The sequence below is a fragment of the Variovorax sp. 10N432 genome, assembly GCF_056394465.1.
On record NZ_JBFTHX010000007.1, the window covers coordinates 55,638 to 166,583 of the forward strand.

A 110,946-nucleotide genomic window follows, 5' to 3' on the forward strand; every position below is an offset into this window, starting at 1 on the left:
GCACTGACCAGCACGCCGGGGCGCGGGCTGGCGGCCCACATCCGGATGCCGCGCGCGGCATCGATCAAGATCGATCCCCTGGCAGCCAAGGACAAGCCGGCGCCCGCGGCGGGACCGTCGAACAAGGCCTAGCGAGGGCGCCAGGCTCGCTCAGCCCCCGTGCGGGCGATGTTCTTCGGAAAACTTCGGCTGCGCGGTGCCGGCGAAAGCTTCGAGCGCCGAACCGATGCCGCCCGATTTTTCCAGCGCGCCGACGATCCTCCTGAAGAGCGGCCGGTAGGCCTCGTCGGCCTCGTAGCCGGTCATCGGGTCGCGGTTCGCGCCGAACGCCGCGTCGAGTTCGGCCCAGTCTGCCGCGCCGAGTACGGCCTCCGCCAGCGGCAGGACCTCCGTCTCCTCGACATGCATGTGCTCCAGGTAGGCGAGGGCGTACTGGCGCATGGCAGCTTCGAACGCCTCCCAGCCGGCGTTGCGCCCCGCGGGATCGCCCAGGACCTGGATGCCGAGCAGCGCGTGCTCGATCTCGCGCAACGCATGTCCGCCGCTCGCATGGTCTCGATCGAGGCGATCGAGGACGGCGTCCAGCTTGTCGTCGCGCCCGCGCAGCCTGGGGAACAACAGCCGGCTTTCCTTGGGGTGGTGGAGCTTCTCGGGAAATTCGCCGATGTAGAAGACCATGGCCTCCAAGGCGGCGAGGTCGGGGACCGTGTTCCGGCGCCGATGCTCCCCGAGCAGCAGGAGAATCGCCCGCAGCATCGCCGAGAGCGCTCGGTGTTCACGCAGGATGATGTCGACGGTGACATGCGTCATGAGGGGCTCCTCCACACGCTGCGGTGCAGCCAGGGCCTTGGCCCCGATGACATGTTCGGTGCAAAACCCGTCGCCTGCCTTGCGCCAGGTCAAGGCATTGCGCTGCCGCCCCCTCGGTGCAGCAGCGCCACGGCGCGCGCTTCCATCGCCCTGCCCTCGCCCACCGGACCGAGCTTCTCGGCCGTCTTGGCCTTGACGTTGACCTGCTCGACCGCCAGGCCGAGCGTCGCCGCAATGCGCTGGCACATCGCCGGGATGTGCGGCGCCAGCTTCGGCGCCTGGGCGATCACGGTGCTGTCGACGTTGCCGATCTCCCAGCCGGCGGCCCGGACGCGGCGCGCCGCCTCGGCCAGCAGCACCGACGAGTCGGCGCCCCTGAACTGCGGATCGGTGTCGGGGAAATGGCGCCCGATGTCGCCGAGGCCGGCCGCACCGAGCAGCGCATCGGTGATCGCATGCAGCAGCACATCGGCGTCGGAATGGCCCAGCAGCCCCATGGCATGGGGCACCTCGACCCCGCCGAGGATCAGCTTGCGGCCGGCCACCAGCTGGTGCACGTCCCAGCCTTCGCCGACCCGGATGTCGCACCCGCTCATGGGCGGCTCCTGCGGCTCTGCAGGATCGCCTCGGCCAGCGCGAAGTCCTCGGCATAGGTGAGCTTGAAGTTCTGCGCGCTCCCCGGCACCAGCAATGGCGCCAGGCCCACGGCCTCGATCGCGCTGGCCTCGTCGGTGACCGCGTCGCCGCTGCGCTCCAGCGCGTCGAGCAGCATCCCGATGCGGAACATCTGCGGCGTCTGGGCCAGCCACTTGTCGGCCCGGGTCGGCGTGCTCGCGACTCTGCCCTCGGGCGTGGCGACCTTGAGCGTGTCCGCCAGCCGATGGGCCAGCAGGCCGCCGACCGCGTCATGCTCGCAGGCCGCGATCAGGGCCTCGATCTGGCTGGGCGTGACCAGGCAGCGCGCCGCGTCGTGCACCAGCGCCCAGTCGTGCGGGCCGGCGCCCAGCTGCCGCAGCGCGCGCAGGCCGTTGCGCACGGTGGCGGCACGGCTGGCGCCGCCGACCCGCAGCAGGTGCTCGCCGGCGGCCGGGAAGCGCGGCAGCGCGCTGCCGACATCGGCATCGTCGGGCGCCACCACCAGCGCCAGGCCGGCGAATGTCCCGGCCAGCGCGCGAAACGCCTCCAGCGTGTGCTCGACCATCGGCCGGCCGGCGATCCGCCGGTACTGCTTGGGGCCGGCGCTGCCGGCACGGCTGCCGGAACCGGCGCAGGGAATCAGGACGAAAAAGCGGGAGGCGGACATGGAGAGCGAGGGCGGCCAGCGGCAAAAGGACAGCCATTCTAGAATCGACCCCCTGCACACCCCTCGCCGGCCGGCGCGGGGTGTTGTGCATTTCCCGGGCACTTCATGGACCTACCCCACCTCACCGCGGGCAAGCGCTTCACGCTGCCGCGCCCTCCGCTGTCAGCCGATGCGCTGATGCTGGCGCAACTGGCCGAGCGCGAAAAAGCGGCCGGCCGGGCCACCGCCGTCTTCACCGCCGATGCCAACGACGCCCAGCGCCTGATCGACGAGATCGCCTTCTTCGCGCCCGAACTGCGCTGCGCCCTGTTCCCCGACTGGGAGACCCTGCCCTACGACAGCTTCTCGCCGCACCAGGACCTGATCAGCGAACGGCTCGCGACGCTCTGGCGCATCAGCCAGAAAGAAGCCGATGTCGTGCTGGTGCCCGCCACCACCGCGCTCTACCGGCTGGCGCCGCCGGCCTTTCTCGCCGGCTACACCTTCCAGTTCAAGAGCGGGCAGAAGCTGCAGGACTCGAAGCTCAAGGCCCAGCTCACCCTGGCCGGCTACACCCACGTGACGCAGGTCGTGAGCCCGGGCGAGTACGCGGTGCGCGGCGGCCTGATCGACCTGTTCCCGATGGGCTCGCCGGTGCCATTCCGGGTCGACCTGTTCGACGACGAGATCGACTCGATCCGCACCTTCGACCCCGACACCCAGCGAAGCCTCTACCCGGTGCCCGAAGTGCGGCTGCTGCCGGGCCGCGAGTTCCCGATGGACGACGACGCCCGGGCGCGCTTTCGCAGCCGCTGGCGCGAGCTGCTGGAAGGCGATCCGACCCGCAGCCGGATCTACAAGGACATGGGCAACGGCGTCGCCACCGCCGGCATCGAGTACTACCTGCCGCTCTTCTTCGAAGAGACCGCGACCGTCTTCGACTACCTGGGGCCCGACGCCACGGTGGTGCTGCACGGCGACCTGGAGCCGGCCTTCCAGCATTTCTGGCAGGACACGGGCGAGCGCTACCGCCTGGTGCAAGGCGATCCCGAACGGCCTGCGCTGCCGCCCCAGGCGCTGTTCCTGAACGCCGAGCAGTTCTACCAGCGGGCCAAGCCGCACCCGCAGCTGGCGATCCGCGGCGAAGCCGAAGCCGATGCACCGCCCTATGCCGAGTTCGACGTCCTGCCGCCGTTCGCGGTGGTGCGCGGCGCGGACGACCCGCTGGTCAAGCTCAAGGAACACATCCGCAGCACGCCGCACCGCGTGCTGGTGATCGCCGAGAGCGACGGGCGGCGCGAGAGCCTGCTCGATTTCCTGCGCGCCAGCGGCGTCGGGCCGCCGGCCTTCGACTCGCTGGCCGAGTTCGAGGCCCAGCCCGACGAGAAGATCGGCATCGCGACCGCGGCCCTGGTGGCCGGCTTCGCGTGGCGCGAACAGGGCATCGACTTCGTCACCGAGACCGAACTCTTCGCGACCGCGCCGGCCACCCGCCGGCGCAACAAGAAGCAGGAGCAGGTCAGCGACGTCGAGGCGCTGATCAAGGACTTGAGCGAGCTCGCGATCGGCGACCCGGTGGTGCATTCGGCCCACGGCATCGGCCGCTACCGCGGACTGGTCAACATGGACCTGGGCCAGGGCAAGGACGCCGAGGGCAAGCCGCTGCTGCAGGAGATGCTGCACCTGGAGTACGCCGACAAGGCCACGCTCTACGTCCCGGTGTCGCAGCTGCACCTGGTGAGCCGCTACACCGGCGTCAGCGCCGACGAGGCCCCGCTGCACAAGCTGGGCTCGGGCCAGTGGGAGAAAGCCAAGCGCCGCGCCGCCGAGCAGGTGCGCGACTCGGCCGCCGAACTGCTCAACATCTATGCCCGGCGCGCCGCGCGCGAGGGCTACGCCTTCCGCTTCTCGGCCGCCGACTACGAGGTCTTCGCCAACGACTTCGGCTTCGACGAGACCGCCGACCAGAAGGCCGCGATCCATGCCGTGATCCAGGACATGATCTCGCCGCAGCCGATGGACCGCCTGGTCTGCGGCGACGTCGGCTTCGGCAAGACCGAAGTCGCCCTGCGCGCCGCCTTCGTGGCCGTGACCGGCGGCAAGCAGGTCGCCTTCCTGGCGCCGACCACCCTGCTGGCCGAGCAGCACTACCAGACGCTGGTCGACCGCTTCGCCAAGTGGCCGGTCAAGGTCGCCGAGATGAGCCGCTTCCGCTCCGCCAAGGAGATCACCGCGGCTGCGAAGGGACTCGCCGACGGCAGCGTGGACATCGTGGTGGGCACGCACAAGCTGCTGTCGCAGTCGGTCAAGTTCAAGAACCTGGGGCTGTTGATCATCGACGAGGAGCACCGCTTCGGCGTCCGCCACAAGGAGGCGATGAAGGCGATGCGGGCCGAGGTCGACGTGCTGACGCTGACCGCCACGCCTATCCCGCGCACGCTGGGCATGGCGCTCGAAGGCCTGCGCGACCTGAGCGTGATCGCCACCGCGCCGCAGCGGCGGCTGGCGATCAAGACCTTCGTTCGCAACGAGGGCACCGGCGTGATCCGCGAGGCGGTGCTGCGCGAGCTGAAGCGCGGCGGCCAGGTCTACTTCCTGCACAACGAGGTCGAGACCATCGAGAACCGGCGCCAGAAGCTGGAGCAGATCCTGCCCGAGGCGCGGATCGCGGTGGCCCATGGCCAGATGCCCGAGCGCGAGCTCGAGCGCGTCATGCGCGACTTCGTGGCCCAGCGCTACAACCTGCTCCTGTGCTCGACCATCATCGAGACCGGCATCGACGTGCCGACCGCCAACACGATCGTGATGAGCCGCGCCGACAAGTTCGGCCTGGCGCAGCTGCACCAGCTGCGCGGCCGGGTCGGCCGCAGCCATCACCAGGCCTATGCCTACCTGATGGTGCCGGACATCGAGGGCCTGACCAAGCAGGCGGCGCAGCGGCTCGACGCGATCCAGCAGATGGAAGAACTGGGCTCGGGCTTCTACCTCGCGATGCACGACCTGGAGATCCGCGGCGCCGGCGAGGTGCTGGGCGAGAACCAGAGCGGCAACATGATGGAGATCGGCTTCCAGCTCTACAACGAGATGCTGGCCGAGGCGGTGCGCTCGCTGAAGGCCGGGCAGGAGCCCGACCTGCTGGCGCCGCTGTCGGTCACGACCGAGATCAACCTGCATGCGCCGGCCCTGCTGCCCGACGACTATTGCGGCGACGTCCACCTGCGGCTGTCCTTCTACAAGAAGCTGGCGACCGCCAAGACGCCGGACCAGATCGACACCTTGCTCGAGGAGATCGTCGACCGCTTCGGCAAGCTGCCGCCGCAGGCGCAGACGCTGATCGACGTGCACCGGCTGCGCGTGCTGGCGCGGCCCTACGGCGTGATCAAGGTCGATGCGGCGCCGGGGGTGATCCACATCACCTTCAAGAAAGACCCGCCGATCGACTCGATGAACATCATCCACCTGATCCAGAAGAACAAGCACATCAAGCTCGCGGGCAACGAGAAGCTGCGCATCGAGCGCGAGCTGAAGGAGCCCAAGGAGCGGGCGCAGATGGTGCGCGACGTGCTGCGCAGCCTGGGCCAACCGCGCAGCGAGGATGCCGCGTTGGCATATGCAAAGGCATAGGCTAAACTGAGCGGATGTCGTCGACACTGCCTCCGCCCCGCCACGTCCGGCTGTTTCGCAATGGCGCGAACCAGGCCGTACGGATTCCGCGCGAGTTCGAGTTGCCGGGCAACGAGGCTCTGATGCGTCGCGAAGGCAACACGCTGGTGATCGAGGCCGTGAGTCCGCCGCAGAAAGGCACGCTGGCCGGCCTGGCCTCCGTGCTCGCCACCATGGACACGCTCGACGAGGACTTTCCGGACGTGGACCTCGGGCTGCGGCCGCTGGACGACATCGACCCATGACCGCGCTGGGCGGCGCTGCGCCGCTGCATTTGCTCGACACCAACATCATCTCCGACCTGATGCGCCATCCGGCCGGCAAGGTGGCCGACAGGATCCGGGCACTGGCCGCCGAACGGCCCGACGGCGAGGTTTGCACCAGCATGGTGGTCGATGGCGAACTGCGCTTCGGCTTGGCGCGCAAAGCCTCGCCGCGGCTGAACGAGGCCTACGCGCGGACGATGTCGATGATCGAGGTGCGCGATCTTCCGGCTTCGGCGGCGCAGCTCTACGCCGATGTCCGGACGCACCTCGAACTGCGCGGCATGCCGATCGGCCCCAACGACATGCTGATCGCGGCCCACGCCCTGGCGCTCGACGCGACGCTCATTACCGACAACGAAGACGAGTTCCGGCGCGTTCCCCATCTGAAAATCGACAACTGGCTCCGCTGAGCGACCTGCTCCATGTACTTCCCCCAAAAACTCTCCCCCGGCCTCGTCGTGCAGCGCTTCACGCCGCCGCTCGCGCTCGCCGACTTCAAGCTGATCGCGTTCGACATGGATTCGACCCTGATCAACATCGAATGCATCGACGAAATCGCCGATGCGGTCGGCAAGAAGGCCGAGGTCGCGGCCATCACCGAGGCCACGATGCGCGGCGAGATCAAGGACTTCAAGGAAAGCCTGCGGCGGCGCGTGGCGCTGCTGAAGGGCGTTCCGGTGGCGGCCCTGCAGCAGGTCTACGACCAGCGCCTGCAGCTCAATCCGGGGGCGGAGCAACTCGTTCTGGCCTGCAAGGCTGCGGGGCTCAAGGTGCTGCTGGTGTCGGGCGGCTTTACCTTCTTCGCCAACCGCGTGAAGGATAGTCTGGGCATCGATTTCGCACGCTCCAACTTGCTCGACGAAGCCGACGGCCTGCTCACGGGCGAGGTCGTGCAGCAGTCCTGGGGCGACATCTGCGATGGCGCCGAGAAGCGCCGCACCCTGCTCGAGGTGGCCTCGCTGCTGGGCATCTCGGCGGCCGAGACGATCGCCGTCGGCGACGGCGCCAACGACCTGCCGATGATGGGCGAAGCCGGCCTCTCGGTGGCCTTCCATGCGAAGCCGCTGGTGCGCGAACAGGCGATGGTGGCGATCAACGAAGGCGGGCTCGACCGCCTGCTCGAAGTGCTCCGGTGAGCCCCATGGCCGACGACAAGCGCCCGCCGTCCGTCTCCGCGACCCTGCACAGCGACCGCCGCGGCGGTGTCGAGCACGGCGCGATCCACAAGCCGATCCACACCTCGGTGCAGTACGGCTACGAGCGCACCGAAGACCTGATCGGCGTCTTCCAGGGCACGCTCAAGAACAGCTTCAGCTATGCCCGCCAGGGCACACCGACCACCGCCGCGCTCGAAGCCAAGCTGACGCAGCTCGAGCAAGGGCTCGGCAGCATCTGCTTCTCCAGCGGCATGGCGGCGCTGAGCGCGGTCTTCCTCACCTTGCTGCGCGCCGGCGACCACGTCGTCTCGAGCCATTTCGTGTTCGGCAACACCAACAGCCTGTTCGGCACGCTGGCCGGACTGGGCGTGGCGGTCGACAAGGTCGATGCGGGCTCGGTCGACCGCGTGCGCGACGCCCTGCGGCCGCAGACGCGCATGGTGTTCGTCGAGACCATCGCCAACCCCGGCACCCAGGTCCCCGACCTCGAGGCGATCGGCGCCTTGTGCCGCGAGCGCGGACTGCTCTACGTGGTGGACAACACGATCACCTCCCCCGCCCTGTTCCAGCCGCGCAGCGTCGGCGCCGGGCTGGTCGTGAACTCGCTGACCAAGACCATCGCCGGCCACGGGGCGGCGCTGGGCGGCGCGGTCACGGACACGGGCGAGTTCGACTGGCAGGCCTATCCCAACATCGCCGCCAGCTACCGCGGGCTCGACCCCCGGCAATGGGGACTGCAGCAGATCCGCAAGAAGGGGTTGCGCGACATGGGCGGCACCCTGGCACCCGAGCAGGCCCACCGCATCAGCCTGGGTGCCGAGACGCTGGCGCTGCGGGTGGCGCAGACCAGCGCGACCGCGCTGGCGCTGGCGCGCTTTCTCGAAGTCCATGCGGCGGTCGCCAGGGTGCACTACCCGATGCTCGCAAGCCATCCGCAGCATGCGCTGGCGACGAAACACTTCCAGGCCGGGTCCTGGCTGCTGGCTTTCGAACTGCGCGACAGCAGCCGCATGCCGGCCGCGCTCGACCGCCTGCAGCTCGCCATCAAGGCCACCGGCCTCGGCGACAACCGGACGCTGGTGATCCCGGTGGCGCCGACGATCTACTGGGAAGCAGGCCCCGTGGTGCGCGCCGAGATGGGGATCGCAGACGGACTGGTCCGGGTCTCGGTCGGGCTCGAAGCCGCAGACGAACTCATCGCAGATTTCGGACAGGCGCTGGCCTGATCACCTCGATCCGGTCAGGCATTGGTCAGTTTCACGGCCGAGTCACATCCTTTTTCTAGAGTCCCCTGCATTCACGGCGCCGGACATGGGGTCCGGTGCTTTCGAATCTGAGGAGCATCAATGAAGAAGAAGGTGATCTATCCGTCGCTGCTGGGCCTGGGCCTGAGCCTGCTGGTGACGGCATGCGGGGGCGGGAGCAGCAACGGCGGCAGCCTGCCGGTCGCAGTCGGCGGCACGGGCGGCGGCACGACGACCCCGGCGCCGGCCGCCCCGGCACCCGCCCCGCGGGCCAAGAACGTGATCTTCTTCCTGGGCGACGGCATGGGCATCACGACCATGACCGCCGCGCGCATCTACCAGGTCGGCGAGGACGGCGAGCTCACCATGGACAAGCTGCCCGAGACGGCCTTCGTCCACACCTATTCCAACGATGGCCAGGTGACCGACAGCGCGCCCTCGATGGCCGCCTACATGACCGGCGTGAAGATGAACAACGAGGTCATCTCGATGTCGCCCGAGACCCGGGCCGTCGACGCTGCCGGCAAGGCCTACCACCTCAACTTCGACAGCACCTGCCCGGGCACCGGCAACGGCGTCGCGGTCGAGACCCTGCTCGAGGGGATGGGGGCCGCGGGCTACGGCACGGGCGTGGTCAGCACGGCCCGCATCACGCACGCCACGCCGGCCACCACCTATTCGCACGTCTGCCACCGCGATGCCGAGAACACCATCGCAGCGGCGCTGGTGCCCGGCGGCGCCGGCTACAACGCCAGGCTGGGCCAGGGCATCGACGTGATCCTCGGCGGCGGCAGCAGCTACTTCACGCCCAAGGAAGACGGCGGCACTCGCAACGACAAGCGCAACCTGGTGAAGGAACTGCAGGCCGCGAAGTACAGCTTCGCCTCGAACAAGTCCGAGTTCGACAAGCTGCCGGTCGACGGCACGCGAATCGCCGGCCTGTTCACCAAGAGCCACATGAGCTACGACCTCGACCGCGACCCGGCCAAGGAACCGAGCCTGTCGGAAATGACCGGCAAGGCCATCGACGCGCTGGCGACCAAGAAGTCGGGTTTCTTCCTGATGGTCGAGGGCGGGCGCATCGACCATGCGCTGCACGCGACCAACGCGCGGCGAGCGCTGCAGGACACGGTGGCTTTCGACGATGCGATCAAGGCCGCCCTCGACAAGATGGAAGCGCTCGACCCGGGCCTCGCGAACACGCTGATCGTGGTCACGGCCGACCACGACCATTCGCTGCAGATGAACGGCTATGCCAAGCGCACCGGCAAGACCGAGCCCGGCAAGCCCGGCGTGCTCGGCCTGGTGAAGAGCTATGTCAACGGCGCGTCGACCACCGACGTCGACGGCAACCCCTACACGATCCTCGGCTTCGGCAACGGCCCCAATCGCCTGCCGACCCGCGGGCCGATCGACGACGCCACGCTCGAGAGCCCGGACTACCTGCAGGAAGCCGTGGTCCCGCTGGCCAGCGAGACGCATGGCGGCGGCGACGTCTTCCTCGGCGCCAAGGGCGTCGGCGCCGACGCGTTCAAGGGCGCGCTCACCAACAACGACGTGTTCGGCCTCATCAAGACCGCCACCGGTCTCTGAGCCCACACCCATCCAGATCAGGAATCCATCGATGACTCCCACCATTCGAAGCATCAGCCTCGCCGTTTCCCTCGCGCTCACGGGCCTGGGCGGCAGCGCCCACGCCGCCGGAGAGGCGAAGAACGTGATCTTCTTCCTCGGCGACGGCATGGGCCCCGTGACCGTGACCGCCGCGCGCATCTACAAGGGCGAGAAGCAGCTGGCGGCCCAGCCCGGCTCGCTGGTCTCGGCCGAACGCGCCAAGCTGACGATGCAGTCGCTCGGCTACGCTGCCCGCGTCAAGACCTTCTCGAAGGACGGCCAGACCACCGACAGCGCGCCCTCGATGGCCGCCTACATGACCGGCGTGAAGATGAACAACGAAGTCATCTCGATGTCGGAAGACACCGCGGCCTACGCACCCGATGGCTCGCAGTACATCAGCGGCGAAGACACCACCTGCAGCGCGACCAACGGCAAGCCCGCCGCCACGCTGCTGGAAATGGCGAAGGCCCAGGGGCGCTCTGTCGGGGCGGTCTCCACCACCCGCGTCGGGCACGCGACGCCGGCCGCCACCTATGCGCACATCTGCAACCGCAACGCCTACAACACGATCGCCGAGCAGTCGGTGCCAGGTCATGCGCGCTACAACGCGGCGCTGAAGGACGGCGTCGACGTGCTGCTGGGCGGCGGCCAGCGCAACTACCTGCCGAAGTCGACCTACGCGGCCAGCAAGCGCACCGACAACGTCAACCTGGTGACGGCGATGGAGGTCAAGGGCTACACCTACGTCGACACCGGCAGCAAGCTGGCCGCGCTCGACACCACTGCGACGACCAAGCTGCTGGGCCTGTTCTCGGCCAGCGAGATGGCCTACGAACTCGACCGCGTGAACCAGAACCTCGACCAGCCCAGCCTGTCGCAGATGACAGAGAAGGCGCTGCAGGTGCTCAGCCGCAACGACAAGGGCTTCTTCCTGATGGTCGAAGGCGGCCGCATCGACCATGCACTGCACGGCAGCAACGCCAAGCGGGCGCTGGAGGACACGCTGGCGCTGGACCGCGCCATCGACACCGCGCTGGCCTTCATGGAGAAGAAGGACCCGGGCCTGAAGAACACGCTGGTGGTCGTCACGGCCGACCACGACCACGCGATCGCCTTCAACGGCTACAGCAAGATCAACAACCCGATTCTGGGCAAGGTGCGCGACTACCAGACCGGCGACCTGGCCAAGGCCTCCGACGGCAAGCCCTACACCACACTGGTGTTCGGCAACGGCGGGCGTCCGAACGCCACCGTCGGCAGCGACGTCAATGCCGAGGACGGCAACAAGCCGTGGGTTGCGCCGCCGCGCGGTGCCACGCGCGACGACCTGACCAACGTCGACACCACGCAGGACAACTTCCTGCAGGAAGTGGGCATCAACCTGGGCACGCCGGGCTCCGAGACCCATGGCGGCGGCGACGTGATGCTGTTCGCGGGCGGCGCCGGCGCCAGGATCTTCAAGGGCACGATGGACAACACTCGGGTGTTTTCCAAGGTCAAGGAAGCGGCCGGTCTCTGATGGCAAGGCACTCGAACCCCCTGGGCGCCCTGGCGCTGCTGGCGACGCTGCTGGCCGGCGGCGCCGCCGCGCAGCCCGCCGCGGCACCGCCGGTCGCCGTCACCACGGCCGCGGTGGAGGCCGCGCCCCCGGTCGATCTGCGCGTGACGCATGTCAGCCGCTCGGTCGGCGTCGACGGCGTGACGCGCGAGACCCGCTACACCAACCGCATGTTCCGGCGCACCGGCACCGTGTGGACCGAGCGCGAGCTCCCCGAGGGCCTGCGCGCGAGCCTCGGACACGGCCATCCGCATGCGCACGGCCCGCACGCCGGCCATGCCCACGACGAAGCGCAGGGCGCGCCCCTGCGCATCACGCGCCGGTCGGATGGCAGCGAGCTGGTGGAGGTGGTGCTCGACCAGACCCGCCGCGTCATCGAGGTCGACCGCGCGCACCACGGCAACGTGGGCTACGGCGGCTCGTGGGATGCGGCTTACTGGCTGATCGCGCCAGCCCAACTGCAGCGCATGGCGCGCGTCGGGGCCGTCCGCGACGGCGTGCAGCGCTGGCGCGCCGTCCAGGGCGAAAACACGACTGTGGTGGACTGGGACGTGGCGGGCCAGTTTCCGCGCCGCATCGAGCGCAGCGATGCGCACGGCACCTCGTTCTACCTGCTGACGGCGACCCGCCTGCCGGCGCCGAAGCCGGAGCCCTGGGCCGCGAGCAAGGGCTACGACCGCGGGGACTACTCGGACTTGCTGGACTGACCGCCAACTCGCACGGGGTGATGCGGCTGTCACCAACGACGACATGGGCTCGCCGCCCGGCAACGATCTGAAGCACTACGATGGCTTCTTGCACATCAGGATCAACGACCAGTGGCGGCTAGCCTGGAAGTGGGACGGCGACAGTCCCGAAGAAGTGAAGATTTACGACCCTCATTGAAGCGCGCGGCAAAAGCAATTCCGCAAGATGCGAACGCCCTGTGTGGCAGAAAGGCAAGAAGCCATGGTCAAGAATGGAATGCGTCCGGTACATCCCGGCGAAACGCTCCGGGAGGACTTTCTGGAGCCCCTGAAGATGAGCGCCAGCGCGCTCGCAAAGGGACTGCACGTCGCAGCGCCGACCGTGAACGACATCGTGCGCGAGAAGCGCGGCGTGTCCCCCCTGATGGCGCTGCGCCTGTCCCGCTACTTTGGCGGCTCGGCGCAATGGTGGCTCAACATGCAGAGCGTCTACGACCTCAAGATGGCCGAGAAAGCGGCCGCGAAGCAAATCGAGAAAGAGGTCCGCCCGCGCGAGCACGCGGTCGCCGGCTGAGAGCCCCCAAAAGCCCGCCCCCGAAGCAGCGGGCTTTTTTTTCGCCCGTTGCAATGAGGCCCGCCCGGGTCGATCTACAGCGCGCTGCCCAGCCGCGCGATGCCCTCGCGGATCTTGTCCACGTTGGCGGTCGCGAAACTCAGGCGCAGCGTGGCGACATCCGGCTTCTCGGCGAAGAAGGGCGCGCCGGGAACGAAGGCCACGAGTTTCTCGATCGCCCGCTTGGCCAGCACGTTGGCGTCCGCGACCTTGCCGCCGGCACCGGTCAGGCGGGCCCAGAAGAACAGCCCGCCGCCCGGCTGCGTGAAAGTGATGGCGTCGCCCAGCTCGCGCCGCAGCGCCTCGCCCATCGCCCGTGCACGTTCGGCGTAGACCTCGCGCACATGGGCCAGCGTGGCCGGCATCCGGCCGCTCTTGAGGTACTGCGCGGCGGTCGCCTGGGCGAAGGTGCTGGTGTGGGCGTCGCTGAACTGCTTGCACATGGTCGCCTTGGCGAGCAACTCGGCCGGGCCGATCATCCAGCCGATGCGCAGGCCCGGGCTCAGCACCTTGCTGAGGCTGCCGCAATGCGCCACCAGCGCGCGGCTGCCCGGGACGTCCTTGGTGAGCGCCATGATCGAGGGCGGCGGCGCCTGGTCGAAGTAGAGGTCGCCGTAGGGGTCGTCCTCGACGATCAGCGTCTGGTAGCGCACTGCCATCTCGAGCACCTTGCGGCGGCGCTCCAGGCTCAGCATCGCGCCGCTGGGATTGCCGAAGGTGGGGATCAGGTAGACGAACTTCGGCTTGTGTTCGGCGATGAGCTTCTCGAGCTCGTCGGTGCGCACGCCGTCGGCGTCGACCGGCGCGCTGATGAGCTGCGCGCCGTAGAGGCGGAAGCACTGGATCGTCGCGAGAAAGGTGGGGCCTTCGACGATCACCTTGTCGCCGGGCGAGATCAGCGTCTTGCCGAGCAGGTCGAGCGCCTGCTGGCTGCCGGTGGTCACGATCAGGCCGCTCGGGTCGACCTCGACGCCCTTGGTCTTCATGAAGGCCGACAGCTGCGTGCGCAGCGGCTCGTAGCCCTCGGTGGCGCCATACTGCAGCGCCCCGCCGGGCTCTTCGGCGAGCGCCTTGGCGCTGGCCTCCTTCAGCCCCTCGACGTCGAACATCGCGCTGTCGGGAAAGCCGCCCGCAAAGCTGATGATGCCGGGCGTGCCCAGCAGCTTGAAGAGTTCGCGGATGGCGGAGGTTTCGACGTTGTCGAGTCGGGAAGCGAATTGCATGAGAGCCTTCTTGGGAGGAGTTGCAGGAAGCGATTGTCGCAGCCCCCTAAACTCCCCGCCACGATGAAGAAATCAGACATAGAGCCGTTCTTCGCCACCCTGCAGGCGGCCAATCCGAGGCCCGAGACCGAACTCGAATACAAGACGCCCTTCGAGCTGCTCGCGGCCGTGCTGCTGTCCGCCCAGGCCACCGACGTCGGGGTCAACAAGGCCACCCGCCTGCTGTTTCCGGTCGCCAATACGCCCCAGGCGATCCTGGACCTGGGCGTCGAGGGGCTCGAGCGCTACATCAAGACCATCGGCCTGTATCGGAGCAAGGCGAAGCACCTGATCGAGGCCTGCCGGATGCTGGTCCAACAGCACCGAGGCGAAGTGCCGCGCACGCGGGCCGAACTGGAAGCCCTGCCCGGCGTCGGCCGCAAGACCGCCAACGTGGTGCTCAACGTCGCCTTCGGCGAGCCGACCATCGCGGTCGACACCCACATCTTCCGGGTCGGCAACCGCACCGGGCTGGCCCCCGGCAAGACGCCGCTCGAGGTCGAGCTCAAGCTCGCGAAGCGGGTGCCCGAGGCCTACCGGCTGCACGCCCACCACTGGCTGATCCTGCACGGACGCTACACCTGCGTGGCCCGCAAGCCCCTGTGCTGGAAGTGCGCAGTGTCACCTTACTGCGACTACAAGCCCAAGACGCCGGCGCCCTGAAGCGGGCGGCGCGAAACGCCGGGCGCGTCGTTCAGATCTCGATCGTGATGCACTCGCCGAAAGCGATCGGCCGGCCCGGCCACTGATCGGACCGTTCGATGGCGCGGATGCCGTCGCGCAGCAGCCAGGCGCAACGAATCACGCCGGCATGGGTGATCCAGACCGCATCGCGGCCGCCGGCACGCCAGGCATCGAAGGCCTCGCCCACCCGCCGCATGAACTGCCGCGTGCATTCGCCGCTGCGACCCGCCCGCACATCCGCGAAATCCCGCGTCCAGGCGTCGATCTCGGCGCGGTCGATGGCCGACCAGAGCTGCTCTTCCCAGTCGCCCAGATCCATCTCGGCGATGCGCGGGTCGGCGCCGGCCACGGCCAGATCGGGACGCAGCGCGACGATGGCTTGCGCGAGTTCCGAACAGCGCGACAAGGGCGAACAGGTCAGCGAAACCCCTTCAGGCAACACCGGCGCCACGCGCTCGGCCACGGCACGGGTCTCTTCGGGCAGCACGGGAACATCCGTTCGCCCGTAGCAGAAGCCATCGACGGCAGTGGTCCGCGCATGGCGCACGAGCAGCAGCTTCATGCCCGCCACGCCAGCGCGAGGTAGATCGCCAGTTCGCACACCTGCTGCGTCGCACCCAGGCCATCTCCCGTGAACCCGCGCAGCCGGCGCCGCAGCAGCCGCGCGACCAGCCACGCGGCCAGCGCGCACAGCAGCACCGGCGCCATTCCCCGCATCGCGCCCTGCGTCATCACCAGCCAGCCCACCGCCGGCAGCGACCACGCAACGCCGACCAGCAAGGCGCCATTGCCGATCGCGTCGGCCAGCGGCTTCGATTTGCTCGCCGCGTTCTCGTCCCCGACGTAGGGCAGCCAGCGGATCAGGAACAGCGGCGCGAGGCGCGACAGCACATGGGCGCTCACGAGCGCGAGAACCACGGTCGGCACGCCCTGCCCCGCCAGCGCACCCAGCAGCAGCACCTTCAGGCCCAGCGCCAGCACCAGCGCGATCGCGCCGAAGGCGCCGATCCGCGAATCTTTCATGATCTCGAGCGCGCGCGCTCGATCGGCCGATCCGCCGAGGCCATCCGCGACGTCGGCCAGGCCATCCTCGTGAAACGCGCCGGTCATGAGAACGGTGGCGATCGTCGACAGCGCCGCCGCAGCCAGCGCACCGGCGAAGCCCGGAAGCCCGGCCTGCGCGCTGCAGAACACGCCGGCGGCGACAGCACCCACCAGCCAGCCGACGCCCGGGAAATGCGCCGCGCTCGCGCGCAGCATCGCCGGGCTGAAGCCGACCCAGCCCGCGAGCGGCCCCGTGACCGGAACCCGCGTGAAGAACTGCAGCGCCAGCAGGAAGTGGCGCACGCCGTTCATGCCGGCTCCTGCCTCGAAACGCCGGCCGACTCGAAGCTCGCCATGTCGCGCAGGATGCAGCAGGCGGATTCGAGCAGCGGCCATGCCAGCGCCGCACCGGACCCTTCGCCAAGACGCAGGTCCAGCTGCAGCAGCGGCTGCAGCTCCAGGTAGTTCAACAGCAGCCGGTGACCCGGTTCGGCCGACTCGTGCGCGGCGATGCAGCGTTGCACGACATGCGGGCGCAGCGCGTTCGCCACCAGCACCGCGGCACTCGCGATGAAGCCGTCGAGCACGATCACCCGCCGCTCTTGCGCCGCCTGCAGCACCGCGCCCACCAGCGTCGCGATCTCGAAACCTCCTAACGCGGCCAGCGCGGCCAGCGGGTCGGTGGCGGCCGCGTGCAGTTCGAGCACGCCGCGCAGCACCTTGCGCTTGTGGGCCCGCCCGGCGGCATCGAGGCCGGTCCCGGCGCCGGTGCAGGCATCGATGTCCTGCCCGGAAATCCGGGCCAGCAGCAGCGCCGCCGCGGACGAGTTGCCGATGCCCATCTCGCCCAGCAGTACGGCGTTGCCGGGCAGATCGCGCATCAGCGCCATGCCGTTCGCGATGGCCTGCTCGCACTGCGCCATGCTCATCGCCGGCCCCAGGGAGGCATCGGCGGTGCCCGGCGCGACCTTGCGCACGAGCAGGCCTTCTCGCGGCGCGAAGTCGTGCCGCACGCCGCAATCGACGACGGTCAGGTTCAGGCGGTGCTGCCGGGCCAGCACGCTCACGGCTGCGCCGCCGGCCAGGAAGTTTTCGACCATCTGCCAGGTCACGTCGCTGGGGTACGCCGACACGCCGCGCGCCGCGAGGCCGTGGTCCCCGGCGCAGACCAGCATCTGCGGCGCGTCGAGCACCGGCGCCGTGCTGCCCAGGATGCATGCGACGCGCAGCGCCAGCGCCTCCAGCCGCCCGAGCGCGCCGACGGGTTTGGTCTTGTTGTCGAGCAGTTGTTGCAGCCGTGCCGCGAAGGCGGCGTCGTCGATGCCGTCGATCGGGGGAAGTTGTAGCGAAGTCATTCGATCAGGGAGCGCAGCACGCCCGGTTCAAAGTGGGAATCGATGTGGTCGGCCAGGCCGTCGAACACGGCATCGAGCGTTCGCGCCTCGACGCCGAACAGCGCCTGGAGCGCGCCGGGGTCCTCGAAGAGGCCGTGCAGGTAGAGGCCGAGCACATGGCCGGCGCTGTTCTGCCACGCGAGATCGTCCGCCATGACCGCCGTGGCGCGGTCGCCGGCGGCCGCCATGGCGGTGTGTTCGGCCGTCTGGCCATGATGGATTTCGTAGCCGCGCACGCTGAGCCCGGACAAGGCGGCCCACGGGCCCGCCACCGACGAGAATTTCGCCTCGCGGTGGCGGACGGTCTTGTCGGCGGCGAAGACGGTGACCACCGGCAGCAGCCCGAGCCCCGGCCCGTTGCCGTCGACGCCATGCGGATCGATCAGCGCCTCGCCGAGCATCTGCAGACCGCCGCAGATGCCCAGCACGGCGCCGCCGCGTGCCGCATGCGCAGCCACCGCGCGGTCGAGGCCCTGCGCGCGCAGCCAGGCGAGATCGCCGCTCGTATTCTTGGAGCCGGGCAGGATGATCCAGTCGGCGCCGGCCACGTCGGCCGGGCTGCGGGCCCAGCGCAGGCGCACCCCGGCGATGTTCTTGAGCGGCTGGAATTCGTCCAGGTTGCTGATGCGCGGATAGGCGACCACGGCGATGGTGCGCGTGACCTCGCCGCCCACCGCCACGCTGCGGTCGTCGAAGACGCCGTCCTCCTCCGGCAGACCGTGCTGCCACCACATGGGCAGCGTCGCCACGGTCGGCACGCCGGTCAGCGCCTGCAACTGCTGCGGCGCGGGCGCGAGCAGCGAGGCATCGCCCCTGAACTTGTTGAGCACGAAGCCGGCGATCAGCGCGCGGTCGGCTGCGGGCATCAGCGCCCAGGTGCCGTAGAGATGCGCGAAGGCCCCGCCCCGATCGATGTCGGTGACCAGCAGGCAACGGGCATCGGCGTGCCGCGCCACCCGCAGGTTGACGATGTCGCTGGCCATCAGGTTGATCTCGGCGGGCGACCCGGCACCCTCGATGACCACCACGTCGTTCTCGGCGCGCAGGGCGTCGAGCGCCTGCGCGATCTGCGGCCAGACGCGCTCGCTGCGCCCGCGCCAGGGCAAGGCCGTGAGCTCGAGACTCACCTGCCCCATCAGCACCACCTGGCTGTGGGTGTCGCGCTCGGGCTTGAGCAGCAGCGGGTTCATGCGGACATCGGGCTCGGCGCGCGCCGCCAGCGCCTGGAAATACTGCGCGCTGCCGATCTCCCCGCCCGCCACCACGCGGGCGTTGTTGCTCATGTTCTGCGCCTTGAACGGCGCCACCCGCAGGCCCTGGCGCGTGAACCAGCGGCACAGCGCGGTCGCCAGCCAGCTCTTGCCGGCGCCGCTGGTGGTGCCGAGGACCATGACACAGCGGGCCCGGCCGCCTGGCACATTGGAATTCATGAGCGCGATTGTCCTTTACGTGATCTTCCTCACGATCCCCGCAACCGGCTTGAAATGAATCCTAAAGCATTCATGCATTTCACCCTTACCTTCGACGCCATGAAGAAAAAAGGGAACCACGGCGAATGCCAGGCTTACGCGACATAGCGCTCACGGTCGAGGAGCGCGAAAAAAATCAGTTCTTCTGGGTGATCCTGGAAGCCCTCCCAAGCGACGCCGCCGAGGCGATCCACTACAGCGGCATCTACTGCGCCGCCAACCCGCAGGCCACCTACGCGAACGCGCTCGTGATGGGCGCCCACCAGCTGCGCAAGCTGGCCGATCCCGACGGCTGGGCGCACAGCGCGTTCCACGGTCTGCCCATGCGGTGAACGGCTGAGCAACCGAAGCCGCTCAGCGAGCCGCCACCTGCGCCTGCTGACCACCCGTCGGCGCGAGCGACGCCACCTGCGCATCCCAACTGCCCCCCAGCGCCCGGATCAGCCCCACGGTCGCCTGGTACTGCGCCGCCTTCACCTGCAGCGCCTGCCGCCGGTTCTGCAGTTCGCTGCGACGCGCGTCGAGCAGGTCGAGCTGGCTGATCATGCCGTTGCGGTAGCGCGAGTTCGAAAGCAGGGTGGCACGCTCGGCCGACGCGACGGCCTTAGCCTGCACGCCCGATTGCTGGGCCAGGATGCGCAGCGACGACAGCTGGTCCTCCACTTCCTTGAAGGCGACCAGCACCTGCGTCCGGTAGTTGGCCAGTGCGCCGTCGAGCAGCGCCGACGCGCCCTGCACGCCGGCCTCGCGCCGGCCACCGTCGAACACCGGCAGCGCGAGCAAGGCCCCGATGCCCCAGGAGCGCGCCGACCACTTCAGCAGGTCGCCGACGTCGTTGGAGGCATAGCCGCCGGCGCCCGTCAGCGTGATGTCGGGAAACCAGGCCGCCTGCGCGACGCCGACCCGCGCCTGCGCCGCCAGCACCGACTTCTGGGCCGCCGAGATGTCGGGCCGGCGCGACAGCACGGTGGCGGGCACGCCCGGCGGGATCGTCGGCAAGGCGGTGGACCACTCGCCCGCGCCGACGTCGAAGTCGGACGCCAGGTCGCCGACCAGCACCGCCAGGGCGTGCTCCAGTTCGGCACGGCGGCGGTCCAGCGTCATCGCGTCGGACTCGTTGGAAGCGACCTCGGTCTCGACCCGCGCCACATCGAGCTCGGCCACGTCGCCCGCCCGCTCGCGGCTCTGCGTGAGGCGCAGCGTGTCGCGATAGGCCTCGACCGTGTCGCGCACCAGCACCCGCTCGGCATCGACCGCGCGCAGCGCCAGGTAGGTCTGGGCCACTTCGGCCTGGATCAGCAGGCGCGTGCTCTGCAGCAGGCCGGCGCGCGAATCGGCGTCGAGGCGCGCGGCATCGCTGGCGCCGGAGAGCTTGCCGAACAGATCGAGCTCATAGGAGAAATCGAAACCGGCCCGCGCCAGGGTCGAGGGCCGCGGGCTCTGGTTGCGGTCGAGTCCGGCACTGCGCGCGGCACCGGCGCCCACGCCGATCTGCGGCGCGAGGTCGGCATCCGTGCTGCGGGCCAGGGCCCGCGCCTCGGCCAGCCGCGCCGCCGCCGCCTGGATGCTGGTGTTGCGGGCGTCCGCGCGCTCGATCAGCTGGTCGAGCACCGGGTCGTTGAAGCTGCGCCACCAATCGCCGCGCGGCTGCGCCTCGGCAGGCTGGGCCCGGGTCCAGCTGCCCTGCGTGTCGGCGGCCTGCTCCTTGAACTGGGCCGGCAGGTTGAAGGTCGGCAGTTCGGCCGGTGCGGTCGCGCAGCCGGCCAGCACCAGCGCGGCGAACAGCGGCAGCAGCGCGGCGCCCCAGCGCCCGCCTCGGGTTTCAAGTCTTGAATTCATGATCAGCTTTCTTTGGGAAGGCGGAGTGGCCTAGGCGTCGTGATGCAGCGGTGCGGCAGGCGCGGGCTGCAGTCCGCCGCCCGCGCCGCCGCCGCCGGCCGGATGGTCGGCCGACACGAAGGCATCGATGTGCGGCACTTCGCCATGCAGCTTGAGCGGGCGGTTGCCGGCCATCCTGCGCACCGCGACATAGAACACCGGCGTCAGGAACAGGCCGAAGGCAGTCACGCCGATCATCCCGGCGAACACCGCCACACCCATCGCCGAGCGCATCTCGGCGCCGGCGCCGGTGGCGAGCACCAGCGGCAGCACGCCCATCACGAAGGCCAGCGAGGTCATCAGGATCGGACGCAGCCGCAGGCGGCTGGCCTCGATCGCGGCCTGGATCGGCGTGCGCCCGGCGAACTCGAGCTCGCGCGCGAACTCCACGATCAGGATCGCGTTCTTGGCACTCAGCCCGACCAGCACGATCAGCCCGATCTGCGTGAACACGTTGTTGTCGCCATGGGACAGCCAGACGCCGGTCATCGCCGCCAGGATGCCCATCGGCACGATCAGGATGATCGCCAGCGGCAGGGTCAGGCTCTCGTACTGCGCCGCGAGCACCAGGAACACCAGCAGGATCGCCAGCGGGAACACCAGCAGCGCCGAGTTGCCGGCCAGGATCTCCTGGTAGGTGAGCTCGGTCCATTCGTAGCTCACGCCCTTGGGCAGCGTCTCGGCCGCGATGCGCTCGATCGCGTCCTGCGCCTGGCCCGAGGAATAACCCGGTGCCGGCCCGCCGTTGACGTCGGCGGCCAGGTAGCCGTTGTAGCGCATGGCGCGCTCCGGCCCGAAGCTCGAATTGACCTTCATGAGCGCCGACAGCGGCACCATCTCGCCCGAGGTCGAGCGCACCTTCAGCAGGCCCACGTCCTCGGCGCGGGCGCGGTACGGCGCATCGGCCTGCACCCGCACGCTGTAGGTGCGGCCGAACTTGTTGAAGTCGTTCGCATAGAGGCTGCCGAGGTAGATCTGCATGGTGTCGAAGATGTCGGTCACCGGCACGCCAAGCTGCCGCGCCTTGGTGCGGTCGATGTCGGCATAGAGCTGCGGCACATTGACCTGCCAGCTGGTGAACAGGCCCGCGAGCTCCGGCGCCTGCGAGGCCTTGGCCATGAAGGCCTTGACCGCGCCGTCCATTGCCTCATAGCCGACCGACCCGCGATCCTCCAGCTGCAGCTTGAAGCCGCCGGTGGTGCCGAGCCCCGCCACCGGCGGCGGCGGGAACATCACGATGAAGGCCTCCTGGATGCCGGCGAACTGCTGGTTCAGCTGGCCCGCGATGGCGCCGCCGCTCTGGTCGCCCCGCTTGCGCTCGGCGAAGGGCTTGAGCGTCGCGAACACGATGCCGGAGTTCGAGCTGTTGGTGAAGCCGTTGATCGACAGGCCCGGGAATGCGATCGCGTCCTCGACGTTCGGGTTCTTCTTCATGATCTCGCCCATTCGCTGGATCACGTCCTCGGTGCGGTCCAGCGTGGCGCCGTCGGGCAGCTGCGCGAAGCCGATCAGATACTGCTTGTCCTGCGCCGGCACGAAGCCGCTGGGCACCGCCTTGAAGAGGCCGAAGGTGACGCCGACCAGCGCCAGGTAGATCACCAGCATCAGCGTCTTGCGCGATATCACCCGCCGGACGCCGCCGCTGTAGGCCTCGGCGCCGCGATGGAAGAGCTTGTTGAAACCCCGGAAGACACCGCCGAACACCCGGTCCATGCCGCGCGTCAGCGCGTCCCTGGGCGCATCGTGGCTGCGCAGCAGCAGCGCCGCGAGCGCCGGTGACAAGGTCAGCGAATTGATCGCCGAGATCACCGTCGAGATCGCGATCGTGACCGCGAACTGGCGATAGAACTGGCCGGTGAGCCCGCTGATGAAGGCCAGCGGCACGAACACCGCGACCAGCACCAGCGCGATCGCGATGATCGGCCCCGACACCTCGCGCATCGCCCGGTAGGTGGCTTCGCGCGGCGTCAGGCCGGCCTCGATGTTGCGCTCGACGTTCTCCACCACCACGATCGCGTCGTCGACCACGATGCCGATCGCCAGCACCAGCCCGAACAGGCTCAGCGCATTGATCGAGAAGCCCAGCACGTGCAGCACGGCGAAGGTGCCGATCACCGACACCGGCACCGCCAGCAGCGGGATGATCGAGGCGCGCCAGGTCTGCAGGAACAGGATCACCACCAGCACCACCAGCGCGATCGCTTCCAGCAAGGTGTGGATCACCGATTCGATCGAGGCCCGCACGAACTGGGTCGGGTCGTAGGCGATGCGGAACTCCACGCCCTCGGGCATGTTCTTCGCGATCTCGTCCATGGTCTTGCGGACGTCGCGCGAGATGTCCAGCGCGTTCGAGCCCGGTGCCTGGAACACGCCGATGCCGACCGCCGCGTCGTTGTTCAGCAGCGAGCGCAGCGAGTAGTCGGCCGCGCCCATCTCGAGGCGGCCGATGTCGCGCAGCCGCGTCACGGCGCCGTCGCCGCCGGTCTTGACGATGATGTCGCCGAACTCTTCCTCGCTCTGCAGGCGGCCCTGGGCGTTGATCGACAACTGCATGTCGACGCCCGACAGGCCCGGCGAGGCGCCGACCACGCCGGCCGCGGCCTGCACGTTCTGGCCGCGGATCGCGGCCACCACGTCGCTGGCCGAGAGGCCGCGCTGCGCCACCTTCTGCGGATCGAGCCAGACCCGCATCGAGTACTCGCCGCCGCCGAAGATCTGCACCTGGCCGACACCGGGGATGCGCGCCAGCCGGTCCTTGACATTCAGCACCGCGTAGTTGCGCAGGTAGTTGATGTCGTAGCGGTCGTTGGGCGACACCAGGTGCACCACCATCGTCAGGTCGGGTGCGCTCTTCACGGTCGTGATGCCGAGCCGGCGCACTTCCTCGGGCAGGCGCGGCTCGGCCTGCGAGACGCGGTTCTGCACCAGCTGCTGCGCCTTGTCGGGGTCGGTGCCGAGCTTGAAGGTGACGGTCAGCGTCATCACGCCGTCGGTGGTCGCCTGGCTGCCCATGTAGAGCATGCCCTCGACGCCGTTGATCGACTCCTCCAGCGGCGTCGCCACGGTCTCGGCGATCACCTTCGGATTGGCGCCCGGGTACTGGGCCCGCACCACCACCGACGGCGGTGCCACTTCCGGGTACTCGGAGATTGGCAGCCCGCGCAGCGCGATCAGGCCGGCGATCAGCATCAGCAGCGACAGCACGCCGGCAAAGATCGGCCGGTCGATGAAGAACTTGGATAGATTCATGATGTTTCCCCCGCCAGCGGGATCAGGATTTCGCGTCCGCCACGCGCTGGGTCGGCGGCGCCAATTCGGCCTTGGCATCCATGCCGACGGCCTGCGGCGCCACCAGTGCGCCCGGGCGCACATGCTGCAGGCCGTTGACGACCACCCGCTCGCCCGCCTTCAGGCCCTTGGTGACCACGCGCAGTCCGTCCACCGGCGCGCCCAGCGCGACCTCGCGGTATTCGGCCTTGTTGTCGGCGCCGACCACCAGCACGAACTTCTTGTTCTGGTCGGTGCCGACCGCGCGTTCGTTGACCAGCAGGGCCGTGTCGTTGCGCGCCTGGCCCATCCGGATGCGCGCGAACTGGCCGGGAATCAAGGCGCCGTCGGCGTTGTCGAAGGCGGCGCGCACCCGCACCGTGCCGCTCTTGGCGTCGACCTGGTTGTCGATCAGCTGGAGCCGGCCCTGGAACGGCGTGCCTTCGCTGGCCGCGGTGCCCATCTGCACCGGGATGCCTTCGATCCGCCCACGGGCGCTGGCGCCGCCGGGCATGTCCTTCAGGGCCCGCACCACGACCTGCTCGTCGGCATCGAAGCTTGCATAGATCGGACTGACCGACACCAGCGTGGTCAGAACCGGCGCGCCGGGACCGGCCGCGACCAGGTTGCCGACCGTGACCTCCAGCCTGCCTGTGCGCCCGGCGACCGGAGCCCGGACCTGGGTGTAGCCCAGGTTCAGCCGTGCGCTCTGCAGCGAGGCCTGGGCGGCGCGCAGATTGGCCTCGGCCTCGCGGCCGGCATTGGTGCGCTCGTCGAGTTCGCGCTGGGCGATCGCCTTCTCGTCCCACAGGCGGCGGGCCCGCTCCTGCTCGCTGCGCGTGAACGAAACGCGGGCCTGGGCCGAGGCGACCTGGGCTTCGGCACGGTCCACCTCGGCCGCGTAGGGCGCCGGGTCGATGGTGATCAGCAGTTCGCCCTGCTTGACCAGCGTCCCTTCGCGGAAGTGCACCGCCTGCACGGCGCCGGCCACCCGCGATCGCACGTCGACCCGTTCGACCGCTTCGAGCCGGCCCGAGAACTCGTCCCAGGTGTTGATTTCGGTCGCCGCCACGGTCGCCACCGACACCGGCGTGGCGCGCGGCGCCGCCACCGCCGTGACGTCGTTGGCCTGGGCGTGCAGGCTGTGGAAGCCAAGCGCGGCGCAGGCGATCGCCACCAGTGCCGTGACGCCCGTCACGGCGGGCCAGAGGCGGCGCCGGGCCGGGGAGGAAGGTTGAGGGTTCGACATGATGAAGGTCCTTTTGGTGACGCTTGGAAAACACGCCGCCCTCCCGCGCGGGTGGCGCAGGACAGCGGTAGAAAGAAAATCTGCGGGGCGAACGCCGCCCCACGGCGGGTTGGCGCCGTTGGCTTCGAGGTGCCTTCACCTCGGTCTGGTCTGGGAGTTCCGGGTCACCGGAACCAGCGGCGCACGGCCTGCCGTGCGCCGTCGCTCAGTGCGGCGGTGGCGTCGCGCTGAAGAAGTCGCGGAAGTGCTTCTGCACCGCCGCCTCGCAGGCCGCGCAGCCCGAACCCTCGGGTTCGTAGAGCGCCTCGGGCCAGTTCGCCGCGCCCGGCAGCACGCTGCTCGTGACCTCGATGCCGGCATCGGCGAGCCGGCGCGCGAAGTTCAGCGCCTCGTCGCGCATCGGATCGTCCTTGCCGACCAGCACCAGGGTCCGCGCCACCTGCGCCAGCCGCAGCGAGCCGCCAGGCACCGCATAGGGATGGGTCGCGTTGACCGGCCGCTTGAGGTATTCCTGCCAGCCCGACGCCCACTTGCACTGGGTTGCGTCGCCGGTGGCCTTGCGCAGCGATGCGGTCCCAGCGCAGGGGTCCAGCATCGGCGACAGCAGGATCTGGCCGGCCAGCGGCGGGTGGGCCCGGTCGCGCGCCATCAGCGCCACCGCGGCTGCGAGGTTGCCGCCGGCCTCCTCGCCCGCCAGGAACACCTCGGCGCCCTTGCCGGCCAGCTTGACGCGTTGCTTGTAGAGCCATTCGAGCGCGGCGAAGCCGACCTCGATCGGCTCCGGGAACGGGGCCTTGGGCGCCAGCGGGTAGTCCAGCGAAACCACCACGGCGCCGGCGCCGGCCAGCAGCCGGGCCACGCTGCGGCCGTTGTCGAGGTCGCCGCAGACGAAGGTGCCGCCATGGAAATGCAGCACCAGCGGCACGGTCGCTCCGCGCGGCCGAACACCGTACAGGCGGGCCTGCACCGGTTCCCGATCCGGCAATTCGATGCGGATATCGGTCTCGGCGTCCCGTGCAGCGGCCGTGGAGGCGGCGGCAACGGGTTGCTCAATGGAACGGCTGGACATGGACGGCCTCGGTGGATGGACGATGAACGAAATATAAGGCGGGGCGGGGTGGGTTCAAACAGACACCGGGCCCCACTCTGTTTCCATCCGACTAACAATCGCATCCGATGCCCGTGTGAGAATCCGCTCCCCCGAGGCATTCCGCCACCCCCAGGAGCAGCATAGATGGACCAGATCCAGGGCATGCGGATTTTCGTCCGCGTCGTCGAAGCCGGCACGTTCACCCGCGCCGCGGACTCGCTCGGCCTGCCCAAGGGCACGGTCACCAAGCAGATCCAGGCGCTGGAATCGCGGCTGCACGTCAAGCTGCTCAACCGCACCACCCGGCGCGTCACCGTCACGCCCGACGGCGCGGCCTACTACGAACGAACCGCCCGGCTGCTGAACGACTTCGACGACATCGAGGCCAGCATGACCAACGCCCAGGCCAACCCGACCGGCCGGCTGCGGATCGACGTCGGCTCGTCGATGGCCCGCTTGGTGATCCTGCCGGCCCTGTCGACCTTCTGCGACCGCTATCCCGACATCCAGGTCGACGTCGGCGTCAGCGACCGGGCGGTGGACCTGATCTCCGACAACGTCGATTGCGTGATCCGCGGCGGCGACCTGACCGACCAGTCGCTGGTGGCGCGGCGGATCGGCAACCTGCCCTGGATGACGGTCGCCTCGCCGGCCTACCTGAAGCGCTACGGCGCCCCCCAGCACCCCACGGACATCGAGAAGCGCCACCTGGTGGTGGGCTTCTTCTCGGGCAGCACGCGGCGCATGTTTCCGGAAGAGTTCCACCGGGGCGACGAGAAGTTCGAGATCACGGGGCCCTACCGGGTCTCGGTCAACGACAGCAATGCCCACATGACGGCGGTGCTCGGCGGCTTCGGACTGTCGCAGGTCATCACCTACATGGCCGAGCCCTTCATCGCGAGCGGCGAGCTGGTGCAGATCCTGCCGGACTGGACGCGGCCGCCGCTGCCGGTGCACGTGGTGTATCCGCCCAACCGCCACCTGAGCGCGAAGGTGCGCGCCTTCGTCGACTGGGCGGCGGAGCTGTTCGCCAAGCACCCGCAGCTGCAGCGGACCTGACTCAGCGCCGCGCCGCGCGCCAGGCCTGCCGCAGCGCTTCCTGGCTGGCGGGCGGCAGGACGCCGAGCCGCACCAGCCCCGGAAGCCCGAACGAAGCCGTGTCGCGCAGCTTGATGCCGGCCTGCCGGAGCGCCGCGCTGCGGGCCGGCGTGAGCGCGACGTCCGGCTCGGCGCAGAAGAAGTTGGCGTCGCCCGGCAGCAGGCGCCACCCCAGCGATTCGCAAGCACCGCGCTGCGCCGCCTTCCAGGCCCGGAGGGTGGCCAGGCTGTCGTCGAGCCACTGCCGCGCCGCTCCGCCGGTCCAGGCCTCGAGCAGGGCCACGCCATGGGCGCCGAGCGGCCAGGAAGGCGCCAGCCGGGCCAGCCGCGCGCCCAGGTCCTGCGCCGCCACCGGCGCAATCGCATAGGCGGCCCGCACGCCGGTCAGCCCGAGCGCCTTGTTGGGCGTCCAGAGCTGCCAGACGCGGTCGCGCTGCGTCGCGTCCAGCGCCAACGCCCCTTCGAGACGAAGCGGTTCGTAGGCCAGGTCGAGAACGCAGGTCGCATGGGGACCCAGTTGACCCACCCGGCGCGCCAGGTCCTCCTGCGGCAGGCCCAGCGGGCTGCCCGGGTCGCAGCACCAGACCAGGTCGGCCGCGCCATCGACCGTCGCCGGCTGGAAGTGCCAGGCCTTGGCGGCCCGCGCGTAGTCGCCGTAGCCGTGCGGCGGCAGCCGGACCCGCCCGCCGCCGCCCTGGGACACGGCGGCCGTGACACGGCCGATGAACTCGCTGGCGCTGGCGGCGATCACGACCCGATGGGCCTCGACGCCATGGAAGCCGGCCAGCCGATCGCGCAGTTCGAGGTAGTGCGGATCGGGGTAGCGGCTCGCGTCCGCTGCCTGCAGTGCCTGCAGCGCGGCGGGACAGGGCCCGCAGGCATTGCCGTTGGTCGAGAAATCGTGCGGGACCGCGCCCTGGGCGTCGGGTCCGCCGTGCATCAGTTCGAACATCTCGGAGGCCCTCATGCCGCACCCCGCAGCGCAATGCAGCCGATCGCGGCCGAGGCGCAGGCGCCGGCCAGCGCGACCCCGCGGGCGGCGAGCCGCGCTGCCTGCGCGGTGTCGGCCGCTGTGGCGCTTCGGCCGCTTTCGTTGAGCGCATAGACGCCGGGTTTTCCCAGCCGGATTCCCAGCTGCAGCGCCATCGCGGCCATCGGCCAGCCGCTGTTGGGCGACGGCGTCCGGCCGGCTTCGCGGCGCAGGGTCCCGAGTCCTGCGCCCGCCGCCGCCGAAGCGCCCCACAGGAACAGGGCCGTCAGGCGGGCGGGCAGCCACGACAGCAGGTCGTCGGCGCGGGCGGCCCATTTGCCGGCCCAGGTCCACTGCCGGCCTTCGCGCTCGCCGCGGTAGCCCCACATCGCATCCGCGGTGTTGGCGAAGCGGTAGAGCGCCGCACCCGGCAGGCCGAACAGCGCAAACCAGAACAGCGGCGCCACCAGCGAATCGTTGAGGTTCTCGGCCAGCGATTCGATCGCGCTTTCGCGCACCCCGACCGCGTCCAGCGCGCCCACGTCGCGGCTCACCAGCCGCGCCAGCCGGCCGCGGCCTTCATCGAGCGACCGGCCGAGCGCGGCCTCGACCGCCAGCACCTCGTCGCGCAGCATGCGCCAGGCGAGCAGCGGCTTGAGGGCGATGCCGGTCAGCAGCGGCCCGGCCCAGGCCGGCAGGCGGCTCGCAACTTCGGCGACCGCGCAGGCGGCGGCGGCGACCAGCGCGGCGCCGGCGCACCAGGCGAGCGCGCCACCGGCGAAGGCCGCCCGCGCGCGCGCCGGCGCACCGGCCGGCGGTGCGATGCGCCGACCGGCCCAGCCCAGACAGCGGCCGATCCACACCACAGGATGCCAGCGCGCCGGCGGCTCACCGAACCATCGGTCGATGGCCAGCGCCAGCCAGAGGGCCGCGATCGCGCTCAATCCTCGATGCCGCGCTGGGCGGGGATGCCGGCCTTGAACGCGTGCTTGACCATCTGCATCTCGGTCACGGTGTCGGCCAGTTCGACGATCTCGGGCGGGCAGCGGCGACCGGTCAGCACCACGTGCACCTCCTTCGGCCGCGTGCGCAGCGTCTCCAGCACGCTGTCGAGCGGCAGCCAGCCGTAGATCAGCGGGTAGGTGATCTCGTCGAGCACGACCAGGAAGTGCGCGCCCGACAGGATCGCGGCGCGGGCCCGCTCCCAGCCATCGCGCGCCAGCTGCGCCGAGTGCTCGAGATCCTGGCTCTTCCAGCTGAAGCCGTCGCCGAGGCCTTCGATCGGGATGCCGAGCTGCTCGAACATCCGGTGCTCGCCGAAGCGCGCGCTCGGCACCTTCATGAACTGGTAGATCTTCACCGCCTTGCCGCGGCCGTGGGCGCGCAGGGCGAGCCCGAAGGCGGCGGTGCTCTTGCCCTTGCCGTCGCCGGTGTTGACGATCACCAGCCCGCGGCGCTCGCCTTCGGGCTTCTCATAGGGTTTTTCGCTGGGAGGAGTTTCGATCTGCATGTGCTTCGGTTGTCAGTGCGGCAGGGCCAGCCATTGGCCCGCCACGTGGTGAAAGGCGACCCGGTGGTCGAACACCGCTTCGAGCGCCCGATGGGTCGCGGCATCGCCGCAGCCGCCGTGATGGGTCACGCGGCCTGCCGCCATCACGACCATCGCGTCGGCGGCGAGCGCGGCGTTGAGTTCGTGCAGCACGCTGACCACGGTCTTGCCTTCGGCCACCAGCGCCTGCACGGTCCGCATCCAGTCGGCCTGGTGCGGCGGGTCGAGGTTGGCGAGCGGCTCGTCCATCAGCAGCAGCTCGGCCTCGACCGCCAGCGCCCGCGCCAGCAGCACCCGCTGGCGTTCGCCGCCCGACAGCTGGCCAAGCGGCCGCTCGCGCCAGTCCCAGGCCTGGGTGCTGCGCAGTGCGCGCTCGACCGCCGCCCGGTCGGCCGCGCTCGGGGCAGCCAGCCAGCGCTGGTGCGGCAGGCGCCCGAGCATCGCGACGTCGTAGACCGTCAGGTCGTCGGCGCTGCCCTCGCCGGCCACGCCCTGGCCCAGCCACGACAGGCGCCGGGCCCGAGCCCGGCCCGGGAGCGTGCTCAACGCTTGCCCATGGAGGCGCACCTCTCCGCCATGGGCCAGCAGGCCGGCGAGCACCTTGAGCAAGGTCGACTTGCCCGCGCCGTTGGGACCGACGATGCTGGTCCAGCGCCCCGACGCCAGCGACAGGTCGATGCCGTGCAGCACCTCGGCCAGGCCGAGCCTGGCCGACACGCCGCGGGCTTCGAGCGCGGCCGGCGTGCTCACAGGCCACCCCGCGCGCTGCGCCGGTGCATCAGCCACAGCAGGTAGCTGCCGCCGAGCACCGCGGTCAGCACGCCGACCGGCAGTTCCTGCGGCGCGACCATCCAGCGCGCCAGCAGGTCGGCCGCCATCAGCAGCAGTCCGCCCATCGCGGTGGACAGCACGATCAGCCGCCCATGCGTGGTCTTGACCACCGAGCGCACCAGGTGCGGCGCCGCCAGGCCGACGAAGGCGATCAGCCCGGTCTGCGCCACCGCGGTGCCGGTCGCCAGCGCCAGCACCGCCACCAGCGCGGCGCGCATGGCGCCGAGCGGCAGCCCGAGGCTGGCCGCCGTGGCCTCGCCGAGCGCCAGGCCGTCGAGCACCGGCGCCAACGCCCAGCCCAGCAGAAGGCATGCGACGCCGAGCCCGCCCATCACGGCGCAAGCGCTCCAGCCCACCAGCCCGGTGCTGCCGAGCATGAAGCCCTGGATGGCCTGCAGGATGTCGGCCGAGGCGATGGTCAGCAGGTCCTTGGCCGCCCCCAGCACCACGCCGACGATCACGCCCGCCAACAGCAGTCGCAAGGTCTGCTGGACGCCGCGCGCCAGCAGCAAGGTCAGCAGCACCGCCAGCACCGCACCGAGGAAGGCCGCGCCGGTCAGCCCCAGGCGCACCACCCATTGCGTGCTGGTCGGCGACAGGCCGAACAGCCAGAGCGCCAGCGCGACGCCGAGCGATGCGCCCGAGGCGCTGCCCAGCAGGTACGGATCGGCCAGCGGATTGCGGAACAGCCCTTGCGCGACCGCGCCCGCCAGTCCCAGCAGCGCGCCCGCGAGCCAGGCGCCGAGCGTGCGCGGCAGCCGGATGTCGCGCACGATCTGCAGCGCCACCGGGTCGTCGCCGGCCGCCAGCAGGTTCTCGAAACCGGTGCTGCCGATGCCCGCGCCCAGCACCAGCAGCGCGCCGGCCAGCGCCACCAGCAGGATGCCCAGCCCCCAGGCGCGGCGCTGCTGCCCCTTCACCCGTGCTCCTGCAGGCACTCGGCCATCAGGCGCGCCGCCTCGCCCATGCGCGGCCCGGGCCGGACCAGCACGTCGGATTGCTCGGCCGTGAAGCGGCAGATGCGGCCTTCGCGCACGGCCTTGATGCGGCCCCAGCCCGGCCGCTGCTCCAGCCCCTGGGCGCTGCGCTCGCCGACCATGATCAGGTCGGGATCGGCGCGGACCACGAACTCGGGGTTGAGCTTCGGAAATGGCCCCAGCGCAGCCGGCACGATGTTCCTGGCGCCGAGCCGCGCCAGGGTCTCGCCGATGAAGGAGGCTTCGCCGGCCGCATACGGGGCGCTGTTGACTTCGAAGTACACGCGCGTGCGCTTCACGCGCTCGGGCAGCGACTGGGCCGCCGCCGACACGCTGGCATCGATGGCGCGCCAGACCGCTGTCGCATCGCCGGTGCCGAGCACCCGGGCGAGCGCGTCGAGCACCCGCCGGACGTCGGCATGGTTCTTCGGCTCGAGCACCACCACCTTGAGTCCCAGTGCCTCGAGCCGGTCGGTGACCCGCGAGGACTTCGCCAGCAGCACCACGTCGGGCTTGAGCGCGACGATCGCCTCGACGTTCGGATCGATGCCGCCGCCGACCTGCGGCAGCGCCCGCACCGACGCCGGCCAGTTCGAATAGCGGTCGACACCCACCAGCCGGTCGCAGGCGCCCAGCGCGCAGACCGATTCGGTGAGCGACGGCAGCACGGTCACGATGCGCTGCGGCGGCCTCGTCAGCTCGACGCCCACGCCGCGCTCGTCGACCACCACGGTCGCCTGGGCCGCCAGCCCCAGCGCACACAGCCAGCCGGCGAACCACAGCCGGGCGATCCGCTTCATGGCGCATCCTTCAGGGTCAGCGGCAGCCCGGCGGCCATCAGCGTGACGCGCTCGCAGGCGGCGGCGACCTGCTGGTTCAGGAGGCCCAGGGCGTCGATGAAGGCACGCACCTCGCGGCCGAGCGGAATCACGCCAAGGCCAATCTCGTTGCCGACCAGGACCAGCGGACCAGGCGACTCGCCGATCGCCTGCAGCAACTCGGCGACCGCGCGATCGGCCGTCATCGACGCGCGCGGCGCCCCGAAAGGCACCATCAGATTGGTCAGCCAGAGCGTCAGGCAATCGACCAGCACCAGCGTGCGGGGGCCGGCGTTCTCGCGGATCGCCTGCGCCAGCGCCAGCGGCTCCTCGACCGTTTCCATGGCCGGCAGGCGGGCCGCGCGATCCTCGCGATGCCGCGTCACGCGCGCCAGCATCTCCTCGTCGAGCGCCCGCGCGGTGGCCACCAGCACCGCGCGGTGCGAGGGCGAGCGCGCCAGCCACGCCGCGGCGATCTGCTCGCCGCGGCGCGACTTGCCGCTCTTCTGACCCCCGAGGACCAGTTCGCGGCGGACGATGCTCACTGCTTCGGCTGCCACCGCACGGTCAGGTAGGCGCCGATTCCGGCCTGGTTGTAGCCATAGGCGGTCTCGTAGTGTTCATCGGTCAGGTTGGTGATGCGGCCCTGCACCGACCAGTCCTTGGCGAAGCGGTAATCCACATAGAGGTCGATCGTGGTGTAGGCGCCGAGTTTGCGCGTGTTGGCCGTGTCGTCAAAGCGGCTGCCGACGCTCAGGGCCGAAGCGCCCAGTTTCCAGGGGCCGGTGGTGTAGTCGATCGCCAGCGTCGCCTGGTTCTGGGCCCGGCGCGGCAGCTGCTTGCCGCTGATCTCGTTGCGCGGATCGAGCGAGTCGTAGCTGGCATGCAGGCCCACGGCGTCGAACTGGCCGTCGTAGCTCAGCGTGCCGCCGGTGATGCGCGCCTCGGGAATGTTCTGCGGCAGCGTCGTGTTGGTGATGAAGCCCTGGATCTTGTTGTCGTAGCCGACCAGCTTCACCGTGTGGGCGCCCTCGGTCCAGGTGATGCCGATATCCGTGTTCTTGCCCTCCTCCGGCTTGAGCGCCGGATTGCCGAAGCCCGGGTAGTAGAGCTGGTTGAACGACGGCGCCACGAAGCTGGTGCCCTGCGAGATGCTGACGCGCCAGTTCGGCGTGATGCGGTAGGCGTAGCCGGCATACCAGGTGTCGTCGTCGCCGAACTGCGAGTTGCTGTCGTGACGCGCGTTGAACTGCCAGCTGTGGGGACCGGAATTGCCGTTCAGGCCGACGAAGCCGGCATCGATCGTGCGCTCGGTCACCGTGTACGCGGTGTCGCTCTTGACCTTCTGCTCCAGGCGCTCGAGACCGGCCACCACGGTGCCGATCGGGGTCGCGATGTCGTTTTGCCAGAGGTACTGGTCCTGCGTCGTGTTGAAAAGGCCCGGCAGGTTGAACGGCGCCGCCACGATCGCGCGCGTGTCGTCGTCGCTGCGCGAATAGCGCAGCTGGGTGGTCCAGTTGGACAGCACCCGGCCATTGACGCCGGCATAGCCGGTCTGGGTCCGCAGTGTGCCGCGGGTGTCGCGGCCGGGGCCGTCGTCGTAGTGGTTCAGGCCATCGGCGTACAGCATGCCGGCGTCGAACTTCCAGTCCGGCGTGAACTGGTAGCCGAAGGAAGCGTTGGCGCCGGTCTGCGAGAACGGATCGCGGTCGGGGTTGAAGTTGCCGAACTGCACGTTGCGATTGGTGGCCGAGACGCTGTTGACCAGCGTGCGCGTGACGTCGAGCGAGTAGGTCGCCGCGCCCGCGCCGCCACTGAAGCCGCCGGTGATCTGCTTGTAGCTGTCGCTGCCGATGGTGGTGGAGGCGCGCGGGTTGAACACCGTCTCGCCCGGCGCCGCCTTGCGCGTGAAGATCTGCACGACGCCGCCGACGCCGTCGCTGCCGTAGAGCGCCGAGCCGGGCCCCTTGACCACTTCGATGCGGTCGATCAGCTCGACCGGGATGTTGTCCCAGACCGGCGTGCCGAGCGTCGCCGAGCCGTAGCGCACGCCGTCGATCAGGAGGATGGTGTGGCGCGCCTCGGCGCCGCGGATGTACACGCTGCTGCCCTTGCCCAGGCCGCCGTTGGCCGAGATCTGCACCCCCGCCATGCGGGCCAGGATTTCGGGCAAGGTACGGCTGGCCTGCTGCTCGATCTGGGCCCGTTCGATCACCACGGTGTCCGACACCAGTTCGTCGATGCGGGCTGGCGCGCGCGTTGCCGTCACGACGGTTTCGGCCAGGGTCGCCGCAGCGGCCTCCTGGGCCGAGGCCAGGTTCGGCAGCGAGGTCAGGGAAACGATGGCCAGCGCGATGGCAGGGGCGCGCGGAAGCGGGCACGGCGAAGCGCTGCGGATGGCGCAGGCGGACGAGACGACAGATTTCATGGAAGCGACAAAGATCAATGCCCGTCGCCGGCTTCCCCGCCGGCGTTTGGACGTCATGGCCGCCGACATGCTTCTCTCCATGCGGCAGCCGCCTCGTTGGCCGGTATCCGGGCTGGCAGCGCGGCCCTCGCCGCCTTCCCAGGCGCCTGTTTCAGAGCGCCCAGTGGCTGATTGACGAGGGTGGCATCCGAAGATGCCGTCTGCTTGACCGTTGCGGGGGCAGCGCAGGTTGGCTCGGCCCGATGGGCTCCGCCTCCTGCTTCCCGTTGAACTGCGCCGCGTGAACCGCGGCGCGAGCACCAACGCGTGGAATTGTAGGGTTTCTTGGCATCCGCCTTGCGTGCGGCGATGCAAACACGCCGGCGCCGGTAACTACAATCGTCCTCCATGCCTGCACCGAGCCGTATTGACCAGATCGCCGAGCGCGTCGAACGCCTGCTCGTGCGCCATGAGGAAGTACAGCGCACCAATGCGCTGCTCCAGGACCAGGTCGACGCGCTCACGCGCGAACGCGACACCCTCAAATCGCGGCTCGCCGCGGCGCGCACGCGGCTCGATGCCCTGCTCGACCACCTGCCCGCCGATCCCGGCCAAGACGCTCCCTGATGAAACAAATCGAAGTCCAGATCATGGGCCAGAGCTACCTGCTCGGCTGCCCCGAAGGCGGCGAGCCGCAACTGCGCGAAGCGGTCGAGCGAGTCGACGCCGCCATGTGCAAGATCCGCGACGCCGGCAAGGTCAAGGCGCGCGACCGGATCGCGGTGCTGGCCTCGCTGAACCTCGCTTTCGACCTCGTGCAGCGCGAAGCCGCGCCCGCGCCAGCGCCGCCCCCCGCGCCGGCCGCTGCGGCCGCCGGCAGTGCCGAAGACGACGCACGCGCCGCGCAATTGGTCCAGCGCCTCGACCAGGCCCTCGCCGGCGACGGACATTTACTCTGAAGCGTGGGCGCGCAGGTCACGGCGGGCGTAAAATACGTTTCGTCTGCGGTGCGAAGCTGGGCTCTATATTTCCTTGTACCAATGCTCTCCGGAGCAGGGCTTGGAACATCGCTTGGCGGGTGTGATCATCTCGCGTCAGATGAACCCGAAGCCTTGCTGACCTCGCCCACCTGAACCCTGGTTCAGGATGCGGGTTCGGCTCACACTCGCAGACACCTTTCATCGAAAGCCACGGCCCCGCAACAGGCGCCGTGGCTTTTTTTTTGCACCGGCGCTTTCCCCCGTCGGCATGACGTGAATCAAGTCCGTCCCGGCGACCCTTGTATTAAGCTCTTGGCGGTCCAACCACAGGAGCATTCATGTTCAAGCGAATCCTGGTCGCCACCGACGGCTCCCCCCTCGCCAAGAAGGCCGTGGCAAGCGCCATCGCGCTGGCCTCGCAGAACGGCGCCGAGCTGGTCGCCGTGACCGTGGTGCCACGCTACCCGACCAACTACTTCGACGGCGCCGCCGTGTTCACGCCCGAGGACATCGGCCGCATCGAGAAGCAATGGTCCGAGGCGGCTCAAGCGTCGCTCGACGAGATCGCCAAGCAGGCCGAGGCCAGCGGCGTCAAGGTCAAGACCTCGACGGTCAGCGCCGACCTTGTCGGCGACGCCATCATCGCCGCCGCGAAGAAGCACGACAGCGACACGATCGTCATGGCCTCGCATGGCCGCAAGGGCATCAAGCGACTGCTGCTGGGCAGCGAGACCCAGCATGTGCTCACCCATTCCGACCTGCCGGTGCTGGTCCTGCGCTGAGTCCGGCCCGTCATCCCATCCAGAACAACGAGAGGCCTTGCATGAAGATCCTGATCGCCGTCGACGGCAGCGCGCACACCCAGAAAGCCATCGACTACCTGGCGAAGAACCGCGCCATGTTCATCGACGGCAATGAACTCGTCGTGGTGCACGTGTGCATCGGCGTGCCCGGCCATGTGACCCGCCACCTCAGCAAGGAGATCGTGCGCGACTACTACGCCGAAGAGACCGCCAAGGTGCTCGATCCGCTCAAGGCCACGTTGGCCCGCGCCGGCATCACCAGCTACAAGGTCGACCAGCGCCACGGCCATGCCGCCGAGGAAATCCTCAAGGCCGCCGCCGACTGCGGCGCCGAACTGATCGTGATGGGCACGCACGGCCACGGCCTGTTCGGCCGGGCGCTGATGGGCTCGGTCGCGACCAAGGTGGTGGCCGAGACCGACATCTCGGTGCTGCTGGTCCAGTAAGGCCCTCAGGCCTTGAACAAGGCCTTGTGCTGCTCCCGCAGCAGGGCCTTCTGCACCTTGCCCATCGCGTTGCGCGGCAGTTCGTCGACCACGAAGCAACGCTTGGGGATCTTGAAGTTGGCGAGCTTTTCCTTGAGCTCGGCAATGATCGCCTCGCCGTCGATCGCGGCACCGGCCCGTGCCGTCACGATGGCCACGCCGACCTCGCCGAAGTCGGCATGCGGCACGCCGACGATCGCGCTCTCGGCGACGCCGGCCAGCTCGTTGATGAAGCCTTCGATCTCGGCCGGATAGACGTTGTAGCCGCCGCTGATGATCAGGTCCTTGCTGCGTCCGACGATCGTGACGTAGCCCAGTTCATCGAACTTGCCGACGTCGCCGGTCTTGAAGTAGCCGTCGGCGGTGAACTCTTCCCGGGTCTTCTCGGGCATGCGCCAGTAGCCCGCGAACACGTTGGGCCCGTCGACCTCGATATGGCCGATCTCGCCGGTCGGACACGGCGCGCCGGCATCGTCGCGCACCCGCAGCTGCACGCCGGGGAGCGGAAAGCCGACCGTGCCGCCGCGCCGCTCGCCCTGCACCGGGCTGTAGGGGTTGGAGGTCAGCATCGCGGTCTCGCTCATGCCGTAGCGCTCGAGGATGGTGTGGCCGGTGCGTTCGCGCCAGGCGTCGAAGGTGTCGATCAGGAGCGGCGCCGAGCCGGAGATGAAGACCCGCATGCGGCGGCAGGCCTTCTTCGTCAGCCCGCGCTCGGCCAGCATCCGGACGTACAGCGTGGGCACGCCCATGAAGACCGTCGCCTCGGGCAGTCGGGCCACCACGCGCGCGGCGTCGAAGCGGTTGAACCAGATCATCCGGCTGCCGCTGATCAGTGCGCCATGGATCGCGACGAAGAGCCCATGCACATGGAAGATCGGCAGCGCGTGGATCAGCACGTCGTCGCCGCGCCAGCCCCAGTAGTCCTTCAGCACCTCGGCGTTCGACGACAGGTTGCGATGCGTGAGCATCGCGCCCTTGCTGCGGCCGGTGGTGCCGCTGGTGTAGAGGATGGCGGCGAGATCGTCTTCCTGCTTCGGGGCGATCGCGTGGCGGTCGCTGCATTGCGCCGCCACTTCGAGCAATGTGCCGCTGCGGTCGTCGTCGAGCGTGAAGACATGGCGGGTGCCCGCCGCGGTGGCGATCGGCCCCACCCAGGACGCGTTGGCGCTGCTGCAGACCACGACGGCCGGCTCGGCATTGCCGATGAAATACTCGATCTCGGCGCCCCGGTAGGCGGTGTTGAGCGGCAGGAAGACATAGCCGGCGCGCAGGGTCGCCAGGTACAGCATCATCGCTTCGACCGACTTCTCGACCTGGACCGCGATGCGGGCGCCGGGCTCGAGGTCCAGCGCTTCCAGCAGGTTGGCGATCATGGCGCTGGCGCGGTCCAGGTCGCGCCACGAATAGCACAGGCCGTCGTCGGTCTCGATCGCGATCGCGTCGAGGTCGGAGGGAAAGGCCGCGCGCAGCACGGCGAACAGATTGGCGTTGGAAATGTCGGTCATGTCGATCTCAAAAGACGGGAGGCCGCTTGGCGAGGAAGGCGGCGATGCCTTCGCGATGCTCGGCGGTGTCGGCGTAATCGTAGGCGGTCGCCAGCAGCGGCGCGACACCCGCCTGGGCGCCGGCTTGCCGCAGGGCGGCGAAGGTGGCCTTGTTGAGGCGCGCCGCCGCGGGCGCCAGCGCGGCAATGCGATTCGCGTGGGCCAGCACGTCGGCCCGGAGCTCGGCATCGGGCAGCACGCGCAGCAGGAAGCCGGCGTCGCGCAGGCGCTCGGCGCCGTGCACGCTGGCCGCCAGCAGCATGTCGCGCGCCAGCACCTCGCCGATCGCGCCCTGCACCAGCGCCGCCTCGCGCGGCGCCATCGGAAAACCGAGCTTGGCGATCGGGGCGCCGAACTTCGCCGATTCGCCGGCCAGCCGGATGTCGCAGCAGCTCGCGATCTCGAGCCCGGCGCCCATGCAGGCGCCCTCGATGCACGCGACCAGCGGCAGTTCGCAGGCCAGCATGGCGGCCAGCGCCGCCCAGACCTCGTCCTCGTGGAAGGCGCGCAGCTGCTCGACCTCGAAGCGGAACGAGGGGTATTCGGAGATGTCGCCGCCGGCGCAGAAGGCGCCGCCCTCCCCGCCGACGACCACGCAGCGAAGCGCTGGCTGGTGCGCAAGACGCTCGAACACCTCGCGCAGCTCGCGCCACATGGCACGCGTCATGGCATTCAGGCGGCCGCTGTTCGCCAGGGTCACGAAGGCCAGCGGGCCCTCCGTGCGCAGCCCTACCGAAGACGTCATTCCAGCTTCGCCCCCGAAGCCTTGACCACCGCCGCCCAGCGCTTGATCTCCGCATTCACGAAAGCGGCGTAGGCGGCGTTGGTGACGTTCGGGATCTCCGAACCGTTGCTGGCCCAGATCGTCTTCAGTTCGTCACTGGCGAGCGCCTTCTTCATGTCGTCGACGATCCGGGCCTGCACCTCCGCCGGCGTGCCCTTGGGCGCCCAGAGTCCGTACCAGGTCGTCACGGTGTAGTCGGGCAAGCCCACCTCGGCGGCGCAGGGCACGTCGGGGAAGGCCGGATTGCGCTTGCTGCCGGCCACCATCAGCGCCTTGATCCGGCCGGCCTTGATGTGCTGGGCCGACGAGCCGAGGCCGTCGAACATCACGTCGACGTTGCCGGCGATCAGGTCCTGCAGCGCCGGTCCGGCGCCTCGATAGGGAATGTGCGTGATGAAAGTGCCGGTCTGCAGCTTGAACAGCTCGCCCGCCAGGTGGTGCGAGGTGCCGGCGCCGGCCGAGGCGTAGTTGAGCTTGCCCGGGTTCTGCTTGGCATTGGCGACGAAGGCCTTGAGCGTGGTCTCGGTGACCCGCTTCGGATTCACCACCACCACCTGCGGCACGTTGGCCAGCAGCAGCAGCGGCACGAAATCCCTTTCGAGGTCGTAGTCGAGCTTGGGGTAGATCGACGGCGCGATCGCGTGATGCACCGCGCCCATGAAGAGCGTATAGCCGTCCGGCGCCGCCTTGGCCGCGATGCTGGCCCCCACCGTGCCGCCGGCGCCGCCGCGGTTGTCGATCACCAGCGTCTGGCCGGTGAGCTTGGTGAACTGCGCCGACAGCGGCCGCGCGAAGGCGTCGGTGCCGCCGCCGGCCGGGAACGGCACGATCATCGTCACCGGCCGGGCCGGCCAGTGCGACTGGGCGCGTACGCCGGCCGCCGCCATCGCGGCGCTCGCCGCCGCCGCCAGGCGCAGCACGTCCCGCCGTTGAAAGCCTGAGGTCATCGGTTGTCTCCTGTTGTGGTTTGGCTGTCTTGCGCCGGGGCCCGAGGCGCGTCGGGTTGGAAGGACCCCAATGCTCTCTCAACCCTTGAGGAACAAGTCGTCGATGCCGCCCGAGACAGCCACCTTGCCCTGGGCGAGCCAGGCGCGGTGCTTGTCGAGCCGCTTGAGATCGTAGAGGTAATTGACCATCAGACCGTAGGACTGCCTGAGGCCTTTGGGCGACGGGTCGCCGCCCCAATTGAGCCGCTCCACCCGCGCCCCGTTGCCGAGATGGAAGCGCGCCACCGGATCGACCGGCTTGCCGTCGGCCGTGGCCCGTCCGAGGTATTCGGCCGCCGCCTGCAGCAGCAGCTGCCGCACCGGTGAGCGGGCATCGAGCGCCAGCGCCTCGTCGGCCGCGGCGAGGAAACGTTCGCCGGTCGGCGGCAGCGAGCCCACGGCACGCCCCAGTTCGGCGGCCCGCTTCTCGTCCAGCCGCGCGACGATCTCGTCGGCCTTCTTCGGCAGCCAGCCGCGAAAGCCGGGGATCGGCGACAAGGTCGCGAAGACCTTCAGCCGCGGCAGTTCGTCCTGCAGCGTCTCGACCACGCGCTTGATCAGCGAATCGCCGAAACTCACGCCCTTGAGCCCGGCTTGCGTGTTGCTGATCGAATAGAAGATCGCGGTCGTCGCCTTGTCCGGCCTGACCACCGCGGCCGCCTCGTCGAGCAGCGGCACGATGCCCTCGCTGATGTGGTCGACCAGCGCCACCTCGACGAAGATCAGCGGCGTGTTGGGCAGCCGCGGATGGAAGAATCCGTAGCAGCGACGATCGCTGTCGAGCCGGTTCTTGACGTCGGCCCAGCTCTTGATGTCGTGCACCGCCTCGTACTGGATGAGCTTTTCGATCAGCGAGGCCGGCGAGTCCCAGCTGATGCGCCGCAGGTCGAGGAAAGCCATGTCGAACCAGGTCGAGAACAGGTGCTCGAGCTCGGCCTCGAGCGGCAGCAGCCGGCGGTCGCCCTTCAGGTGCGGCAGCAGCTCGGCGCGCAGGTCGACCAGGAAGCGCATGCCGTCGGGATCGATCGCGAAGCGCTGCAGCAGCCGCGCGCGCGGCGACGCCAGGGCGCGCCGCAGTCCGATCTCGGCCTGGCCTTCGTCCGGCGTGCCGACCGCGGCCTCGTGCCGGTCGCGCGCCGTGCTGAGCTTCTGCACATCGGGCGCGAAGCGCTCGCTCATCAGCAGCCAGATGTCGCGCCGCTCGTCGAGCTCGCGGGCGCCATACCACTGCACCACGGCATGGGCGCGGCGACCGGCCTCGACCTCGCTGATCTGCGGGTCGACCACCGACTGCAGTTCGACCAGCGCGTTGCGCAGGGCCCGCGGCCCCAGCGCCTCGCCGGGACGGCGCAAGGTCGCCTCGAGCCGCTCGCCGAGCGGGCGCGGCCCCACGGCCCGCTTCCCCCTGGTCGAATCGGTGGCCGCCTTGGTGCCATCGGGCGCATGGCCCGGGCGCAGCAGGGAAACCCCGCGTGTGATCCAGTCGCCGGCATTCATGAGATGAGCTTCGCTTTCTGTTGCAGCGCGACCGCCCGCAGGGCCTCGCGCTGGCGGTTCAGGTGGGTCCGCATCGCGGCCTCGGCGCCGTCGCTGTCGCGGGCCTTGAGGGCGGCGAACACCGCGAGATGTTCGGACAGGCTCTGCTCGAGCCGTCCCGGCGCATGCAGCTGCTGCTGCCGCGCCAGCTTGAGGATCTTGCGCAGGTCGCCGATCACCTGCGCCAGCCAGCGGTTGTCGGCCAGCATGATGATCGCCTCATGGATCGCGAAATTGGTCGCGTAGTAGTCGTTGATGCGGCGTGCCCGCGCGTGCTTCGCGAGCCGGTCGTGCAGCGCTTCGAGCGCGGCGAGATCGTCGTCGCTGGCATGGCGCGCGGCCTCCCAGGCACAGCGGCCTTCGAGCAGCGCGATCACCGGGAAGATCTCGTCGAGGTCGCGCTGAGTGACCTCGGCGACGAAGCAGCCGCGGCGCGGCTCGTGCCGCAGCAGCCCTTCGGCGGTCAGCACCTTGAGCGCCTCGCGCAAGGGCGTGCGCGAGATCTGCAGGCGCTCGCACACCGACGCCTCGTCGATGAAAGCGCCCGGCACCAGCACCCCGCCGAAGATCTCTTCGCGCAAGGTGGCGGCGACTTCGTCGTGCAGGGAGTTCTGGACCAGGCGCATGGGCGGCTCTCGTAATTACGCGTAATTATGAGAATGCAGCCGCCAACGCGCAACGCCCCGGGGCCTCGGGAGATACCCGGCCCCGGCGGCCGCCGCTCAGCCCCTGAGGGCTCCGGCCACCGGCGCCGGACGGGCGCTGGCATAGAGCCAGAGGCCGAAGGCGATCATCGGCACGCAAAGCCACTGCCCCATGCTCATGTTGAGCGCCAGCAGGCCGAGGAAGTCGTCGGGCTCGCGGAAGTATTCGGCGATGAAGCGCATCAGGCCGTAGCCGATCAGGAACACCGCCGACACCCGCCGCTCGCCGCGGTCCTTGCGGGCGTAGAGCCACAGCAGCACGAACAGCAGCAGGCCCTCGAGCAGGAACTGGTAGACCTGCGAGGGGTGGCGCGGCAGCATCGAGCCGCTCTGCGGAAACACCATGCCCCAAGGCAATTCGGGGTTGCTGAAGCGGCCCCAGAGCTCGCCGTTGATGAAGTTGCCCACCCGCCCCGCCGCCAGACCCGTGGGCACGCAGGGCGCCACGAAGTCCATCACCTGCCAGAACGGCCGGGCGCGCGAGCGCGAGAACCAGACCATCGAGGCGATCACGCCGAGCAGCCCGCCGTGAAAGCTCATGCCGCCCTGCCAGACGAAGAAGATCTCGAGCGGATGGGTGAGGTAGTAGCCCGGCTTGTAGAACAGGCAGTAGCCGAGCCGGCCACCGACGATCACGCCCATCACGCCGAGGAACAGGATGTCCTCGACATCCTTGCGGGTCCAGGCGCCGGGGCCGGTGATCGAGCGGAAGGGTTCGTGCCCGAGCCGGCGCGTGCCGAGGAAATAGAACAGCGCGAAGGCAGCCAGGTAGGTCAGGCCATACCAGTGGATGGCGACCGGTCCGAGCTGCAGGGCGATGGGGTTGATCTGCGGGTACATGAGCATGGGACAGATTGTGCCGTCCCGATGCGAACGCTTCTGAGACACAGGCCCATGCAGACCGCGCAAAGGGGGACATCTTCCCCGCCGTCCCCGGTTCGACCGATACTCGGGTCTTCACCTAGGGCCTGTTCACCCTATTTCCGGGGTCGCGTTGTCGAGCAAAGGGGCTGGATGCAAGGCGCCCGCGCGCAGCAAGGCTTGCGCCTTGCAAGCGCGGGCAACGCGGCAGACGGCCCCTTTGCTCGGCAACCCGAAGGGAAGGTATGCCAGGGCGGGCCACTCCGCGTTGCGCTCCTTGCATGTGCCAACGCACATGCGGCGTCGCACGCCTTGATTGGCCCGCCCTGGCATACCTTCGCGACCCCGGAAATAGGGTGAACAGGCCCCCAAACAACAAGGCAAGCCCCATGCAGGGAAACCCACAGGTCATCGATTACTTCAAGCAACTGGTGCGCGGCGAACTCGCCGCCCGCGACCAGTACTTCATCCATTCCCGCATCTACGAGGACCAGGGCTTCGTCAAGCTCTACACCCGCCTCGACCACGAGATGCAGGAGGAAACCCAGCACGCCGACGCGCTGATCCGCCGCATCCTGCTGCTCGGCGGCCTGCCGGACATGCGTCCGAAGGAATTCACGCCCGGCCAGACCGTGCCCGAGATGCTGCAGAAAGACCTGGACACCGAATACGAGGTGCGCGAGGCGCTCAAGCAGGGCATGGCGCTGTGCGAAAGCGTCGGCGACTACGTCAGCCGCGACCTGCTGCTCGCCCAGCTCAAAGACACCGAGGAAGACCACGCCTACTGGCTCGAGAAGCAGCTCGGCCTGATCGACAAGGTCGGACTCGAGAACTACCTCCAGACCCAGTCGCAAGCCTGAGGGCGCTCAGCCGCCCTCCTCCATCCGCTCGCGCACGAAGCCGACGAAACGGTCAAGCGCCGGGTGCGCGTCGCCTTCCAGCCACACCAGGCTGGTCTCGCACAGCGGGACCGCCGGCTGTTTCCTGCCGCGCGCACCGGCCCTGTCGGGCGTGCGGTAGACCACCCCGGTGCGGCGGAACTGCATCACGCTCTCGGGAACCCAGGCGAGGCCGAGGCCGGCCGACACCAGGTTGACGATGGTCTGCATCTGGATCGCTTCCTGCGCCACCACGGGCAGCCGGCCGGCCGCGTGGTAGAGCCCGAAGACCGCGTCATGCAGCGAAGGCGCGATGCGGCGCGGAAAGATCACCAGCGGCTCGCCGAGCACCGCCTCCCAAGGCAGCGGCTGCGCGCTCGCCAGCGGATGGTGCTCGGGCAGCGCCAGCACCAGCGGCTCGACAGCCACCCGCAGGTGGCTGAGCCCCGGCGGCGCGAAGCCCGGCGAGTGCAGCATCAGCCCGGCATCGATGTCGCCCCGCTGCAGGTCCCGCAGCTGCACGTCGCCGGTGGCCTCGACCAGTTCGAGCACCACCTGCGGACTGTGTTCGCGAAAGGCGCGCACCCAGCCCGGCAGCTGGTCGAAGCCGATGGTCGAGACGAAGGCCAGCCGGACCCGCCCGACCTCTCCGGCCGCCGCCGCGCGGGCCCGCGACGGCAGGGCCTGGGCGCGCGCCAGCAGCTCGCGCACCTCCGGCAGCAGCGCCTCGCCGGCCGGCGTCAGCGCCACCCGGCGCCGCGTGCGGTCGAACAGCAGCACCCCGAGCGTGCGCTCGAGCTGGGCGATCGCCTGGGTGACCGGCGGCTGTGTCATGTGCAGCCGCAGCGCGGCACGGCCGAAGTGCAGCTCCTCGGCAACGGCCACGAACTGGCGCCAGGCGCGCAGGTCGATCGGTGCTTCTTTCATATGCCAAGCATATCAATAGCACCGACAAATAGGATTGGAAGCAATCAATCAATCGTCCGATACTTGGCATCCCCCGATCACGAACGCGAGAACCACGATGGACACGAAACCGATCCAGATCAACCGCCGCAGCGCCAACATCGTCGAAGGCAAGAGCCGGGCGCCGAACCGCTCGATGTTCTACGCCATGGGCTACCAGGAAGGCGACTTCAAGAAGCCGATGGTCGGCGTCGCCAACGGCCACAGCACCATCACGCCCTGCAACTCGGGCCTGCAGAAGCTGGCCGATGCGGCCATCGAAGGCATCGAGGAAGCCGGCGGCAACGCGCAGGTGTTCGGCACCCCGACCATCTCCGACGGCATGGCGATGGGCACCGAGGGCATGAAGTACTCGCTGGTGAGCCGCGAAGTGATTTCCGACTGCATCGAGACCTGCGTCGGCGGCCAGTGGATGGACGGCGTGCTGGTGGTCGGCGGCTGCGACAAGAACATGCCCGGCGGCCTGATGGGCATGCTGCGCGCCAACGTGCCGGCGATCTATGTCTACGGCGGCACCATCCTGCCCGGCCGGTACAAGGGCCAGGACCTCAACATCGTGAGCGTGTTCGAGGCGGTCGGCCAGAACGCCGCCGGCAACCTCAGCGACGAGGACCTGCGCGAGATCGAGATGCGCGCGATCCCCGGCACCGGCTCCTGCGGCGGCATGTACACGGCCAACACCATGAGCTCGGCCTTCGAGGCGCTGGGCATCTCGCTGCCCTACTCGTCGACCATGGCCAATCCGCACGACGAGAAGGCCAACTCGGCCAAGGAGTCGGCCAAGGTGCTGATCGAGGCGATCAAGAAGGACATCAAGCCGCGCGACATCGTCACCAAGAAGGCGATCGAGAACGCGGTGGCCGTCATCATGGCCACCGGCGGCTCGACCAACGCGGTGCTGCACTTCCTGGCGATCGCCCACGCGGCCGGCGTCGACTGGTCGATCGACGACTTCGAGCGCATGCGCAAGAAGGTGCCGGTGCTGTGCGACCTGAAGCCCAGCGGCAAGTACCTGGCGGTCGACCTGCACCAGGCCGGCGGCATCCCGCAAGTGATGAAGGTGCTGCTCAACGCCGGCCTGCTGCACGGCGACTGCCTCACGATCAGCGGCCAGACCATTGCCGAAGTGCTGAAGGACGTGCCCGACCAGCCGCGCGCCGACCAGGACGTGATCCGCCCGATCGGCAACCCGATGTACGCCGAGGGCCACCTCGCCATCCTCAAGGGCAACCTGTCGCCCGAAGGCGCGGTGGCCAAGATCACCGGGCTCAAGAACCCGGTCATCACCGGCCCGGCGCGCGTCTTCGACGACGAGCAGTCGGCGCTGCAGGCGATCCTCGACGGCAAGATCAAGGCCGGCGACGTCATGGTGCTGCGCTACCTGGGCCCCAAGGGCGGACCGGGCATGCCCGAGATGCTGGCGCCCACGGGCGCTCTGATCGGCGCCGGCCTGGGCGAAAGCGTCGGCCTCATCACCGACGGCCGCTTCTCGGGCGGGACCTGGGGCATGGTGGTCGGTCACGTGGCGCCCGAGGCGGCGGCCGGCGGCACCATCGCCTTCGTCAACGAAGGCGACTCGATCACCATCGACGCCCATGAACTGAAGCTCGAACTCAATGTGCCGGAAGCCGAGATCGCCAAGCGGCGCGAAGGCTGGAAGGCACCGGCGCCGCGCTACACGCGGGGCGTGCAGGCGAAGTTCGCCTTCAATGCCTCGAGCGCGAGCTCAGGCGCGGTGCTCGACAAGTATTGAGCTCGCCCCCAGGTTGCCGGGCACTGCGTGTCCGGGCGCCCACCCCCTACCGGGGGCAACACCAGCGGCCCGGCAAAGCCGGTTCCGCGGTGTTTCTGGTGAAGAGCGCGCTAGAGGCGCCTGGCCCCTCAGCGCCGCTTGCGGTTCGAGCGGCTGGTGAGCATGCCGAGATTGCTGCGCTGGCGGTCGATGCGGTCCTGGCGCCGCTGGTTCTCTTTTTCGACCACCTTGCGCTTGGTGTAGCCCGAGGCATCGGCCCAGGCCCACCACGCGATCGCGAGCGCGAACGGAATCAGCACGACCCACCAGCTCCAGGTGGCGACGAAGCCGATCTCGAAAAACTTGAGCGCCACACCCAGCAGGCCCAGCATCAGGAACCACATCGCGAACTTCTCCGTTGAGTCAGGGACACGCCGGCCAAGACGGTCCACCGCCCTGCCTACAATCGCGTTGATACGACTTTAACGCACCCACGCACGTCACTCATGAAAAAAGCGCTCTTGCTCGCCGTGGCCACCCTGGCCTGCGCCGCGCCCGCCTTCGCCGACCTGGCGCTGGCGACGTCAAAGAACTGCATGAGCTGCCACGCGGTCGATCGCAAGGTGCTGGGCCCCTCGTTCAAGGACGTGGCCGCGAAGTACAAGGACGACAAAGGCGCCGTCGACATGCTGGCGACCAAGATCATCAAGGGCGGCGCGGGCGTCTGGGGCCCCGTGCCGATGCCCGCCAACAACCAGGTCAGCGAGGCGGACGCCAAGAAGCTCGCGGCCTGGGTGCTGTCGACCAAGTAGGCACGGCAGCACGCCGGCTCAGACCGCCGGCGGCATGGCGGACGGTGTCGCCACCGGGCGCCGTTCGAGGCGATCTTCCAGCTGTCCGATGTGAGCCGCGATCGAGTTCTCGGATTGCTCGGCGCGCTGCCTGGCAGCGGCCTCCACCTGTTCGATGCGCGCCAGCAAGGCTGCGTGCCGCTCGGCATTGCGCGCCATGTGGACGTTTTCCTGGGTTTCGAGAAAGCTGCGCAGCTCGGTGAAGCGCGAGGCCTCGGCCTTGTCGGCGAGGTCGCGCTGGGCTTGCATTTCCTTGGTGTGCCGGCGCGTCTCCATCAGGATCGAGCTTTGCAGGTAGACCACGTAGGCCACGAAGAAGATGCCGAGCAGTGCCGTCAGGCCCAGCATGATCAGCCCCAGCGGCGCCGTGACCTGCATGAAGCCGATCGAGATCAAGGTGGGTGTTGCGATCGTGCCCCAGTTCAACGCGGCCAGCGCTGCGATCAGCAGCACGACGATCAGCAAGACGGCGGTTCTCAATCCCATTTTTGTTTTTCCCTGAAGTTGAACCGCTGGCGGCGACGCGCCGCCAGCGCCCTCGCTCAGTACGCCTGGCCCAGCTGTTCGAGGATGGCCGGGTTCTCCAGAGTCGAGGTGTCCTGGGTGATGGCCTCGCCCTTGGCGAGGCTGCGAAGCAGGCGCCGCATGATCTTACCGCTGCGCGTCTTCGGAAGATTCTCTCCGAAGCGGATGTCTTTCGGTTTTGCGATCGGACCGATCTCCTTCGCCACCCAGTTGCGCAGTTCGGTCGCGATCTTGCGCGCTTCCTCTTCGCTCGCCGGTCGGCCGCGCTTGAGCACCACGAAGGCGCAGACCGCTTCGCCCGTCACGTCGTCGGGCCGCCCCACCACGGCCGCCTCGGCCACCAGGTCGGTCTTGGCCACCAGCGCCGATTCGATCTCCATCGTGCCGAGCCGGTGGCCCGAGACGTTGAGCACGTCGTCGATGCGTCCCGTGATGCGGAAGTAGCCGCGGTCGGCGCTGCGCACCGCGCCGTCGCCGGCGAGGTAGATCGTGCCGCCCATCTCCTCGGGGAAATAGCTCTTCTTGAAACGCTCGGGGTCGTTCCAGATGGTGCGGATCATCGACGGCCAGGGGCGCTTGATGACCAGCATGCCGCCGGCCCCGTTGGGGATGTCCTTGCCGGTCTCGTCGACGATCGCGGCCATGATGCCCGGCAGCGGCAGCGTGCACGACCCCGGCACCAGCGGCGTGGCGCCCGGCAGCGGCGTGATGACGTGGCCGCCGGTCTCGGTCTGCCAGAAGGTGTCGACGATCGGGCACTTCTCGGCGCCGATGTTCCGGTGGTACCACATCCAGGCTTCGGGATTGATCGGCTCGCCCACGGTGCCGAGGATGCGCAGCGATGACAGGTCCCAGTTCTTCGGGTGCACCTTCTCGTCGCTGTCGGCCGCCTTGATCAGCGAGCGGATCGCGGTCGGCGCGGTGTAGAAGATCGTGACCTTGTGCTTCTCGATCATCTGCCAGAAGCGCCCGGCGTGCGGGAAGGTCGGGATCCCTTCGAACACCACCTGGGTCGCACCGGCGGCCAGTGGGCCGTAGGCGACGTAGGTGTGGCCGGTGATCCAGCCGATGTCTGCGGTGCACCAGAAGACGTCCTCGGGACGGACGTCGAAGGTCCAGTCCATCGTGAGCTTGGCCCACAGCAGGTAGCCGCCGGTGGCATGCTGAACGCCCTTGGGTTTGCCGGTCGAGCCCGAGGTGTAGAGGATGAACAGCGGATGCTCGGCGCCGACCGGCACCGGCGGGCATTCGCTGGCCTGGCCTTTCAGCGCATCGGCGAAGGTCTTGTCGCGCCCGGCCACCATCGCGCAGGCGGTCGCGGTGCGCTGGTAGACCAGCACGCTCTTGATCGACTCGCAGCCGCCGAGCGCGATGCCGTCGTCGACGATCGCCTTCAGCGGCAGTTCCTTGCCCCCGCGCAGCTGATAGTTGGCGGTGATGACGGCGACCGCGCCGGCGTCGATGATGCGTTCCTGCAGCGCCTTGGCCGAGAAGCCGCCGAAGACCACGCTGTGGGTGGCGCCGATGCGGGCGCAGGCCTGCATCGCGATCACGCCTTCGATGGTCATCGGCATGTAGATGATGACCCGGTCGCCCTTGCGGATGCCCTCGGCCTTGAGCGCGTTGGCGAACTGCGAGACACGTGCCAGCAGTTCCTTGTAAGTGACCTTGGTGACCGCGCCGTCATCGGCCTCGAAGATGATCGCGGTCTTGTTCTCGACCGGGGTGCCGATGTGCTTGTCGAGGCAGTTGGCGGAGGCGTTGAGCTCGCCGTCCTCGAACCACTTGTAGAACGGCGCGTTCGACTCGTCGAGCGTGCGCGTGAAGGGCTTGGTCCAGGTCACGTTGGCTTTCGCCTGGCGGGCCCAGAAGCCGTCGAAGTCGTCCGCGGCCTCTTTGCAGAGCGCGTCGTAGGCGGCCATGCTGGCGATGCGCGCCCCCTTGCTGGCCCGCTCGTCGGGCGGAAAGACACGGTTTTCGACCAGGACGGATTCGATCGTCGATGCGCTGCTCATTCTTGTCTCCTGTACCAAACGTGATGACGGGTCGTAATGTCGGATTCCGCACTTACGGACGACTGACGGGCCATGTTAACTACACGGGGCATTGCGCAGTTCGGTCACAGGCCGCCCCTAGAATCGCCGTTTTACAGCTGTTCGCAAGTTCGCCGAAACCTTTCGATGTCAAACGACGATCCTCTCCTTCCCCGGACCGGCAAGGTCTCGCCGCTGCGGCCGCTCCCCAACCTGATCTTCGCCAGCCGTTGGCTGCAGCTGCCGCTGTACCTCGGCCTGATCGTGGCGCAGGCCGTCTACGTGATGCATTTCCTGGTCGAGCTGACCCACCTGGTCGAGGCCGCGTTCGGCAGCAAGGATGCGCTGGAGGCGCTGGTCACCAGCATCGGCTACAAGACCACCGCGCCGGTGACCTCGCTCAACGAGACCGTGATCATGCTGGTGGTGCTGGCGCTGATCGACGTCGTCATGATCTCCAACCTGCTGATCATGGTGATCGTCGGCGGCTACGAGACCTTCGTGAGCCGCATGAACCTCGAAGGCCATCGCGACCAGCCCGAATGGCTGAGCCACGTCAACGCCTCGGTGCTGAAGGTCAAGCTGGCGACCGCGATCATCGGCATCAGCTCGATCCACCTGCTCAAGACCTTCATCAACGCCGACAACTACACCGACCGGGTGCTGATCGCGCAGACCGCGATCCACATCACCTTCCTGCTGTCGGCGATGGCGATCGCGGCGACCGACCGGCTGATGGCCCGCGCGCCCGCCGACCATTGACGCGGGCGGGGCCGTTCAGCGCCCCGTCATGTTCTCGGGCACTACCCACTGGTCGAACTGCTCGGCCGTCAGGTGCCCCGAGGCGATCGCCGCCTCGCGCAGGCTGCTGCCTTCCTTGTGCGCCTTCTTGGCGATGAAGGCCGCCTTGTCGTAGCCGATGTGGGTGTTGAGCGCCGTCACCAGCATCAGCGAACGCTGCACCAGCTCGGTGATGCGCTCGCGGTTGGGCTCGATGCCGACCGCGCAGTGGTCGTTGAAGCTCACCATGCCGTCGGCCAGCAGCCGCACGCTCTGCAGGAAGTTGTGCGCCACCATCGGGCGGAAGACGTTGAGCTCGAAGTTGCCCGAGGCGCCGCCGATGTTGATCGCGACGTCGTTGCCGAACACCTGCGCCGCCAGCATCGTGACGGCCTCGCTCTGGGTCGGATTGACCTTGCCAGGCATGATCGATGAACCCGGCTCGTTCTCGGGAATGCTCAACTCGCCGATGCCGCTGCGCGGCCCGCTGGCGAGCCAGCGCACGTCGTTGGCGATCTTCATCATGCTGGCCGCCAGGGTCTTGAGCGCGCCGTGCGCATGGACCAGCGCATCCACAGAGGCCATGGCCTCGAACTTGTTCGGCGCCGTGACGAACGGCAGCCCGGTGAGCTTCGCGAGTTCGGCCGCCACCTGCTCCGCATAGCCCTTGGGGGCGTTGAGGCCGGTGCCGACCGCGGTGCCGCCGAGCGCCAGTTCGCACAGGTGCGGCAGCGACGCCCGCACATGGGCCTCGCCGTGGGCCAGCTGGGCCGCATAGCCCGAGAACTCCTGGCCCAAGGTCAGCGGCGTCGCGTCCTGCAGATGGGTGCGGCCGATCTTGACGATGTCGGCGAAGTCCTTCGACTTCTGCTCGAGCGTGCCGCGCAGCTTGGCGATCGCCGGCAGCAGCCGGTGCGTGATCGCCTCGACCGCCGCCACGTGCATCGCAGTCGGGAAGACGTCGTTGGACGACTGGCTGCGGTTGACGTCGTCGTTCGGGTGCACCCGCCGCCCTTCCCCGCGCTCGCCGCCGAGCAACTCGCTGGCCCGGTTGGCCAGCACCTCGTTGACGTTCATGTTGGTCTGGGTGCCGGAGCCGGTCTGCCAGACCACCAGCGGGAATTCGTCCGCATGCCGGTCGGCGATCACCTCGTCGGCGGCGGCGGCGATGGCCTGCGTCTTGGCCTCGTCCTGGAGGCCCAGCGCATGGTTCACGACGGCAGAGGCGCGCTTGACCTGCGCCAGGGCACGAATGATTTCCCGCGGCTGCCGTTCGCCGGAGATGTCGAAGTTTTGCAGCGAGCGCTGCGTCTGCGCGCCCCACAGCTTGTCGGCCGGGACTTCGATCGGGCCGAAAGTGTCGCGTTCGACACGGGTCTTGGGAGATGTCGTCATGGAGGGCTCCGGAGTTCGGATGGGAGGGTACGCCCGGCAGACCGGGATCTGCACCGAGTATCGTCGCAAACAAGAATGGGTCGCATTTGTCCGTGTCCGCCTTGACGACGTCATGCCGGAAAGTTATAATTCAGCCCCTCAGACGATCAACAAGTCATGTTGATCGCCCTGCACTACTCGCGGATCCCGAATCCCGTCGCGGTGCAGGTTCTCGCCGCCGGGCCCCCCGCCCGGCAAATCGGCCGGACCGTTCCGGCCCCACTGCCACGTCTCGCTCATCCAGTCAGCGCCCCTCGACCAGGCCCGCTGCCCTGCGAATGAAGCCTCCGGCGGGCACTGGTTTCGTCGCCAAGTCGTCTTCAGTGCCTGTCGGCAGCCCTCGGGGCTCGCCGGACTGCCGCATGCGCGTCCGCGCGACCCGATCGGCCGACGGCGTGGCCCGCACAAAAGGAGCCCGGCCCATGGCCAAAGGAATTCTGATCGACCACGTCTTCAAGGTCTTCGGCGACGCGCCGGAGCAGGCCCTGGACCTGGTCCGACAAGGTTTTTCGAAGAAAGAGATCCTGGCCCGCACCGGCCAGTCGATCGGCGTGTTCGACGCCACCTTCGAGATCCAGGCCGGCGAGATCTTCGTCATCATGGGCCTCTCGGGCTCCGGCAAGTCGACCCTGGTGCGCCTGCTCAACCGGCTGATCGAGCCGACCGCCGGGCGCATCGTGATCGACGGCGCCGACATCAACCAGCATTCGGATGCCAGGCTGCGGGCGCTGCGCCGCAAGGACATCAGCATGGTGTTCCAGTCCTTCGCGCTGATGCCGCACATGACGGTGCGCGAGAACACCGCCTTCGGACTGGAGCTGGCCGGCGCCGGCAGGAAGCAGCGGCTCGAGCAGGCCGACCAGGCGCTGGCCCAGGTGGGCCTGGCCGGCTGGGGCGACAGCTACCCCGACGAGCTCTCCGGCGGCATGCAGCAGCGCGTCGGACTGGCGCGCGCGCTGGCCGCCGATCCGTCGATCCTGCTGATGGACGAGGCCTTCTCGGCGCTCGACCCGATCATCCGCACCGAGATGCAGTCGGAACTGCTTCGGCTGCAGCAGCAGCAGCGCCGCACCATCGTCTTCATCTCGCACGACCTCGACGAGGCGATGCGCATCGGCGACCGCATCGCGATCATGAAGGACGGCCAGGTGATCCAGGTCGGCACGCCCGACGAGATCCTGCGCAGTCCGGCCGACGACTACGTGCGCAGCTTCGTGCGCGGCGTCGATGCCGCGGCGGTCTTCAAGGCCGCGGACATCGCCCGCCAGTCGCTCACCGCGGTCTGCGAGCACAGCGACCGGGGCGCCCGCGCCGCGCTGAAGATGCTCGAAGACCAGGACCGCGAATTCGCCTACGTCGTGAGCCCGGCCCGGCGCTACCTGGGCACGGTGTCGGCCGACACGCTGCGCGCGGCGCTCGACGGTCATTCGGGTCCGCTCGGCCTGCAGCGCGCGTTCCTGGACGGACTGGCGCCGATCGCCGCGGACGCTCCGGTGGCCGGTTTGTTCGGCCAGGTGGCGCAGGCGCCCTGCGCCGTTCCGGTGGTGGCCGGCGACGGCCGCTTCTGCGGCGCGATCAGCAAGACCACGCTGCTGAAGTTCCTCGACCGCGACACGCCGCCGATCGAGGCCGCGGCCTCGCGGCCGCCCGAAACCACTGAAGCGCACTGACTTTCCGAAGGACCTCCCGATGAACGACACCGCACTGCCTTCCGAACTGGCCAACTTGAACGATCCCGTGACCGCGCTGCCCCCGCCCGCGGTCAGCGACCCCTGGGCGGCCCTGTCCGCCACGCCCGACACGGCATCGGCCAGCGCCTGGCTGGACGCCCCGGCGGACACCGCCGGCCAACTGGCCGGATCGGCCGACCCCGCGGCGACCGGCTTCCAGCTGCACCGCCTCTTTGACGGCTCCCTGCCGGTCGAATCCTGGATCAACCAGGGGCTCGGCTGGGTGGTCGAGAACTTCCGCCCCTTCTTCCAGACCGTGCGGCTGCCGATCGATGGCACGCTGACACGGGTCGAGGGCCTGCTCAACGGCCTGCCCCCACTGGCCATGGTCGCGCTGATCGGCCTGCTGGCCTGGCAGTTCGCCGGCCGCAAGCTGGCCACCGGGACCACGGTGTCGCTGCTGCTCGTGGCGCTGCTGGGCATCTGGTCCGAAGCCATGGTCACGCTGTCGCTGGTGCTGACATCGCTGGTCTTCTGCCTGGCGGTCGGCCTGCCGCTGGGCGTGCTGCTGGCCAGCAGCGACCGGGCCCAACGCCTGATGCGGCCGCTGCTCGATGCGATGCAGACCACGCCGGCCTTCGTCTACCTGGTGCCGGTGGTGATGCTGTTCGGCATCGGCAACGTGCCGGGCGTGATCGTGACCATCATCTTCGCGCTGGCGCCGCTGGTGCGCCTCACCAACCTGGGCCTGCGCCAGGTGCGGCCCGACCTGGTCGAGGCCGCCCGCGCCTACGGCGCGTCGCCCTGGCAGATGCTGGTGAAGGTCAAACTGCCGCTGGCGATGCCCTCGATCATGGCGGGCATCAACCAGGCGCTGATGCTGTCGCTGTCGATGGTGGTGATCGCCTCGATGATCGCCGTCGGCGGCCTCGGCCAGATGGTGCTGCGCGGCATCGGCCGGCTCGACATGGGCCTGGCGACCGTGGGCGGCCTGGGCATCGTGCTGCTGGCGATCTCGCTCGACCGCCTGACGCAGGCCATGGGCCGCTCGCGCCGCAGCGCCGGGCGCCGCTGGTGGCACACCGGACCGGCCGGCCTCGCGCTGCGCCTGCTGCATCGCCTTGTGCGCCCGTCGCACAGCGGGCGCGAGCCCGCCGCCGCGCACGGCGTGCTGGCCACGGCCGTGCTCGGGCTCGGACTGGGCCTGGGCCTGGGTCTTTCCGTCCAGGCCGACGCGGCCGAGTTGCCGGGCAAGGGCGTCACCGTGCAGCCGCTCAAGAGCTCGCTCGCCGAAGAGGCGTTCCAGACGCTGCTGGTGTCGCGGGCGCTGGAGCGGCTCGGCTACGACGTGCAGCCGATGAAGGACCTCGAGCCGGCCACCGAGCACCTGGCGATCGCCAACGGCGATGCCACCTTCATGGCCAGCCACTGGAGCCTGCTGCATGCCGACTTCTACAAGAACAGCGGCGGCGACGCCAAGCTGTGGCGCCGCGGGGTCTACGCCGACGGCGCGGTCCAGGGCTACCTGATCGACAAGAAGACGGCCGAACAGTACGACATCACCAACATCGCGCAGTTGAAGGAGCCCGCGATCGCGAAGCTGTTCGACACCGACGGCGACGGCAAGGCCGACCTCACCGGCTGCAACCCGGGCTGGGGCTGCGAAGGGGCGATCGAGAACCACCTCACGGCCTACCGGCTGCGCGACAGCGTGACCCACAAGCAGGGCAGCTATGCCGCGCTGATGGCCGACACCATCGCCCGCTACAAGCAGGGCCGGCCGGTCCTCTACTACGCCTGGACCCCTTATTGGGTCAGCGCCGTGCTGCGGCCGGGCACCGACGTGGTCTGGCTGCAGGTGCCGTTCTCGTCGTCGCCCGCCGGTGATGCCGATACCGCGCTGGCCAACGGCAGGAACTACGGCTTCCAGGCCAACCAGGAGCAGATCGTTGCGAACCGGGCCTTCGTCGAGAAGAATCCGGCCGCCGGCAAGCTGTTCGAGGTCATGCAGTTGCCGATCGCCGACATCAACGCGCAGAACCTTCGCATGAGCCAAGGCGCCGGCTCGCAGCGCGACATCGAGCGCCACGTCGACGGGTGGATCCGGGTCCACCGGCAGCTGTTCGACGGCTGGATCGCGCAGGCGCTGGCCGCGAGCTAGGATCGGCGCGGGTTTTTTCGGGCTGAGATAATCGGGGGGCGTCCCCCACTCAAAGAATCTCCCCCACCATGACCACCATTCAGCAAGCCGACCTGATCGAGTCGGTTTCCGCCGCGCTGCAATACATCAGCTACTACCACCCGGCCGACTACATCGCCCACCTGGCCCGCGCCTACGAGCGCGAGCAGAGCCCGGCGGCCAAGGATGCGATGGCGCAGATCCTGACCAACAGCAAGATGAGCGCGACCGGCCACCGGCCGATCTGCCAGGACACCGGCATCGTGAACGTCTTCCTCAAGGTGGGCATGGACGTGCGCTGGGGCGGTTTCACGGGCAGCCTCGACGACGCCATCAACGAAGGCGTGCGCCGCGGCTACAACCACCCGGACAACACGCTGCGCGCCTCGGTCGTGGCCGACCCGCAGTTCGACCGCAAGAACACCAAGGACAACACGCCGGCCGTGATCTTCACCGAGATCGTGCCCGGCAACACGGTCGAGGTCACGGTCGCGGCCAAGGGCGGCGGCAGCGAAAACAAGAGCAAGCTCGCGATGCTCAACCCCGGCGACAGCATCGTCGACTGGGTGCTCAAGACCGTGCCCACGATGGGCGCCGGCTGGTGCCCGCCCGGCATGCTGGGCATCGGCATCGGCGGCACCGCCGAAAAGGCCGCGCTAATGGCCAAGCAAAGCCTGATGGACGACCTCGACATGCACGAGCTGCAGGCCAAGAAGGCCTCCGGCGCCGAGCTGACCAAGGTCGAGGCGCTGCGCATCGAGCTGTACGAGAAGGTCAACGCGCTGGGCATCGGCGCCCAGGGCCTGGGCGGCCTCGCGACCGTGCTCGACGTCAAGATCCAGATGTACCCGACGCATGCCGCCAGCAAGCCGGTGGCGATGATCCCGAATTGCGCCGCCACCCGCCACGCGCACTTCGTGCTCGACGGCTCGGGCCCGGTCTACCTCGAGGCACCCTCGCTCGACCTCTGGCCGAAGATCGACTGGGCGCCCGACTACAACAAGAGCAAGCGGGTCGACCTCGACAAGCTCACGCCGGCCGAGGTCGCGAGCTGGAAGCCCGGCGAGACCCTGCTGCTCAACGGCAAGATGCTGACCGGCCGCGACGCCGCCCACAAGCGCATCTCGGACATGCTCGCCAAGGGCGAGAAGCTGCCGGTGGACTTCACCAACCGCGTGATCTACTACGTCGGCCCGGTCGACCCGGTCGGCAACGAAGCCGTGGGCCCGGCCGGCCCGACCACCGCCACGCGCATGGACGGCTTCACCGAGATGATGCTGGCCCAGACGGGCCTGATCGCGATGATCGGCAAGGCCGAGCGCGGCCCGGTCGCGATCGAGGCCATCAAGAAGCACCAGAGCGCCTACCTGATGGCGGTGGGCGGCGCCGCCTACCTCGTGAGCAAGGCGATCAAGACCGCCCGTGTGGTCGGCTTCGCCGACCTCGGCATGGAAGCCATCTACGAGTTCGACGTCGTCGACATGCCGGTGACGGTGGCGGTCGACGCCGGCGGCACCAGCGCCCACATCACGGGCCCGGCCGAATGGCAGAAGCGCATCGCCAGCGGCGAGTTCAAGACCATCACGCTGGAAGCGGCTTGAGCCTGGCGCACGTCGACGGTTCCTCGCGCGCCGATGATCCGATCGGCGTGTTCGACAGCGGTGTCGGGGGCCTGAGCGTCCTCAACGCGCTGCGCGAGGCGTTGCCGCACGAGCGCTTCGTCTACTTCGCCGACACCGGGCATGCCCCCTACGGCGAGCGCGGCGACTCCTTCGTCGCAGAACGCAGCGACACGGTCGCCCGCCAGCTCATCGACGCGTATCGGATCAAGGCCCTGGTGGTCGCCTGCAACACCGCGACCGCGGCCGCCATCCACCGCCTGCGGGCCGGGCACCCGGCCCTGCCGATGGTCGGCGTCGAACCGGCATTGAAGCCTGCCGTGGCACTGAGCCGCACCGGGCGCATCGCGGTGCTGGCGACCCGGGTCACCGTCGAAAGCGGCAAGTTCCGGGCCCTGCATGACTCGCTGGCCGGACAGGCGACCTTCAGCATCGTGGCCTGCGACGGACTGGCCGGCGCGATCGAGCGCTCCGATGACGCCCGCATCTCGGCGCTCTGCGCGCAGTACCTGTCGGCCGCCGGGCGCTTCGGCAACGGCGCCGGCGAACTCGACACCCTGGTGCTGGGCTGCACCCACTACCCCTTCATCGCCGACGAACTGCGCCGCCACACGGGCGATGCGGTGCGCTTCATCGACACCGGCGCCCCCGTGGCGAAGCAGACCCGGCGGCTGCTCCAGCAGGCCGGCACCCTGCGCACCGAGGGCCGCGGCGAACTCCGGCTGCTTGGCAGCGGCGCCGCCGGGTCGCTGGACGCCGCCGCCGCCCGCTGGCTCACGGCGACCGCCTGATGCACCGCCTGCCCCGCATCCTGTTCGCCGCCTGGCTGCTGGCCGGCTCCGGCATCGCCGCCCACGCCGCCTGCGACACAGGGCTGGCCGAGCGCATGCACGCCAAGCTGCACCCCAAGCGCGCGCTCGACCACGAGCGCGCCGTGTGCGAGCCCTGGCGCGGCTTGCCGGGCCGTTTCATCGTCGTGCTGCCGCTCCCGCGCCCGTCGACCGAGCCGGGCACGACGCAGTTCGATCTCGACGTGCTGGTGGTGCAGCAAGCCGACAACGGCAACACCGAGCGCGCGAAGATCGTGAGCCGGCTGTTCGACGAAGACGTGCTGACCGAGGACGCCGTGCGCATCAGCGAGATCCGGGTCGACGGCGCCCGCTACGCGTTGGCGCCCGATGTTCGCGCCTTCGGCCTGCGCATCCTGCGCCAGGGCTCCTCGCGGGCCAATCCCTATTCGAACGAGAGCCTGGCGCTCTACGTGCCCCAGGGCCCGAAGCTCGCCAAGGTGCTCGACGGACTCGAACTCACGCTGGAACAAGGCGAGTGGGACACCAACTGCACCGGCAGCTTCGAGACCGTGCGCGGCAGCCTCTCCGTGGCCCGCAGCGGCACCGGCGGCTACGCCGACCTGGTGTTGCGCCAGGCGCGCTCCGAAAGCCGCTCGAGCCCGCTCGGCGACGAATGCGTGACCCAGGAGCAGCGGCAGACCTTCAAGTCGCGCCTGCTGCGCTACGACGGCACGCGCTACCGGCTGTCGAAGGGCGCCGCGGCCGACTGAGGCTCAGGCGCGCAGCGCCGCCTCTCGTCCGCGCCGCATGTCGATCGGCAGCAGCAGCAGCAGGCCGGCGACGAACAGCACCGTGGTCGAGAGGATCGCGATCCGCTGGTTGCCGCCGGTGGCCCAGGTGATCGCGCCGTAGCTCAACGGGCCGACGATGCTCGCCAGCCGGGTGGCGAAGGTCCAGAGACCGAAGAACTCGGCCAGCTGCCGCGGCGGCGCCAGGATGCCGGTCATGGCGCGCCCGGCCGACTGGCTGGACCCCATCGCCAGCCCGGCGATCGTGGCGGCCCACCAGAAGCCGCCCTTGGTGCTGACGGAGGCCGCGATCAGGCACACCGCGATCCAGGCCACCAGCGTGCCCGCGAGCGAACGCCGATGGCCGATCCGGTCCTGCAGGTAGCCGAAGCCGAAGGCGCCGAGCGCGGCTGCGATGTTGAGCACGAAGATCAGCACCATCGTCTCGCTGGGCACGAAGCCGATCACCTGCTCGGCGTAGATCGCCGCCAGCGTGATCGCCACCGCGACGCCGCCCTGGTAGCAGACGGTGCAGGCCAGCAGCCACATGAAGTCGCGGTAGGCGCGGGCCTCGCGGAAGGTGTCGCGCAGCTGCTGCCAGGCGCCCTGCTCGGCGCCGCGCTGCTGCGGCAGGGCCCGCTCGGGCAGCAGCGCGAAGGTGACGCAGGCGGCCGCGCCATACAGCGCGGCCGTGATCAACATCGTGACCGGCACGAAATGCGAGGCCGGCAGGCCCCGGGCCTGGGACCAGAGCACGTAGGCCAGGCACAGGCCGAGGGCCAGCATGCCGCCGAGGTAGCCGAAGCCCCAACCCCAGCCGCTCACCTTGCCCATGCCGTCGGCCGTGGCCAGTTCCGGCAGGAAGGCGCCGGTGAGCGACTCGCCGTAGGAATAGAAGGTGTTGGAGACGATCACCAGCGCCATCGCCAGCGCCACCGCGAAGGGCCCGGCCAGGCGCGGCGTCAGCGCCAGCGCCGCGGTGCCGGCCACGCAGGCGACGGTCACGATGACCAGCACCCGCTTCTTGGCCGCGCGCAGGTCGGCCCAGGCGCCGATCGCCGGCATCGTCAGCATCACGATCGCATAGGAGATGCTGAGCGCCACGGTCCAGGCGAAGGCCCCCCAGGGCGCGCCCTTGGCGATGCCGCCGACGAAATAGGCGGCGAACACGGCGGTGATGACCACCGTGGTGTAGCCCGAATTGGCGAAGTCGTACATCGCCCATCCGAACACCTCGCGCTTGCGCACGCCGGGCTGGAGGGCGGACTGGGGAAACAGGGCCAAGCGAGACTCCGCGAAACGATGGTCGCAGAGCATAGCGGACCGGCGTGGCCGGCCCGTGACCCGAGGCGCTAGTGGGCTAGTGCAGGTGCCGCGGACGGCGGCCGCCGCCGTGGCCGCCGCTGCCGGCGCCCCCGGTGCCGCCGCGCGGGCGCTTGCCGATCTCGAGCGAATTGACCAGCGCGTCGAAGCGCTCGCCGAAGAGCTTGTCGATCTCGGCCACCACGCCGCCGAGTTCGGCACCGTCGAAGTGGCGCTCCATGAGGTTCACCACGTCTTCGACCAGCAGGTCGCGCTGCACCTGCATGATCGCGGCCGGGTTCGGGCCGACGAACAGCATCAGGAAGTCGTCGCGCGACTCTTCGTCGGGATCGCCCTCTTCCTCGTCGAAGTCGGTGTCGTAGAAGGTGACCTCGAGCGCGGCGCCCTGCTCGGACAGCTCGTTGAGCGCCATGCACATCTCGTCGAGCGCCTGGCGGAAGTCTTCGTCGCCGGCCACGGTCCAGCAGATCTGGAGCATGTGCTCCTTCTGCTCGAAGCGGATGCCCGGTTCTTCTTCGTAGACGCTGGTGGCGCCATCGGCCAGCGACTTGGCGCCGGCGTACTTCCAGAGCGGCGCGAGCGCTTCCTGGATCTGCTCGAAGCTCACGTCGGAACGCAGCGGCACGTCGCCGTGCACATGGATTTCGAACGGAGCGTTGTAGCGAGGCATGTCTTGCTCCCTTGTAGTGTGGTGGTGCCCGGAACCGGGGTCGAACCGGTATGCCCCTTATTCAGGAAGCGGCGGATTTTAAGTCCGATGTGTCTACCAATTTCACCATCCGGGCTTCCGGTCGAACGACGACGATACCGCAAACGAACACAGCCCCGGCAACGTGGGTTGGCGGGGCTGCACTTTGGGTACCGATGTCGGTGGAGGCGCGACCCGGAGTCGAACCGGGCTAGACGGATTTGCAATCCGTTGCATAACCGCTTTGCTATCGCGCCACGCTTTTTTCCAGTCTTGCCGCTCTGAACGCGTCGAACGCGCCGAAGCCGCGAGGGGCCAGCTTTTCGTGAGTCCAGCCTGCGAACCTGCCGCAGGGCTTTTTCTCCCGGAAAGCCTACGATTCTACAACACGCCAGACCCGCCTCGGGGACACATCTTGGCGAAACGGCTCCGGCCGCCGGAAGAGCCATGGCTCGTCGCCGCCATCAGGTCGCGCACGAGGTGATGTACGAGGCACCGGCGGAGTGTCGGGGTCGGGGGAGGCGAGCACCCGCCAGATTCAACGACTCGATCACGCCGATGAAGTCGGGAATACCCTTTAATTCAATTGGAAAAATTATTCCTTGATTTAAATCAAGAATTTCTGGTCGGGAAAATTCAGCAGCCCGTAAAGATCAAATGAATGGTTAGCATGACATCCGGGTCGTTGAAAAACCCGGAGCAGCGATCTGTCACAACCATTCATCCGGCGGCCTACATCAAGGAGTCAATATGCCTGTTCTTTTCACCCGCATCGGAATCCCCCATCCCGGCCAGCAAACGGAAGCCCTGAAATTCGCCAAAGCCCGCAAGGAAGCAGTCAACAAGCTCTACTCCCTGAATGCAGAAGTCTACGTCCGCTTTGGCGGCCCGGTGGGCCAGATCGTCATGGTGGAGAGCTTCGAAAGCCTGGCGGAAGTCGAAAAAATGAAGACCGCGGCGATCCGGGATTCCATCGACAACAAGATCCCGATGGCTCCGCCGGGCGTTTTTCAGACCGTTGAAGAGCACGCCTGGATGACAGTTTGACGCGATGCGATAGACAACCAGAACACTCGGTATTTTTTCGGCAGCTCGATCTTTTTTGAGCTGCCGATTTTTTACCAACAGGCAGAAGGGAGGCAAGAATGAAATCGAACAAGTCGAGGTGGCACGGCGTATTCACCCTATTTGCGATCGTCATCATCGCTTACATCGACAGAATCAATATTTCCATTCTCATCGCCGACAGGGACTTTCTTTCGCACATGGGGATCGTGGCCTCCGATCGCGCAGCCCAGGGTCTCCTGGCGACCGCTTTCATGATCGGCTATGGTTCGGCAGCATTCTTCCTCACGCCGTTCTGCGAGGCCTTGTTCGGCGTGCGACGCAGCCTGATCTACGGCCTCCTGCTCTGGGGATCCGTCACTCTGGCAACGCCATTTTTCGACAGCTACGGCGCCCTCCTGCTGTCGCGGGTCTTCCTGGGGCTCAGTGAAGGACCCTTGTTCGCCTTGGCATCGTCATACATCAAGTCGTACTACGACGCCCAGGAAAACGGAAAACCGAACGCCATCCTGAACACAGGCACCGGCATTGGCCTGGCACTCGGCTATCCATTGATCAGCGCGCTGGTGGTCGGCATCCACTGGCAAGCCTCGTTCGTGGTGCTCGGCCTGGTCAACATCCTCATCGGCGTTCCCCTGGTATTGGCATTCATCCGCATGCCGGTCGCGCCGGATGGGGCGCCGGCCAAGCCCACTTTCACCCAGGCCTGCGCGAAGGTGCCCACCATGATCCATGGCGCGCTCCAGACCCGCAACATCCTGTTGATGGCCGCGATCGCCACCATGACGCTGGCCTATCTGTGGGGGAGCGGCAGCTGGCTGCCCTCCTACCTCAAGGAGGCGCGCGGGTTCTCGTTCAGCGAGATGGGACCGCTGGCATCCTTGCCGCAGTGGGCATCGGTCGTCTCGATCCTGCTGAGCGGCGTGTTGCTGGATCGCATCGAGCGGCGCAACGTGCCATTGCTGTTCAGCGCATCGGCGCTGCTGGTGGCGCTCTCGATCTATCTCGCCATCAACGCCGAGGACAGACTCGTGGCGGTCGGCTTTCTTACCGCGGCCAATTTCTTCTGGGGCCTGAGCTACCCCGGCGTCCTGGCGCTGATCCAGTACTTTTCCAAGCCCGAGTACACCGCAAGCTCCTGCGGCGTGGCCCTGGGCTGCGCAGGCCTGGTTTCGGGCCTGATGCCGCTCTTGATGGGATGGGCCATCGCCCTGGCGTCCGAAGGCGGCGACGCCAAGGCCGGATTCTTCGTCGGGTTCGCGCTATTGATCGGGACGCAAGTCGTGATCGTTGCGTGCAGCACGGTCATCTGGCTGCGCGAGCGCACGTTCTTCCAGGCAGCGGCCATCCGGGCTTGACGGGCCGAACGGGTCGACCGCTACACCCAAGCACGAGCCGCCTCACAGCAGTTTGTGCTTGCGCTTGCCAGCGGCGCCCTTCATGTTTTCGCTCGAACCATATTGGCAGAGCCGATCCACGCTGAAGATCGTGATCCTGCTGCCATCGAGTTCGATCAATCCCTGGCTGCAGAACTGCCGAAAGTACCGAGACAGTGTTTCGGGCTTCAAGTTCAGCTGTGCGGCCATCAGGTGTTTGTGCAAGAACAATTGCACGTTCCGGGTCTCGATGCTGCGCGGCGGGATGAGACGCAACAGATAGGTCGCCAATCTCGCGGCAGGCGGCTGCAAAAGGAAGTCGTCAATGTCATCCACCATCAGATGCAGGCGGTAGGCCAGATTGGCCAGCATGCGCATGGCCAGTCGGCCATCGGATTGCAAAAGCTCGGTCACGACATCTTTGGGGACAAAGACGAGGCCTGAGTCCTCCACCGCGATGCCGGTGGTGTAGTGCGCCAATTCCTGCAGCATGGTGGCGTCGCCAAAGCTGTTTCCCATGCCGGCAATCTGGATCGGCTTCTCGAGGCCTTGGCTCGAAAACAGGGACAACCGGATGCGACCATAGGACACCAGATAGAACCCATCGCAAACGTCGCCCTTGCGATAGACGATGTCTCGCTTCAAGACGCGCATCACGCGCGCCGCCTTCGCGATCTTCTCGACCAGCGGGGCATCCAGGCCTTGAAAAAGCGGCAGATTCTCGATGAGACCGATGGTGTGCGCGAGCTTCATCGCCGGATACTCCTGTGAAGAGGCGAAGCTACGTAAAACACCTCGCACTATCCATAGGAACAGTCTCGATTTCGCGAAGAAGCATCCGTTGGAGACGCTTCGTGCCGTGGCGGTGGGGAGACAGAGCCGTGGCCGCCTCGGGCTGGCGGCACACAAATGAAAAAAGAGGCCGAAGCCTCTTTTTTTGTTGACTCATGGCGCGCAGTGCATGCACCATGAAACTTGAATTGGAGCGGGAAAAGAGTCTCGAACTCTCGACCTCAACCTTGGCAAGGTTGCGCTCTACCAACTGAGCTATTCCCGCGTTTCGAGCCTTGAATTATATAGCATTTTTTCGGGGCTCCACAACTCCCGAAGCTCAGTGCTTCACCGATCCTTCGGCCGGCGCCGCCGCGCGCTGCTTGGCGAGCTCGGCCACCGCCGCCGCGGACGCTGCGACCTCTTCGTCGGACAGCGGCGTCGGCATCTTCTCGAGCGCGATCTCGAGCACCTTGTCGATCCACTTGACGGGCACGATCTCGAGGCCGTTCTTCACGTTCTCGGGAATGTCCTGCAGGTCCTTGGCGTTCTCCTCGGGGATCAGCACGGTCTTGATGCCGCCGCGCAGGGCGGCCAGCAGCTTTTCCTTCAGGCCGCCGATCGCAGTGACCTCGCCGCGCAAGGTGATCTCGCCGGTCATCGCGACGTCGCCGCGCACCGGAATGCCGGTCAGCGCCGACACGAAGGCGGTGGTCATCGCTGCACCCGCACTCGGGCCGTCCTTCGGCGTCGCGCCATCAGGCACGTGGATGTGGATGTCGCGCTTCTCGAACACCTCGTCCTTGATGCCGAGCCGGCGGGCACGGCTGCGCACCACGGTACGCGCCGCTTCCACCGATTCCTTCATCACGTCGCCCAGCGATCCGGTGCGGCTGATCACGCCCTTGCCGGGCATCGTCACCGCCTCGATCGTCAGCAGGTCGCCGCCGACCTCGGTCCAGGCCAGGCCGACCACCTGCCCCACCTGGTTCTGCTTCTCGGCCAGGCCGAAGCTGTACTTGCGCACGCCCAGGAAGTCGTTGAGGTTGGCGCCGGTGACCAGCACCTTGGGCTCCATCTTCTTGAGCAGCAGGCCCTTGACCACCTTGCGGCAGATCTTCGACAGCTCGCGCTCGAGCGAACGCACGCCAGCCTCGCGGGTGTAGTAGCGCACGATGTCGCGCACCGCTTCCTCGTTGATCAGCAGCTCGTCTTCCTTGACGCCGTTGTTCTTCATCTGCTTGGGCAGCAGGTACTTCAGCGCGATGTGGGTCTTCTCGTCCTCGGTGTAGCCCGCCAGGCGGATCACTTCCATCCGGTCCAGCAGCGCCGGCGGGATGTTCATCGAGTTCGAGGTGGCGACGAACATCACGTCGGAGAGGTCGAAGTCGACCTCGACGTAGTGGTCGCCGAAGGTGTGGTTCTGCTCCGGGTCGAGCACTTCGAGCAGCGCGCTCGACGGATCGCCGCGGAAGTCGGTGCCGAGCTTGTCGATCTCGTCGAGCAGGAACAGCGGGTTGCGCGTGCCGACCTTGTTGAGGCTCTGAAGCACCTTGCCCGGCAGCGCGCCGATGTAGGTGCGGCGATGGCCGCGGATCTCGGCCTCGTCACGCATGCCGCCCAGCGCCATGCGGGTGTACTTGCGGCCGGTCGCCTTGGCGATCGACTGCCCGAGCGAGGTCTTGCCGACCCCCGGAGGGCCGACCAGGCAAAGGATCGGCGCCTTCACCTTGTCGACGCGCTGCTGCACCGCGAGATATTCCAGGATGCGGTCCTTGACCTTCTCCAGCCCGTAGTGGTCTTCGTTGAGCACCGCCTCGGCATTGGCGAGGTCGTGCTTGATCTTGGTCTTCTTGCTCCAGGGCAGGCCGATCAGCACGTCGATGTAGTTGCGCACCACCGTGGCCTCGGCCGACATCGGCGACATCAGCTTGAGCTTCTTGAGTTCGCTCTCGGCCTTCTTGAGCGCTTCCTTGGGCATCTTGGCGAGCTTGATCTTCTTCTCGATCTCCTCGATGTCCGCGCCCTCCTCGCCTTCGCCGAGCTCCTTCTGGATCGCCTTGACCTGCTCGTTGAGGTAGAAGTCGCGCTGGTTCTTCTCCATCTGGCGCTTCACGCGGCCACGGATCTTCTTGTCGACGTTGAGGATGTCGACTTCGCGCTCGAGCTGGCCGAACAGGTTCTCGAGCCGGGCCTTGATGTCGTCCAGGTCGAGCACCGCCTGCTTGTTGTCGAGCTTGAGCGGCAGGTGGGCGGCGATGGTGTCGGCCAGCCGGCCCGGATCGTCGATGCTCGAGATCGAGGTCAGGATCTCGGGCGGGATCTTCTTGTTGAGCTTCACGTACTGGTCGAACTGCTGCATCACCGCGCGGCGCAGCGCCTCGATCTCGGTGCCCTTCTGGGTCGCGGCCTCGGCCACTTCGACCGGGGTCACGTTGGCCGAGAAATGGGTCTCGCCGTCGTCGATGCGGTTCACGCGGGCGCGCTGCTGGCCCTCGACCAGCACTTTCACCGTGCCGTCGGGCAGCTTGAGCATCTGGAGGATGGTCGAGATGCAGCCGACCTCGAACATGTCCTCGACCGAGGGCTCGTCCTTGGCGGCGGCCTTTTGCGCCACCAGCATGATGCGGCGCTCGGCCTCCATCGCCAGCTCGAGCGCCTTGATGCTCTTGGGCCGGCCGACGAACAGCGGGATGACCATGTGGGGGAACACGACCACGTCGCGCAGCGGCAGCAGCGGGAGGTCGAGCTCGGTGGCAGGCAGGGGGGTATGACCGGACATGGGAATCCTTTACTTGATCATGGAGAGATGGTTGGCCGCGCGCACTTTTCAAGTGCGCGGGCACGGTCTTCGTCGAAGACGCCGGACGCCTGGCCGAGAGCGGACGTCCGGAGCTGCATTCAGGCCTTCTTGGCCGCCTCGCGATAGACGAGCAGCGGGGGCTTGTTCTCGTCGATCGTCGACTCTTCGACCACCACCTTGTCGACATTGGTCGCGTTCGGCAGCTCGAACATGGTGTCGATCAGCGACTGCTCGAGGATCGAGCGCAGGCCGCGGGCACCGGTCTTGCGAGCCAGCGCCTTGCGGGCGATCGCCTTCAGCGCCGCCGGACGGATCTCGAGGTCGACGCCCTCCATCTGCAGCAGCTTGGTGAACTGCTTGACGACCGCATTCTTGGGCTCGGTCAGGATCTGCACCAGCGCGTCCTCGCTGAGCTCGGCCAGCGACGCGACGACCGGCATCCGGCCGACCAGTTCCGGAATCAGGCCGAACTTGATCAGGTCCTCGGGCTCGACCTCGCGGAACACCTCGGTCAGGCTGCGCTGCTGCTTGCTCTTGACCGAGGCGCCGAAGCCGATGCCCGAAGCCTCGGTGCGGTTCTCGATGACTTTCTCGAGGCCGGCGAAGGCGCCGCCGCAGATGAACAGGATGTTGGTCGTGTCGATCTGCAGGAAGTCCTGGTTCGGGTGCTTGCGCCCGCCCTGCGGCGGCACGCTGGCCATGGTGCCTTCGATCAGCTTCAGCAGCGCCTGCTGCACGCCCTCGCCCGAAACGTCGCGGGTGATCGAGGGGTTGTCCGACTTGCGCGAGATCTTGTCGATCTCGTCGATGTAGACGATGCCGCGCTGGGCCCGCTCGACCTCGTAGTTGCAGCTCTGAAGCAGCTTCTGGATGATGTTCTCGACATCCTCGCCGACATAGCCGGCCTCGGTCAGCGTGGTGGCGTCGGCCATCACGAAGGGCACGTCGAGCATCCGCGCCAGGGTCTGGGCCAGCAGCGTCTTGCCCGAGCCGGTCGGCCCGATCAGCAGGATGTTGCTCTTGCTGAGCTCGACGTCGTCGCCCTTGGATTTCTCCTTGTGGCGCAGCCGTTTGTAGTGGTTGTAGACCGCCACCGCGAGCATCCGCTTGGCGGGCTCCTGGCCGATCACGTAGTTGTCGAGGTTGGCCTTGATCTCGAGCGGCGTCGGCAAGTCGTTGCGCGCCTCGCGCGACTCGTCACCCGCAGGCAGTTCGTCGCGGATGATCTCGTTGCACAGATCGATGCACTCGTCGCAGATGAAGACCGACGGACCGGCGATCAGCTTCTTGACCTCGTGCTGACTCTTCCCGCAGAACGAGCAGTAAAGCGTTTTTTCGCTGGAGGAGCCTTTTTTCTCGGCCATGGGCAGATGCCTCGTAACAGGGGTTTAACAATGATAGCGAAGATGAAAGCCCACAAGCCCGTCGGTGACCTGAAGAAAAACGGCGCTTTCCCCTATGGAAAACGCCGTTGTTGCTCGCGCGCCTCAGCGCGGGGGCTTTTTTTAGCTGCGCTTGGCGATGACCTGGTCGATCAGGCCGTATTCCTTGGACTCGTCGGCCGTCAGGAAGTAGTCGCGCTCGGTGTCGCGGGCGATCTTCTCGAACGACTGGCCGGTACGGTCGGCCAGGATGCGGTTCATCTGCTCGCGGGTCTTGAGGATGTCGCGGGCATGGATCTCGATGTCCGTCGCCTGGCCGCGGGCGCCGCCGAGGACCTGGTGGATCATGATCTTGGAGTTGGGCAGCGAAAAACGCTTGCCCTTCTCGCCGGCCGCCAGCAGGAAGGCGCCCATGCTGGCCGCGAAGCCGATGCACAGGGTCGAGACGTCGGGCTTGATGAACTGCATGGTGTCGTAGATCGCCATGCCGGCGCTGACGCTGCCGCCGGGGGAGTTGATGTAGAACGAGATGTCCTTGTCAGGGTTCTCGCTCTCGAGGAACAGCAGCTGCGCCACCACCAGGTTGGCGGTCTGGTCGTTGACTTCCCCGACCAGGAAGATCACGCGCTCCTTGAGCAGGCGCGAATAGATGTCGTAGGAACGCTCGCCGCGGCCCGATTGCTCGATGACCATCGGAACCATGCCGAGGCCTTGAATGTCCTGTGCGCTCATGTGTGCTCTCCAGAGGGGTTTTATTCGGTACCCAGACGACATGGGGCCCGTGCCGAAAAGCACAAGCCCCAGGGCGCGGCGGCGGGCAGGATCAACCCTGCTGGGCCATCAGTTCGTCGAAGGACACCGACTTGGCATTGACCTTGGCCTTGCCGAGCACGAAGTCCGTGACGTTGTTCTCGATGACCACCGCTTCGACTTCGGCCAGGCGGCGGTTGTCGCTGAAGTACCAGCGCACCACGTCGGCCGGCTTCTCGTAGCTGGCGGCCAGCTCGTCGATGTGGGCCTTGATCTGCTCGGGCTTGGCCTGGAGGTTGTTGGCGCGAACCAGTTCGGCCACCACCAGGCCCAGGCGCACGCGGCGTTCGGCTTGCGGGCGGAACACGTCGTCGGGGATCGGCGCCTTGTCGGCGTCCTTGATGCCGCGCTGCTTGAGCTCGGCGCGGGCGCCTTCGACCATGCGGTCGACTTCGGCCTGCACGCTGGAGTTCGGCAGGTCGAGTTCGGCGTTGGCGATCAGGGCGTCCATGACGGCGTTCTTGTTGCGCGCCAGCAGGCGGAACTTGACCTCGCGCTCGAGGTTGCGCTTGATGTCGGCGCGCAGGCCCTCGACCGTGGCGTCGGCGATGCCGAGCGACTTGGCCAGCTGTTCGTTGACTTCGGGCAGGTGCGAGGCTTCGATCTTCTTCACGGTGACCATGAAGTCGGCCTGCTTGCCGGCCACGTCCTTGCCGTGGTAGTCGGCCGGGAACGAGAGCGGGAAGGTGCGGCTGTCGCCAGACTTGAGGCCGCGCACCGCGTCTTCGAATTCCTTCAGCATCTGGCCTTCGCCGACGATGAACTGGAAGTCCTCGGCCTTGCCGCCCTGGAAGGTCTCGCCGTCGATCTTGCCTTCGAAGTCGACCGTCACGCGGTCGCCATCGGCCACCGTGGCGTCCTGCGCGCGCTGGGCGAAGGTGCGGCGCTGCTTGCGCAGGATGTCGAGGGTCTTGTCGATCGCTTCGTCGCCCACTTCGGCGTCGAGTTTCTCGACTTCGGCGCCCGACAGGTCGTTGATCTTGACGTCGGGGAAGACTTCGAACACCGCGTCGAAGGCGAGCTGGCCTTCGGGCGACTCTTCTTTTTCGGTGATGCGCGGCTGGCCGGCGACGCGCAGCTTGGCTTCGTTGGCGGCCTGCGAGAAGGCCTCGCCGACCTTGTCGTTCATGACTTCGTAGTGGACCGAATAGCCGTAACGCTGGGCGACGACGTTCATCGGCACCTTGCCCGGACGGAAACCGTCCATCTTGACGGTGCGGGCCAGCTTCTTGAGGCGCGAATCGACCTCGGACTGGATGGTGCCGACCGGCAAGGTCAGCGTGATCTTGCGTTCGAGCTTCTCGAGGGTTTCAACGTTCACGGTCATTTCAGTCTTCCTTTTGAGGGGTCTTTTTTGCTGGTGCGCGGGGCCGGACTCGAACCGGCACGTTCTTGCGAACGTCAGGACCTAAACCTGGTGCGTCTACCAATTTCGCCACCCGCGCAATTCCAGTTTTTCAGGTGAATACCGAGAAAGGCTCAGCTCAGACGTGCCGCGCTTCCGGTAAATGGCGGCGGGTGGGCTTGCGCGCCACCCGCCTGAAATCGGTCAACCGCGTATTTTAAACGCTAACCGGAGCGATTCCTGACGCCACCGGCGTCTCGCGCTTGACGCGGAAGCAGGCCGCGTACATCGCAGGCAGCGCCAGCAGCGTCAGCACGGTGGCGACGATCAGGCCGCCCATGATCGCGACCGCCATCGGGCCCCAGAACACGCTGCGCGACAGCGGGATCATGGCCAGCACCGCCGCCGCGGCGGTCAGCACGATCGGCCGCAGCCGCCGCACCGCCGATTCGACGATCGCGTCCCAGGCCGGCACGCCGGCGGCGCGGTCGCTCTCGATCTGGTCGATCAGGATCACCGCATTGCGCTGGATCATGCCCATCAGCGCGATCACGCCCAGCAGCGCCACGAAGCCGAAGGGCCGGTTCAGGGCCAGCAGCGCGCCGGCCACGCCGACGATGCCGAGCGGCCCGGTGATGAACACCAGCAGCGAGCGGCTGAAGCTGTGCAGCTGCAGCATCAGCAGGGTGAACACCAGGAACAGCATGATCGGCACGCCGGCGACGATCGAGGCCGAGCCCTTGCTGCTCTCCTCGACCGCGCCCGCGACGTCGATGCGGTAGGCGCCCTGGCCGTCGGCGGCCCATTTGGCCTCCAGCGCGCGCAGCTGGGGCAGCAATTCGTTGGTGACGGTCGCGCCCTGCATGCCTTCGACGATGTCGCCCTGGACGGTGATCGCGTAGTCGCGGTTCCAGCGCCACATCACGCCCGGCTCCCAGCTGAACACCGGCTTGGCGATCTGGGTCAGCGGGATCGAGCGGCCCGAGCTGGTTGGCAGGTAGGCGTTGCCGATGTCCGAGATCGCCTCGCGCTCGTCCGGCGACTGGCGCAGCACGATGTCGATCAGCAGGTCGTTCTCGCGGAACTGGCCGACCGTGGTGCCGCTGAACATGGTGCGCGACGCCTGCGCGATCGCCTGGCTGGTGACGCCGAGCGCGCGCGCCTTGTCCTGGTCGACCTCGAGGCGGATCACCTTGACCGATTCGTTCCAGTTGTCGTTGACGCCGCGCATGTGGGCGTTCTCGCGCATCACGGCCTTGACCTCGTCAGCCCGCACCCGCAGCTGGGCCGGGTCGGCGCCGACGACGCGGAACTGCACCGGATAGGGCACCGGCGGGCCGTTGGGCAGCAGCTTGACGCGGCCGCGGGCCTCGGGAAACTCCTGCGCCAGCACCGCCGGCAGCTTGAGCCGCAGCTTCTCGCGCCAATGCAGGTCCTTGGACAACAGCAGCAGCTGCGACACGTTGGTCTGCTGGAACACCTGGTCGAGCGGCAGGTAGAAGCGCGGCACGCCCGAGCCGATCCAGCTGGTGACGGTGTCGACGCCCTCCTCTTCCTTCATCCGCTGCTCGACCCGCTTGACCACTTCCTCGTTGGCGGCGAACGACGTGCCCTCGGGGAACCAGAGCTCGACCAGGATCTCGGGCCGGCTGGAATCGGGGAAGAACTGCTGCTGGACCTTGCCCATGCCGACGATGCCCAGCGCGAACATGAGCACGGTGGCGCCGATGGTGAGCCAGCGGTGCTCGACGCACCAGTTCACCGACTTGCGGAAGGCGTTGTAGAACGGCGTGTCGAACAGCTCGTGCGGCGGCGCGTCGGGGTCGTGCGGCTTGACCTTGAGCAGCAAGGTGCCCAGGTAGGGCACGAAATACACCGAGACGAACCAGCTCAGGACCAGCGCGATCACGGTGACCGCGAAGATCGCGAAGGTGTATTCGCCGGTGACCGATTTCGCCAGCCCGATCGGCAGGAAGCCGGCCGCGGTGATCAGCGTGCCGGTCAGCATCGGCTTGGCCGTGACGTCGTAGGCGAAGGTGGCGGCGCGGACCTTGTCGTAGCCCTCCTCCATCTTGCGCACCATCATCTCGACCGCGATGATCGCGTCGTCGACCAAGAGGCCGAGCGCGATGATCAGCGAGCCCAGCGATATCTTGTGCAGCCCGATGCCGAAGTAGTTCATCGCCAGGAAGGTGACGGCCAGCACCAGCGGGATCGTGATCGCCACCACCAGCCCGGGCCGGATGTCGATATACCAGCCGAAGCGCCCGCCCTTGTGCAGGCCGAGGGCGACAAAGCTCACCGCCAGCACGATCGCCACCGCCTCGATCAGCACGTGCACGAATTCGTTGACCGAGCGCGACACCGACACCGGCTGGTCCTGCACCTGCACCAGCTTGACGCCCAGCGGCAGCCGCTTGTCGATCTCCGCGGTGGCGCCGCGCAGCGCCTTGCCGAGCGCGATGATGTCGCCGCCCTTGGCCATCGAGACGCCGAGCGCGATCACCTCGCGGCCCTCGTGGCGCACCTTGATCGCCGGCGGGTCGATGTAGCCGCGGTGGATCTCGGCGATGTCGCCCAGCCGCAGGTGGTTGCCGGAGCTGCCGCGGATCGGCATCGCGCGCAGCTGGTCGACGCTGGTGAACTGGCCCGCCACCCGGACCTGCACCACGTCCTGCGGCGCCTGGATCGTGCCGGCGCTCTCGACCGCGTTCTGCGACCCGATCTGGGCCAGCACCGCATTGAAATCCAGGCCCAGCTGGGCGATGCGCTTCTGCGAGACCTCGATGAAGATCTTCTCGTCCTGGACGCCGAACTGCTCGACCTTGGCCACGTCCTTGACCCGCAGCAGCCGCTGGCGCACGTCGTCGGCGAAGGTCTTGAGCTCGGCATAGCTGAAGCCGTCGCTCTCGAGCGCGTAGATCACGCCGTAGACATCGCCGAAATCGTCGTTGAAGAACGGGCCCTGGACGCCCGCGGGCAGCGTCTGGCGCATGTCGGAAATCTTCTTGCGCACCGTGTACCAGACGTTGGCGACGTCGCCGGCCTTCGACGAATCTTTGATCTCGAAGATGATCTGCGACTCGCCGGGCTTGGAATAGCTGCGGATCTTGTCGGCGTAGGGCGCCTCCTGCAGCGTGCGTTCGAGCTTGTCGGTGACCTGCTCGGCGACCTGCTGCGCGGTGGCGCCGGGCCAGTAGGTGCGCACCACCATCGCCCGGAAGGTGAACGGCGGGTCTTCGTCCTGGCCGAGCTGGAAATAGGACGCGAAGCCCAGCAGCATCAGCACCAGCATCAGGTAGCGGGTGAGGGCCGCGTGCTCGAGGGCCCACTTCGAAAGGTTGAAACCGGCCTTGCCGGTGTCGGCGTTCTGCTGCGCGCTCATCGCGGTGCCCTCAGCGCACCGCCACCGGCGCCGCCGCGGACTTGTCGCGGTAGATCGACACCTTCTGCCCCGGCGACAGCACGTGCACGCCGGCCGCCACCACCAGCATGCCGGGCGCCAGGCCGGAGGCGATGACCGCCTCGTTGCCGTCGGCGGTCGCCACCTGCACCGGCTGCGAGCGCACCGTCAGGCTGGCCGGATCGAGCACCCAGACGGCGCTGCCGCTGCCCTCCTGGCGCAGGGCGCTGGTCGGCAGCTTGAGCACCGGCGTGCCGCTGTGCGACAGGGCCTTGGGGCGCGCGTAGACGGTGGCGCCGAGCGCCGGCGCCGTGGCGGCATCGATCGCCACCTTGACGGAATAGGTTCGGGTGACGGCATCGGCGCTGGCCGCGACCTCTCGCACCTTGCCTTCGAGTTCGCCGCCGCCGGACCAGCCGCGGACCGCCACCGGCGAGCCCGGCTTGACCAGCGCCGCGCGGTCCTCGGGCACCGCGAAGACCACGTCGCGGGCGCCGTCCTGGGCGATCCGCACCACCGGCGCGCCGGCCGCGACCACCTGGCCGGGCTCGGCCTCGATCGCCGTCACGATGCCGGGCACGTCGGCCACCAGCGAGGTGTAGCTGGTCTGGTTGCCCTGCGCCGACAGCTGCGCCTGCGCCTGCTCGAGCTGCGCCTGGGCGGCCTTGTAGGTGCTTTCCCGGCGCTCGAGATCGGCACCGCTGATGAAGTTCTGCTCGCGCAGTTCGCGATAGCGCTTCAGGTCGGCCAGCGAGAGGTCGCGGTTGGTCAGGGCCGCGGCATGCGCGGCGCGCGCACCTTCGGCGGCCAGCCGGAAGTCCTGCGGGTCGAGCTGGGCCAGCACCTGGCCGGCCTGGACGTGCTGGCCCAGTTCAGCCTGGCGCCGGGCGATCTTGCCGGCAACCCGGAAGCCGAGCCGCGATTCGACCCGGGCCTTCACCTCGGCCGAGAACTCGGGCTCGGTGTCGTAGGCGCTGGTCCCGACCTGGACCACCTTGACCGCACGCAAGGGTTCCTCGGCCGCCGGCGGGCGCGAGCAGCCGGCCAGCGCGAGCACGGCCAGCAACAGCCAGGCGCGGCCGGGAAATGGGTTGGAGGTCGACGCGGTCATGGAGCACCCTTGAGATTGCGGATGGGGTCATTAATGACCCGCCGGTTAGTAATCTAGGGTAAACGCGAATCGGTGTCAAACGGAATCGGGGGCGCCGTCGCTCCGAAGCACGCCGTGCTTCAGGCGCCCCCGACCCTCTGTCGGTGTACGTCGCGCCAATTCCCGATCCTGACCACGCGAAGCCGTCAAGATCGGCCTGGTTCTCTCCGGCCGAGTCGAAAGCTCAATCCCCCAGACCAAATTGCTTCATCACGTCGGCCAGCGGGGTCGCGGCCGATTGGCCAGACCGGATCGCCTCGAGTTCGCGCTCTGCCAAGTACAAGTCTTCCAGGCTTTCCAGGTGGTCGACGACAGCTTCAGTGACGTGGGAAGTCTTGCTGCGCCCCGTTAGCAGCGCCAGATTCGTGAGACGCGCTTCCACGTCCGCAGGCAAGCGAATGGAAATCGGCATGGAGAGTGCCTGTTGCAATACAAGTATTTGATTCCAGCAAGTCTCCGCTATCCCCGCTGCCCCATCTCCACCAACCGGTTCCCCGGCAGCTCGAAATAGTCGGAAGCCCGGCCCGCGTTGCGCTGCAGCCAGCGGAACAGGGCCCGGCGCAAGGGGTTCATGCCAGGCAGGTGGGCATCGACGACGGAGGCCCGCGAGACGAAGTACGAGGTCGTCATCGAGTCGCAGGCCAGGCCCCTCTGGTAGGCCAGGATGCGGATGAACTCGGGCACGTCGGGGCGTTCCATGTAGCCGTGGCGGGCGGTGACGACCCAGACGCCGCTGCCGAGCGACGCGGCCTCGATCCGCTCGCGGGCGTCGACCCGCGGCGTATTGCAGGGCAGTACCCGCAGCACGATCGCCTGTTCGTGCAGCACCTGGTTGTGCTTGAGGTTGTGCAGCAGCGCGTGCGGGACCGAATCGGCATCGGCGTTGAGGAACACCGCCGTGCCGCGGACCCGGTAGGGCATGTGGGCCTCCAGCGAGCGGACGAAGGGCTCGAGCGGCAGCCGCTCGGCCTCCGCCGCGGCCAGCCCGAGCCGGCGGCCCTTGCCCCAGGTCGTGAACAGCAGCATCACACCCACCGCCACGGCCAGCGTGAGCCAGCCGCCCTGCAGGATCTTCAGGCTGTTGGCGGTCACGAAGGTGACGTCGACCAGGGCGAAAAGCAGCACCCCGGCCAGCACCGCCAGCCGGTTCCAGCGCCACAGGCGCCAGGCCACCACCCCGGTCAGCAGCGTGGTTGTCACCATCGTGATCGACACCGCGATCCCGTAGGCGGCCGACAGCGCGCTCGAACTGCGAAAGCCGATCACCAGCAGCAGCACGCCCACCATCAGCAGCCAGTTGATGGTCGGCACGTAGATCTGACCGATGGAGTGCCCGCTGGTCTGGACGACCTGCATGCGCGGCAGGTAGCCCATGCGCATGGCCTGCGCCGTGATCGAGAAGGCGCCGGAAATCACCGCCTGCGAGGCGATCACGGTGGCCATGGCGGCCAGCACCACCATCGGCAGCACGCCCCAGGACGGGAAGAGGCGGAAGAACGGGTTGTCGATGGCGGCCGGATTGCCCAGCACCAGCGCACCCTGGCCGAAATAGTTCAGGGCCAGCGCGGGCAAGGCGATGAACAGCCAGGCCAGCCGGATCGGCCGGGCGCCGAAATGCCCCATGTCGGCATAGAGCGCCTCGCCGCCGGTAAAGGCCAGGAACACCGCGCCCAGCACCGCCAGCGACTGGGCCCGGTGGTGCAGCAGGAAGCCGATTGCATGCCGCGGGTCGAGCGCCGCCAGCACCTGCGGCTGCTGCAGCACCTGCCACAGGCCCGACAGCCCGATCAGGACGAACCACAGCAGCATCACCGGCCCGAAGATGTTGCCGACCACCCCGGTGCCCTTGCGCTGGACCGCGAAGAAGGCGATCAGGATCGAGACCGTGATCGGGATCACGAAGGGCTGCAGCCCCGGCGCTTCGACTTCGAGGCCCTCGACCGCCGACAGGACCGAGATGGCGGGCGTGATCAGGCTGTCGCCATAGAAGGTGGCGGCACCCACCAGGCCCAGCCAGCCGACGCCCTGAACGAGCCAGCGTCCGGCCGGAGGTTTCGACACCGCGCCCGCGGCCAGCGCCTGCAGCGCCAGGATGCCGCCTTCGCCGTCGTGGTCGGCGCGCAGCACGAACACAACGTACTTCAGCGTCACGACGAACATCAGCCCCCAGAAGATCAGCGACAGGAGCCCGAGGACCGAGTCGGGCGTGAACGGCACGCCGTGTTCCGGGTTCAGCGTCTCCTTGAAGGCATACAGCGGCGAGGTCCCGATGTCGCCGAAGACCACGCCGAGCGCGGCGACCATGACGAGCGGCAGCCGCGGCCGATGCAGCGCAGGGTGAGAAAGATTCGTCTGCGGCGTCGAGGTGGGCATGGTGGGTGGTCCGTGGCGGCTCCGATCGTAGCGTGCGGGACAATCGACTGCGTGTCATCCCTCTCCCCTCCCCCGCTCGCAGCCGCGCCCACGCACTACGAGAACTTCCCCGTCGCCTCGTGGCTGTGCCCGCCGCGGCTTCGCCCGCCGATCGCGGCCATCTACGCTTTCGCCCGAACCGCGGACGACATCGCCGACGAAGGCGATGCCGGTCCGGCCGAACGGCTGGAGGCCCTGCGCGACTTCCGTGCCGACCTCGCCGCCGCCGCAGGAGGCAGGGCGCCCGCCAGCCGCTGGCCCGAGGTGTTCGGGCCGCTGGCCTTTTCGATGCGCGAATTCGCGCTGCCCGAGAAGCTGTTGGCGGATCTGCTGTCGGCCTTCGTGCAGGACATCGAGAAAACCCGCGATCGCGCCGGCTATGCCGACCGCGCAGAGCTGCTGGACTACTGCCGCCGCTCGGCCAACCCGATCGGGCGCCTGCTGCTGCACCTGTACGGCGTCACCGACGCGCGCTCGCTGGCGCAGAGCGACGCCGTCTGCAGCGCGCTGCAGCTGATCAACTTCTGGCAGGACCTGAGCGTCGACCTGCCGCGCGGGCGCCGCTACCTGCCGCGCGAGGACTGTCGCGTACATGGCCTCGCCGAAGGCGATTTCGACCGCTTCGCGCCGCTGGCGACCACCGCGCCGCCGTCCGCCGCCATTGCGCTGGTGGCGAGCGAAGTGGCGTGGGCCCGCGGGCTGATGCAGGAAGGCGCACCGCTGGTGCACCGTCTGCCCGGGCGTGCCGGCTGGGAACTGCGCTTCGTGGTCCAGGGCGGCAGCCGGATCCTCGACAAGATCGAGGCCCAGGGCTGCGACAGCTTCTCGGCCCGCCCGACCCTCGGGCGCGGCGATGCGGCGCTGCTGGCCTGGCGGGCCATGCGGATGCGGAGACAATCGGCCGCATGAAGAGTCCCGCACGATGACCCCCGAGCAGTACGTCCAGGACAAGGCCGCTGCGTCGGGCAGCAGCTTTTACTACGCTTTCCTGTTTCTCCCGAAACCGCGCCGCGCGGCGATCACGGCTTTCTATGCCTTCTGCCGCGAGGTCGACGACGTGGTCGACGAAGTCAGCGACCCCGGCGTCGCGGCGACCAAGCTCGCCTGGTGGCGCAGCGAGGTCGCGCAGTCCTTCGCCGGCCAGCCGCACCACCCGGTCATGCAGGCCCTGATGCCGCACGCGGCCGCCTACGGCATCGAGGAGCGGCAGTTGCAGCAGGTGATCGAGGGTTGCCAGATGGACCTCGACCAGACGCGCTACCTCGACTTCCCGGCGCTGCGCCGCTATTGCCACCTGGTGGCGGGCGTGGTGGGCGAAGGCGCGGCACGCATCTTCGGCCAGACCGATTCGAAGACCACCGAGTACGCGCACAAGCTGGGCCTGGCGCTGCAGCTGACCAACATCATCCGCGACGTCGGCGAAGATGCCCTGCGGGGCCGCATCTACCTGCCGGTCAACGAACTGCAGCAGTTCGACGTCAAGGCCCACGAGATCCTGAACCGGGTCCATTCCGAGCGCTTCGTGGCGCTCATGAAGTTCCAGGCCGGGCGGGCGCTGGAGGCCTATGACGAGGCCCTCGCGCTGCTGCCCGCGGCCGACCGGCGGACCCAGAAGCCCGGACTGATGATGGCCAGCATCTATCGCACGCTGCTCGAGGAGATCGCGCGCGACGACTTCAAGGTGCTCGACCAGCGCGTGAGCCTGACGCCGGTTCGCAAGCTGTGGCTGGCGTGGCGTGTCCAGGCACTCGGGAAGCTCTGACTTGAGCACTGTTGCGGTCGTCGGTGGCGGCTGGGCCGGCATGGCCTGCGCGGTCGAGGCGGTGCGGGCCGGGCATGCGGTCACGGTCTTCGAGGCCGCGCGGCAATGGGGTGGGCGGGCGCGGGCGCTGTCGGCGACGCTGCCCGACGGAAGCCCGCTCCTGCTCGACAACGGGCAGCACATCCTGATCGGCGCCTACACCGAGACCCTGGCGCTGATGGCGCGGGTGGGCGTCGATGCCGGTGCGGCCCTCCAGCGCATTCCGCTGGTGCTGCGCTTTCCGGACGGCGGCGGACTGTCGCTGCCGCAGCTGCCGCACTGGCTCGACCGGGCGACGCGCCGGTTGGCACCACTCGACGTGCTGGCCGGGGTGCTGGCGGCGCGCGGCTGGTCGTGGCGGGACAAGCTGTCGCTGCTGCAGACGTCGACACGCTGGCAGCGGCAAGGCTTCGCCTGCGCCGACACGGCCACGGTGGCCGACCTGTGCGGCACCCTGACGCCGCGGGTGCAGGCCGAGCTCACCGAGCCGCTGTGCCTGTCGGCCTTGAACACGCCGCCGGCCGAAGCCAGCGGCCAGGTGTTCCTGCGGGTACTGGCCGATGCGCTGTTCAAGACACCCGGCGGATCGCAGCTGCTGCTGCCGCGGGTCGACCTCGGTGCGCTGTTCCCCGACGCGGCCGATCGATGGCTGCGGCAGCACGGCGCCCGGACCGAAACGGGCCGCCGGGTGCGCACGCTGGCGCGCCATGGCGCCGGTTGGCAGGTCGACGGCGAGCCCTTCGATCGGGTGGTGCTGGCCTGCCCGCCCTGGGAAGCGGCACGGCTGGCGGCCGACGCGGCGCCGCACTGGGCGGCCGCGGCCGAGGCGCTGGCGCACGAAGCCATCGCCACCGTCTACCTGCATGGCGACGCCGTGCTGCCGGCACCGATGCTCGCACTGCGCAGCCGGGACGACGCGCCGGCGCAGTTCGTCTTCGATCGCGGCCAGCTCGGCGGTCCGCGTGGCCTGCTGGCCTGCGTGATCAGTGCCAGCGGAGACGACCGCGAACAGTTGCAGCGCCAGGTGCTGGCACAGGCCCGGGAGCAACTCGGCCAGCCCGACCTGCGGGCGGTGCTGACGGTGGTCGAGCGGCGCGCCACCTTCGCCTGCGTGCCCAGGCTGGTTCGCCCGCGGCAGGCGGTGGCGCCGGGCCTGCTGGCCTGCGGCGACTATGTGGATGGCGCCTATCCGGCCACGCTCGAAGGCGCGGTGCGCAGCGCCATCGACGCTTCGCGCGCGCTCGCCTAAGCCCGCCCCGCCGGCTTGCCGGCACCCGCCCAATCGGCGTGGAAGCCCGCGGACGGCGCCTTCATCATGGCCTCGAGCGGATCGCCGACCCGCGGCGAGGGCGTCGGTCGAATCACCGGCGCCGGCTCCGGCCAGACCGGGGCCACGTGAAGCCGCGACTCCGATTCGAGCGCGATGCCGTGCTTTTCCATCAGCCGATACAGGGTCATGCGCGAGACCCCGAGTTCGCGCGCGGCATGCGTGATGTTGCGTCCCACCCGCGTCAGGGTCAGGCAGATCACGTCACGCTCGGCCGCCGTGCGCGCCAAGTCCAGCCCCATGCCGGCCACGTTCTCGACTGCCTGCAGGCCCAGGTCGGTGGGCCCGATCAGGCGCCGGTCGGTCATGACGACCGCGCGCTGCACGCGGTTGAACAGCTCACGCACGTTGCCGGGCCAGGCGTGGGCGAGCATCGCGGCCAGCGCCTGGCGGCTGAATCCGCGCACCCGCGTGCGGCTCTTGGCGACGCAGCGCTGGAAGAAATACTCGGCCAGGATCGGCACGTCCTCCATCCGCCGGCGCAGCGGCGCGACGTCGATCGACAGCACGTTCAGCCGATAGAACAGGTCTTCCCGGAACTGCCCGACAGCAACCGCCTCGGCCAGGTCCACATGGGATGCCGCCACCACCCGCACATCGACATGGATGTTGCGCACGCCGCCCACGCGGCTGATCGTCTTTTCCTGCAGAAAGCGCAGCAGGTTGGTCTGCAGTTCGATCGGCAGGTCGCCGATCTCGTCGAGGAAGATGGTGCCGCCGCTGGCTGCTTCGATCAGCCCTCGGCGTTCGGACGATGCGCCGGTGAAGGCGCCGCGCTCGTGGCCGAACAGTTCGGACTGGATCAGCGACGGCGATATCGCGCCGCAGTTGACGGCCACGAAGGACCCCGCCGAGCGGTGCGAGCACTGATGGATCGCGCGCGCCGCCAGTTCCTTGCCGCTGCCGCTCTCGCCTCCGATCAACACCGGCGCCTCGGTCGCGGCGACCTTGCGGATCTGGTCGCGCAGGCGTGTGATCGCGGGCCCTTGGCCGACCATGCCGAGCGCATCCACCGCATGCCGGCGGGCCGCGTCGTGGCGCTGCCGCAGGATGGCGCGCTGGGTTGCGTGGCCGAGCACCAGTTCCAGCTCGTCCAGGTGGAAGGGCATCAGCAGGTGATCGAAGAAGCTCCCCAGGACGAGGTCGCGGAAGGCCGGTGACTCCAGCGCCTGGGGCTCGCACACCGCCACCCACTCGCTGCCGCCCGAGGCGCCGATGCAGGCCTCGACCGCCGTCTCGGGCACGCTCGACTCGGCGCCAACCACCAACAGGCCGAGCATGAAGCTGCGGTGCGCCTGCAGGCGGCCGGCGGCGGCCAGGTCGTTCGCCTGGGCCAGGTCCCAGCCGCGCCCGAGCAGCTGCTCGGCCACCCGCATCGAATGGCCGCCTAGCGTCACGCAAAGAATGCTGCCTGGTTGCTGCATGGTGACCAATCCCAGCCGCGGCTAGAACGACATCGGCACCCGGACTGTCATCTGGAGATCGGGCGTGTCGCGCGTCAGCCCCGCGCCCACGGTCACGTTCAAGGTGGTCTTGGGGCTGTAGCGGTACGAGTAGCCCAGCAGCAGCGAAGCCAGTTGCGTGCGCACCGAGCCGATCACGCGCTGGCCGTTCTGCTCGGTAGGCCCGATCGAATACAGCTCCATGCCGAGGCTGAAGGACGAACGGTCATTGATGGACAGGCCCATGCCGAAGTTCAGGCCCCATACGTTGCCGGGCTTGACGTCGCCGATGAACTCGCGCTCGCCGTTGAGCACCAGCCGGCTGATGCCGCTGCGGGGAAAGTTGTAGGTGAAGTTGAGACCGCCGAAGAACACCGCGGGGTCCGAAGGCAGCAGCCAGGTGACGCCCGGCTGCAGCGAATAGAAGCCCGAGCCGGTGGCCAGGTCGAGCGGCAGGCCGGTGCCGGTGGTGTTGCCGATGCAGCGCGTCACGCAGTCGGTGACCACCTCGAACGGGTCCGTGCCGGTGCGCGACTTGAAGCGCAAGCCGCCGATCACGTAAGGCATGCCGTCCTTGCCGTCGGTGATCTGGTAGCGGGCCGCGAATTCGGCATCGCCGATCCCTCTGCCCGTGGTGTTGAAGACGTTGTCGAACGCCGAACCAGTGAAGATCTCGCGGCTGATCGTGTCGTCCGAACGCGAGACGTAGGGCAGCTTGGCTTCGAACTCGAGCCGGTTGGTGGCGCCCCAGCGGCCGGTCAGGGTGCCGATGAAGGTGTTGCGCTTGAACTCGCGCACGTCGATCAGCCCGATCAGCAGGGCCGGGATCACCGTGTAGCCCACCAGCGCGGCGCGGTTGCTGGACGAGTAGCCGTAGAAGAGCGAAGGCTCGAAGACGAACTTGCCCTTGGGCGTGAGGACGCCGGGTTCGTCGAACAGCTGCGCATACTGCGGCGGCTGCGGCGTCTCGTCGCTGGGCGCGACGCCGACCTGCACCGGCCTCGCGCCGGCATCGGCCGCCTCGCCCTCCGGGGCCGGCTTGCGGGTCGCGGTCCGGGTCGCATCGGGCGCCGGCGCGCCGCGCGCCTCCTGCGTCTCGAGGCGCTGCTGCAGTTCGCGGTAGCGGGCCTCTTGCTGGTCGGCCTGCTCCTTGAGTGCATCGATCTGCCGCCCCTGGTCCTTCACCTGCTGCTGCAGCGCCTCCAGCCGCTTGGCTGCATTGCGCGTCGAGGAAGCACCCTGGCTCTGAGCAAGGGCACCCGACCATGCCAGTGACGAACAGGCCAGCAATGCCAGCGCCCTGTGCGGACCGAAGGTCTCCATGGTGTCCCTCTCTTGCTTCTTGGTACGAGCGTTTTCGCGTGCCAGCCTAATCGTAAAGAACAAGTGCACCAAGCTACAAGTTGCAAACAAAGGTAAGCAATTTGTAGCGAATTCAGTGGCTGTCTCAGATTTGTTGCACTTCGATCCGGACGACTGCCGGCGGCTTCGCGGCGCGCGGCGCCAAGCCTGGCCTCGCAGCCAAAGGAGTGGCGCCCGAGCAAGGCCTAGCTTCGACGCGATCGACTGTCACACCCACGTGACGAAAAGCACGCCGGCATAAGGCTGGAGCCGGTCCGGGGGGTGTCGGACCCTTCGGCGCACCGCCGTGCCGCTACATCGAACGGCCGTCAAGGGAGTGTGACAGAGCGAGTGCCGAATCCCTCCCTGGCGCCCGCTCCGCGCGGCGTCGATCGAAGGCTCCGGACGGTCGTGAAGCAGCCTTCGCCTCTGAGCGCGAGGGCCGGCGAAACAAGCCGTAAGTTGCTGGCACCGAAGTTGCACATGGCCTCTCGATTTGCGGCGACGCACGTCAATACCAAGCTTGTTCAACTTTCTGGAGGGTTCATGAAAAAGACACTTCTGGCTTCGGCCATTGCCCTTGCCTTCGGGTTCAGTGGTTCGGTGTTTGCAAATGACACGGATCAGGATCAACGGACGACGACGGGCAGCAACACCGCCACCAGCACGAGTACCAGTACGAGCACCAGCACCCGCACGAGCTCGAGTACGAGGAATAGCACAAGTACCAACAGGGAGTCGGGTGCTGCCGACGCGAGTGCCGAACGTTCTGCCGCCATCAACAACGGGTCCACCGGAAACTTCACCAACGCCTTCAATACGGCCAAGGCAACAGCCGTGAGCAAGCTCGAAGGCTATGTGTCTGGCAACAGCGTGTCCAACATCGGCAACTACGCCACCAACAATGGCTCTGTCGCGGGCGGCAACGGCTATGGCGGACGTGGCGGCACGGGCAAGGGCGGCGCAGCCTATGGCACGGGCACGGGCGGCAACGGTGCCACGGGCACCGGTGCGGTCGGCGCGGTGGGTGGCAGCGCATCCAACGGCGCCATCCAGCATGGCAGCGCCACGATTGGCGATTCCACGGCAGGTGACGGCGGCAACGGCCTCGGCGGCATCGCCGCAGGCCTGACCGGCAGCGGACGCGCCTCCTCCAGTGGCGGCGACGGCGGACGCGGCGGCGCGAGCGGTGACAGCGGACGCGGCGGAAGCAGCGGCAGCCTGTCCGCTGCGCTCGGCGGCAGGACCGGCGGTGGCGGCGGCGGCGGAAGCACCGGCAACACCTCGGGCGGCTCGGGTGGTTCGGGCGGTGATGGCGGCGGCCTGGGTGCAGGCGGCGCGGGCGGTGCGGGCGGTGCAGGCGGCACCAGCGGCACGGCAGGCGCAGGTGGCGCGAGCGGCGCGGGCGGAGCCGGCACATCGACCAGCACGGCAGGCGCAGGCGGCGCGAGCGGCGCCACGGGCGGCGGCGGAGCGGGTGGAGCAGGCGGAGCGAGCGGCACTGCCACCAGCACCGCGACCGGCACCCAGACCGGCGGCGCGGGCACGGGCGGCGCAGGCGGCTCGAGCACGGTCGGCAGCGCCACCAACGGCAGCGCCAGCAACGGCAACAACACCGCAGGCGCCGGCGGCGCGGGCGGTAGCGGCACGGGCGGCGCAGGCGGTGCGGGCAACGGCGGAACCAATACCGGCAACGGCGGAACCGGCGGCACCGGCAACGGTGGCACGGGCGGCGCAGGCGGCACGGCAACCGTGAATGCCGGCACGTTCAACATGTCCAACACCATGACCAGCGTCGGCCAGACGGCGGCGGGCATCATGGTCGCGAACCAGAACAGCGGCATCGCGGCGATGGTTCAGCAAAGCGTGAACGTGCAGGCCAACCTGTCCGTGGGACGTTGATCGAAGCCTGAGACCGATCATCGCCGTGCGACCCGGGTCACCGGGGCGCACGGCGAAGATCGGCTCGCCCCACACCGCAGGCCGAAGGGAGACGCCATGACATCCATCACCCGCCTCGGGCCCATTTGCGCGGCCCTCGGGATCCTGCTGCCGGCGACAGTGGCAGCGCAGACCCTGCGCGACGCGCCCGGCTCCGAAGCCCGGCCGATCGCCTTTGTCGCGCAGCCGGTCGACGCGGCCACCTTGGCCAACACGCGCGGCGGCGCCGAAGTCGTGAGCAACGAGATGACCCTGCGCGGCGTCACGGCCAACAACTCGGCACGCAACGTCACGACGGGCGACAACACGATCAGCGCCGGATCGTTCGCCAACATGAGCGGGCTGCCGACGGTGATCCAGAACAGCGGCGCGAACGTGCTGATACAGAACGCGACGATCCTCAATCTGCAGATGAACTGAGAGGCAGGCACCATGCGCCGCCTCCTCCTATGCGTCGCGCTGCTGGCGACGGCCGAACTGGCCGCCGCCGACGGCGCGTACATGCCGTCGATCGCCATGGGCGACGTCGTGATTCCCCTGACCAGCCTGAAGCAGTCCCGCACCGGGCGCACGCTGATCCAGAAGTACGACTTCAGCTGCGGCTCGGCGGCCCTGGCCACGCTGCTCACCCATCACTACGGTTTTCCGGTGACCGAAGAGACCGTGTTCGAACAGATGTACGAGCATGGCGACCAGAAGAAGATCCACACCGAGGGCTTCTCGCTGCTCGACATGAAGCGCTACCTGGAGGCGCAAGGCTTCGAGGCCGACGGCTTCGAGCAGCCGCTGGAAAAGCTCAACGAGGCCCGCGTGCCCGCCATCGTGCTGATCAACTCCGACGGCTACCACCACTTCGTGGTCGTCAAGGGCGTGCAGGCAGACCGTGTGCTGGTCGGCGATCCGGCCCTGGGGACGCGCGCCATGTCGCGCCAGGCCTTCGACAAGGTCTGGCAGAACGGCCTGCTGTTCGTCATCCACAACCGCATGGAATCGGCCCGCTTCAACGTCGCCGCCGACTGGCGCGCGGCGCCGCGGGCACCGGTGGGAACGGGGCTTGCCCGCAACGGCATGACCGACATCTCGCTGCCGAAGCTCGGGCCCGGAGACTTCTGATGCGCCGCGCCCGTGCCCTGTCGATGATGCGCGCGATGCTCGGCCTTGCAGTGCTCGCGGGCACCTGCGGCGCCTGGGCCGATGGCCTGGCCGACCCGGTGCAGCGGCACAGCGAGACCTGGATGGCGGTGGGCGACGACACCCTCGACAGCCTGCGGGGCGGCTTCGACACCGGCAACGGACTGATGGTGACTTTCGGCATCTCGCGCGCCACCTATGTCAACGGGGACCTGGTGACGCAGACCACCCTCAACTTCGGGCAGCTGAACAACCTGAGTGCGGCCCAGGCGGCGCAGCTCAGCAAGCAGATGGCGGCCATCAACCTGATCCAGATCGGCCCCGGGAACAGCTTCCTGCCCCAACAGGCGGGGACCTCAGGCACCGTCATCCAGAACACGCTGGACAACCAGCACATCGTGAACCAGACCGTGATCGATGCCAGCAGCAACGCGCTGGGCATGATCAAGAACCACAACACCCTGGCCCCCGTGAGCGACGGCCTGATGCGCGCGATCACCGGGCCGCGCTGAAACGCAGCGGATCAGTTCAATCGCGGGCCGTGTCCAGGGCCATGCACAGCGCGTGCAGGTTCGGCACGATCAGCTGCGGCCGCGCGCCGTGCTCCCAGGGCCGCTCCTCGCGCACCAGCCAGGCGGCCTGCATGCCGGCATCGAGCGCGCCCACCACATCGAGCGCCGCATCGTCGCCGACATGCAGCACGTCCTTGGGCAGCAGCCCGACCGAAGCCGCGGCGGCGCGGAAGATCGGCGCGTGCGGCTTGCCGCTGCCGAAATCGCGCGCATTGAAAGCGGTGCGGAACCAGCGCCCGACGCCGGTGCGGTGGATGTCGGCGTTGCCGTTGGAGACCGCCACCAGCGGATAGCGTTCGCTGAGCCACTTGAGCGCCGGCAGTGCGTCGTCATAGAGGGTGACGCGCTGGCGCTCTTCGAAGAAGACATCGAAAGCCGGCTCGGCCAGCGCCGGGTCTTCGCCGGCGCGCCGCAGCGCGCCGCGGATCGACTCGCGGCGCAGCGCGCTCAGGTCATGCGCAAGGTCGGAGCGCTCCTTGGCGGCCGCCTCGCGCAGTTCGCGCAGGATGCCGGGCGTCACCAGCAGGTCGGCGGTCCTGGGCGCCTCGCGCAGCAGCCAGTCGTGCAGCACGCGCTCGGCGCGCTCGATGGTGGGCCAGATCGGCCACAGCGTGTCGTCGAGGTCGAGCGAGATCGCGGCGATGCGCTTGACGTCGAGCGCGAGTGAATCGGGGGTCGCAAAAGCCATGACCGAGAATATCGCATGCCCTTCAGAGACGAACCGCCCGCCGCCCCCAAGACCCCGGAGCGCACCGCGGTGCTCTGGTGCAACCTCGGCTCGCCCGACGAGCCCACCGCCCGGGCCGTGCGGCCGTACCTCGCGGACTTCCTCGGCGATCCGCGCGTGGTCGAGATTCCACGCCTGCTGTGGGCGCTGATCCTGCACGGCATCATCCTGCGGACCCGGCCGGCCAAGTCGGCCGCCAAGTACGCCAGCATCTGGACGCCCGAGGGATCGCCGCTCAAGGTCTTTACCCGCAAGCAGGCCGTGCTGCTGGCCGGCTGGCTCGGGGAGCGCGGCCATCGCCTGACGGTGCTCGATGCCATGCGCTACGGCCAGCCCTCGATCGCGGCGCGGCTGGACGAACTCAAGGCCGAGGGCGCGACCCGGGTGCTGGTGCTGCAGGCCTACCCCCAGTACTCCGCCACCACCACCGCCAGCGTGATCGATGCGGTCAACGCATGGAGCGCACGGGTGCGCCGGCTGCCGGAGCTGCGCTTCGTCAACGACTACCACGACGACCCGCTCTACATCGACGCGCTGGCGCAGAGCGTGCAGCGGCACTGGCAGCGCAACGGCCGCGGCGAGCTGCTCGTGATGAGCTTCCATGGCATTCCCGAGCGCAACATCCGGCTCGGTGATCCGTACCAGGCGCAGTGCCTCGCGACGGCGCGCCTGCTGGCCGAGCGGCTCGCGCTCGCGCCGGCCCAGTACCGCGTGACTTTCCAGTCGCGCTTCGGCCGCGCGAAGTGGCTCGAGCCCTACACCGAGCCCACGCTGCGCGAACTCGGCGCAGCGGGGGTTTCAAGGGTCGACGTGATGTGCCCCGGCTTTCCGGCCGACTGCCTGGAGACCCTGGAAGAGATCGCGATGGAAGGCCGCGAAGCCTTCGTCGCGTCGGGCGGCAAGGAGTTCAACTACATCGCCTGCCTCAACGACAACCCGGCATGGATCACCGCGCTCAGCGGCATCGCCGAGCGCCATCTGGCGGGCTGGCCGACGCGGCCCTGACCTGGGCCTACGCGGGCGACGGATCATTGTCCCCAGAACAGGTCTTCCTGATTCTGGTCACTGGAGAACAGCCGGACTTCCACGATCTTGCCGCCCTCGATCCGGATCAAGTCGACGCCCGGCTGCTTGAGTTCGATGCCATTCGCCTGGCCGGCAAACTCCAGCGTGACGGCCACCCAGTCGCCATTGGCCATGTGGTGGTCAGCGCGGGTGATCGCGAAGGTTCCCCTGGAAACTTCCATCATCTTGCCGAGCAGGGCGCCGACCGCAGCCATGCCCCGATGCGTGCCCGAGAACTGGTTGCTGCCCGGCTGGTGCCAGACCACGTCAGGCGAAATGAGGCTGCCCAGCGTGGCTTGGTCGCCCGTCTGCACGGCCTTGATGTAGGTCTTGGTGATGTCGATGTTGTTCATGATGCGCTCCCGTGTTGATGCGGTTGTGGATATCGGTTGTCAATGTTGGTTATTTTTAGACAAAATAGGCCCAATTGAACGGTTCGTTCTGGACAATGAGTGATACTTTCAAGACACCAAGTGCAAGAAGAGGGCCCTACGCTTCACTGAAACCGGCTCGGTCCACGCCGGGTGGCTCGAAGGCGAACGGCGTTATCCAGCGACTGGGCTATCGCCCGCGGGCACCCTACCCGCTCGATCTCGAAATCTTCACCGTCGCCGACTTGAGGCACCGGGGTCAGGAGAAGGTGCGAACGACGCATCGGTACGAGTTCCACACTTTGGTCTGCGTCACGCGCGGCGACTGCACGCAGATGGTCGACTTCAGGTCGCTCACCTGCCAGCAGGGGTCGCTGCTCGTGTTGCGGCCAGGGCAAGCGCACAACTACGGAGATGACCAGGACTGGGATGGCTGGAACGTTCTGTTCCGTCCGGAATTCGTCTTGCCGGTTTCAAGGACGCCCGGCGACCCCAGGCTCGCGGTGGACCTGGAGAGATTGCCGGAACATCTGCTCCTGAACATCGATGAACTGCAAAAGGTGACGGACGCGATCCAGCGGATGCGCGACGACACGCTGATCGACGCGCCACTGGAAGACGTGCATGCCCTGTTGCGCCACCAGCTGCATGCGCTCCTGACGCGACTGAGCATCCTGCACGGCCGACAACAATCGCAGGAGCCGGTGATCTCCGCTGCATCGCAACGCTTCAAGCGATTCCAGCGGCTCGTGGACGAACGCTTCGCCGAGTGGCATCAGGTGGCCGACTACGCCACCAAGCTCGGCGACACCGAAAAGAGCCTGGGGCGGGCAGTGACGGCGGCGCTGGGCATGACAGCCAAGGCCTTCATCGCTGCGCGCATCAACCTGGAAGCGAAGCGTCTGCTGGTGCATACCGACATGCCCGCCGCCGCCATTGCGGACAAGCTGGGCTTCGACGAGGCCACCAACTTCAGCAAGTTCTTCAAACGAGAAGTCGGCTGCACGCCCGTTGCGTTCCGACGCCGGCAAAGGGTTCCTCGCCGGCCTGTGTGATCGAGCCTAGAAGCGTCCCAGGTAGTCGAGCTTGCTCAGCGGTACGCCGCTGTGCCGCAGCACGTCGTAGGCCGTCGTCACGTGGAAGAAGAAGTTCGGCAGCGCGAACTGCAGCAGGTAGCGTTCGGCCGTGAATTTCAGCTCGTTGCCGCGCACCTTCATCACGACCTCGCGCGCCTCGGCGCCGTCGACGCCCGCACGGTCGACGCCGTTGAGGAATTCGATCGTCTTCGCGACCCGCGCCTGCAACTCGGCGTAGCTGGTCTCGGTGTCGGGAAAGCTGGGCGCCGTGATGCCGGCGATGCGGGCCGTGCCGAGCTTGGACGCATCGCTGGCGCTCTGCACCTGGCCGGCCAGCGTGAACATGTCGGGCGCGAGGCGCGCATTGAACAAGGCGGCCGGGTCGGTGCCGCTGGCCTGCGCATGGGCAAGTCCCTTGTCGAGCACGTGCGAGAGCTGGCCGAGTCCGCGGACGAAAACCGGGACCGAGATGTCGTAGAACGAAAGCGCCATGAAAGAAGTCTCCGATTGAATGAGCGGGCCGATTGTCTGCCCGTCTCGATTCACGTGCCGGCGGCGCGCACAAAGGCCTCGATCGGCGCCAGGTGCCCGGTCACGTTGAGCGCCGGCGCGTGGCCGCAGCCCGGCACTTCGATGATCTGCAGTCGGCCGGCGGCACCGGGGCCCCGGGTGCGCATTTCGGCCAGGGTCTCGGGCAGCACCAGGTCGGAGTCGACGCCGCGCAGGCACAGCACCGGCGCCTCAATCGCGTCGTAGTGCGGCCACAGCAGGTAGTCGTCCGGGTGGGCCTCGAACTGCCGCACCATGGCCGGATCGTAGTGCGGCGTCACGCGGCCGTCGGGCAGGCGCCGGGTCGAGCTCTCGGTCAGGCGGCGCCACTGCGCGTCGCTGAGCCAGCCGTACGGCTTGTAGACCGTGCGGAAGAACTGCTCCAGCTCGACCACCGTGTCGAAGGCCGGCGGCCGGCCGGCATACGAACGGATGCGTTGGACCGCTGCCGCCGCGATCTGCGGCGCGTTGTCGTTGAGCACCAGGCTCGCGATGCGCGGCTTCATCGTCGGCTCGAGCAGGCCCGACGCGCAGACCATGCCGATCGCGCCGCCCATCGAGGTGCCGACCCAGTGGACGCGCGTGAGCTTCAGCGCATCGAACAGCCCGAGCGCAAGCCGGCCGTAGAAGGACAGCTGGTACTCCTCGTCCGGCGCCGGGCTCCACTGGCTCAGTCCACGGCCGATGGTGTCGGGGCAGATCACGCGGAAGCCGCGCTCGGCGAAGTGCCGGGCCAGCTCGTCCATGTCGCGGCAGGTGCGCGCGAGGCCATGCCAGGCCACGATCACCGGGCCATCGCGCGGGCCCCAGTCGAGCCAGTGGACCTCGCGGCCGGCGAGCTGGAGGTAGTTCGAAGTTGGCGCATTCATTTCATTGCCCTCGCGCGCAGGCGGCCGACGATGCCGGTCGGGAAGTAATACACGGACAGCACGAACAGCACGCCCAACCACAGCAGCCAGCGGTCGGGCGACAGCAGCGCCGCGAGCCAGCCGATGCCGCTCGCCGCCTCGCTGCCGATGCGCAGCAGATCCTGCAGGTAGCTCTGCGCGATCACGAACAGCACCGCGCCGACCACCGCGCCATAGATCGTGCCCATGCCGCCGATCACCACGATCAGCAGCACGTCGACCATGATCTCGAAGCTGAGCGAGGTGTCGGGTCCGTTGTAGCGCAGCCAGATGGCGAGCATCGCGCCGGCCAGCGTCGCGAACAGCGCCGACAGCACCGAGGCCGTGGTGCGGTAGACCACCACGCGGTAGCCGATCGCCTCGGCGCGGAACTCGTTCTCGCGGATCGCCTGCAGCACGCGGCCGAAGGGCGAATTCACGATCCGCAGCAGCGCCAGCACCAGCAGCACCGTGGCGACGAAGAGCAGGTAGTAGCACAGCAGCCGGCCGTCGAGCGAGACGCCGAGGAAGGGTTCTTCCGCGAACTCGAAGCTCGGCGAGATCAGCTCGGGCAGCTTGAACGTCAGGCCATCCTCGCCGCCCGTGAAATCCGACATCTGCGAGGCCAGGGTCTGGAAGGCCGAGGCCACGGCCAGCGTGATCATGGCGAAGAAGATCGCCCGCACGCGCAGCGAGAACAGGCCGATCGCGAGCGACAGCGCGAGCGAGATCGCGAGCGCGGCGCCGAGGCCCACCGCCACCGCGCCCCAGTTCGCGCCCAGTCGGCTGGCCGAGATCGCGATGCCATAGGCGCCGATGCCGAAGAACATCGTGTGCGCGAAGCTCACGATGCCGGTGTAGCCCAGCAGCAGGTCGAAGCTCGCGACCAGCACGATAAAGACCAGGATCTTGGCCGCCACGCTGAGCGCCTTGACACCCGGGAACAGGAAGGGTGCGAAGGCCAGCGCCAGCACCAGGGCCGCGAGCAGCAAGGCCAGCAGGCGGCTGCGCGGCAGGTCGTTGGAAAGCAGTCGGGACAGCATGGGTTTCTCTTCAACGATTGGCCACGGGGTACACGCCCTGCGGACGCCACAGCAGCACCGCCACCATCAGGAAGATGCTCGCGAACTGGGTCAGCGTCGGCACGATGAAGCCGATGTAGTTGGTCATGAGGCCGACCAGCAAGGCGCCGATCAGCGCGCCGGCCGTGGAGCCGAGCCCGCCGATGATGATCACGATGAAGATCAGCACGTTGACCTGCGCACCCATCTGCGGGATCAGGTTCTGCTGGAACAGCCCCCACATCACGCCGCCCAGGCCGGCCAGCGCGCTGCCGACCACGAAGACGCCGACGAACAACCGGCCGATGCGGTAGCCCAGCGACTCGACCATCTCGCGGTCCTGCACGCCGGCGCGGATCAGGAGGCCGATCTTGGTGCGGCCGAGGGTCCAGGCCAGCAGGCCGAACACGAAGAGACCGATCACCACCGCGAGGATGCGGTACTTGCTGATCGCCGCGTCGCCAACCAGCAGCGAGCCGCGCAGGGCTTCGGGCAGCGGCAGCGGGATCTGCGCCGGCCCCCAGATGACCTTGATCAGCTCCTCGCCGATGATCATGCCGCCCATCGTGATCAGGATCTGCTTCAGGTGCTGGCCGTACACCGGCCGCACGATGAAGCGCTCGAAGGCCAGGCCGACCGCGCCGGCCACCCCCATGGCGACCAGCATCGCGGGGAACACGGCCACGAGATTGCGCCACAGCTCGCCCGAGCCGGTCCAGTCGCCCATCAGGCCGAGCACGCTGCTGGCGACGAAGGCGCCGAGCGCGATGAACACGCCGTGGCCGAAGTTCAGCACGTCCATCAGGCCGAAGATCAATGTCAGGCCGGAGGCGATGATGAAGATGATCATGCCCATCGCGAGGCCAGCCACCGTGAGCGTAAGCCAGGTCGAGACCGAGCCCGTGAGCGGCAGCGCCACCAGCGCGAGCACCGGCACCAGCAGGAGTGGTTTCCAGTCGAAGTCGGAGTTTTTCATAGCGCGAGTCCCAGCAGGGATTGCTGCAGTCGTTCGTCGGCGGAGAACGCGGCCATGCTGCCGCTGTGCACCACTCGGCCGTTGTCCATCACGGCCACCTGGTCGCCCAGGCGCTGCGCGAAGCTGATGTTCTGCTCGACCAGCAGGATCGTCACGCCGCTGCGCTTGAGCTCGCCGAAGGCGTCGATCATGTTGTTGATGATGGCCGGCGCCAGGCCCTTGCTGGGCTCGTCGATGACCAGCAGCTCGCGCGGCTCGACGATCGCGCGCGACACCGCCAGCATCTGCTTCTGCCCGCCCGAGAGCTTGCCCGCCGGGTGGTTCCAGAACTTCTCGACCGCCGGGAACAGCTTGAAGATCCACTTCAGCCGCGCGTCGTCCATCTGCTCGGCGTTCTTCGCCCTGCGGGCCGCCAGCAGCATGTTCTCCTTGACCGTGAGGTCCGAGAAGATGCCCATGTTCTCGGGCACGTAGGCGATGCCGAGTTCGGCGATCTGCGGCGTATGCATCGCCGTGATGTCGGTGTCGCCGAAGCGCACGCTGCCCTGCGAGGCATGCCAAAGGCCCATCAGTGTGCGCAGCGTGGTGGTCTTGCCGGCGCCGTTGCGGCCCAGCAGCATCGTGAGCTGGCCGCGGGGCACGGCCAGGTCGACGCCGTGCAGGATGTGATACGCCCCGATGTGCGTGTGCACGCCCTTCATCGCGAGAAGATTCGTGTTCATGCTGCTCATGCGGCGGCCTCCTTCGCAACGCCCAGATAGGCTTCCTGGACGATCGGCGAGGCGATCACCTCGGCCGGTTCGCCGTCGGCCACCAGCTGCCCGTTGTGCAGCACGATGATGCGGTCGGCGAGTTCGCGCACCACGTCCATCTTGTGCTCGACCAGGAGGATGGTCTTGCTCTTGTCCTGCTTGAGCTTGCGGATCAGGTCGAGGATCACCGGCGCCTCGGCGGCGTTCATGCCGGCCGTCGGTTCGTCGAACATGAAGACCTTGGGTTCGAGCGCCATCAGCAGCGCCACCTCGAGCTTGCGCTGGTCGCCGTGCGGCAGGCTGGCCACGGTCGCGTGCTCCTTGGCCTTGAGCGCGACATCGGCCAGGATCTGGTCGGCGCGCTCGGTCAAGGCGCGGTGGTCGCTCCAGATGCTCCACAGGTTGAGGCCGCGCCGATGCGCGCCTTCACGCGTGGCCTGCACCGCGAGCCGCACGTTCTCGAGCACCGAGAGATTCGGGAACAGGTTCGTGAGCTGGAACGCCCGCCCGAGCCCGGCCCGCGTGCGCGCCGAGGCCGGCAGTCCCGACAGCAGTTGGCCGTCGAGCGACACCGTGCCCGCGGACGCCTTGAGCTGCCCCGAGATCAGGTTGAAGTACGTGGTCTTGCCGGCTCCGTTGGGGCCGACGATCGCGGTCAGCGTGCCCGGCGCGAACGCGCAAGAGACAGCATTCACCGCCACGTGTCCGCCGAAGCGGATGGTGAGATCTTTGGTTTCGAGCATGAAAATGGGGCTCCCCCCCAGGTTGGCTCACTTCGTGTAGCCGCCCACCCCCTGCCGGGGGCAACGCCTGCGGCCCGGCAAAGCCGGTTCCGCGGCATTTCCCGAATGGGCCGGGCTTCGCCGGCCGCGATCGCTTCCTCAGCGCTTGTTTTTGATGGGGATGTCCATCTCTTCAGGCTTGATCTCGTGCACCAGCTCCGGCACGCCCCAGGCGAAGGCCGGGTCGACCTTGATCTTGAAGTGGTACATCGACTGCATCGCCTGGTGGTCTTCCTTGCGGAAGGTCATCTTGCCTTTGGGCGTGTCGAAGCTCATGCCTTCCATCGCCGTGATCAGCTTGTTGGTGCCGGTGTCGCCCCCGGTCTTCTTGAGCGCCGTCACGATCGCCATCGCGGCCGAGAAGCCGCCGGCCGTGAAGAAGTCCGGCGGCGTCTTGAATTCCTTGTAGTGCATCGAGACCATGGCCTCGTTCACCGGGTTCTTCGGAATTCCGAAGTAGTAGTAGGCCGCGCCTTCCATGCCCGGCAGCGCCTTGTAGGCCGCCATGGCGGGCAGGATGTTGCCGCCGGTGGCGATCTCGATGCCGTAGCGCTTCAGGTCGAGGTCGACGATCTTGAAGGGGTTGCCGGCCCCGGCCCAGACGATCCAGATGACCTTGCGGCCCGGCTGGTCCTTGAGCTTGTCGATCAGGCGCTGGGCGCCGGCCGTGAAGTCGGTGGTGGCCGGCGGCAGGTATTCCTCATGGACCAGCTTGGCCTTCTTCAGCGCGCTGCCGAAAGCCTTCACGCCGTCGCGGCCGAAGGCGTTGTCCTGCGCCAGCGTGGCGACCGTGACGCCGGGCTTGTCGATCGCGACCGCATTCGAGATCGCGTCCTGCGAGCTGTTTCGGCCGGTGCGGAAGATGTACTTGTTCCACTTGTCGCCGGTGATCGAGTCGGCCACCGCCGGCTCGACCAGGAGGATCTTCTTGTATTCCTCGGCCACCGGCAGCATCGCCAGCGCCACGCCCGAAGAGGTCGGGCCGACTGCCAGCGCCGCCTTGTCGTCGGCGTAGGCCGCGGCCAGCAGCGACTTGCCGAGGTCGGGCTTGCCCTGGTCGTCCTTCTCGATGACGACGATCTTCTTGCCGTTGACGGTCATGGTGCCGCCGGTCGCGTAGTCCAGGCCCATCATCAGGCCGGTCTGGGTCTGCTTGCCGTAGGCTTCCAGCGGACCGGTCTTGCTGTAGATGTGGGCGATCTTGATCTCGTTGGACTGGGCCCAGGCCGGAGCGGCCAGGGCACCTGCGGCAGCCAGGGTGGCCAGCGCGACGAGGTAGCGACGTTGCATTCTTTGTCTCCTGAAGGTGATGGCTGAATATTGCACAGTTCGTGCCAGCCTCCATCGCCTTGAAAACAAAGGACTTTCCCTTGGTTTTCGTCTGAAGCGCCCGGAATCAGGACAAATGTATTGTCCAAATTTCAGGCAAATGCATGTTTTCTATTCAGGGTTTTCCAGACGTTCATAGAGCGTCGCGCGTGAGATGCCGAGCAGCCGCGAGGTCGCGAGCTTGTTGCCGCCTGTCGCGGCCATGGCGGCGGCGATCGCGCGGCGTTCGAGTTCGGCCACCTGCTGTGCCAGCGGCCGCAGCAGCGCCGCGCCTTCGGCCGTATCGGCGGCGGCGCTCGGCAGCGGCTCGGGCGCCGCGATCTTTTCCTGCCCGGCCTCGCGCAGGATGCGCTCGAGCTGCGCGGCGTCGATGCGCTGCGAGTCGCTGCGCATGGTCACCTGCTCCAGCACGTTGCGCAGTTCGCGGATGTTGCCGCGCCAGTGCTGCGCGGCCAGCAGCGCCAGCGCGTCGGGCGTGAGCTCGGGCGGCGCTTCGCCGCTGCGCAGCGCCATGTCCTCGCCGAGCGCCTCGACCAGCGCCGGGATGTCGGCGCGCCGTTCGCGCAGCGGCGGCACGCGCACCGGCAGCACGTTGAGGCGGTAGTACAGGTCTTCGCGGAAGCGACCTTCGCGCACCAGCGCCGCCAGATCGCGCGAGGTGGCGGCGATCACGCGGGCATCGAAGGGCACCAGCTTGTTCGAGCCCAGCGGCTCGATCTCGCCCTCTTGCAGGGCGCGCAGCAGCTTGGCCTGCAGGCCCAGCGGCATGTCGCCGATCTCGTCGAGGAACAGCGTGCCGCCGTCGGCCAGCTTGAACTTGCCCTCGCGCGCCTTGCGGTCGGCGCCGGTGAAGGCGCCGGGCGCGACGCCGAAGAACTCGGCTTCGAGCAGGGTGTCGGGCACGGCTGCGATGTTGACGCTGACGAACATTCCGCCGGCCCGCGCCGAGGCGGCATGGATCGCGTGGGCCAGCAGTTCCTTGCCGGTGCCGGTTTCGCCGAGCAGCAGCACCGGGCTCGACGACTGCGCCGCGCGCCGCGCGTGGCGCTTGACCTCGACCGCGGCCGGGCTGCTGCCGATGAAGCTGGCGAAGGTGTACTTGGAGCGCCGCTGGCCGTCGGCCGACTGCTGGTAGAGCGGATTGGCGCGCTGGCTCGCGAGCTCGCGCCGGGCATCGTCGAGGTCGCGCTGCAGCAGCGCGAACTTGCTGATCAGCGGCTGCAGCGTGGTCTCGGGATGGTCGAAGAGCACGATGCCGATGGCGCCGATCACCTCGCCGGGCGTGGCGCCGGCATCGCCCTCGCGCTCCTCGCGCAAGGGGATGCGGCTGACCACGAAGGTGCCGGCCTTGTTGGTCAGCAGGTCGATCAGGATCGGCTCGCCGGTGTCGAGCACGCGGCGCATCTGCGTGTTCGGGATCACGTCCTCGACCAGATGGCCGAGGAACTGGTCGATCGACGAGAAACCCAGCGCCGGCAGGAAGCGCCGGTAGCCCTCGTTGACCCAGACGATGCGCCCGCCCCGGTCGACCAGGAACATGCCCTGGCTGATGCTGGAAAACAGATGGAACATCGAGCGCGCGGCAAGCGCGAGGATGCCTTCGGCATCGAGCGGCAGGGCGGGAGGTGCGGCGGCGGCGGGTGGCATGGCGGAATCGTAGCGTGCATCCTTCCGACGGCGAATCGGACGATGCCGACTCGCCGAATCGCTACCATCGATTGCCCTTTGAAAACGAGGTGCGCGACTACAGAAGCGCTCGAGGGGCCTTGCTATGCTGCGCCCCTTGCATGCACGGTCCACAGGCCGCCTGCCGACGCCCTGGCGCACCCCCCGTTCGCCAGCGCACGTCACCCCCTTTCTTGCGGAATCTCATGAGGAACTCCCGGCTCCCCGCGCTTGGTCTCGTCGCTCCCCTGCTGCTCGCCGCCTGCGCCGTTCCACGGCCGCCCCAGCAGGTCGCGGCGCCGACGCCGGCGCAGTGGCAGACGCCGCTGCCGACCGGCACCGCGGCCCTGCCGCATGGCGGCTCGATGCCGTCGCTGGCCGAGTGGTGGCGGCAGCTCGACGACCCGCTGCTGGTCGAGCTGATCGTCGCCGCCGAGGCCGCCAGCCCGACCGTGGCCAGCGCCCAGGCGCGCATCGGCGAAGCCCGCGCCGCGCGCGTCGCGGCCGGCGCAGCGCTGGTGCCCAATCTCAACGGCTCGCTGTCGGCCAGCCGCGGCAATTCGCCGACTTCCGGCTTCTCGACCGGCGCCACGGGCGGAACCAGCACCGACATCCCTCCGATCACCACCCAGCAGGCCGCCCTGCAGTCGAGCTGGGAGATCGACCTGTTCGGCGGCCTGCGCGCCAGCCGCGACGCCAGCCAGTCGCGCTATGCGGGCGCCGACGCCCGCTGGCACGACGCCCGCGTGTCGGTCGCCGCCGAGACCGCGAACGCCTACCTGGGCGAGCGTGCCTGCCGGCGCCAGCTCGTGGTGTCGACCTCGGATGCGCAATCGCGCGCCGAGACCGCGCGGCTGACCGAGCTGTCGGCGCGAGCCGGCTTCACGGCGCCCGCCGATGCCGCCCTGGCGCGCGCCAGCGCGGCCGAAGCCGCGGGCAGGCTGACGCAGCAGCGCGCCCTGTGCAGCGTGCAGCAGCAGGCGCTGATCGCACTGGCCGGCATCGAAGGCCCGCTGCTGGCGGCCAAGCTCGCCGCCGCCCCGATCGACGTCACGCTGCCCGCTGTTCAGGCGGTCTACAGCGTGCCGGCCGAGGCGCTGGCGCAGCGGCCGGACGTCTACGCGGCCGAGCTCGACGTCGCCGTGGCGAGCGCCGAGGCCGGTGCGGCGCTGGCCCAGCGCTTTCCGAGCCTGACGCTGCAGGGCTCGATCGGCGTGCTGAAGGTGCGCGGCGGAGGGTTCAGCGAAACGCTGGACACCTGGACCCTGGGCCCCCTGGCGCTCACCGTACCGATCTTCGACGGCGGCACCCTGGCCGCCAACTACGACGCCGCCAAGGGCCGCTACGAAGAATCCGTGTCGCTCTACCGCGCCAACGTGCGGCGCGCCGTGAGCGAGGTGGAGCAGGCGCTGATCAACCTGCAGAGCACCAGCGACCGCGCGGCGGACGCCGACACCGCGGTCCAGAACTACCAGATCTCCTTCGACGCCACGCAGGCCCGCTTCAACACCGGACTGGCCAGCCTGTTCGACCTGGAGGATGCGCGGCGCACGCTGTTCGTCTCGCAGACCGCCCGCGTCGCGCTGCAGCGCGAACGCGCCGAAGCCTGGGTCTCGCTCTACCGCGCCATGGGCGGCGGCTGGACACGACCCGAAGCCCTCGCCTCCACGGCCCCCGCCTCCGCCCCGTCGCCATGAAAAGAATGAAGCGTTCCACCCTCCTCGCTGTGCTGGCCGCCGCGCTGGTCCTCGTCGCCGGCGCCTTCTTGCTGATGCGCGGCAAGCCCGCCGCCGCGCCCGAGAAAAAACCCGAGGCCGCGGCCCGGCCGTCGCTGACCGTCACGGTCGCCAGGCCCGAGAACAGCGAACTCAGCGTCACGCTGGCGGCCAACGGCAACGTCGCCGCCTGGCAGGAGGCCAGCATCGGCTCCGAATCGACAGGCCTCAAGCTCGCCGAGGTGCGGGTCAATGTCGGCGACGTGGTCAAGAAAGGCCAGGTGCTCGCCACCTTCTCGGCCGAGTCGGTGCAGGCCGACGTGGCACAGGCCAAGGCCTCGCTGGCCGAGGCCCGCGCCACCGCCGCCGACGCCACCGGCACCGCGGCGCGGGCGCGCACCTTGCAGGCCACCGGCGCCATGAGCCAGCAGCAGATCAACCAATACCAGACCGCCGAGCAGACCGCCAAGGCGCGGGTCGAAGCCGCCGAGGCGGTGCTCGCCGCCCAGCAGGTGCGCGGGCGCAACACGCAGGTGCTGGCGCCCGACGACGGCGTGATCTCGGCGCGCACCGCCACGGTCGGCAGCGTGGTCAGTGCCGGCACCGAGCTGTTCCGCATGGTGCGCCAGGGCCGGCTCGAATGGCGCGCCGAGGTCACCTCCTCCGAACTCGGCCGGATCGCGGTCGGCACGCCGGCCGTGATCACCAGCGCCAGCGGCGCCACCGTCAGCGGCAAGGTCCGCAGCATCGCGCCGACGGTCGATCCGCAGACCCGCAATGCGCTGGTCTACGTCGACATCCCGAACGTGCTGCAGAACACCGGCCTCAAGGCCGGCATGTTCGCGCGCGGCGATTTCCAGCTCGGCCGCACCAGCGCGCTGACGGTGCCGCAGGCCTCGGTGGTGCCGCGCGACGGCTTCAACTACCTGTTGCTGCTGCAGCCCGACAACCGGGTCGCCCAGCTCAAGGTCGAGACCGGCCGCCGGGTCGGCGACCGGGTCGAGATCACGACGGCGCTGCCGGGCGACGCCCGCGTGGTGGTCCAGGGGGCCGGCTTCCTGAACGACGGCGACCTGGTGCGCGTGGTCGAGACGCCAGCCGCCGCCGCCAAGCCTGCGGCCGAAGCCGCAGCCAAGTGATGAAGGAGCAGCGATCTTGAACGTCTCGGCCTGGTCCATCCGCAACCCGATCCCGGCGGTGATGCTGTTCGTGCTGCTGACCTTCGCGGGTCTGCTGTCCTTCAACGCCATGAAGGTCCAGAACTTCCCGGACATCGACCTGCCGACCGTCACGGTGTCGGCCGCGCTGCCGGGCGCCGCGCCCTCGCAGCTCGAGAACGATGTCGCGCGCAAGCTCGAGAACTCGATCGCCACCATCCAGGGCCTGAAGCACATCACGACCAAGATGCAGGACGGCGCGGCCACGCTGATCGTCGAGTTCCGGCTCGAGAAGCCGGTCCAGGAAGCGGTCGACGACGTGCGCTCGGCGGTGCAGCGGGTGCGCGCCGACCTCCCGGCCGACGTCCGCGACCCGGTGGTCACCAAGCTCGACTTCGCGGCCCAGCCGGTGCTGGCCTTCACGATCGCGTCATCGAAGATGGACGACGAGGCGCTGTCCTGGTTCGTCGACAACGACGTCACCAAGAAGCTGCTGGCGCTGCCCGGCGTCGGCGCGGTGAACCGGGTCGGAGGCGTCACCCGCCAGGTGCATGTCGACCTCGATCCGGCCAGGCTGCAGGCGCTGGGCGCCACCGCGGCCGACATCTCGCGCCAGCTGCGGCTGGTACAGACAGAGAGCGCGGGTGGCCGCACCGACGTCGGCGGCAGCGAGCAGCCGGTGCGCACGCTGGCCACGGTGCAGTCGGCCGACCAGCTGGCCGCCATGCAGATCGCGCTGACCGACGGCCGCCGCATCCGGCTCGACGAGGTGGCCCGCATCAGCGACACCATCGCCGAGCCGCGCGCCGCGGCGCTGCTCGACGGCCGGCCGGTGGTCGGCTTCGAGGTGGCGCGCAGCCGCGGCGCCAGCGAGGTCGAGGTCGGCGCCGCGATCCAGAAGGCGCTTGGCGAGATGCGCCTGCAGCACCCCGACATCCAGCTCACCGAGGCCTTCAACTTCGTCGCCCCGGTCGAGGAGGAATACGAAGGCTCGCTGCACCTGCTCTACGAGGGCGCGATCCTGGCCGTGATCGTGGTCTGGCTGTTCCTGCGCGACTGGCGCGCGACCTTCATTTCCGCGGTGGCACTCCCGATGTCGGTGATCCCGGCCTTCGTGGGCATGTACCTGCTGGGCTTCTCGATCAACGTGGTGTCGCTGCTGGCGCTGTCGCTGGTGGTCGGGATCCTGGTCGACGATGCGATCGTCGAGGTCGAGAACATCGTGCGTCACCTGCGGATGGGCAAGTCGCCCTACCAGGCCGCGATGGAAGCCGCCGACGAGATCGGCCTGGCCGTGATCGCCACCACCTTCACCCTGATCGCGGTGTTCCTTCCGACCGCCTTCATGAGCGGCGTGGCCGGCAAGTTCTTCAAGCAGTTCGGCTGGACCGCCTCGCTCGCGGTGTTCGCATCCCTGGTGGTGGCCCGCGTGCTGACGCCGATGATGGCGGCCTACATCCTGAAGCCGATCGTCCACGCCGAGAAAGAGCCGCGCTGGCTCAGGATCTACATGCGGATGGCCGAGTGGTGCCTGAAGCACCGCTTCACGACGATGGTGCTGGCCACCCTCTTCTTCTTCGGCTCGGTGGCGATGATCCCGCTGCTCAAGACCGGCTTCATCCCGCCCGACGACAACTCGCAGACCCAGGTCTACCTGTCGCTCGCGCCCGGCGCCACCTTGGCCCAGACCGCGGCCACCGCCGAGGAAACGCGCCGGCGCCTGATGGCGATCGACCATGTGCGCAGCGTCTACACCACGGTCGGCGGCGGCAGCGCCGGCGGCGACCCCTTCGCCAACTTCGGCACGCCCGAGACCCGCAAGGCGACGCTCACGATCCAGCTCGACCCGCGCGGCGACCGGCCGCGCAAGCAGGTGATCGAGAACCGCATCCGGGCCGCGCTCGAGACCCTGCCCGGCGTGCGCAGCACCGTGGGCCTCGGCGGCTCGGGCGAGAAATACATCCTGGCGCTCAGCGGCGACGACCCGAACGCACTGACCACCGCCGCGCGCGCGGTGGAACGCGACCTGCGCACCATTCCCGGCCTCGGCAACATCACCTCGACCGCCAGCCTGATCCGGCCCGAGATCGCGGTCAGGCCCGACTTCGCGCGCGCCGCCGACCTCGGCGTCACGAGTTCGGCGATCGCCGAGACGCTGCGGGTCGCCACGCTCGGCGACTACGACCAGAACCTGCCCAAGCTCAACCTGGCGCAGCGGCAGGTGCCGATCGTGGTCAAGCTGGAGGATTCGGCGCGGCAGAACCTGGCGCTGCTCGAACGGCTCGCGGTGCCCGGCACGCGCGGCCCGGTCATGCTGGGCCAGGTGGCGGCGCTCACGATGGAGGGCGGCCCGGCCGTGATCGATCGCTACGACCGCTCGCGCAACGTCAATTTCGAGATCGAGCTGTCGGGCGTCGGCCTCGGCGACGCCAAGGACGCGGCGATGAAGCTGCCCTCGATCCGCAGCCTGCCGCCCGGCGTGCGGGTGGCCGAGGTCGGCGACGCCGAGGTGATGACCGAGCTGTTCGCGAGCTTCGGCCTGGCCATGCTGACCGGCGTGCTGTGCATCTACATCGTGCTGGTGCTGCTGTTCAAGGACTTCCTGCATCCGATCACGATCCTTTGCGCGCTGCCACTGGCGCTAGGCGGCGCCTTCGTCGGCCTGCTGATCGGCCAGAAGGCGCTGTCGATGCCTTCGCTGATCGGTCTCATCATGCTGATGGGCATCGCGACCAAGAACTCGATCCTGCTGGTCGAGTACGCGATCGTGGCGCGCCGCGACCACGGCATGAGCCGCTGGGACGCGCTGCGCGACGCCTGCCACAAGCGGGCCCGGCCGATCATCATGACCACGCTGGCGATGGGCGCGGGCATGCTGCCGATCGCGATCGGCCTCGGCGCCGCCGATTCCAGTTTCCGCTCGCCGATGGCGATGGCCGTGATCGGCGGGCTGATCACTTCCACCGTGCTGAGCTTGCTGGTGGTGCCGGCGGTGTTCACCTACGTCGACGACGTCGAGGGCTGGATCAAGCGCACCGCGCGGCGCCTGCGCGGCCAGCCGCCGGTGGCCGAAACAAGCCCGGACGCGGCCCACGGCGCCGGATAGACTAGCCCCGTCACTCGACGGAGCCACACCATGACTCGACCCGTTTCCCGTGCCGCACTGTGCGGCGTCCTGCTGGCCAGCGCCTTCGGCGCCCACGCGCAGACCGCGACCGATCTGCAGCATGCCCAGGAGCGCCACCAACGCCAGCTGGCCGTCTGCAACAGCGGCAAGCTGCCGGCGCCCGAGCGCGAAGCCTGCGTTCGCGACGCCGGCGCGGCACTGGACCGCGCGCGCGGCGGACCGCCGGCCAAGGTCACGACGCGCACGCCCGACCGGCGCGCCACGGTGGTCACGCCGGCCGGCCAGCCGGTGCCGGGCGCGACCGAAACCGTCCGCTCGCGCCGTTCCACCACCGTGGTGCCGGCCGACGCCCCGGCGCGCTGAACCCCGCCCGCACGACGCCGGTCCGCCCGCCCCACGCCAAGCCGCATAATCGCGCCCATGCCCGCACTCCGCCGCGCCCGCCTCCTCGCCAGCTTCGTGCTGGCGTGGTTCGCGCTGTCGCTCGGTGTCGCCGTGGCCTCTCCGCTGGTCCAGCCGAAGCCGATGGAAATCGTCTGCTCGGCGGCCGGCGCCACCATGCTGGTGGTCATGACCGACGACGGCGCACAGGCGCCCGCTGCCGGCCACCTCGACTGCCCGCTGTGCCTGCCGGCCGGTGCACCGCCGCCTGCCTTGCCGCTGGCGCAATTGCCGACGGTGCAGCCCCTGGGCCATGCGGTCCAGTCGATTCCGGCCGCGCGCATCGCCGCGGCCACCGCCGCCCCGCTGCCGGCGCGCGGACCCCCTCTCTCCTGAGCTTGCTTCAGCCCTGACGCACGCGGCGCATGGAAGGCGCCGCGCTGCGCGTTCCAGCAATGCGTAGGCAGCCGACGGCTGCCGAGGAGATCCTTCCATGAACAAGACCCTGCTGTCGCTCGCGTTGAGCGCAGCATCCCCCTGGTGGGCGCTGCCGGCGTCGGCCCAGGAGCGGCCGGCATCGCGTGCCGCCGACGAGGCCCCCGAGCGCACGCGCTCGCTCGGCGTCGTCACCGTGACCGGCGGCCAGCCGACCTCGCTGCCGACCCAGATCCCGACCACCATCGAGGGCATCACCCGCGAGGAGATAGAGACCCGCATCAACGCCACCGACAGCGAGGACGCGCTCAAGTACCTGCCCAGCCTGCTGGTGCGCAAGCGCTACATCGGCGACTACAACCACGCCATCTTGTCGACCCGCGCCTCGGGCACCGGCAACAGCGCCCGCTCGGCGGTCTATGCCGACGGCATCCTGCTGTCGAACTACCTCGGCAACGGCATCGCCAACGGCAGCAACTACGCGCCGCGCTGGGGCCTCGTCACGCCCGAGGAGATCGAGCGGGTCGACGTGATGTACGGTCCCTTCTCGGCCGCCTATCCCGGCAACTCGGCCGGCGCGGTGGTCGACTACGTGACCCGCATGCCCTCGCAGCTCGAGGCCCACGTCAAGATGGGCTACCAGTCGCAGCCCAACGACCTCTACAACACGCGCCAGACCTTCAACAGCTGGCAGACCAGCGCCTCGCTCGGCAGCCGCAGCGGCGATTGGTCGTGGTTCATCGACCTGAGCCGGGGCGACAGCCAGGGCCAGCCGCTGACCTTCACGACCGCGACCGTGGCCTCGGGCACGCCCGGGCGCGCCGGCACCCCGGTGGTGGGCTTCGTGCCGGGCCTCAACACCACCAACACGCCGTGGTACATCCTGGGCACCGGCACCCAGTACCACACGCTCCAGGACCACGCCAAGCTCAAGCTGGCCTACGACTTCTCGCCCACCGTGACCGCCACCTACACGCTGGGCTGGTGGCAGAACAGCGCCGAAGGCCGGCCGGAGAGCTACCTGAGCAATGCCCAGGGCCAGGCGGTCTACACCGGGCTGGTCAACATCCTCGGACGCAGCTTCACGCTCGGGCCGACGGCGTTTCCGCTCACCAACGACGAGCAGACCCACTACATGCACGGCCTCTCGGTCAAGAGCAACACCCAGGGCGAGTGGGACTGGGAGGTGGCCGCCAGCCTCTACGACTATTCGAAGGATCAGCAGCGCGCGCCCACGGTGGCGCTGCCGCTGGCGGCCATCGGCGGCGCCGGCACCCTGCAGGATCAGGGTGGCGCCACGGGCTGGAACACGCTGACGGCCAAGGGCACCTGGCGGCCGCAGGGGGTGGGCGGTGCCCACATCGTCGACTTCGGCGTCGAGCGCGATGCCTACAAGCTCGGCATCCTCAAGACCAACACGATCGGCAACTGGCTCTACGGCCCTTCCGGCACGCTGGTCAGCAACGTCGGCGGCAACACCGAGACCATTGCCGGATGGGCGCAGGACAGCTGGTCCTTCGCGCCGAAGTGGAAGGCCGTGCTGGGCTTGCGATGGGAAGACTGGCAAGCCAGCAACGGCTTCACCGCCACCGCGACCAGCGCCCTGCCCTACCCGTCGCGCAGCGAATCGGACGCCTCGCCGAAAGCGGCGCTGGCCTACCAGTGGGCCGACGACACGGTGCTCAAGGCCTCGCTCGGCCGGGCGGTGCGCTACCCGACCGTGGGCGAGCTGTATGGCGCCACCACCGGCGGCGCGCTGTCTTTCATCAACAACCCGTTCCTCAAGCCCGAGAAATCGTGGACCAGCGAGCTGAGTGCCGAGAAGGACCTCGGCAACGGGCTGGCCCGCGCCACGCTGTTCCACGAGACCACCGACGACGCGCTCTACAGCCAGCTGATCCCGAACACGAGCATCTCGCGGGTGGAGAACATCGCCAAGGTACGTACCACCGGCTTCGAGCTGTCCTACACCGGGCAAAAGGTCTGGATGCGCGGCCTCGACATGGGCGCGAGCCTCACCTATGCCGACTCGAAGATCGTCTCGAACCCGTTGTTCCCGGCCAGCGTCGGCAAGTGGCAGCCGCGGGTTCCGCAATGGCGCTCCACCGTCTACGCGACTTACAGGCCCGACGCCCGCTGGGCCTTCACCGCGGCCGCGCGCTACAGCGGCAAGCAGTACTCGACCCTCGACAACAGCGACGTCAACGGCTTCGCCTACTTCGGCGCCAGCAAGTACTTCACGGTCGATCTGCGGGCACGCTTTCAGATCGACAGGCAATGGTCGGCCGCCTTCGGTGTCGACAATGCCAACAACTACCAGTACTGGAACTTCCACCCCTACCCGCAGCGCACTTACACCGCCGAACTGCGCTGGGACCTTTGAACCCCGACCCCAGGAGAGCACCATGACCACCCCATCCCCCCTCCGTACCCTCGCCGCATGCGCCCTGCTCTGCAGCAGCGCCGCCATGGCCCACGTCACCCTGCCCCCCGGCGGCGCCGCGGCCGGCAGCGAATACGACGCTGCCTTCCGCGTCGGCCATGCCTGCGCCGACGCCAAGGCCACCACCGGCCTGCGGGTCCAGCTGCCCCAGGGCTTCACGTTGATCCAGGCCCAGCCGCGCCAGGGCTGGACCCTGGCCGCCACGCCGGGCGAGGTGTCCTGGAAGGCCGACTCGGCGCAGACCGCATTGCCGGGCGCCGAGCGGGCCGAATTCATCGTCCGCGGCAAGCTCACCGACAAGTCCGGCCCGCTTTACTTCAAGGTCCTGCAGAGCTGCGACGTCGGCAGCGCCGACTGGGCCCAGGTGCCGGCCGCCGGTTCGACCGAGAAGCCGGCCCTGCCGGCGGCCCGCCTCGACGTGCTGCCGGCCGGCGTGGCCGCGGTCGACGTGCGCGACGCCTGGGTCCGCCAGACGGTGCCCGGCCAGAGCGGCACCGGCGCCTTCATGAAGCTCATGGCGCCCTCGGGGGCCCGGCTGGTCGGCGCCTCGACGCCGGCGGCCGGCGTGGCCGAAGTGCACGAGATGAAGATGGAAGGCGACACCATGAAGATGCGCGAAGTCACCGGCGGGCTCGAACTGCCGCCGCGGCAGACCGTGGAGCTCAAGCCCAGCGGCCTGCACGTGATGCTGATGGACCTGAAGCAGCCGATCACCAAGGGCGGCAGCATCCCGTTCACCTTGCGCTTCGAGGACGCCAAGGGTGTCAAGAGCTCGCTCCAGGTCGACGTCCCGGTCGGTGCACCGGCCGGCGCTGCGACAGAATCGCACGGCCACATGCACAACTGACTTCCCATGCAAAGCCTGCCGCTCTCCACCGTCCTGTCGCTCTCCAATGCACAGATCGCGATCGAGGCGGCGGCGACGCTGGCATTTGCGATATCGGGCCTGATCGAGGCCGCGCGCAAGCGGCTCGACGCGGTCGGCGTGGTCATGGTGGCCGGCCTCGCGGCCTTCGGCGGCGGCACCCTGCGCGATGTGCTGCTCGACCGCCGGCCTTTCTTCTGGGTCGAGCATGCGGGCTGACTTTGGCTGCTGCTGGCGCTGTGCGTGGCGGCGATGCTGTTCCTGCGCGACCGCCATTTCGCGCTCACCGAGCGCGCGATGCAGTGGCCCGACGCGCTCGGCCTGGGCCTCTTCACCGCCACCGGCACGCAGATCGCGCTGGGCGCCTCGATGCCGCCGATCGTGGCCGTGCTGATGGGCATGATGACCGCGGTGTTCGGCGGCGTGCTGCGCGACATCGTCTGCAACGAGATCCCGCGCGCCTTCAGCGACCATCAGCCGTATGCGATCTGCTCTTTCGCGGGCGCTTGGGTCATCGTCGGCGCCGACGCCCTGCAGGCGCCCGATTGGGTCGGACTGACCGCCGGTGCCACGACCGCGATCGTCTTGCGTCTCGGGGCGCTCTGGACCGGCTGGAAGCTGCCGGCCTGGCGCTCGAACGACTAGGACCGCCTTCCCGCGCAGGTCAGTCGAAGCCCCGGACTTCGGCCACCAATCCCGCCAGCCGCGCCACGTCAGGCACCACCAGCGCCTTGCCGTCCTTGGCGAGCACGCCCTCGCGGCGCAGCGCGTTGAGCTCCCGCGTGACCTGTTCGCGGTTGGTGCTGATCCGCCCGGCCAGTTCGGCATGGGTCGGCATCGGATCCAGCCGCGCGCGGTTGTCGACCACACCGGCCTGCTGGGCGAGCCGCAGCAGTTCGGCGTGCACCCGGTTCTGCACTCCGAGCGTGCTCAGGTCGATGACCCGGTCGGACAGCTGCCGCACCAGCGCCGCCAGGCCGCGCATCACGCGTTCGGCGACCATCGGCTCGTCGCGCAGCAGCTCGAGGAAGGCACCGCGGTCCAGGCTGGCCACCACGGCGGGCGTGAGCGTCACGACGTCCGCCGACCGCGGCTGGCCGTCGATCGCCGCGATGTCGCCGAAATGCTCGCCCGCCTGCGGATCTCGAAAAGTGACCTGCCGGCCATTGGCCGCGTAGGAGGTCACGCGCAGGGCGCCCGAGACCACGAAGTAGACCTCGCTCTTCTGCTCGGAACGCAGCAGCACCGGTGTCGCGGCCGGCAGGCTCTTCCATTGGCAGCGCTCGGCCAGCTGCTCCAGCCGTTCGGCCGACAGGCCTTGCAGCAGCGCGATGTGCTGCAGGCCGAGAGTGGAACGTTGGAGCGCCATGGCGGGCCTCCCAGCGGCATCGGGCGGATTGAGAAACGAGGTGCCAAAACGCACAGCCCCCCAGGCCCGGAGCCGTCACAGTCACGCCCTGTGATGGCCGCGATGTCCGCGACTGCACGTCCAAGCCTTCGGGAGATTTCATCATGAATGCCAGGCAAGTTCTCGGTGTCTCCGTCCTCGCGCTGGCCGGTGCGACCGCCTTTGCCCAGACGGTCCCGGCCGAGCAGTGGGTCGGAGCGCCCATCGCCACCACGGGCGGCGCCTACAGCCGTTCGGCCGTCACGGCCGACATGGCGGCCAGCCGGTCGATGATGAGTGC

101 protein-coding genes, 4 tRNA genes, 2 pseudogenes and 1 riboswitch (2 of these 108 running past the window's edge) are annotated in these 110,946 nt (G+C 68.6%); of the genes and pseudogenes, 48 read left to right on the top strand and 59 right to left on the bottom strand.

Features of this window, described 5'->3' with window-relative positions; translation table 11 throughout:
- Positions 1–132: the end of a sensor histidine kinase gene (locus AC1DF3_RS10615; protein ID WP_436411608.1), read on the top strand. It extends 1,368 nt beyond the left edge of the window; only the last 132 of its 1,500 coding nucleotides appear in the window; its start codon lies beyond the left edge, outside the window; the stop codon is at positions 130–132.
- A gap of 18 nt (positions 133–150) precedes the next feature.
- Here AC1DF3_RS10615 and AC1DF3_RS10620 read toward each other — a convergent pair whose 3' ends face one another.
- The 3 genes from AC1DF3_RS10620 to ispD form a co-directional block, all read right to left on the bottom strand.
- Positions 151–810 carry a hemerythrin domain-containing protein gene (locus tag AC1DF3_RS10620; protein WP_286531695.1) on the bottom strand — a complete coding sequence of 220 codons (660 nt, stop codon included), beginning with the start codon at positions 808–810 and terminating at the stop codon, positions 151–153.
- Between the two features lie 89 nt (positions 811–899).
- Positions 900–1,406, bottom strand: a complete 507-nt coding sequence (gene ispF / locus AC1DF3_RS10625) for a 2-C-methyl-D-erythritol 2,4-cyclodiphosphate synthase (protein ID WP_478139607.1) — start codon at positions 1,404–1,406, stop codon at positions 900–902.
- On the bottom strand, positions 1,403–2,113 hold the full coding sequence (ispD, locus tag AC1DF3_RS10630) for a 2-C-methyl-D-erythritol 4-phosphate cytidylyltransferase (RefSeq protein WP_286531693.1): 711 nt from the start codon (positions 2,111–2,113) through the stop codon (positions 1,403–1,405). Before ispD ends, ispF begins: the two co-directional genes overlap by 4 nt.
- 105 nt (positions 2,114–2,218) lie before the next feature.
- Here ispD and mfd point away from each other — a divergent pair, with 105 nt between their 5' ends.
- The 10 genes from mfd (at position 2,219) to AC1DF3_RS10680 (ending at position 12,857) form a co-directional block, all read left to right on the top strand.
- Entirely contained in the window at positions 2,219–5,716 is a 3,498-nt protein-coding gene (gene mfd / locus AC1DF3_RS10635) for a transcription-repair coupling factor (protein WP_478139608.1), read from the top strand.
- A 14-nt stretch (positions 5,717–5,730) separates the two neighbouring features.
- Positions 5,731–6,000 carry an antitoxin gene (locus AC1DF3_RS10640; RefSeq protein ID WP_286531690.1) on the top strand — a complete coding sequence of 90 codons (270 nt, stop codon included), beginning with the start codon at positions 5,731–5,733 and terminating at the stop codon, positions 5,998–6,000.
- Entirely contained in the window at positions 5,997–6,431 is a 435-nt protein-coding gene (locus AC1DF3_RS10645; RefSeq protein ID WP_478139609.1) for a PIN domain-containing protein, read from the top strand. The genes AC1DF3_RS10640 and AC1DF3_RS10645 overlap by 4 nt, the downstream gene beginning before the upstream one ends.
- A gap of 12 nt (positions 6,432–6,443) precedes the next feature.
- Complete coding sequence (serB, locus tag AC1DF3_RS10650; protein ID WP_286531688.1) at positions 6,444–7,157, top strand: phosphoserine phosphatase SerB; 714 nt, start codon at positions 6,444–6,446, stop codon at positions 7,155–7,157.
- Positions 7,158–7,162: 5 nt separating this feature from the next.
- Positions 7,163–8,404 (top strand): cystathionine gamma-synthase family protein, encoded by a 1,242-nt coding sequence (locus tag AC1DF3_RS10655; protein WP_478139610.1) that lies wholly within the window; start codon positions 7,163–7,165, stop codon positions 8,402–8,404.
- A 120-nt stretch (positions 8,405–8,524) separates the two neighbouring features.
- Positions 8,525–10,015 carry an alkaline phosphatase gene (locus tag AC1DF3_RS10660; protein WP_478139611.1) on the top strand — a complete coding sequence of 497 codons (1,491 nt, stop codon included), beginning with the start codon at positions 8,525–8,527 and terminating at the stop codon, positions 10,013–10,015.
- Between the two features lie 31 nt (positions 10,016–10,046).
- A complete protein-coding gene (locus AC1DF3_RS10665; RefSeq protein WP_286531684.1) occupies positions 10,047–11,558 on the top strand; it encodes an alkaline phosphatase in 1,512 nt (503 codons plus the stop codon).
- Positions 11,558–12,304 (top strand): hypothetical protein, encoded by a 747-nt coding sequence (locus AC1DF3_RS10670; RefSeq protein ID WP_478139612.1) that lies wholly within the window; start codon positions 11,558–11,560, stop codon positions 12,302–12,304. Before AC1DF3_RS10665 ends, AC1DF3_RS10670 begins: the two co-directional genes overlap by 1 nt.
- Before the next feature lie 43 nt (positions 12,305–12,347).
- On the top strand, positions 12,348–12,482 hold the full coding sequence (locus AC1DF3_RS10675; RefSeq protein ID WP_478139613.1) for a hypothetical protein: 135 nt from the start codon (positions 12,348–12,350) through the stop codon (positions 12,480–12,482).
- Between the two features lie 63 nt (positions 12,483–12,545).
- The gene (locus AC1DF3_RS10680; protein WP_478139614.1) at positions 12,546–12,857 is read left to right on the top strand and encodes a HigA family addiction module antitoxin; all 312 of its coding nucleotides are present in this window, start codon (positions 12,546–12,548) and stop codon (positions 12,855–12,857) included.
- Between the two features lie 74 nt (positions 12,858–12,931).
- Here the strand turns inward: AC1DF3_RS10680 and AC1DF3_RS10685 are convergent, their stop codons facing one another.
- Positions 12,932–14,119: an aminotransferase-like domain-containing protein gene (locus AC1DF3_RS10685; protein WP_478139615.1), complete on the bottom strand. Its 1,188-nt coding sequence runs from the start codon at positions 14,117–14,119 to the stop codon at positions 12,932–12,934.
- A 63-nt stretch (positions 14,120–14,182) separates the two neighbouring features.
- Here AC1DF3_RS10685 and nth point away from each other — a divergent pair, with 63 nt between their 5' ends.
- Entirely contained in the window at positions 14,183–14,821 is a 639-nt protein-coding gene (nth, locus tag AC1DF3_RS10690; protein WP_478139616.1) for an endonuclease III, read from the top strand.
- A gap of 31 nt (positions 14,822–14,852) precedes the next feature.
- On the opposite strand, the gene AC1DF3_RS10695 is transcribed toward nth, so the two are convergent.
- From AC1DF3_RS10695 to AC1DF3_RS10710, 4 genes are read right to left on the bottom strand one after another with little or no spacing between them, the layout of a single operon-like run.
- Positions 14,853–15,404 carry a histidine phosphatase family protein gene (locus AC1DF3_RS10695; RefSeq protein ID WP_478139617.1) on the bottom strand — a complete coding sequence of 184 codons (552 nt, stop codon included), beginning with the start codon at positions 15,402–15,404 and terminating at the stop codon, positions 14,853–14,855.
- Positions 15,401–16,198 carry an adenosylcobinamide-GDP ribazoletransferase gene (locus tag AC1DF3_RS10700; protein WP_478139618.1) on the bottom strand — a complete coding sequence of 266 codons (798 nt, stop codon included), beginning with the start codon at positions 16,196–16,198 and terminating at the stop codon, positions 15,401–15,403. The genes AC1DF3_RS10695 and AC1DF3_RS10700 overlap by 4 nt, the downstream gene beginning before the upstream one ends.
- On the bottom strand, positions 16,195–17,241 hold the full coding sequence (gene cobT / locus AC1DF3_RS10705) for a nicotinate-nucleotide--dimethylbenzimidazole phosphoribosyltransferase (protein WP_478139619.1): 1,047 nt from the start codon (positions 17,239–17,241) through the stop codon (positions 16,195–16,197). The genes AC1DF3_RS10700 and cobT overlap by 4 nt, the downstream gene beginning before the upstream one ends.
- Positions 17,238–18,710 (bottom strand): cobyric acid synthase, encoded by a 1,473-nt coding sequence (locus tag AC1DF3_RS10710; protein WP_478139620.1) that lies wholly within the window; start codon positions 18,708–18,710, stop codon positions 17,238–17,240. The genes cobT and AC1DF3_RS10710 overlap by 4 nt, the downstream gene beginning before the upstream one ends.
- 125 nt (positions 18,711–18,835) lie before the next feature.
- Between AC1DF3_RS10710 and AC1DF3_RS10715 the strand changes: the two genes are divergently transcribed.
- Positions 18,836–19,081 carry a hypothetical protein gene (locus AC1DF3_RS10715; protein WP_478139621.1) on the top strand — a complete coding sequence of 82 codons (246 nt, stop codon included), beginning with the start codon at positions 18,836–18,838 and terminating at the stop codon, positions 19,079–19,081.
- A 22-nt stretch (positions 19,082–19,103) separates the two neighbouring features.
- Here AC1DF3_RS10715 and AC1DF3_RS10720 read toward each other — a convergent pair whose 3' ends face one another.
- From AC1DF3_RS10720 to AC1DF3_RS10735, 4 genes are all read right to left on the bottom strand, one after another.
- Positions 19,104–20,588 carry an efflux transporter outer membrane subunit gene (locus tag AC1DF3_RS10720; protein WP_478139622.1) on the bottom strand — a complete coding sequence of 495 codons (1,485 nt, stop codon included), beginning with the start codon at positions 20,586–20,588 and terminating at the stop codon, positions 19,104–19,106.
- Between the two features lie 30 nt (positions 20,589–20,618).
- Entirely contained in the window at positions 20,619–23,876 is a 3,258-nt protein-coding gene (locus AC1DF3_RS10725) for an efflux RND transporter permease subunit (protein ID WP_478139623.1), read from the bottom strand.
- Between the two features lie 22 nt (positions 23,877–23,898).
- Complete coding sequence (locus AC1DF3_RS10730; RefSeq protein ID WP_478139624.1) at positions 23,899–25,143, bottom strand: efflux RND transporter periplasmic adaptor subunit; 1,245 nt, start codon at positions 25,141–25,143, stop codon at positions 23,899–23,901.
- 205 nt (positions 25,144–25,348) lie between these two features.
- Entirely contained in the window at positions 25,349–26,212 is an 864-nt protein-coding gene (locus tag AC1DF3_RS10735) for an alpha/beta hydrolase (RefSeq protein WP_286531663.1), read from the bottom strand.
- 165 nt (positions 26,213–26,377) lie between these two features.
- Here AC1DF3_RS10735 and AC1DF3_RS10740 point away from each other — a divergent pair, with 165 nt between their 5' ends.
- Entirely contained in the window at positions 26,378–27,292 is a 915-nt protein-coding gene (locus AC1DF3_RS10740) for a LysR family transcriptional regulator (protein WP_286531661.1), read from the top strand.
- A gap of 1 nt (position 27,293) precedes the next feature.
- On the opposite strand, the gene AC1DF3_RS10745 is transcribed toward AC1DF3_RS10740, so the two are convergent.
- From AC1DF3_RS10745 to AC1DF3_RS10780, 8 genes are read right to left on the bottom strand one after another with little or no spacing between them, the layout of a single operon-like run.
- Positions 27,294–28,298 carry an aminotransferase class I/II-fold pyridoxal phosphate-dependent enzyme gene (locus tag AC1DF3_RS10745; RefSeq protein WP_478139625.1) on the bottom strand — a complete coding sequence of 335 codons (1,005 nt, stop codon included), beginning with the start codon at positions 28,296–28,298 and terminating at the stop codon, positions 27,294–27,296.
- On the bottom strand, positions 28,295–29,245 hold the full coding sequence (cbiB, locus tag AC1DF3_RS10750; protein WP_478139626.1) for an adenosylcobinamide-phosphate synthase CbiB: 951 nt from the start codon (positions 29,243–29,245) through the stop codon (positions 28,295–28,297). The genes AC1DF3_RS10745 and cbiB overlap by 4 nt, the downstream gene beginning before the upstream one ends.
- Entirely contained in the window at positions 29,242–29,811 is a 570-nt protein-coding gene (cobO, locus tag AC1DF3_RS10755; protein WP_301812316.1) for a cob(I)yrinic acid a,c-diamide adenosyltransferase, read from the bottom strand. Before cobO ends, cbiB begins: the two co-directional genes overlap by 4 nt.
- Before the next feature lie 12 nt (positions 29,812–29,823).
- Complete coding sequence (locus AC1DF3_RS10760) at positions 29,824–30,600, bottom strand: ABC transporter ATP-binding protein (RefSeq protein ID WP_301812317.1); 777 nt, start codon at positions 30,598–30,600, stop codon at positions 29,824–29,826.
- Positions 30,597–31,601 carry a FecCD family ABC transporter permease gene (locus AC1DF3_RS10765; protein ID WP_301812318.1) on the bottom strand — a complete coding sequence of 335 codons (1,005 nt, stop codon included), beginning with the start codon at positions 31,599–31,601 and terminating at the stop codon, positions 30,597–30,599. Before AC1DF3_RS10765 ends, AC1DF3_RS10760 begins: the two co-directional genes overlap by 4 nt.
- On the bottom strand, positions 31,598–32,458 hold the full coding sequence (locus AC1DF3_RS10770) for an ABC transporter substrate-binding protein (protein ID WP_478139627.1): 861 nt from the start codon (positions 32,456–32,458) through the stop codon (positions 31,598–31,600). Before AC1DF3_RS10770 ends, AC1DF3_RS10765 begins: the two co-directional genes overlap by 4 nt.
- Positions 32,455–33,036: a bifunctional adenosylcobinamide kinase/adenosylcobinamide-phosphate guanylyltransferase gene (locus tag AC1DF3_RS10775; RefSeq protein ID WP_478139628.1), complete on the bottom strand. Its 582-nt coding sequence runs from the start codon at positions 33,034–33,036 to the stop codon at positions 32,455–32,457. Before AC1DF3_RS10775 ends, AC1DF3_RS10770 begins: the two co-directional genes overlap by 4 nt.
- The gene (locus tag AC1DF3_RS10780; protein WP_478139629.1) at positions 33,018–34,904 is read right to left on the bottom strand and encodes a TonB-dependent receptor domain-containing protein; all 1,887 of its coding nucleotides are present in this window, start codon (positions 34,902–34,904) and stop codon (positions 33,018–33,020) included. The genes AC1DF3_RS10775 and AC1DF3_RS10780 overlap by 19 nt, the downstream gene beginning before the upstream one ends.
- A gap of 81 nt (positions 34,905–34,985) precedes the next feature.
- A riboswitch (cobalamin riboswitch) is annotated at positions 34,986–35,223 on the bottom strand.
- A 68-nt stretch (positions 35,224–35,291) separates the two neighbouring features.
- Here AC1DF3_RS10780 and AC1DF3_RS10785 point away from each other — a divergent pair.
- The 4 genes from AC1DF3_RS10785 to AC1DF3_RS10800 all read left to right on the top strand — a co-directional run bounded on the left by AC1DF3_RS10785 (position 35,292) and on the right by AC1DF3_RS10800 (position 37,112).
- Positions 35,292–35,510, top strand: a complete 219-nt coding sequence (locus AC1DF3_RS10785; RefSeq protein WP_286531650.1) for a DUF904 domain-containing protein — start codon at positions 35,292–35,294, stop codon at positions 35,508–35,510.
- A complete protein-coding gene (locus AC1DF3_RS10790) occupies positions 35,510–35,842 on the top strand; it encodes a cell division protein ZapA (protein ID WP_286531649.1) in 333 nt (110 codons plus the stop codon). The genes AC1DF3_RS10785 and AC1DF3_RS10790 overlap by 1 nt, the downstream gene beginning before the upstream one ends.
- 359 nt (positions 35,843–36,201) lie before the next feature.
- Positions 36,202–36,645 carry a universal stress protein gene (locus tag AC1DF3_RS10795; RefSeq protein ID WP_286531648.1) on the top strand — a complete coding sequence of 148 codons (444 nt, stop codon included), beginning with the start codon at positions 36,202–36,204 and terminating at the stop codon, positions 36,643–36,645.
- 41 nt (positions 36,646–36,686) lie between these two features.
- Positions 36,687–37,112: a universal stress protein gene (locus AC1DF3_RS10800; RefSeq protein ID WP_286531646.1), complete on the top strand. Its 426-nt coding sequence runs from the start codon at positions 36,687–36,689 to the stop codon at positions 37,110–37,112.
- A 5-nt stretch (positions 37,113–37,117) separates the two neighbouring features.
- Here the strand turns inward: AC1DF3_RS10800 and AC1DF3_RS10805 are convergent, their stop codons facing one another.
- The 6 genes from AC1DF3_RS10805 to lgt all read right to left on the bottom strand — a co-directional run bounded on the left by AC1DF3_RS10805 (position 37,118) and on the right by lgt (position 43,551).
- Positions 37,118–38,656, bottom strand: coding sequence for a malonate--CoA ligase (locus tag AC1DF3_RS10805; RefSeq protein WP_478139630.1), 1,539 nt, complete (start codon positions 38,654–38,656; stop codon positions 37,118–37,120).
- 7 nt (positions 38,657–38,663) lie between these two features.
- Positions 38,664–39,440 (bottom strand): enoyl-CoA hydratase/isomerase family protein, encoded by a 777-nt coding sequence (locus AC1DF3_RS10810; RefSeq protein WP_478139631.1) that lies wholly within the window; start codon positions 39,438–39,440, stop codon positions 38,664–38,666.
- Positions 39,437–40,426, bottom strand: coding sequence for a Bug family tripartite tricarboxylate transporter substrate binding protein (locus AC1DF3_RS10815; protein WP_478139632.1), 990 nt, complete (start codon positions 40,424–40,426; stop codon positions 39,437–39,439). The genes AC1DF3_RS10810 and AC1DF3_RS10815 overlap by 4 nt, the downstream gene beginning before the upstream one ends.
- Positions 40,427–40,504: 78 nt before the next feature.
- The gene (locus AC1DF3_RS10820; RefSeq protein WP_286531641.1) at positions 40,505–41,962 is read right to left on the bottom strand and encodes a malonyl-CoA decarboxylase; all 1,458 of its coding nucleotides are present in this window, start codon (positions 41,960–41,962) and stop codon (positions 40,505–40,507) included.
- Entirely contained in the window at positions 41,959–42,627 is a 669-nt protein-coding gene (locus AC1DF3_RS10825; RefSeq protein WP_286504229.1) for a GntR family transcriptional regulator, read from the bottom strand. Before AC1DF3_RS10825 ends, AC1DF3_RS10820 begins: the two co-directional genes overlap by 4 nt.
- A 96-nt stretch (positions 42,628–42,723) precedes the next feature.
- Entirely contained in the window at positions 42,724–43,551 is an 828-nt protein-coding gene (lgt, locus tag AC1DF3_RS10830; RefSeq protein WP_286522442.1) for a prolipoprotein diacylglyceryl transferase, read from the bottom strand.
- A gap of 404 nt (positions 43,552–43,955) precedes the next feature.
- Here lgt and bfr point away from each other — a divergent pair, with 404 nt between their 5' ends.
- The gene (gene bfr, locus AC1DF3_RS10835) at positions 43,956–44,426 is read left to right on the top strand and encodes a bacterioferritin (RefSeq protein WP_301812333.1); all 471 of its coding nucleotides are present in this window, start codon (positions 43,956–43,958) and stop codon (positions 44,424–44,426) included.
- A 6-nt stretch (positions 44,427–44,432) separates the two neighbouring features.
- On the opposite strand, the gene AC1DF3_RS10840 is transcribed toward bfr, so the two are convergent.
- Complete coding sequence (locus tag AC1DF3_RS10840; RefSeq protein WP_478139633.1) at positions 44,433–45,371, bottom strand: LysR family transcriptional regulator; 939 nt, start codon at positions 45,369–45,371, stop codon at positions 44,433–44,435.
- A 97-nt stretch (positions 45,372–45,468) separates the two neighbouring features.
- On the opposite strand from AC1DF3_RS10840, the gene ilvD reads away from it, so the two are divergent.
- Positions 45,469–47,163, top strand: coding sequence for a dihydroxy-acid dehydratase (ilvD, locus tag AC1DF3_RS10845; protein WP_286367550.1), 1,695 nt, complete (start codon positions 45,469–45,471; stop codon positions 47,161–47,163).
- A gap of 128 nt (positions 47,164–47,291) precedes the next feature.
- Here the strand turns inward: ilvD and AC1DF3_RS10850 are convergent, their stop codons facing one another.
- Complete coding sequence (locus AC1DF3_RS10850) at positions 47,292–47,546, bottom strand: TIGR04438 family Trp-rich protein (protein ID WP_286522445.1); 255 nt, start codon at positions 47,544–47,546, stop codon at positions 47,292–47,294.
- A 102-nt stretch (positions 47,547–47,648) separates the two neighbouring features.
- Here AC1DF3_RS10850 and AC1DF3_RS10855 point away from each other — a divergent pair, with 102 nt between their 5' ends.
- A complete protein-coding gene (locus AC1DF3_RS10855) occupies positions 47,649–47,954 on the top strand; it encodes a c-type cytochrome (protein WP_286531638.1) in 306 nt (101 codons plus the stop codon).
- 18 nt (positions 47,955–47,972) lie between these two features.
- On the opposite strand, the gene AC1DF3_RS10860 is transcribed toward AC1DF3_RS10855, so the two are convergent.
- Positions 47,973–48,479 carry a LapA family protein gene (locus tag AC1DF3_RS10860; RefSeq protein ID WP_286531636.1) on the bottom strand — a complete coding sequence of 169 codons (507 nt, stop codon included), beginning with the start codon at positions 48,477–48,479 and terminating at the stop codon, positions 47,973–47,975.
- Positions 48,480–48,535: 56 nt separating this feature from the next.
- Positions 48,536–50,533, bottom strand: coding sequence for an acetate--CoA ligase (gene acs / locus AC1DF3_RS10865; RefSeq protein ID WP_478139634.1), 1,998 nt, complete (start codon positions 50,531–50,533; stop codon positions 48,536–48,538).
- Positions 50,534–50,698: 165 nt separating this feature from the next.
- On the opposite strand from acs, the gene AC1DF3_RS10870 reads away from it, so the two are divergent.
- Positions 50,699–51,313 (top strand): YqhA family protein, encoded by a 615-nt coding sequence (locus AC1DF3_RS10870; RefSeq protein ID WP_478139635.1) that lies wholly within the window; start codon positions 50,699–50,701, stop codon positions 51,311–51,313.
- Positions 51,314–51,328: 15 nt separating this feature from the next.
- Here AC1DF3_RS10870 and fumC read toward each other — a convergent pair whose 3' ends face one another.
- Positions 51,329–52,726 (bottom strand): class II fumarate hydratase, encoded by a 1,398-nt coding sequence (gene fumC / locus AC1DF3_RS10875; protein ID WP_301812344.1) that lies wholly within the window; start codon positions 52,724–52,726, stop codon positions 51,329–51,331.
- A gap of 461 nt (positions 52,727–53,187) precedes the next feature.
- On the opposite strand from fumC, the gene proV reads away from it, so the two are divergent.
- The 6 genes and pseudogenes from proV (at position 53,188) to AC1DF3_RS10905 (ending at position 59,794) form a co-directional block, all read left to right on the top strand.
- Complete coding sequence (proV, locus tag AC1DF3_RS10880) at positions 53,188–54,435, top strand: glycine betaine/L-proline ABC transporter ATP-binding protein ProV (RefSeq protein WP_478139636.1); 1,248 nt, start codon at positions 53,188–53,190, stop codon at positions 54,433–54,435.
- 19 nt (positions 54,436–54,454) lie between these two features.
- Positions 54,455–55,561: pseudogene (gene proW / locus AC1DF3_RS10885) on the top strand (glycine betaine/L-proline ABC transporter permease ProW); the annotation flags it as partial.
- Positions 55,562–55,618: 57 nt separating this feature from the next.
- Positions 55,619–56,596, top strand: a complete 978-nt coding sequence (gene proX, locus AC1DF3_RS10890; protein WP_478139686.1) for a glycine betaine/L-proline ABC transporter substrate-binding protein ProX — start codon at positions 55,619–55,621, stop codon at positions 56,594–56,596.
- A gap of 68 nt (positions 56,597–56,664) precedes the next feature.
- On the top strand, positions 56,665–58,215 hold the full coding sequence (locus AC1DF3_RS10895) for a fumarate hydratase (RefSeq protein ID WP_286522458.1): 1,551 nt from the start codon (positions 56,665–56,667) through the stop codon (positions 58,213–58,215).
- Positions 58,212–59,024 carry a glutamate racemase gene (gene murI, locus AC1DF3_RS10900; RefSeq protein WP_478139637.1) on the top strand — a complete coding sequence of 271 codons (813 nt, stop codon included), beginning with the start codon at positions 58,212–58,214 and terminating at the stop codon, positions 59,022–59,024. Before AC1DF3_RS10895 ends, murI begins: the two co-directional genes overlap by 4 nt.
- Entirely contained in the window at positions 59,024–59,794 is a 771-nt protein-coding gene (locus AC1DF3_RS10905; RefSeq protein ID WP_478139638.1) for a PA3715 family protein, read from the top strand. Before murI ends, AC1DF3_RS10905 begins: the two co-directional genes overlap by 1 nt.
- A 3-nt stretch (positions 59,795–59,797) precedes the next feature.
- Here AC1DF3_RS10905 and AC1DF3_RS10910 read toward each other — a convergent pair whose 3' ends face one another.
- From AC1DF3_RS10910 to AC1DF3_RS10925, 4 genes are all read right to left on the bottom strand, one after another.
- Entirely contained in the window at positions 59,798–61,096 is a 1,299-nt protein-coding gene (locus AC1DF3_RS10910; protein ID WP_478139639.1) for an MFS transporter, read from the bottom strand.
- 76 nt (positions 61,097–61,172) lie between these two features.
- Positions 61,173–61,805, bottom strand: coding sequence for a DUF6806 family protein (locus AC1DF3_RS10915; RefSeq protein WP_286504213.1), 633 nt, complete (start codon positions 61,803–61,805; stop codon positions 61,173–61,175).
- Positions 61,806–61,827: 22 nt separating this feature from the next.
- Positions 61,828–61,920, bottom strand: a tRNA-Leu gene (locus tag AC1DF3_RS10920).
- Positions 61,921–62,006: 86 nt separating this feature from the next.
- Positions 62,007–62,080 (bottom strand) — tRNA-Cys (locus AC1DF3_RS10925).
- Between the two features lie 493 nt (positions 62,081–62,573).
- On the opposite strand from AC1DF3_RS10925, the gene AC1DF3_RS10930 reads away from it, so the two are divergent.
- Together AC1DF3_RS10930 and AC1DF3_RS10935 are read left to right on the top strand one after the other, a co-directional pair.
- A complete protein-coding gene (locus AC1DF3_RS10930; RefSeq protein ID WP_286531628.1) occupies positions 62,574–62,870 on the top strand; it encodes a hypothetical protein in 297 nt (98 codons plus the stop codon).
- Positions 62,871–62,968: 98 nt separating this feature from the next.
- Entirely contained in the window at positions 62,969–64,246 is a 1,278-nt protein-coding gene (locus tag AC1DF3_RS10935; protein ID WP_478139640.1) for an MFS transporter, read from the top strand.
- Positions 64,247–64,288: 42 nt separating this feature from the next.
- Here the strand turns inward: AC1DF3_RS10935 and AC1DF3_RS10940 are convergent, their stop codons facing one another.
- The 11 genes from AC1DF3_RS10940 to AC1DF3_RS10990 all read right to left on the bottom strand — a co-directional run bounded on the left by AC1DF3_RS10940 (position 64,289) and on the right by AC1DF3_RS10990 (position 78,301).
- Positions 64,289–65,017, bottom strand: coding sequence for a Crp/Fnr family transcriptional regulator (locus AC1DF3_RS10940; protein ID WP_478139641.1), 729 nt, complete (start codon positions 65,015–65,017; stop codon positions 64,289–64,291).
- A gap of 228 nt (positions 65,018–65,245) precedes the next feature.
- A tRNA-Gly gene (locus AC1DF3_RS10945) sits at positions 65,246–65,321 on the bottom strand.
- Between the two features lie 54 nt (positions 65,322–65,375).
- Positions 65,376–67,817 carry an endopeptidase La gene (gene lon / locus AC1DF3_RS10950; RefSeq protein WP_286504212.1) on the bottom strand — a complete coding sequence of 814 codons (2,442 nt, stop codon included), beginning with the start codon at positions 67,815–67,817 and terminating at the stop codon, positions 65,376–65,378.
- 119 nt (positions 67,818–67,936) lie between these two features.
- Positions 67,937–69,202: an ATP-dependent Clp protease ATP-binding subunit ClpX gene (gene clpX, locus AC1DF3_RS10955; protein WP_286531626.1), complete on the bottom strand. Its 1,266-nt coding sequence runs from the start codon at positions 69,200–69,202 to the stop codon at positions 67,937–67,939.
- A 141-nt stretch (positions 69,203–69,343) separates the two neighbouring features.
- Positions 69,344–69,952 (bottom strand): ATP-dependent Clp endopeptidase proteolytic subunit ClpP, encoded by a 609-nt coding sequence (gene clpP, locus AC1DF3_RS10960; RefSeq protein ID WP_286504210.1) that lies wholly within the window; start codon positions 69,950–69,952, stop codon positions 69,344–69,346.
- Between the two features lie 91 nt (positions 69,953–70,043).
- Positions 70,044–71,357, bottom strand: coding sequence for a trigger factor (gene tig, locus AC1DF3_RS10965; RefSeq protein ID WP_286531625.1), 1,314 nt, complete (start codon positions 71,355–71,357; stop codon positions 70,044–70,046).
- Positions 71,358–71,388: 31 nt separating this feature from the next.
- Positions 71,389–71,475: transfer RNA gene (locus AC1DF3_RS10970), tRNA-Leu, on the bottom strand.
- Positions 71,476–71,592: 117 nt separating this feature from the next.
- Positions 71,593–74,760, bottom strand: a complete 3,168-nt coding sequence (locus tag AC1DF3_RS10975) for an efflux RND transporter permease subunit (protein WP_286531624.1) — start codon at positions 74,758–74,760, stop codon at positions 71,593–71,595.
- 10 nt (positions 74,761–74,770) lie between these two features.
- Positions 74,771–75,889 (bottom strand): efflux RND transporter periplasmic adaptor subunit, encoded by a 1,119-nt coding sequence (locus tag AC1DF3_RS10980; RefSeq protein ID WP_286522475.1) that lies wholly within the window; start codon positions 75,887–75,889, stop codon positions 74,771–74,773.
- A gap of 223 nt (positions 75,890–76,112) precedes the next feature.
- On the bottom strand, positions 76,113–76,340 hold the full coding sequence (relB, locus tag AC1DF3_RS10985; RefSeq protein ID WP_286531622.1) for a type II toxin-antitoxin system RelB family antitoxin: 228 nt from the start codon (positions 76,338–76,340) through the stop codon (positions 76,113–76,115).
- Between the two features lie 47 nt (positions 76,341–76,387).
- A complete protein-coding gene (locus AC1DF3_RS10990; protein WP_478139642.1) occupies positions 76,388–78,301 on the bottom strand; it encodes a potassium transporter Kup in 1,914 nt (637 codons plus the stop codon).
- A 51-nt stretch (positions 78,302–78,352) separates the two neighbouring features.
- On the opposite strand from AC1DF3_RS10990, the gene hpnC reads away from it, so the two are divergent.
- The 3 genes from hpnC to hpnE are packed head-to-tail and all read left to right on the top strand — an operon-like array spanning position 78,353 to position 81,390.
- Positions 78,353–79,249, top strand: coding sequence for a squalene synthase HpnC (gene hpnC, locus AC1DF3_RS10995; protein ID WP_286531621.1), 897 nt, complete (start codon positions 78,353–78,355; stop codon positions 79,247–79,249).
- 13 nt (positions 79,250–79,262) lie between these two features.
- On the top strand, positions 79,263–80,102 hold the full coding sequence (gene hpnD, locus AC1DF3_RS11000; RefSeq protein WP_286531620.1) for a presqualene diphosphate synthase HpnD: 840 nt from the start codon (positions 79,263–79,265) through the stop codon (positions 80,100–80,102).
- A 1-nt stretch (position 80,103) separates the two neighbouring features.
- Positions 80,104–81,390 carry a hydroxysqualene dehydroxylase HpnE gene (gene hpnE / locus AC1DF3_RS11005; RefSeq protein WP_478139643.1) on the top strand — a complete coding sequence of 429 codons (1,287 nt, stop codon included), beginning with the start codon at positions 80,104–80,106 and terminating at the stop codon, positions 81,388–81,390.
- Here hpnE and AC1DF3_RS11010 read toward each other — a convergent pair.
- Together AC1DF3_RS11010 and AC1DF3_RS11015 are read right to left on the bottom strand one after the other, a co-directional pair.
- A complete protein-coding gene (locus tag AC1DF3_RS11010; RefSeq protein ID WP_478139644.1) occupies positions 81,387–82,892 on the bottom strand; it encodes a sigma-54 interaction domain-containing protein in 1,506 nt (501 codons plus the stop codon). The genes hpnE and AC1DF3_RS11010 overlap by 4 nt on opposite strands.
- 21 nt (positions 82,893–82,913) lie before the next feature.
- Entirely contained in the window at positions 82,914–84,233 is a 1,320-nt protein-coding gene (locus AC1DF3_RS11015; RefSeq protein ID WP_286531617.1) for a tol-pal system YbgF family protein, read from the bottom strand.
- 564 nt (positions 84,234–84,797) lie between these two features.
- Here AC1DF3_RS11015 and AC1DF3_RS11020 point away from each other — a divergent pair.
- The 4 genes from AC1DF3_RS11020 to AC1DF3_RS11035 all read left to right on the top strand — a co-directional run bounded on the left by AC1DF3_RS11020 (position 84,798) and on the right by AC1DF3_RS11035 (position 87,835).
- On the top strand, positions 84,798–86,153 hold the full coding sequence (locus tag AC1DF3_RS11020; protein ID WP_478139645.1) for a hypothetical protein: 1,356 nt from the start codon (positions 84,798–84,800) through the stop codon (positions 86,151–86,153).
- A 96-nt stretch (positions 86,154–86,249) separates the two neighbouring features.
- Positions 86,250–86,612, top strand: a complete 363-nt coding sequence (locus AC1DF3_RS11025; protein ID WP_478139646.1) for a hypothetical protein — start codon at positions 86,250–86,252, stop codon at positions 86,610–86,612.
- Positions 86,613–86,624: 12 nt separating this feature from the next.
- Positions 86,625–87,305, top strand: coding sequence for a C39 family peptidase (locus AC1DF3_RS11030; RefSeq protein WP_478139647.1), 681 nt, complete (start codon positions 86,625–86,627; stop codon positions 87,303–87,305).
- A complete protein-coding gene (locus AC1DF3_RS11035; RefSeq protein WP_478139648.1) occupies positions 87,305–87,835 on the top strand; it encodes a hypothetical protein in 531 nt (176 codons plus the stop codon). Before AC1DF3_RS11030 ends, AC1DF3_RS11035 begins: the two co-directional genes overlap by 1 nt.
- A gap of 16 nt (positions 87,836–87,851) precedes the next feature.
- Here the strand turns inward: AC1DF3_RS11035 and AC1DF3_RS11040 are convergent, their stop codons facing one another.
- Positions 87,852–88,583: an HAD family hydrolase gene (locus AC1DF3_RS11040; RefSeq protein ID WP_286522490.1), complete on the bottom strand. Its 732-nt coding sequence runs from the start codon at positions 88,581–88,583 to the stop codon at positions 87,852–87,854.
- 15 nt (positions 88,584–88,598) lie between these two features.
- Between AC1DF3_RS11040 and hemH the strand changes: the two genes are divergently transcribed.
- Positions 88,599–89,627: a ferrochelatase gene (hemH, locus tag AC1DF3_RS11045; RefSeq protein ID WP_478139649.1), complete on the top strand. Its 1,029-nt coding sequence runs from the start codon at positions 88,599–88,601 to the stop codon at positions 89,625–89,627.
- Positions 89,628–89,650: 23 nt separating this feature from the next.
- Here hemH and AC1DF3_RS11050 read toward each other — a convergent pair whose 3' ends face one another.
- Positions 89,651–90,040, bottom strand: coding sequence for a nuclear transport factor 2 family protein (locus tag AC1DF3_RS11050; RefSeq protein WP_286531612.1), 390 nt, complete (start codon positions 90,038–90,040; stop codon positions 89,651–89,653).
- 74 nt (positions 90,041–90,114) lie between these two features.
- On the opposite strand from AC1DF3_RS11050, the gene AC1DF3_RS11055 reads away from it, so the two are divergent.
- A complete protein-coding gene (locus AC1DF3_RS11055; RefSeq protein ID WP_478139650.1) occupies positions 90,115–91,113 on the top strand; it encodes an AraC family transcriptional regulator in 999 nt (332 codons plus the stop codon).
- Positions 91,114–91,119: 6 nt separating this feature from the next.
- Here the strand turns inward: AC1DF3_RS11055 and AC1DF3_RS11060 are convergent, their stop codons facing one another.
- The 8 genes from AC1DF3_RS11060 to AC1DF3_RS11095 all read right to left on the bottom strand — a co-directional run bounded on the left by AC1DF3_RS11060 (position 91,120) and on the right by AC1DF3_RS11095 (position 99,117).
- A complete protein-coding gene (locus AC1DF3_RS11060) occupies positions 91,120–91,626 on the bottom strand; it encodes a DUF1993 domain-containing protein (RefSeq protein ID WP_286531610.1) in 507 nt (168 codons plus the stop codon).
- A gap of 50 nt (positions 91,627–91,676) precedes the next feature.
- Positions 91,677–92,552 carry an alpha/beta fold hydrolase gene (locus AC1DF3_RS11065; protein WP_478139651.1) on the bottom strand — a complete coding sequence of 292 codons (876 nt, stop codon included), beginning with the start codon at positions 92,550–92,552 and terminating at the stop codon, positions 91,677–91,679.
- The gene (locus AC1DF3_RS11070; protein ID WP_478139652.1) at positions 92,549–93,613 is read right to left on the bottom strand and encodes a branched-chain amino acid ABC transporter permease; all 1,065 of its coding nucleotides are present in this window, start codon (positions 93,611–93,613) and stop codon (positions 92,549–92,551) included. The genes AC1DF3_RS11065 and AC1DF3_RS11070 overlap by 4 nt, the downstream gene beginning before the upstream one ends.
- 10 nt (positions 93,614–93,623) lie before the next feature.
- Positions 93,624–94,607, bottom strand: a complete 984-nt coding sequence (locus AC1DF3_RS11075) for a branched-chain amino acid ABC transporter permease (RefSeq protein ID WP_478139653.1) — start codon at positions 94,605–94,607, stop codon at positions 93,624–93,626.
- Positions 94,604–95,338 carry an ABC transporter ATP-binding protein gene (locus AC1DF3_RS11080; RefSeq protein ID WP_478139654.1) on the bottom strand — a complete coding sequence of 245 codons (735 nt, stop codon included), beginning with the start codon at positions 95,336–95,338 and terminating at the stop codon, positions 94,604–94,606. The genes AC1DF3_RS11075 and AC1DF3_RS11080 overlap by 4 nt, the downstream gene beginning before the upstream one ends.
- Positions 95,335–96,102 (bottom strand): ABC transporter ATP-binding protein, encoded by a 768-nt coding sequence (locus AC1DF3_RS11085; protein ID WP_478139655.1) that lies wholly within the window; start codon positions 96,100–96,102, stop codon positions 95,335–95,337. Before AC1DF3_RS11085 ends, AC1DF3_RS11080 begins: the two co-directional genes overlap by 4 nt.
- Before the next feature lie 138 nt (positions 96,103–96,240).
- Positions 96,241–97,431 carry a substrate-binding domain-containing protein gene (locus tag AC1DF3_RS11090; protein WP_478139656.1) on the bottom strand — a complete coding sequence of 397 codons (1,191 nt, stop codon included), beginning with the start codon at positions 97,429–97,431 and terminating at the stop codon, positions 96,241–96,243.
- Positions 97,432–97,581: 150 nt separating this feature from the next.
- Positions 97,582–99,117: a sigma-54 interaction domain-containing protein gene (locus AC1DF3_RS11095; RefSeq protein WP_286531604.1), complete on the bottom strand. Its 1,536-nt coding sequence runs from the start codon at positions 99,115–99,117 to the stop codon at positions 97,582–97,584.
- A 224-nt stretch (positions 99,118–99,341) separates the two neighbouring features.
- Here AC1DF3_RS11095 and AC1DF3_RS11100 point away from each other — a divergent pair, with 224 nt between their 5' ends.
- From AC1DF3_RS11100 to AC1DF3_RS11135, 8 genes and pseudogenes are all read left to right on the top strand, one after another.
- Positions 99,342–100,832 (top strand): efflux transporter outer membrane subunit, encoded by a 1,491-nt coding sequence (locus AC1DF3_RS11100; RefSeq protein ID WP_478139657.1) that lies wholly within the window; start codon positions 99,342–99,344, stop codon positions 100,830–100,832.
- Positions 100,829–101,989: an efflux RND transporter periplasmic adaptor subunit gene (locus AC1DF3_RS11105; RefSeq protein WP_478139658.1), complete on the top strand. Its 1,161-nt coding sequence runs from the start codon at positions 100,829–100,831 to the stop codon at positions 101,987–101,989. Before AC1DF3_RS11100 ends, AC1DF3_RS11105 begins: the two co-directional genes overlap by 4 nt.
- A gap of 16 nt (positions 101,990–102,005) precedes the next feature.
- The gene (locus tag AC1DF3_RS11110; protein ID WP_478139659.1) at positions 102,006–105,113 is read left to right on the top strand and encodes an efflux RND transporter permease subunit; all 3,108 of its coding nucleotides are present in this window, start codon (positions 102,006–102,008) and stop codon (positions 105,111–105,113) included.
- A 30-nt stretch (positions 105,114–105,143) separates the two neighbouring features.
- The gene (locus AC1DF3_RS11115) at positions 105,144–105,497 is read left to right on the top strand and encodes a hypothetical protein (protein WP_286531600.1); all 354 of its coding nucleotides are present in this window, start codon (positions 105,144–105,146) and stop codon (positions 105,495–105,497) included.
- Positions 105,498–105,554: 57 nt separating this feature from the next.
- Positions 105,555–105,911: a DUF2946 family protein gene (locus tag AC1DF3_RS11120; protein ID WP_286522511.1), complete on the top strand. Its 357-nt coding sequence runs from the start codon at positions 105,555–105,557 to the stop codon at positions 105,909–105,911.
- Between the two features lie 97 nt (positions 105,912–106,008).
- The gene (locus AC1DF3_RS11125) at positions 106,009–108,333 is read left to right on the top strand and encodes a TonB-dependent receptor (RefSeq protein ID WP_478139660.1); all 2,325 of its coding nucleotides are present in this window, start codon (positions 106,009–106,011) and stop codon (positions 108,331–108,333) included.
- Positions 108,334–108,355: 22 nt separating this feature from the next.
- Positions 108,356–109,240 (top strand): copper chaperone PCu(A)C domain-containing protein, encoded by an 885-nt coding sequence (locus AC1DF3_RS11130; RefSeq protein ID WP_478139661.1) that lies wholly within the window; start codon positions 108,356–108,358, stop codon positions 109,238–109,240.
- A 6-nt stretch (positions 109,241–109,246) separates the two neighbouring features.
- Positions 109,247–109,903: pseudogene (locus AC1DF3_RS11135) on the top strand (trimeric intracellular cation channel family protein).
- Between the two features lie 19 nt (positions 109,904–109,922).
- Here the strand turns inward: AC1DF3_RS11135 and AC1DF3_RS11140 are convergent.
- Complete coding sequence (locus AC1DF3_RS11140; protein ID WP_286531594.1) at positions 109,923–110,627, bottom strand: Crp/Fnr family transcriptional regulator; 705 nt, start codon at positions 110,625–110,627, stop codon at positions 109,923–109,925.
- Positions 110,628–110,770: 143 nt separating this feature from the next.
- Here AC1DF3_RS11140 and AC1DF3_RS11145 point away from each other — a divergent pair, with 143 nt between their 5' ends.
- A protein-coding gene (locus tag AC1DF3_RS11145; RefSeq protein WP_478139662.1) for a hypothetical protein crosses the window boundary here: on the top strand, positions 110,771–110,946 show its start. The gene runs 280 nt beyond the window's last position; 176 of the gene's 456 nt are visible here — the first part of the coding sequence; it begins with the start codon at positions 110,771–110,773; its stop codon lies beyond the right edge, outside the window.

What these genes read in the sequence shown, in the direction of transcription:
- AC1DF3_RS10980 (WP_286522475.1), bottom strand. Translation starts at nt 75,889, where the DNA reads ATGACCGCGTCGACCTCCAACCCATTTCCCGGCCGCGCCTGGCTGTTG.
- AC1DF3_RS10670 (WP_478139612.1), top strand. Translation starts at nt 11,558, where the DNA reads ATGGCAAGGCACTCGAACCCCCTGGGCGCCCTGGCGCTGCTGGCGACG.
- AC1DF3_RS11040 (WP_286522490.1), bottom strand. Translation starts at nt 88,583, where the DNA reads ATGGCTTTTGCGACCCCCGATTCACTCGCGCTCGACGTCAAGCGCATC.
- ispF (WP_478139607.1), bottom strand. Translation starts at nt 1,406, where the DNA reads ATGAGCGGGTGCGACATCCGGGTCGGCGAAGGCTGGGACGTGCACCAG.
- AC1DF3_RS11035 (WP_478139648.1), top strand. Translation starts at nt 87,305, where the DNA reads ATGCGCCGCGCCCGTGCCCTGTCGATGATGCGCGCGATGCTCGGCCTT.
- AC1DF3_RS11065 (WP_478139651.1), bottom strand. Translation starts at nt 92,552, where the DNA reads ATGAATGCGCCAACTTCGAACTACCTCCAGCTCGCCGGCCGCGAGGTC.
- AC1DF3_RS11025 (WP_478139646.1), top strand. Translation starts at nt 86,250, where the DNA reads ATGACATCCATCACCCGCCTCGGGCCCATTTGCGCGGCCCTCGGGATC.
- AC1DF3_RS11070 (WP_478139652.1), bottom strand. Translation starts at nt 93,613, where the DNA reads ATGCTGTCCCGACTGCTTTCCAACGACCTGCCGCGCAGCCGCCTGCTG.
- AC1DF3_RS10850 (WP_286522445.1), bottom strand. Translation starts at nt 47,546, where the DNA reads ATGTGGTTCCTGATGCTGGGCCTGCTGGGTGTGGCGCTCAAGTTTTTC.
- AC1DF3_RS10785 (WP_286531650.1), top strand. Translation starts at nt 35,292, where the DNA reads ATGCCTGCACCGAGCCGTATTGACCAGATCGCCGAGCGCGTCGAACGC.
- AC1DF3_RS11010 (WP_478139644.1), bottom strand. Translation starts at nt 82,892, where the DNA reads ATGCAGCAACCAGGCAGCATTCTTTGCGTGACGCTAGGCGGCCATTCG.
- cobT (WP_478139619.1), bottom strand. Translation starts at nt 17,241, where the DNA reads ATGACTTCGCTACAACTTCCCCCGATCGACGGCATCGACGACGCCGCC.
- mfd (WP_478139608.1), top strand. Translation starts at nt 2,219, where the DNA reads ATGGACCTACCCCACCTCACCGCGGGCAAGCGCTTCACGCTGCCGCGC.
- AC1DF3_RS10915 (WP_286504213.1), bottom strand. Translation starts at nt 61,805, where the DNA reads ATGCCTCGCTACAACGCTCCGTTCGAAATCCATGTGCACGGCGACGTG.
- AC1DF3_RS10870 (WP_478139635.1), top strand. Translation starts at nt 50,699, where the DNA reads ATGTCAAACGACGATCCTCTCCTTCCCCGGACCGGCAAGGTCTCGCCG.
- cobO (WP_301812316.1), bottom strand. Translation starts at nt 29,811, where the DNA reads ATGCAGATCGAAACTCCTCCCAGCGAAAAACCCTATGAGAAGCCCGAA.
- AC1DF3_RS10745 (WP_478139625.1), bottom strand. Translation starts at nt 28,298, where the DNA reads ATGAGGGCCTCCGAGATGTTCGAACTGATGCACGGCGGACCCGACGCC.
- AC1DF3_RS10685 (WP_478139615.1), bottom strand. Translation starts at nt 14,119, where the DNA reads ATGCAATTCGCTTCCCGACTCGACAACGTCGAAACCTCCGCCATCCGC.
- AC1DF3_RS10710 (WP_478139620.1), bottom strand. Translation starts at nt 18,710, where the DNA reads ATGAATTCCAATGTGCCAGGCGGCCGGGCCCGCTGTGTCATGGTCCTC.
- AC1DF3_RS11030 (WP_478139647.1), top strand. Translation starts at nt 86,625, where the DNA reads ATGCGCCGCCTCCTCCTATGCGTCGCGCTGCTGGCGACGGCCGAACTG.
- AC1DF3_RS11075 (WP_478139653.1), bottom strand. Translation starts at nt 94,607, where the DNA reads ATGAAAAACTCCGACTTCGACTGGAAACCACTCCTGCTGGTGCCGGTG.
- AC1DF3_RS10935 (WP_478139640.1), top strand. Translation starts at nt 62,969, where the DNA reads ATGAAATCGAACAAGTCGAGGTGGCACGGCGTATTCACCCTATTTGCG.
- AC1DF3_RS10660 (WP_478139611.1), top strand. Translation starts at nt 8,525, where the DNA reads ATGAAGAAGAAGGTGATCTATCCGTCGCTGCTGGGCCTGGGCCTGAGC.
- AC1DF3_RS10855 (WP_286531638.1), top strand. Translation starts at nt 47,649, where the DNA reads ATGAAAAAAGCGCTCTTGCTCGCCGTGGCCACCCTGGCCTGCGCCGCG.
- AC1DF3_RS10990 (WP_478139642.1), bottom strand. Translation starts at nt 78,301, where the DNA reads ATGCCCACCTCGACGCCGCAGACGAATCTTTCTCACCCTGCGCTGCAT.
- bfr (WP_301812333.1), top strand. Translation starts at nt 43,956, where the DNA reads ATGCAGGGAAACCCACAGGTCATCGATTACTTCAAGCAACTGGTGCGC.
- acs (WP_478139634.1), bottom strand. Translation starts at nt 50,533, where the DNA reads ATGAGCAGCGCATCGACGATCGAATCCGTCCTGGTCGAAAACCGTGTC.
- serB (WP_286531688.1), top strand. Translation starts at nt 6,444, where the DNA reads ATGTACTTCCCCCAAAAACTCTCCCCCGGCCTCGTCGTGCAGCGCTTC.
- AC1DF3_RS11130 (WP_478139661.1), top strand. Translation starts at nt 108,356, where the DNA reads ATGACCACCCCATCCCCCCTCCGTACCCTCGCCGCATGCGCCCTGCTC.
- AC1DF3_RS11015 (WP_286531617.1), bottom strand. Translation starts at nt 84,233, where the DNA reads ATGGAGACCTTCGGTCCGCACAGGGCGCTGGCATTGCTGGCCTGTTCG.
- AC1DF3_RS11120 (WP_286522511.1), top strand. Translation starts at nt 105,555, where the DNA reads ATGCCCGCACTCCGCCGCGCCCGCCTCCTCGCCAGCTTCGTGCTGGCG.
- AC1DF3_RS10930 (WP_286531628.1), top strand. Translation starts at nt 62,574, where the DNA reads ATGCCTGTTCTTTTCACCCGCATCGGAATCCCCCATCCCGGCCAGCAA.
- AC1DF3_RS10820 (WP_286531641.1), bottom strand. Translation starts at nt 41,962, where the DNA reads ATGAATGCCGGCGACTGGATCACACGCGGGGTTTCCCTGCTGCGCCCG.
- lgt (WP_286522442.1), bottom strand. Translation starts at nt 43,551, where the DNA reads ATGCTCATGTACCCGCAGATCAACCCCATCGCCCTGCAGCTCGGACCG.
- AC1DF3_RS10975 (WP_286531624.1), bottom strand. Translation starts at nt 74,760, where the DNA reads ATGAGCGCGCAGCAGAACGCCGACACCGGCAAGGCCGGTTTCAACCTT.
- AC1DF3_RS10640 (WP_286531690.1), top strand. Translation starts at nt 5,731, where the DNA reads ATGTCGTCGACACTGCCTCCGCCCCGCCACGTCCGGCTGTTTCGCAAT.
- AC1DF3_RS10840 (WP_478139633.1), bottom strand. Translation starts at nt 45,371, where the DNA reads ATGAAAGAAGCACCGATCGACCTGCGCGCCTGGCGCCAGTTCGTGGCC.
- lon (WP_286504212.1), bottom strand. Translation starts at nt 67,817, where the DNA reads ATGTCCGGTCATACCCCCCTGCCTGCCACCGAGCTCGACCTCCCGCTG.
- hpnD (WP_286531620.1), top strand. Translation starts at nt 79,263, where the DNA reads ATGACCCCCGAGCAGTACGTCCAGGACAAGGCCGCTGCGTCGGGCAGC.
- AC1DF3_RS10810 (WP_478139631.1), bottom strand. Translation starts at nt 39,440, where the DNA reads ATGACGTCTTCGGTAGGGCTGCGCACGGAGGGCCCGCTGGCCTTCGTG.
- fumC (WP_301812344.1), bottom strand. Translation starts at nt 52,726, where the DNA reads ATGACGACATCTCCCAAGACCCGTGTCGAACGCGACACTTTCGGCCCG.
- AC1DF3_RS10940 (WP_478139641.1), bottom strand. Translation starts at nt 65,017, where the DNA reads ATGAAGCTCGCGCACACCATCGGTCTCATCGAGAATCTGCCGCTTTTT.
- AC1DF3_RS10770 (WP_478139627.1), bottom strand. Translation starts at nt 32,458, where the DNA reads ATGAAGCGGATCGCCCGGCTGTGGTTCGCCGGCTGGCTGTGTGCGCTG.
- AC1DF3_RS10795 (WP_286531648.1), top strand. Translation starts at nt 36,202, where the DNA reads ATGTTCAAGCGAATCCTGGTCGCCACCGACGGCTCCCCCCTCGCCAAG.
- AC1DF3_RS10715 (WP_478139621.1), top strand. Translation starts at nt 18,836, where the DNA reads ATGCCAGGCTTACGCGACATAGCGCTCACGGTCGAGGAGCGCGAAAAA.
- AC1DF3_RS10895 (WP_286522458.1), top strand. Translation starts at nt 56,665, where the DNA reads ATGACCACCATTCAGCAAGCCGACCTGATCGAGTCGGTTTCCGCCGCG.
- AC1DF3_RS11095 (WP_286531604.1), bottom strand. Translation starts at nt 99,117, where the DNA reads ATGCCACCCGCCGCCGCCGCACCTCCCGCCCTGCCGCTCGATGCCGAA.
- AC1DF3_RS10665 (WP_286531684.1), top strand. Translation starts at nt 10,047, where the DNA reads ATGACTCCCACCATTCGAAGCATCAGCCTCGCCGTTTCCCTCGCGCTC.
- AC1DF3_RS10800 (WP_286531646.1), top strand. Translation starts at nt 36,687, where the DNA reads ATGAAGATCCTGATCGCCGTCGACGGCAGCGCGCACACCCAGAAAGCC.
- hemH (WP_478139649.1), top strand. Translation starts at nt 88,599, where the DNA reads ATGCCCTTCAGAGACGAACCGCCCGCCGCCCCCAAGACCCCGGAGCGC.
- AC1DF3_RS10725 (WP_478139623.1), bottom strand. Translation starts at nt 23,876, where the DNA reads ATGAATCTATCCAAGTTCTTCATCGACCGGCCGATCTTTGCCGGCGTG.
- AC1DF3_RS10675 (WP_478139613.1), top strand. Translation starts at nt 12,348, where the DNA reads ATGGGCTCGCCGCCCGGCAACGATCTGAAGCACTACGATGGCTTCTTG.
- AC1DF3_RS11080 (WP_478139654.1), bottom strand. Translation starts at nt 95,338, where the DNA reads ATGAGCAGCATGAACACGAATCTTCTCGCGATGAAGGGCGTGCACACG.
- AC1DF3_RS10700 (WP_478139618.1), bottom strand. Translation starts at nt 16,198, where the DNA reads ATGAACGGCGTGCGCCACTTCCTGCTGGCGCTGCAGTTCTTCACGCGG.
- AC1DF3_RS10620 (WP_286531695.1), bottom strand. Translation starts at nt 810, where the DNA reads ATGACGCATGTCACCGTCGACATCATCCTGCGTGAACACCGAGCGCTC.
- AC1DF3_RS10905 (WP_478139638.1), top strand. Translation starts at nt 59,024, where the DNA reads ATGCACCGCCTGCCCCGCATCCTGTTCGCCGCCTGGCTGCTGGCCGGC.
- AC1DF3_RS11125 (WP_478139660.1), top strand. Translation starts at nt 106,009, where the DNA reads ATGAACAAGACCCTGCTGTCGCTCGCGTTGAGCGCAGCATCCCCCTGG.
- AC1DF3_RS10730 (WP_478139624.1), bottom strand. Translation starts at nt 25,143, where the DNA reads ATGTCGAACCCTCAACCTTCCTCCCCGGCCCGGCGCCGCCTCTGGCCC.
- AC1DF3_RS10695 (WP_478139617.1), bottom strand. Translation starts at nt 15,404, where the DNA reads ATGAAGCTGCTGCTCGTGCGCCATGCGCGGACCACTGCCGTCGATGGC.
- ilvD (WP_286367550.1), top strand. Translation starts at nt 45,469, where the DNA reads ATGGACACGAAACCGATCCAGATCAACCGCCGCAGCGCCAACATCGTC.
- AC1DF3_RS10780 (WP_478139629.1), bottom strand. Translation starts at nt 34,904, where the DNA reads ATGAAATCTGTCGTCTCGTCCGCCTGCGCCATCCGCAGCGCTTCGCCG.
- AC1DF3_RS10645 (WP_478139609.1), top strand. Translation starts at nt 5,997, where the DNA reads ATGACCGCGCTGGGCGGCGCTGCGCCGCTGCATTTGCTCGACACCAAC.
- proV (WP_478139636.1), top strand. Translation starts at nt 53,188, where the DNA reads ATGGCCAAAGGAATTCTGATCGACCACGTCTTCAAGGTCTTCGGCGAC.
- AC1DF3_RS11115 (WP_286531600.1), top strand. Translation starts at nt 105,144, where the DNA reads ATGACTCGACCCGTTTCCCGTGCCGCACTGTGCGGCGTCCTGCTGGCC.
- tig (WP_286531625.1), bottom strand. Translation starts at nt 71,357, where the DNA reads ATGACCGTGAACGTTGAAACCCTCGAGAAGCTCGAACGCAAGATCACG.
- AC1DF3_RS11105 (WP_478139658.1), top strand. Translation starts at nt 100,829, where the DNA reads ATGAAAAGAATGAAGCGTTCCACCCTCCTCGCTGTGCTGGCCGCCGCG.
- AC1DF3_RS11060 (WP_286531610.1), bottom strand. Translation starts at nt 91,626, where the DNA reads ATGGCGCTTTCGTTCTACGACATCTCGGTCCCGGTTTTCGTCCGCGGA.
- AC1DF3_RS10680 (WP_478139614.1), top strand. Translation starts at nt 12,546, where the DNA reads ATGGTCAAGAATGGAATGCGTCCGGTACATCCCGGCGAAACGCTCCGG.
- AC1DF3_RS10790 (WP_286531649.1), top strand. Translation starts at nt 35,510, where the DNA reads ATGAAACAAATCGAAGTCCAGATCATGGGCCAGAGCTACCTGCTCGGC.
- clpP (WP_286504210.1), bottom strand. Translation starts at nt 69,952, where the DNA reads ATGAGCGCACAGGACATTCAAGGCCTCGGCATGGTTCCGATGGTCATC.
- AC1DF3_RS10740 (WP_286531661.1), top strand. Translation starts at nt 26,378, where the DNA reads ATGGACCAGATCCAGGGCATGCGGATTTTCGTCCGCGTCGTCGAAGCC.
- AC1DF3_RS11020 (WP_478139645.1), top strand. Translation starts at nt 84,798, where the DNA reads ATGAAAAAGACACTTCTGGCTTCGGCCATTGCCCTTGCCTTCGGGTTC.
- AC1DF3_RS11085 (WP_478139655.1), bottom strand. Translation starts at nt 96,102, where the DNA reads ATGCTCGAAACCAAAGATCTCACCATCCGCTTCGGCGGACACGTGGCG.
- AC1DF3_RS10655 (WP_478139610.1), top strand. Translation starts at nt 7,163, where the DNA reads ATGGCCGACGACAAGCGCCCGCCGTCCGTCTCCGCGACCCTGCACAGC.
- AC1DF3_RS10815 (WP_478139632.1), bottom strand. Translation starts at nt 40,426, where the DNA reads ATGACCTCAGGCTTTCAACGGCGGGACGTGCTGCGCCTGGCGGCGGCG.
- AC1DF3_RS11090 (WP_478139656.1), bottom strand. Translation starts at nt 97,431, where the DNA reads ATGCAACGTCGCTACCTCGTCGCGCTGGCCACCCTGGCTGCCGCAGGT.
- AC1DF3_RS11050 (WP_286531612.1), bottom strand. Translation starts at nt 90,040, where the DNA reads ATGAACAACATCGACATCACCAAGACCTACATCAAGGCCGTGCAGACG.
- nth (WP_478139616.1), top strand. Translation starts at nt 14,183, where the DNA reads ATGAAGAAATCAGACATAGAGCCGTTCTTCGCCACCCTGCAGGCGGCC.
- ispD (WP_286531693.1), bottom strand. Translation starts at nt 2,113, where the DNA reads ATGTCCGCCTCCCGCTTTTTCGTCCTGATTCCCTGCGCCGGTTCCGGC.
- AC1DF3_RS10805 (WP_478139630.1), bottom strand. Translation starts at nt 38,656, where the DNA reads ATGACCGACATTTCCAACGCCAATCTGTTCGCCGTGCTGCGCGCGGCC.
- clpX (WP_286531626.1), bottom strand. Translation starts at nt 69,202, where the DNA reads ATGGCCGAGAAAAAAGGCTCCTCCAGCGAAAAAACGCTTTACTGCTCG.
- AC1DF3_RS10825 (WP_286504229.1), bottom strand. Translation starts at nt 42,627, where the DNA reads ATGCGCCTGGTCCAGAACTCCCTGCACGACGAAGTCGCCGCCACCTTG.
- AC1DF3_RS10735 (WP_286531663.1), bottom strand. Translation starts at nt 26,212, where the DNA reads ATGTCCAGCCGTTCCATTGAGCAACCCGTTGCCGCCGCCTCCACGGCC.
- AC1DF3_RS10720 (WP_478139622.1), bottom strand. Translation starts at nt 20,588, where the DNA reads ATGAATTCAAGACTTGAAACCCGAGGCGGGCGCTGGGGCGCCGCGCTG.
- AC1DF3_RS11140 (WP_286531594.1), bottom strand. Translation starts at nt 110,627, where the DNA reads ATGGCGCTCCAACGTTCCACTCTCGGCCTGCAGCACATCGCGCTGCTG.
- relB (WP_286531622.1), bottom strand. Translation starts at nt 76,340, where the DNA reads ATGCCGATTTCCATTCGCTTGCCTGCGGACGTGGAAGCGCGTCTCACG.
- AC1DF3_RS11100 (WP_478139657.1), top strand. Translation starts at nt 99,342, where the DNA reads ATGAGGAACTCCCGGCTCCCCGCGCTTGGTCTCGTCGCTCCCCTGCTG.
- AC1DF3_RS10860 (WP_286531636.1), bottom strand. Translation starts at nt 48,479, where the DNA reads ATGGGATTGAGAACCGCCGTCTTGCTGATCGTCGTGCTGCTGATCGCA.